A 91,348-nucleotide genomic window follows, 5' to 3' on the forward strand; every position below is an offset into this window, starting at 1 on the left:
TGTAGGCCCGCTCCAGATCCTTGAGGCTCTGTTGCAACGGGTGAACAGGCGCATCGGCCAGCCATGCGGTTTGCGGGCTATGGCGCCACTCGGTCAGCAACTTGCACAGGCCCGCATAGCCGAGCTTGTTCTCGCCTTGCTCGTGACGTTCCTTCTGCAACGCCAGCGCCTTGTTGAAGACGAAGCGACAGGAGCCGGCAAAGCGGCGCATTTGCCGCTCCTGGTGGCCGTCTGGCATGAGTTCGTACTTGAAGGCTTGAAGTCGTTGCATGCTGCTCTTGAGCCATGAGCAATGAAGACGCCATTAGGCGTGGACGGCACGGTGTTTTCAAGGTGCATGCCCATGGGGTCTTTGTAACGAAAGATCGCCGTAGAAGGGCATCTGTGTCGCCGTGTTACTGCGCATCATCCTGTGGCGGTGCGTACACCGAACAGCAGCAGACACCCCACTGCAACCAGGGACGGCTACGCCGTCCGCGCTATCCTTCCCCGCCCTGAACGGCGGGGCTTGTCGCGCGCCCGATGGTCAAACTCCACTTGCTGGCCTGTTTCAGCCTTGCCTGGCCTGCGCGCGCCGACTTTTCGTACAAAACCTAAGGCGTCGTACTGTCGTTCTCAAACGACGTATCAATACTCACCACCACCGACATTCCCGGTCGCAGGCGCTGAGCCAGCGGCTGGTCGGCGTCGACGCTGATGCGCACCGGAATGCGCTGGGCGATCTTGACGAAGTTGCCGGTGGCGTTGTCAGCCGGCAACAGGCTGAACTCGGAACCGGTAGCCGGCGAGATCCGTTCGACCTTGCCGCTGAGTTTCTGATGATCCAGCGCGTCCACCGTGAAGCTGACCGGCTGGCCCAGCCGTACGTGGGCCATCTGGGTTTCCTTCATGTTGGCGATCACCCACAGGGTGTCTGGCACCAGCGCCATGAGCTGCGCGCCAGAGTTGACGTAGGCCCCCAGGCGCACACCGATCTGGCCAAGCTGGCCGTCTCTTGGCGCGGTGATGCGGGTGTTATCCAGGTCGATGCGCGCCAGTTCCAGGGCCGCATTGGCGTTTTCAATCTGGGCCTTGAGAGAGTCGCGGTTGACGATGACCGTTTGCAGGTCTTCTCTGGCGATCTGCAATGCCGCTTTGGCTTCGGCCACGGCCGCCTGGGCCTGGGCATCGGCGGCGCGGGCGACGTCGAGTTCGCTGCGCGACACCGAACCGTCGGTGACCAGCGCGCTGTTGCGTTTGAGATCCGCAGCGCTTTTACGCGCCTGGGCGCTTGAGCTTTGCAACGCAGCTTCGCGCTGGCTGATGGTGGCTTCGGCACTGCGCCGTTGCTGCAGGTTATTGGCCAGTGCAGCCTGCTGCACACTCACTTGCGCCTCGGCCTGCTGCAGCCGCTGGCGGTAGATGCGGTCATCAATGCGCACCAGCAATTGCCCGGCCTTGACGTGCTGAAAGTCCTGAACCAGCACCTCATGCACATAGCCGCTCAGTTGCGGACCGATCAACGTGGTCTGACCCCGCACCTGAGCATTCTCGGTGCTCTGGATCGGGCTGGTGAACGGTGGCAATTGCCAGGCATACAACACCACCAGAATGCCGACCAGGGCCACCAGGCCAAACAGCGTTGAAGATATCAGCCGCGCGCGGGTAGAACGCGGCTTGCTGGTCGCCGGCGAGGTCAGCGGCGCTGGCGGCGCAGCGCTGGCCGGCGAGGATGAAGCGCCTGAAGATGCGCCTGACGGGGTCGGGTCGTTGCGAGTGGTGTCGTTCATGAAGCCTGCGCACTACTGGTGGAAACGGGCGCCGCCGACAGCGGCGCAATAGGTTTGGTGGTCATCTTCAGCCACAGCACGCGCACGCTGATCCACAGCATGGTCAGCACGGCGATCAAGGCAATCAGCATGAATACGTCGTTATAGGCCAGCACATTGGCCTCACGGGTCGCGGTGCTGGCCAGCGCACGCATGCCTTGGGCTGTACGGGCAGCCGGGTCGGCGATCACCCCGCCATAGGCGGCCGCCCCGCTTTGCAGGCGCGCCTGCACCAGCGGATCGAACAAGGTGAGGTGCTCCATTAGCTGGCTGGAGTGAAATTTCTCGCGGACCACCTGAAAAGTGCCCAACGCCGCCGAGCCGATCAGCCCACCGATGTTTTGGGTGATGCCGAACAGCACCGAGAAGCTGACCATGTTGCGCGGGTTGGCCAATACCCCACTGATGCCCATCACCAGCGTCGGGCCAAGAAAAAAGGTGCCACCAAAGGCCAGCAGGAACTGGCTGAAGTACATATTTTCCGGGCGGGTCTGGGAGGTGGAGCTGCTGTCCATCCAGGCGCCCACCGCCATCATCACCAGCGAAATCAGCAGCGGTTTGATCAGGTGCGCCGGGTTGATAGTCAGGGCGCTGACCAGCAATCCGGCGACGCTGCCCAGCAGCATCACCAGGTACAGCGTGTGCAATTGCTCGCTTCCAAGGTTCAGGGTCTGAAAGAATCCCACCGCCCCCACCGACTGCTCGGACAGCACGATCCGAAACAGTACCACCGCCAGCCCCAGCCGCAGGATTGCGCCGCTGCCCAGCCAGCGGGTAATCAACAGAGGGTTGCAGCGGTTGTGCTCGATGGCCAGGCCCGCGCAGATCAAGGCGATCGACGCCGCCGACGCAATGCCGATCCACGGTGCCTCCAGCCACCACTCGATACGCCCCAGCGACAGCACCGCACAGAGCAGCGCAAAACCGCTGGCGAGCAGACCAAAGGTCAGGAAGTCGAGTTTTTCAAAAGCCTTGAAACGATCCCCCGGCGGCAGCTTGAGGATCAGCACACACCCCAGCGACAGCAGGGTCAGGCCCAGTTCGAACAGGTACAGGCCGCGCCACTCGGCAATCTGTAGCAGGTCTTCCGACACCAGTCGGGCAATCGGTGTAGCCAGTTGCGCGGTGCCCAGGCCCAGCACCAACGCCTTGAGCCGCCACTTTTGCGGGAAGGCCTGAATCATGTAGTACAGGCCCAGGGTGCTGAGTGCTGCGCCGACCATGCCGTGGGCCGCGCGTACCGCGATGGCCGAATCGATGTCGTTGACGAACAGGTGCGCCAGGGTCACCAGCGCATAGAGCACCAGAAACAGTTCGGTAAAGGCCCGAAGCCCGTATTGTTGACGGAACTTGACCAGCAGCAGGTTCATCGAAACATTGGTCATCACATAGGCTGCCGGCAACCAGGCGATGTCCTGTGAGGTGGCGCCCAGCGCACCTTGCAGGTAAGGCAGGTTGGCGACGACCAGCGCATTGCCCAGGCCGCCGGTCAATGCCACGATCACCCCGACCAGCGCGAAGGCCCAGCGCTTGTGGGTGGGATGTAACGGCGTGGACGGCGAACCCGGCATGCTCGGGCGCTCGTGGGGCTGCCACTGGCGAGGGGCGAACGTATCTTTCATGAGGCAGCTTTCAAGAGGCAGTCCTTCCAGAATACCTTGTGACATTCACAACACATCGATTGCTCATGGCGGGCAAAAAATACTTGCCAGTGCCGGCAGTGAAGCGCAACCGGGCATAAACCGCCAGAGTCGAACACCGACCGGCTATGCTCAGAGCTGACACCTCAATGGCCAGGCCCAAAGCCCACAACAACTACAAGGAGTTCACCATGAGTTCATCGGCTTCATCCTCGGGCCAACCCCAGCACAGCAGCGACAAAGCCATCCTTGCCGGGGTGCGCAACCACATCGGCCACCTGGTGCTCAATCGCCCGACCGGTCTGAACGCGCTGGACCTGGAGATGGTGCGCAGCCTGCAAGCGCAGCTCGACGCCTGGGCCGAGGATGACACGGTGTATGCCGTGGTACTGCGCGGTGCCGGTGACAAGGCGTTCTGCGCCGGTGGCGATATCCGCGCCTTGTATCATAGCCACCAGAGCGGCCAGGATCAGCATCAGCGTTTTTTTGAAGAAGAGTACCGGCTGGACCTGAGTATTCACACCTATCACAAACCGATTCTGGCGCTGATGGACGGGCTGGTGCTGGGCGGCGGGCTGGGCCTGGTGCAAAGCGCCGACCTGCGAGTGGTCACCGAGCGCAGCTCGCTGGGCATGCCGGAGGTGGCCATCGGTTACTTTCCCGATGTCGGCGCCAGCTACTTCCTGCCGCGTTTGCCCGGCGAAGTGGGCCTGTACCTGGGGATCACCGGCACCCGCATCGGCGCCGCTGACGCACTGTATTGCGGGCTGGCCGACTGGCACATGCCCAGCCAGTCGCTGGCGCGCCTTGACCACATGCTCGACCACCTGAAATGGCACATCAACCCGCTCAAGGACCTGCAAGGCGTGATGGCCCGGCTGGGCAGCCAGCGCCTGCCAGACCCGCCATTGCAGGCGCTGCGCCCGGCCATCGATCATTTTTTCGGTTTGCCAGACATCCCCAGCATGCTTGAACAACTGCAGCAGGTCTCGGTGGCTGACAGCCGGGAATGGGCGCTGGACACCGTCGCGGCGATGCACAGCCGCTCGCCGCTGGCCATGGCCGTGACCCTTGAACTGTTGCGCCGCGGTCGCCAGTTGTCATTGCCCGAGTGCTTCGAGCTGGAACTGAGCCTGGACCGCCAATGGTTCGAGCACGGCGACCTGATCGAGGGGGTGCGCGCCTTGATGATCGACAAAGACCAAAAGCCCAACTGGAAACACGCCACCGTCCAGGCCGTCAGGCAAGAAGATGTGCAGCGTTTCTTCACCCCACTGGAGAGCTGATCATGCACGACATCGAACTGAGCGAAGAACAGGTGATGATCCGCGACATGGCACGCGAGTTCGCCCGCAACGAAATTGCCCCGCATGCCAAAGCCTGGGAACAGGCTGGCTGGATCGACGACGCCCTGGTCACGCGCATGGGCGAGCTGGGATTACTGGGCATGATCGTCCCCGAGCAATACGGCGGTTGCTACCTTGACTACGTCGCCTATGCCCTGGCAGTGGAGGAAATCTCCGCCGCCGACGCCGCCACCGGGACGCTGATGAGCGTGCACAGTTCAGTGGGTTGCGGGCCGATCCTCAAGTACGGCAACGCTGAACAGCAAGCCGCCTGGCTGGAGAAACTGGCGACCGGCAAGGCGATTGGCTGCTTCTGCCTGACCGAACCGCAGGCGGGCTCAGAGGCGCACAATCTGCGCACCCGCGCCGAACGACAAGGTGACAGCTGGGTGCTCAATGGTGCCAAGCAGTTCGTCAGTAACGGCCAGCGTGCACAACTGGCAATCGTGTTTGCCGTGACCGACCCGCAGCTGGGCAAAAAGGGCCTGTCGGCGTTTCTGGTGCCTACCGACACCCCAGGTTTCAGGGTCGAACGCCGCGAGCACAAGATGGGGATCAAGGCCTCCGACACCTGCGCCATCAGCCTGAGCGATTGCCGGATTCCGGCCGCCAACCTGCTGGGTGAGCGCGGCAAGGGCCTGGCCATTGCCCTGTCGAACCTGGAAGGCGGGCGCATCGGCATCGCCGCCCAGGCATTGGGCATCGCGCGCGCCGCCTTTGAAGCTGCGCTGGTTTATGCCCGTGAACGGGTGCAGTTCGGCCAGCCGATCATCGAACATCAAAGCATCGCCAACCTGCTGGCCGACATGCACACCCGTATCAATGCCAGTCGCCTGCTGGTGCTGCATGCCGCCCGCCTGCGCAGCGCCGGCCTGCCCTGCCTGTCCGAAGCTTCCCAGGCCAAGCTGTTCGCCTCGGAGATGGCCGAGCAGGTGTGCTCCAGCGCCGTGCAGATTCACGGTGGCTATGGGTATCTTGAGGACTACCCGGTAGAGCGCTATTACCGCGATGCACGCATCACCCAGATCTACGAAGGCAGCAGCGAAATCCAGCGCCTGTTGATCGCCCGCGAGTTGCGCCATTACCTGTTGTAGGGTGCCTCTAAAAACGTAGGCGAGGCAGTCAGCGCAATACCGATGGCGGCCCCGCAAAAACAGGCGAAGCAGCGGTCGGAGTCGCGCACGACTTTACGGGTTGTAAATGAGCATGCTGACCGGGCTGGCGCTCCAGCCTGTTTTTAACGCAGCGATGGCGCGCGTAGCGCCGCAGGCGCCCAGCCAGCAGGTAGTTTTTAGAAGCGCCGTGTAAGCGCTCTACGGCACCAGCTTCTCCCTGCCCAGCAACGACACCAGCAAGGCCACCGAGTCGGCATTGCCGAGCATGATGTCGCTGCGCACCCGCGCATCGGCGTAGAACGCATCACGGGCCTTTTCCATGGTCCGGGTGTTGGCGCTTCGCAGAATCTTGCTGACCGCGTTGTTTTCACTGACCTCGTACCAGATATCGGTAGTGTCGTCCCGGTCGCGGAACAGTTCGTGGCGCGGGGTGCGGTAGGACAAACCGCGCTGCCGGACGATCAGGTCGCTCTTGAGCGAAGCCCGATAGGCTGAATGGTCTTCGAGCATGTCGATGAACGGCATGTGTGCATCGAGGTAGGCGATGTCCTCGGTTGCGCTGTACAGGTGCGACAGCTCATGCAGCAGAACAATCGCCCGCGAATGGATGCCCGCATTGAAACGACTACGGCTCAGTACGTGGGGTTTGAGCCGGCATACCGGGTCACGAAAGAAACGGTCGGTCAGGTAGATGTGTTTCTGTGGTTCGTTGGGAAAAGTGAACGCGGTGCTGTCGTCCATACTTGAACGACGCACCCCGACCACATAGCGCGCAGAGTTGTAGGGCGACAGGCTGCCATCCATCAGGACACTGTAGAGCTGCTTGACGATCGTGCTCACCGCGCTGTGCAGGCGCTCATCAGGAACACTGATATCAAAAAAATCCTTGAGGATGGCATTCACCCTTGGATGAGGCTGCCCGTCGGGCATCCGCTGCAGCAGATTGTCCAGGCTGTTTTCCAGGTACTCGCGTGCCTGGGCATGGGCCAGGGCGATGTCGTCGGCACGCGTGCGGTACTTGTGGCGTATCTCGGTCATTCCGCGCGCTTCGACGATCAGCACGTCGTCGACCTCGGCGTTGATCAAACCGGTCTTGACCCGGGTCAGGATGCCGCCCCCGCCCCTGAGCCCCAGTTGCAGGTTCAGTTCCCATTGCTGCTGACGCAGGACAACCCTGGGACCCTGGACGTTATCGCCGACAATAAACCAGCCGTATTCATCCTTGTCGATGCGGTACACCGCACCCGCAATCGTGGCATAGGTACGGCCGGCCGTATCTTTGTAGGTGTTGAACAGCGGATCGTGGGTCAGAGTGGCCAACGCCACGTCATTGGCCTGAAAAAGGCGCAGCCGTGACCAAAGGTCCGGGGTCAGGCTGTTTTTACCCCAGCCGAACTGTGAAAGGTCCGGCAGTCGTGGGGCCTGGCGGTCGACAGCGAGCCGTTCGGGTTCGAGCAGTTCTTCCTGGCGGGAGCGCCGTACAGTAATCAGTACACCTACGGCGGCCAGCAGTTCCGCAGCGGCCTTGCCCCATTGCATCTGAACGACATCCATCGCCGACGCATGCAACAGATCATGGCTTTGCCACAGCCCCACTAACGCCCCCAAACGTCCCGGCAACAGGGCCAGCGCCTGTTCGGCGCCCAACCCCCAGAGAAACCTGGAGGCCATGCGCTGATCTTCGGCATTGGTCACACTCAGTTGCTCGAACCACCAACGCAACACTTGCCCGGTGCTGTCGAACAACGCCTGCAGCGCGTTGCCCTGCACCGGCGAGAGCGCCAGGCCGACCGGCGCCGGGGTTTCCCAAGGCACGTCCAGGTCCGACTCGGTGCTGAATGGCAGATGGGGCTCCACAAAGCCGCCATTGTCATACAAGCGCCGCGCCGGGGCAGGCAGGCGACTCAGGATGAACTTCTGCAAGTCTTGGTCAGTGTGGATATCACTGAGCAGCGCGGCTTCGCTGGCGTATTCCTCGACGACAAAATCAGCGTTGAACAACGTGTACAACAGCCACGGGCCTGGCTGCGGCGCCAACGGGGCGATGATGAACGCGCCCAGCACCGTATCGGCAGCCAGGCCGGGAGCGGCGCGCAGTTGCAAGGGGCTGATGATGATATCCCGGCCCAGCACCTGCAGGCGCCCGAGGCCGTCAGGCATGATCATTACCCCCTCGACAAAACAGAACGCCTCATCGCTCAGCTCACCACGCACGCGCATCGCGTAAGTTCTGAGCAGCTCCAGCGCCGGCACCTGCAAGGCGTAGTACCTGAGTCGCATCGCATAGTCCGGGCTGTCGTGGCTGAGTGTCTGCCTGAGCAGCGTCCGGTAGCCGGCGGCGATGTCCAGTTCGCGAATCAAGGCGCTCAGATACTCTGCGCTGATCGGCTTGCCCGGCCATGCCGCCTCGCCCGTCGACACCGAAAGGATGCCATCCTGGCTGGCGCCGAAGCGCCCGATGGCATACTCGCTCAAGCTCGTTTGCACGCGACTGCTGGCCGCAGGTATTGCTTGCGGGATCTGACCAATCGCAACGGGAGCCGATATGTAGCGGGTCAGGGTCACCATGATCCGGTCAGGGTCGACCTCAGCCCCAGGAAAATCAGCCTGCAAACGCGCCAGCAGCCTGTCGCGGGCATAGCGGCCAGGCTCAGGGACATCGAAAAGAAAATCCTTGCCGGAATTGCAGGCGATGTACCAGTTTTTGATCAATGCCGAGAGGCTGAACAACTGCGCAATCGAGGCTTCCTTCATCCAGGCAGGCAGCAAGGCATCGGTAAGCATCAGTTCCATGCTCAGGCCCAGATGATCGAGCAGCGGACGATTGCCATCGTCATCTTCGCTTGCTCTGAGCACATGGCGCAGCAGGTCGGCAGACAGTTTGCGCGGCAAGGCCTGTTGGCAGGCCCGGACAACCTTCTGGCAATGGCGCTCGATCTCGGTCTGTTGCAAGGCATGGAACACATGCCCGTCCAGACGCTGCAAGCTAACCTTCAGATGTAGAGGATGCTGCAGGCTGTCCAGATGCCCCTGCAGACGTTGCCGGTCGGTTTCGTTCAGCAGGGCCATCCAGGCCTGCCGCGCCGCCGGCCAGTCGAAACGGCGGGCCAGGTTTTGCTCCAGTGCTTGCAATGAAGCATGGCTGCTGAGCCCGTCGCTCAGCGACCAGAGCACATAACGCCCGGGCGCCGCCGTACTGCTGAGAACCAGCACGCTGCCCAGCGCCAGCGCTGGCTGAGCCGGATCAAAAATCAACTGCACACGGTGCGCATCGACCTGATCGGTTCCCAGTGCCTGACGTAGCGCAGCGGTGGGCCGGTCAAGCACCTGCTGGAACATGTCCAGGCTCTGCACATCGAGCTCCTGCCGGCGGCGCTCCATGGAGACCTGCAGGCGCAAGGCGCAATCGCGAATCAGACCGTTGAGCAACCGAGGACGTAATTGAGTGTCGAGCCAGCGCACCGGCCGCAGGAAAAAGCTGCGCAAGTGCCAGTCGTAACGCCGAACAAAATCGTCAGTAACCCGGTTGAGGATCGCTTCGAGCAAGTCGACCGGCAGGCGGCCACTTACCGCCTCGGGCAGCACGTTACTGCCTGCTGCCAAAGGCCCGCCGGGATGTCCACTGAACCGCGCCAAGGCCAGGGAAATGAGGTGGATGTTGGCAGAGCCCGCACTGTGCACCCACAGATCGCGAGCATCCATATGCTGCTCGCCGAAAACGCTCAGGTAACGGTTGAGTGACAGGCGCATGCAGCCCACTACATGCTCGTAAAGCTGGCACTGGCGGTCGACGAACCCGTCCAGCGAACTCAATTGTCCGTACCAGGAGCCCGACAACGAATACATGGGGGCGTCCAGTTGCGCCGCGCCAAACTCGGCAACGGTCTGGCGGGCCGCCCAGCGCTGCTCGAAGCTGTCCTGCTCGACCGTCCAGCGCCAGGCGTCGTGCAGACCAAGCAAACGCAGGTCAAGCAGATGGCGGATATCCAGCGCATCGTCCACACGCACTGCGGCACGCTGATGGTGAACCGCTGCCAGCCCGAGCACATGCTGCAGGTTGCGTTTCTGCAGGGCGATGATCGAGTCGAGCATGCGCACAAACAGCGGTTGTTCGATCAGGTCCAGACGCACCCGCTGTACCTTGTGTGCCTGTAAGCCAGCGTGCTCATTCAGTGAGGTGCAGCGGATCAACTCAGGCAGTGTCTGGGCGCTGGAAAAATGCTGCTCCAGCCCCTGGCGGCTCGCGAAGCGGCGCAGCCCATATGCAGCCGAGAACAAGTACAAGCCCGGCATCTGCTGGTGTGCGAACTCCATTGCAAACACACCAGCCAGCTTGGGCGAGCCCTGCCCCTCAAGCTCCAGCGACAGTTGCCAGGCGCGGCACAGGCCCTCATCAAGGGGCAAGGCGGGATGCTCCAGGATTCGCACCAGATAGCGCAGTTCTGTCTCAGTCAAGCGCTGCTCGTGAACGGACTTGAGAATTTCATGGCTGAACGCTTCGGCCAGACCGCGAGCAGCGAACTCACGCACCGTGACACCCTCGTCGCGCTGCGATAACCAGTACTGGTCCAGCAAGCGCTCGAAGTGTCCGGCCAATCCATTGCCTGCCTCGGCCAGCGTCGTAACCCAGGGCTGCGCTTGAGTTTCGGACAATAGCTCGCCGCTGGCGCTCATGAAACGACGCCGGGTGTCCTTATCAGGATTGGCGGTCTGGGTGCCTTGGTCCTGGTAAGCCGCATCGGCAAGACTCATGGTGCCGAACACTTGCGTGCCGTCTGCGCTGACCACCTGCAGCAGGTGTGAGAAAACCTCAATGCCAGCGCCCGGCAGTTGCCGGTCAACGGCTTCCTGCAAGTGCTTGCCGATGGCCGTGTGCAACGATGGCAGTTCATCGAGCTGCTGGCTGAGCGCCTGCAACTGGCCGGCCTGCTGATCGACGATCGCCAGCATGCGTTGCTCGAAAAACTTGCCCTCGACCCGTTCGCCCTCCAGCACCACCGACATGCCTGTCCCCACCGGCAGACGCAAGATCAGCTCGGCATTGAGCGCGTCACGATCGGCAAAAGACTCGATACCGCGCAGCAGGGTACTGAGCAACAGCGGTGCGGCGACCAGTGAAGGGTCGCTGATGACCCAGGCACCCGCCAGTTCGGCACCCATGGGCAATTGCGTGTCGGTAAGCAGGTGGTCGACCCTTGGTAATGGCTGGTCGCTGTGCGGGTTGTCGATCAGGCGTTGCAGCCATTGCTGTTGCCCGGGGCTGATGCGTGCCGCACTCAGCGCTGCGCGCACATCCTCGGCGAAGCGCTGACTAAGCGCGTGGTGGTAAAACCAGGGTGTTGCTGATTGAGTCATGGCAAGGCTCCTTGTGCATGACCTGCCCTGCTGCATGGCAATACAGGGCAGGAAGGTGAAACAGGAGCTTATCGATGCATACCATCCAGGCTGCGCTACATAACGCTAGGGGCTGTCGACGTTTCAGCGCAGGCCGCGTTGCAGCGCCAAATCGTGTCAGGCGAGGCGAAGGACGCAGGAAATGGTCGCTCCCTTTTCAAGTCCTTCAACGACGCATGGCACGATTTGGGGCGCAACCCGCAGGGCCGTGGCTGTTTTGTCACACACACTTCAACAGACTGAAGCCTATGCAGGCCGACAAAACAGACCTCGGCGCGGTTGTGATGAAACGTCAACAGCCCCTAGTGATTACTGTGCCGGTTCAGGTAAATCGCTCGCGGCCCAACTGCGCCACCAGCAACGCCAAAGAATCCGCATTACCGAGAATGACCCGCCGACGAGCGTGCACATCGGTCAGAAATGCTCTGCGCGCCTGCGTCAGGTCTGGCTGGCCAACGAGCTTGAGAATGGTCGCAAAGACCGAGCCGTCGCTGGGTTGAAAGTCTCGCCAACCATTGCTGTCCCAGGTTCGGAACAAATTCGCCAAAGGCGTTCGATGCGACAGCGAAGCCTCACGTAACAATTGCAAATCCTGCTTGTAATCGGCCGAGAGCGGCAGGCTGTCATCAAGCAGGTCAACGGGCGGCGCGACGGCATCCATATACGCAATGTCCTGGGTTCGGCAAACCAGATGAGACAGTTCGTGCAACAGGGTAACGGCGCGAAAATGGTCGTCGGGATTGAACGCGCGAATACCGCTTTCCGACTTGAGAATATAAACCGGTGGGGTAAAGAACATATCGCTCAGGTACAGGCGTTGCAGCGGGTCGGACGTGATCACGAAAGCCGCCAGATTTTCATACCCAGGCTTGACCGTGCCGGTGACGAAACGCACTGAGTCCAGCGGCGACAGTGAAGGCTCCGACAACGCGACGAACAACTGACCGATACGGTGCCTCAGCGCGTCGATCAGCACCGTGCCCGGTGTGGTTACGCCAAAAAAGTCGTTCAGCAGGGTCTGTACCGGTAATGGCAAGCCCTCGGCGAAGGGCGCATTGAGGTTGAACAGGGCATTTTCCAGATAACCCAGCCCACGCTGGCGAGCCAGGCTGATAAACCGCGCCTGGTCACGAGACAGGGCACGGATCTGATCCATACCCCGGGCCTGCACGTTGATGATCTGCGCGACCCGGTTCTGCATCTGCTGCTCGCTGCTGACCAGCAGAGATGGAGCACCACCGCGCAAACCCAGTTCCAGACTCAGCTCCCAATGCTGGCTTGAATTCAGGCGCAGCTTCGGCCCGTTGCCATCAGGCCCCTTGATTCGCCACACGCCGTCCTGCTGGTGAACTTCATACACCTTGCCAGCGACGGCCGCATAGCGAAGCCGGGTGCCAGGGTCCTGATACAGGTTGTACAACGCGTCGTAATTCAGATCGGCCAATTCGATGTCATGCACTTCGAGCTGAGCCAGCCTTACCCTGATGTCGTTGCCCAACGATGAGTGCCGCCAGGAAAACTCTGGCAAGCGCACATGTGGGCTGGCACGGGAAACCTCGACCTGCTCACGCCGGGCCGTGACCAGCATGCCCAGTGCCGCGGAAAACTCGGACAACGCCTTGCCCCAACGTTGCTCGGCCACCGCGCCTGCCGATTCGCGCAGCAGGTTCTGGCTCTGCCAGGCACCTACCAACAGCCCCAGCCTGCCCGGCAGGAACAATAGAATCTGCTCGCCGCTCAGGGTCATGACGTGCACAAAGGACGCCCAGTCGGCCTGGGCACTGGTCACGGCCTGCTTGTGGCTGAGATCCTGGAGCAATTGCAGGGTAGCCTTGAACAGATAGCGCAACGCATTGCCTTCAACTGTTGCGCTACCGATTCTTACTTTGCCCGGTGTCCCCAGCGGCGGCTCCAGATATCCGCCAATACCCCAGGGAATGACGTGCGCCTCGGTCAGCCCGCCATTGTCATAGCGGGTCCGCGCGGCCGGCTTGAGACGCTCAAGCACCAGGGTCTGCAAAGGGCCGGCAGTGCGCAGTTGACTCAATAACTGGTCCTGATCGCGAAACTCCTTGAAGGTGAATTTATCGTTGAACAGGGTATGCAGCACCACCGGCCCCTGGCGGGAGTCGAGCGGGCCGATCAGCCAGATGCCCTCCACCTGATCAGGCGCCATGTCTGCACGCGGCACCAGCGTCAATGGGCGCAATACGACCGTCTGCCGGTGCAGCGGCTGACGGGCCTTGCCATCAGGCATATCGATAACGCTGGCGATGAAGTCGAAGGCTTGCTGGCTGAGCTCGCCTTGCAACTTGAGTTCCAGGGCCGGCAACAGTAGGCGCGCCGGTATCTGGTGCATGAACTTCAGGCGCCTTGCGGCATAATCTGCCCCACCGGGATCGAAGTGAGTGCTCAGCAATGCCTGATAACGCTTGCCGATATCCAGCCGATGCACCAATGACGTTACATAATCCGCCGTAAGCCCCATAGGCAGGGTGCCCCCACTCGCCATGCTCACACTGAGACTGGCGTCCTGGATTCTGGCGAAGTGGTTGAGAGAAAAACTCACCAGGCTCTCGCTATCGACGATCGTGGCCGCCGGTATGGCTGACGGGATGCTGCCTGGCGGTACCGGTGCAGCAACATAGCGGGTCATGGTTACATGGATATCATGCGGGTCGAGCACCTGCGCAGGAAAGTCGCGGCTCAAGGCCGCCAGCAACTGTTCAAGGGCGAAAGGGCGCAGCATGGGGATATCGGCGAGAAAATCGTCGGCGGGATTGCCATTGCCGTAGAAGGCTTCGAGCAAATGGACATAAAGCTCAAGATCGGCGTCCGCGGCCTTGTGCAGCCAATCGGGCAGTACGGCTGCGAACAGCAGATTCTGGATACGCACCGCCACCGTGTCGAGCCAGGCCCGTTGTCGATCGTTAGCCAGAACCAGATCAATGTGCCGCCGACAGGTGTCAGCCGAAAAGCGGCTTTGCCTGACCTGCTCGACGGCCGTGGCGAGGGCCCGCTGCTGACACTGCTGTTCAGCCGCTTGCAACCGTTCAATGAAATGCCCATAGACTTCGACCAGGCCCGGATGAGCCTCCTTTCCCGCCGCCAGGGACTGGTCGAGCCAGGCTTGGTCAGTTGCGTCGAACAGCTCCAGCCATCGGGCCCGCCAATCGGGCAGTACCAGACGCCGCTTGAGCCAGACCTGCAAGCTCGCCAGCGAGGGCATTGCCTGCAAACCCGACAACCGCGACCAGAACAATAGCCCTTGATCGGGGTGTGCACTGCACTGCATGACCCAGGCATCACTCAAGCCCAGCGAAATCCGTCGGCCTTCAACCTGCAGGTACACGGCATGGACCTCGGCCAGTTCATTGCCATAGACCATGCGCAAGTCACGGCCGGGACGATCCAGCACCTGCTGGAGCATGTCGAGCGCCGCCTGGGGAAATTGCCCAAGCCGCCGCGCCACCTGCAGTTCCAGGCGCAGCAAGTTGTAATGCAGCGCGCACATCATCTGGCCAGGCACTGACTGCGCATAATCCTGACGCAACGGGTGATCGAAAAACGCCGAGACCGAACCTGCGGACAACGCCAGCAGTTGAACACCGGCCTGGTCAAGCACATGCTCGAGCAATCGCGCAGTAAAGGTGGTTAGCACCTCTGGTGTCTGGCCTTGGCCGAGGACTTCACAATTGTCCGCAAGTGGCGCGTTGCGCAGGCCGGTCAGGCGCTCCAGCATCAGGTCGGTCAAGGCCAGTGGCCGGGCCGTGCTGGCCGGTTGAGGATCGTCCTGGTCACTGCCTGGGGCAAGCAAGGACGGTCCAGCCCAACGGACCCGAATCTGCTGCGCGTCAAGTGCCTTGGCGCCGCCCATAACCGCCAGCCAGGGATTCAATGCCTGCCTGGCAAGCGCCTCCAGCCGTGGACGCAACGTGCCCAGTTCCTTGAGCAAGGTATCGTGCAGCGTCACTTGCTCCATCCACGAAGGGGTCGGGCGGTACGGCCAGGCAACCGGCCCGGGCGGGTTGCTCCAGGTGTCGAGGAATCTTGCGGGTATGGCCTGCCAGCGTTCGCCCGGTTCGATGCCGCTCAGCCGTGGATCAATGAGAGTCCGCACGTCGAGGGCATCGTCAACCATGGCGAGCAGCTCACCGGCATCGTCACTGTGGCGCTTGAGCACCTCGTTCAGGTTGCGCTTCTGCAGGCCAATGATTGAGTCGATACAGTCGAGGAACAACGGCCGGGCCAGGTCGTGGCTGTGCAGTTGCAGGCCGGTGCTTGCGGTGAACAGGCGCTGGTCGTCCAGCGACAGATAATCGCGCAGTTCGCTGCGCCCGGCAGAGCTGTTGGCCAGTTGCATCAAGGCTTGCCAGTTGCCGACAAGGCGCAGGCCCTTGCCCGGCGAGTACAGCGCGTAGCCGCCCTCCAGATGAACAAGATAAAGGCTGACCAGCTTGAACGGCCCCTGCTGGGCGGCGCTCAACGAAAGCCGCTTGATCGCCACTGCGGGCTCTGCCCCGAGCGCCTGTGATCCCAACTTGAGCAACACCTGCGTATCTGTTGGCGATAACGCTTGCAGCGCCAATGCCTGATGGGTAAAGCCGTCAGCCAGTAGTTGAGCTACACGCTCGCGGCGACTCACTCGCTGTTCATCGGCAATCGCCCAGTAGTCGGCAAGCAACGCTTCATAATCACCGGTCAACTCATTGAGCTGCCACTTGAACTGTGCATCCCCAAGTGAACCCAGCTCCTCACCATGCCGGTCCAGAAAGCGCAACTGCTGGTTGTCCGGCAATGCCTCGCCAGTCAGAAGGCCAAGTACCGCCTGCTCAGGGGGCAGTACCCGAACGATGGTCTGAGCATCGGCGCCAGACTTGCCAGGCTCGGTCTCGACAATCTGCACCGTGAGCGCTTGAGGGTCGATCGCTGTTGCCGGCCAGATCGCCTGCAATCTGGGCGTGAGCATCCGGCCGATGGCCTGCTCTAGCGACGGCAGCTGTTGCAGCGTAGCCAACAGACCGTTCAAGGCCTGCACCTGGTGATCGACGATCAACAGCATGCGCTGCTCGAACAGCGAGCCTTCAAGAACCTGATACTCGAACCCCGGATTGAGCCCGCTGCGAATCGCGAAGCGTTGCGTCAGCCAAGTCGCTAGCTGACTGCGCTCGGTGAAACACTCAAGCCCGTGCGCCAGGCTGTCCAGGTACAGGGTCTCGCCCGTCGCACTGCGATGCACAAGCAGAATCGCCGAGGCCAGCGCCAACGGCACCGGCGAGCCGTCCTCCAGAATCAGACGGTGCACCACTGGCGGGTCGTCGCTGAGCAGAGGCTGCTCGACATCGGAAAATCGCTGTAGCCAGTGCGCTTGATCGGCATCGATACGTTGTGCAGCTTGTGCGGCCTGCACATGCTGCATGAACCGCTGACGTAGCGCTTCAGGGTGAAAATAAGGTGTGGCCGACATGGCAAATTTCCTTTTGCACAAGGCATCACCGGGCACGACACGCGCCGGTGATGCATCAAATGGAAAAGGAGCGTAACCAGAGTGTGACGAGCGATTGCCATACATATGGCAATCGCTGCACTGACTGACTCAGAATTTGCGGGTTTTCTCGACCCAGGCGGCGAAGGTCTCGATGAAGGTTTTCAGGAAGGCCGTGGTGCGCTCGTTGAGTTCGCCGTTTTCATCGAAGCTGGCGCCGATGTTGCCCAGGTAGGATTCAGGCTGCTGCAAGGTGGCAACGTCGAGGAATACCAGCGACTGACGCAGGTGATGGTTGGCACCAAAGCCGCCAATCGCCCCCGGCGAGGCACTAATCACCGCGCCTGGCTTGCCGCTCATCTTGCTCTGGCCGTAAGGGCGCGAACCGACGTCGATGGCGTTTTTCAGGGCACCGGGCACCGAGCGGTTGTACTCCGGGGTCACGAACAGCAGGCCATCGGCAGCGGCCAGCTCATCGCGAAAACGGGTGTAGGCGGCTGGCGGGTTGGCACCGTCGATATCTTCGTTGTACAGCGGCAGATCACCGATCTCGACGATTTTCAACTCCAGGCTCGACGGTGCCAGCCCGGCCAGGGCCAGGGCAATCTTGCGGTTGATCGACTCTTTTCTCAGGCTGCCGACCAGTACGGCAATACGATGGACCTGACTCATAAAAACTCCGGCGCTGGGTTCAAGGAAACTTGAGTTATAGACCAGCGCCCGCGCCGAATGTATGAAGCCTGTGCTTTTTTCTTTAAGCCTTGCTGCACCTTGATGCTCGGGCACAGAGCGAACCAGTCGCCGATTTGATGGTCTACAGCCGCGATTGACAGGTAATTATGCGGTTATTTTCAGAGGTTCAAGGCAAATGGCTTCAGTTCTGGTCGGGCAGTTTCAAGCAAGAGATGCCGAAGGTCGCGTCTATCCGGTGCACGAATTCCAGGAGGCGCAGATTGATGGGGTCGGCGGCGCAACTGTGGTGACCACGTATCGGTTGGCGATTGGCGACCGGGTCAATCACCTGGGCGGCGACGAGTTCGAGCTGGTACAAAATGGCGTGAAGATGACCCGCATCCCTTGAGCGGGTCTCAGCCTGCGGGAAAGATCAGGTACCAGAAAATCGCCACCTCGCGAGTCTGCGGATCAATCCCGCGATAACTCAGGTGGTCGATTCCACCCACCACAAAACCGAATTTCTCATACAACCGGCAGGCGTCCAGATTGTTGTTCTGGGTTTCAAGCATGATGCCTGCCAGGTTGTGCTTCTCGCTCCACCCTCTGGCACTTTCCAGCAGCGAGCGGGCCACGCCATTGCGGCGGGCCGGCACGTCCACCGCCAGTTCATCTATATAGGCAAAGCCGTTCCAGTGTGGCCGGATCGCCAGATGGCCGACCGGCTGATCGTCCAGCCAGGCCACCAGCACGGTGGCGTTGGTCGATTCGCGCCGCCGGCCGAACTCTTCTGAGTCAACCCCGTAGTCTTTTTCAAACGGCTTGACCTGCTCAAGCGGCCAGTCAGCCACCGGCTTACCGAGCCGAACCGTGGCGAAACTGCGCACCATGAAGGTGAACACGCCGTTGAGCAGGTAGTCCTCGAACTGCTCGTCGGCGGGACGAATCGCCAGGGCCGGATGGATTTTCATACGGGGCGGCTCAGAGGCTGGTCAGCTGGCCGACTGCCCGGCTTCCTGCATCTGCACCCACAGTGCCGGAGCGCCGGCGGCCTTGGCGATGATCGCCATGCGCGCCTCGTGAGCCGCCAGATCATCCGCGCTGGCACGCAAGATGCGCCCGGCAGGCCGGTCGGCTGGCAGACGACGAATTTCACTTGGGCGATCCGAGCCTCCGTCACCGCCATCGGCACCCTGCCCCGACAACGACAGCGTGGTCTGCCCGCCGGTCATGGCCAGGTAGACGTCGGCCAGAATTTCCGAGTCGAGCAATGCGCCGTGCAGCTCACGGCCAGAGTTGTCTACGTCATAGCGTTTGCACAGTGCATCAAGGCTGTTGCGCTGGCCGGGGTGGCGCTCACGGGCCATGGCCAGGGTATCGAGCACCGTGCAGTAACGGCTGACGTCGGCCCGATCCTGCTGCCCCAGCAAGGCGAATTCGTTATTGATGAAGCCAACGTCGAACGTCGCGTTGTGGATGATCAGTTGCGCGCCGCGAATGAACTCGTAGAACTCGTCGGCGACCTCGGCAAACCGCGGCTTGCCGACCAGGAATTGGTCAGTGATACCGTGCACGCCAATTGCCCCCTCATCGCTTTCGCGGTCAGGTTGCAGGTAGACGTGAAAGTGCCGACCGGTCAGGCGCCGGCCAATCAACTCGACACAACCGATCTCGATGATCCGGTGACCTTCAGTCACCGGCATGCCGGTGGTTTCGGTATCGAGCACGATCGAACGATTATCAAGGTTTTGCGATGACATATTCTGTTGCCTCTTGTGCAGGCCCGAATATTAGCATGGGTTCACACAGTGCGCGGTCGGCAGCACTGCCCCGGCAGCACTTCAAGGGTACCTCTAAAAACGTAGGCGAGGCAGTCAGCGCTAGGCGAAATCAGGCGAAAAACGGTCGGAGTCGCGCTCGACTTTACGGGTTGTAAATGAGCATTTTGATTGGGAGGCACTCCGTCGGACTCGCGCACGAGCCTGATTTCAACAACGCGATGGCGCGCGTAACGCCGCAGGCGCCCAGCCAGCAGGTAGTTTTTAGAGGTGCCCGTCAGGCCTTGCCGCGCACCTCATCCACACCACGATTGGCGAGCTGGTCGGCACGCTCGTTGCCGGGGTGGCCGATGTGGCCGCGCACCCATTTCCACTCCACCTGATGACGGCTGACCTGCTCATCGAGTTGCTGCCAGAGGTCGGCATTTTTCACCGGCTCTTTGGCAGCCGTCTTCCAGCCGCGCTTTTTCCAGTTGACCATCCACTCGGTGATGCCTTTCATCACGTACTGCGAGTCGGTGACCAGGGTCACTTCGCAGGGGCGCTTGAGCGCTTCGAGGCCGCGAATCGCGCCGGTCAGTTCCATGCGGTTGTTGGTGGTGTTGGCTTCGCCACCCCAGAGTTCCTTTTCCTGGCCCTTGTAAACCAGCAGCGCGCCCCAGCCCCCAGGGCCAGGGTTGCCCTTGCAGGCGCCGTCGGTAAAAAGTTCTATGCGTTCACTCATGGCTGTATTCCGAATTCAAAAAACCTGGGCATCGGCAGCCAGTAACCGCTCAAGGCTCACAACCGTCACGGTTGACCTTGGCCAGCGGCAACGGAATCAGCTTGCCCATGGGCTCGCGACGTGGCTGGCGCAATGGCCGCAGGCCGACCACCAGCTTGCGCGCCACCAGCAGGTAAAAGCCGCCACCCAATGCCTGACCGCTGGTGCTCCAGCGCTCCATGCCTTGCAAGCGCGTCTGCCACTTGGCCGATGCAAACGGCGGACGATAACACCCGAAGCGGCGCTTCTCCAGCGCAAAGCCCAGCAGGTTGAGCCAGTCGGCCACCCTTGACGGCGCAATACAGCGTGCTTTGCGCAAGGCGTCGCGGGCAAACACCCGGCGCATGCCCCAACTGCTCCAGGGGTTGATACCGACGATCAGCAAATGCCCGCCGGGACGCACACTGCTGGCCGCTTCACGCAACAAGCCGTGGGGAGACAGGCAGAAATCCAGGCCATGTTGCAGCACCACCACATCGGCCGCGTGCTCGCATAACGGCCAGGCCTGTTCTTCGCAGACGATTTCCATCCCCGGCAACGGCGCACCGAGACGCACGCTGCGCTGAATTTGCACGGCCTGCGGCGGCGTCTGTTGCGCCGGGCCGTAATGCACCAGGTAACCGCCGAAAAACCGCGCCAGTTCTTCTTCCAGAGCACGCCGTTCTTCTTCAATCAGCATGCGCCCCAACGGCCCGTCCAGCCACTCACGGGCCACACAGGTCAACTCCAGCCATTGCGGATCGGCCTGGGCGAAGGATTGATCGATCATGGGATATGTTCCTCCGGGACTCGCAGCGCCAGCTGGACGCTTTGAGCGATACAGGGCAGGCATGGCTTGTGGCCGCTTGCTCGACGGGCATCAATACGTGTGTCTAAGGGTGGCCTACAAAATGGCTGCACTCGGCAATATTGCGTTGAAATCAGCCTCAAGATGCTCATGTACGTTATGTACGCTGCGCTTTTTCGCCTGACCTCGCCTTGTCTTGCCTTCATTCGCCTATTTTGTAAACAGCCCCTAAGATGCACTATTGTTTCCCGCCAAGCGAATTGCGCCATGATACAGATCCACGCCCTGCCCGCTTTCAGTGACAACTACATCTGGTTGTTACAAGACCTTTCGACCCGACGCTGTGCGGTGGTCGACCCGGGTGATGCCGCGCCGGTGCTTGGCTGGCTGCAGGCCAACCCTGACTACCAACTGAGTGACATCCTGATCACTCATCATCATAACGATCATGTCGGCGGCGTGGCGGCGATCAAGGCGATCACTGATGCACGGGTCTATGGGCCGGCCGGCGAGACGATTCCGGCGCGCGATGTCGCGCTGCACGACAACGACCGTATCGAGGTACTGGGGTTGGCGCTGCAGGTCATTCTGGTCCCTGGTCATACCGCCGGGCATATCGCCTTCTATCATGAAGGCCCTGAAAAGCCCCTGCTGTTCAGCGGCGACACCCTGTTTGCCGCCGGTTGTGGCCGGTTGTTCGAGGGCACCCCCGAGCAGATGCACACCTCCCTGAGCCGCCTGGCCGCCCTGCCCGACCATACGGCCATCTACTGCGCCCATGAATATACCCTGAGCAACCTGCGCTTCGCCCAGGCCGTGGAACCGGACAACGCTGACATCACCCAGCGTCTGGCGCAGGTCAGCCAATTGCGAAGCATGGACCGCATCAGCCTGCCGTCACAACTGGGTCTGGAGCGCCTGACCAACCCATTTATCCGGGTCCATGTAACATCCGTTAAAGAAAAAGCGGACGAGTGGAACGGCCGGGACAATGCCTCGCCCAGTGAGGTATTTGCCAGCCTGCGCGACTGGAAAAACAAGTTTTGACACACCCGCTCATCTACGGAAAACCCCGTAAAGGTTGACCATCGCGGGGTCCCTTCCTAGAATCGCCCGACATTTTTTCCTGGAAACACCCCCGGACAATGTCGTCATCTACTGGAAAACCCGCGAATTCCGCCACCTTGACGCGCCTGGCACAGGCCATCGCGGTGACCGCCAGCGCACTGTTGGCAGGCTGCCAGAGCACCGGCCAGACGACTGGTCAGGTCGAGCACGACGGCACCTACCGCAGCAAGGCCAACCTGGCGACGGGCATCAAGCAGAAGCCGATCTTCGTCAATCCGACCCCCGCCGCCCAGGCCGAACCGCAAGATGTATGGGAGCGGATGCGGCTGGGTTTCCAGTTGCAACAAGGCGACAACCTGAACCCGCGCATCGATCAGCAGCGCCTGTGGTTCGCCAACAACCCGTCGTTCCTTGAGACTGCCGGTGAGCGTGGCAGCCTGTACATGCACTACATTGTCGAGCGCCTCGAAGAACGCAACATGCCGCTCGAGCTGGCGCTGCTGCCGGTGATTGAAAGCGCCTACAACCCGATGGCGATTTCCCGCGCCCAGGCGGTCGGCCTGTGGCAGTTCATCCCGTCCACCGGGCGTTACTTCAACCTGCGCCAGACCAGCTTTTATGATGGCCGCCGCGACATCCAGGCTTCGACCAATGCGGCCCTCGACTACCTGACCCGCCTGCATGACATGTTCAACGGTGACTGGCTGCTGGCCCTGGCGGCCTATAACGCCGGTGAAGGCACGGTCAGCCGGGCCATTGAGCGCAACGACAAACTCAACCTGCCCACCGACTACTGGAACCTGCCCCTGCCGCAGGAAACCCGTGATTATGTGCCTAAACTGTTGGCCCTCTCACAGGTGGTCCTGACTCCGGCAGCCTATGGTGTGAACCTCACGCCGATCGCCAACGAACCCTACTTTGAAGTCGTCGAGCTGAACAAGCGCGTCGACCTGTCCAAGGTCGCGAGCCTGGCCGACATCGACGAAGACGAACTGATCCAGCTCAATCCGGCGTTCAAGAAGCGCCTGACCGTTGATGGCCCACAGCACCTGCTGGTGCCGACCTCCAAGGCTCAGCTGCTGGCAGCCAACCTGCCCAACCTGCAGCCGGCCGAGCTGATGCAATGGCAGCATTACCGGGTCCGCCGCGGCGACACCCTGGACAGCCTGGCCAAGCGTTATCAGGTATCGGTCAGTTCACTCAAAGGCAACAACCAGTTGTCAGGCAACAGCCTGAAGGTCGGCCAGTCACTGAATATCCCGCTGCAACCGGGCGGCACAGCGAAACCGGCGTTCGAGCTGGTCGCCAGTGAAGACAAACCGAGCCGTTCGCGCACCTACCGGGTCAAGAGCGGCGACAACCTGTCGAGCATCGCCCGCGCCAACAAGGTCGATGTCGAAGCCCTGCAACGCTGGAACAAGCTCTCTGGTCATCGCCTGCAAATCGGCCAGTCGCTGGTCATTCAGGACAATAGCCGGGCAGCCGGCAAAGCCGTTGCGGCGGCCAGCGCCAAGACCGCCGAAGGCAAGCCGGTGCAGTACAAGATCCAGAAAGGCGATTCCATGTACCTGGTGGCCAAACGCTTCAATGTCGAGATGAAGCATCTCAAGCGCTGGAATCCACGCAGTGGCCAGGCACTGCGCCCCGGCCAGACCCTGACGGTTTATCTACCGCGTTGATCAGCCACGACGGACAGGCGTCGTGCTGTGCCGCAGTCTTTTTCCAGACAGGACAAACTGCTACTGTTAGCGGCCCAGAGCCCAAGCCGTGCGCAATGTGATTCGTCCCATCCTGTTAGCCATCAGCCTGGGCTTGAGCTCCAATGCCAGCGCCGCCATCAGCGAAAGCCATGGCTACGCGCAGTTTGGTGCGCTCAAGTACCCGGCCAGCTTTACCCACTTCGACTGGGTCAATCCCGAGGCGCCGAAAAACGGCACCTTGCGGATCATGGCATTCGGCACCTTCGACACCCTGAACCCTTATACCTTCAAGGGCACCAGCCCGGTCGAGACCGGCAACTTCCTGCAGTACGGCGTCAATGAACTGAATGAACCGCTGATGGTGGGCACCGGTGCTTACGACCCGTCCGGCGATGAGCCGACCTCCAGTTACGGGCTGATCGCCCGCAGTGTCGAGTACAGCGAGGACCGTAGCTGGGTGGTCTACAACCTGCGCCCGCAAGCCCGTTTTCATGATGGCCAGCCGATCACGGCTTATGATGTGGCGTTCTCTTATCGCACCCTGCTCAAGGACGGCCACCCACAGTACCGCACCGCCTTGCAGGAAGTGCAGCGGGTCGACATTCTCAACCGTCACCGCATCCGCTTCGTGTTCAAACGGGTTGGCAATCCACTGCTGATCATGCGCCTGGGCGAGATGCCGGTGCTGCCCCAGCATTACTGGAAAGACCGCGACTTCAAGGCCACCACCTTCGACCCGCCGCTGGGCAGCGGCCCGTACCGGATCAGCAACGTCCAGCCCGGTCGCCAGTTGATCTTCGAGCGGGTCAAGGATTACTGGGCCAAAGACCTGCCGGTCAATCGCGGCAAATACAATTTCGACCGGGTCGAAGTGGAGTTCTACCGCGACAGTGAGGTGGCCTTCGAAGCCTTCAAAGCCGGTGAGTTCGACATTTATATCGAGCACCAGGCCAAGAACTGGGCCAACGGCTACAACTTCGCAGCGCTGCAACGTGGCGAGGTTGTCAGGGCTGCCATAGCCCACCAGATCCCGACCCAGACCCAGGGTCTGTTCATGAACACCCGGCGCGGCACCTTCAGCGACGTGCGGGTGCGCGAAGCACTGGGGCTGATGTTCAATTTCGAGTGGACCAACCGGGCACTGTTCAGCAATGCTTACCAGCGCTCGACCAGCTATTACCCCAACAGCGAGTTTTCCGCCAGCGGGCTGCCCAGTGGCCGCGAATGGCTGATGCTATCCCAGTACCGCGAGCGCCTGCCGGCCAGCCTGTTCAACCAGCCGTTCAGCCTGCCTGCCAGCGACGGTGGCGGCCTCCCGCGCGAGACACTGCGCAAGGCTCTGGCGCTGCTCGGCGAAGCCGGCTGGACATTCTCCGGGCAACGCCTGGTCAACGCCCAACAGCAACCGCTGCGCTTCGAAATCCTGCTGGTCAATCCCAACCTGGAGCGCATCCTGCAGCCTTATGTAGAGGATCTGCGGCGCATCGGCATCGACGCAGGGCTGCGAACCGTGGACCGCGCCCAGTACAAGCAGCGCCTGGACCGTTTCGATTTCGACATGATCCTCATGACCCTGTCGCAGACCCTGAGTCCGGGCCTGGAACAGTGGCAGTACTTTCATTCCAGCCAGGCCGCCGTGAATGGCAGCAAGAACTACGCGGGCATTAGCAGCCCGGTGGTCGACGGCCTGCTCAACCAGTTGCTCGCAGCCTCCAGCCGCGAAGATCAGGTCGCCGCAGCCAGGGCACTTGACCGGGTTTTGCTGTCAGAGCACTACATGATTCCCAACTGGTATCTGAACAACCACCGCCTGGCCTGGCGCAATCGCTTCGCCATGGTCACCACGCCGCCCTATACCCTGGGCTTGCGCGCGTGGTGGCTCAAGCCTCAGGAGAACACCCGATGAACCCGATGCGTACGCTGTTGGCCAGCGCCGGCAGCCTGTTGCTGGTGGCCCTGGCCTGCACCGCCCAGGCTGCTCCCCAGCATGCCGTGACCCTGTACGACGAAGCGCCCAAGTACCCGGCGAACTTCAAGCATTTCGATTACGTGAACCCCGATGCGCCCAAGGGCGGGACCTTTCGCCAGGCCGGGTTCGGCAGCTTCGACAGCCTCAACCCCTTCATCAGCAAGGGCACAGCCGCCGCCGATATCAGCATGATCTACGACACTCTGGCGCGCTCCAGCCTCGATGAGCCGCTCACCGAATATGGCCTGATCGCTGAAAAAATCGAAAAAGCCCCTGACAACATGTGGGTGCGTTTCTATCTGCGCCCCCAGGCGCGCTTTCACGATGGCCACCCGATTCGTGCCGAAGACGTCGAGTTCACCTTCAATACCCTGATCAAGGACGGTGCGCCGCTGTACCGCGCCTACTATGCCGGCATCGACAAGGTCATCGTCGAAGACCCGTTGCGAGTCAAATTCGTCTTCAAGGACAGCCACAGCCGTGAGCTGCCACTGATCATCGGCCAGTTGCCGGTATTGCCCAAGCATTTCTGGGCGACGCGCGACTTCACCAAGGGCAATCTTGAATTGCCGCTGGGCAACGGGCCGTACAAGGTCACCCAGGTCAAGGCCGGTCGCTCGCTGCGCTTCGAGCGGGTCAAGGACTACTGGGCCAAGGATCTGCCGGTTAACCGTGGGCTGTACAACTTCGATGTGATGACCGTTGACTACTACCGCGACCCCGATGTGGCCCTGGAGGCGCTCAAGGCCGGGCAGTATGACTACCGCGAAGAAAACGCTGCAAAGAACTGGGCCAGCGCCTATGACGTGCCGGCGGTGCGTGACGGACGCCTGATCAAGGAAGAGCTGCCCAACGGCAACCCGCAAGGCATGCAGGGCTTCATCCTCAACCTGCGTCGCCCGGTGTTCCAGGACCCAAGGGTGCGCGAAGCACTGACCTTGCTGTTCGATTTCGAGTGGACCAACAAGCAGCTATTCAGCGGCTCCTACACCCGTACCCGCAGCTACTTCGACAACTCGGAAATGGCCTCCAGCGGACTGCCCACCGGTGAAGAGCTGAAACTGCTTGAAGCGCTGCGCGGCAAGATTCCTGAGCGGGTATTCACCGAGCCCTTCACGCTGCCGGTCAACGACGGCAGCGGCATGATCCGCCCGCAATTGCGCCGCGCCTACCAGCTGTTGCAGGAGGCTGGCTGGCAGATCAAGGATGATCGCATGACCGACGCCCAGGGCAACCCGGTGAAGCTTGAGTTCCTGATGGTGCAGACCGCCTTCGAGCGGGTCATGCTGCCCTACAAACGCAACCTCAAGGATCTGGGGATTGAACTGTCGATCCGTCGGGTCGATGTCGCCGAATACATGAACCGCCTGCGCTCACGGGACTTCGACATGATCGTCAGCAGCTTCCCGCAGTCCAGCTCGCCGGGCAATGAACAGCGCGAATTCTTCCACTCGGTCAGCGCCGACCGTCCCGGCAGCCGTAACTACATGGGCCTGAACGATCCGGCAGTCGATGCATTGGTTGACGGCCTGATCCGCGCCGACTCGCGCGAAAGCCTGGTGGCCCATACCCGTGCCCTGGACCGGGTGCTGCTGTGGGGCTTTTACGTGGTGCCCAACTGGCATATCAAAAGCTGGCGTATCGCTTACTGGGACCACCTGGCGCATCCGCAAGCCAAGGCGCTGTCGGACATCGGCCTGAGCAGTTGGTGGGCCAAGCCGGATGTCCAGCCGGCACCGCCAAGCCAGCCGCCAGTCAGCGAAGACGACAGCACCGGCGACACCGCCACCGGCAACGAGGAACGCTGAAATGCTGGCTTATATCCTGCGGCGCCTGCTGCTGATCATTCCGACCCTGCTGGGCATCCTGATCATCAACTTCATTATCGTCCAGGCCGCCCCTGGCGGGCCGGTGGAACAGACGATCGCCAAGCTCGAAGGCTTCGACGGGGCCACCAGCCGCATCGGCGGCGGTGGCTCGGAGGTCGGCGTGGCCGGCTCCAGCTACCGGGGTGCCCAAGGCCTGGACCCGGCTTTGATCGAAGAAATCGAGCGTATGTACGGCTTCGACAAACCGGCGCCGGAACGCTTGTGGATCATGATCAAGAACTACGCCCAACTGGACTTCGGCACCAGTTTCTTCCGCGACGCCAAGGTCACCGACCTGATTCTGGAAAAGATGCCGGTTTCAATTTCGCTGGGGTTATGGAGCACCCTGATCATGTACCTGGTGTCGATCCCGCTGGGGATCGCCAAGGCCACCCGGCACGGCAGCCAATTCGACGTGTGGACCAGTTCGGCCATCGTCGTGGGGTATGCGATCCCGGCGTTCCTGTTCGCGATTCTGTTGATCGTGCTGTTCGCCGGTGGCAGTTATCTGGACTGGTTCCCGCTACGCGGCCTGACCTCGAACAACTTCGATGAGCTGAGCACCACCGGCAAATTGCTGGATTACTTCTGGCATCTGGTGCTGCCGATCACCGCGCTGGTCATTGGTAACTTCGCGACCCTGACCCTGCTGACCAAAAACAGCTTCCTCGACGAAATCAGCAAGCAATACGTGATCACCGCCAAGGCCAAGGGCCTGAGCAACAACCGGGTGCTGTACGGCCATGTATTCCGCAACGCCATGCTGCTGGTGATTGCCGGCTTTCCGGCGGCGTTCATTGGCATATTTTTCACCGGTTCCTTGCTGGTCGAGGTGATCTTCTCGCTCGACGGTCTGGGCCTGATGAGTTTCGAGTCGGCCATCAACCGCGACTATCCGGTGGTGTTCGGCACCCTGTTCATCTTCACCCTGCTGGGCCTGGTGGTGAAACTGATCGGCGATCTGACCTATACCCTGGTCGACCCGCGCATCGACTTCGAAAGCAGGGAGCATTGATATGCCGTTGTCCCCCCTCAATCGCCGCCGCTTCGAGCGCTTCAAGGCCAACCGCCGTGGCTGGTGGTCTCTGTGGCTGTTCATGGCCCTGTTCGTCCTCAGCCTGGGCGCTGAATTGATCGCCAATGACAAACCGCTGGCAGTGCGTTACGACGGCCAGTGGTACTTTCCGGTGTTCGAGCGCTACCCGGAAACCACCTTCGGCGGCGAGTTTCCGCTGGAAGCCAATTACAAAAGCCCCTATATCCAGGACCTGCTCGCCGCCAAAGATGGCTGGACGCTTTGGGCACCGATCCCCTACAGCTACCAGAGCATCAACTACGACCTGAAAGTCCCCGCCCCGGCTCCGCCGTCACCGGACAACTGGCTGGGCACCGATGACCAGGGCCGCGATGTACTGGCCCGGGTCATCTATGGCTTTCGTATTTCGGTGCTGTTCGCATTGACCCTGACGCTGCTCAGCTCGGTCATCGGCGTGATTGCCGGTGCGCTGCAAGGCTTCTATGGCGGCTGGGTCGACCTGCTGGGCCAGCGGTTTCTGGAAGTCTGGTCGGGCCTGCCGGTGCTTTACCTGCTGATCATTCTTGCCAGCTTCGTACAACCCAACTTCTGGTGGCTGCTGGGCATCATGCTGCTATTTTCGTGGATGAGCCTGGTTGACGTGGTGCGCGCCGAGTTTCTGCGCGGCCGCAATCTTGAATACGTGCGTGCAGCCCGGGCACTGGGCATGCGCGATGGCGAAATCATGTTCCGGCACATTCTGCCCAACGCGATGATCTCGACCATGACCTTCATGCCGTTTATCCTCACCGGCGCCATCGGCACCCTGACCGCACTGGATTTTCTCGGCTTCGGCCTGCCAGCCGGCGCACCGTCGCTCGGCGAGCTGGTCGCCCAGGGCAAGGCCAACCTGCAGGCCCCCTGGCTGGGCATCAGCGCCTTTGCGGTACTGGCGATCATGCTTAGCCTGCTGGTGTTCATCGGTGAATCGGCCCGCGACGCCTTCGACCCAAGGAAATGACATGAGCCAGGACAATCTGATCGAAATCCGCGACCTGGCGGTCGAATTCACCACCGGTGATAACCGTCAGCGCGTGGTCGAAGGCGTTAATCTGGATATCCGCCGGGGTGAAACCCTGGCGTTGGTCGGCGAAAGCGGCTCGGGCAAGTCAGTCACCGCGCATTCGATTCTGCGCCTGCTGCCCTACCCTATCGCCAGCCATCCCAAAGGCAGCATCCGCTATGCCGGCGAAGACCTGCTGAGCCTCAGTGAAAAACGCCTGCGCGGCCTGCGCGGCAACCGCATCGCGATGATCTTCCAGGAGCCGATGACCTCGCTCAATCCGCTGCATTCGGTGGAGAAGCAGATCAATGAGGTGCTCGCCCTGCACAAGGGGCTGACCGGTCAGGCGGCGCGTAAACGGACGCTGGAGCTGCTGGAGCTGGTGGGTATCAGCGAGCCGCACAAGCGACTCAAGGCCTTGCCCCATGAGCTGTCTGGCGGCCAGCGCCAACGAGTCATGATTGCCATGGCGCTGGCCAACGAGCCGGAGCTACTGATCGCCGACGAACCGACCACCGCGCTGGACGTCACGGTGCAGCTGAAAATCCTCGAACTGCTCAAGCAGTTGCAGGCCCGTCTGGGCATGGCGCTGCTGCTGATCAGCCACGATCTGAACGTGGTTCGACAAATAGCCCATCGGGTATGTGTCATGCAGCGCGGTTCCATCGTCGAACAGGCATCGTGCGAACAATTGTTCCGTTCGCCCCGGCACCCGTACACCCAAATGCTGATCAATGCCGAGCCCAGTGGTGGCCCGGTGGCCAATGTGCCAGGCAAGCCGTTACTGGAAGTCGAGAACCTGCGGGTCTGGTTCCCGATCAACAAAGGCCTGTTCAAACGCACTGTCGATCACGTCAAGGCGGTCGATGGCGTAGACTTCAGCCTGCTGCAGGGGCAGACACTGGGGATCGTCGGGGAAAGCGGATCAGGCAAGTCCACGCTGGGCCTGGCGATTTTGCGGCTATTGAGCAGCGAAGGCGCCATACGGTTTCAAGGGCAGCCCCTGAACGGGCTGACGCAGCAGCAGGTTCGTCCGTTGCGGCGGCAGATGCAGGTGGTGTTCCAGGACCCGTTTGGCAGCCTGAGCCCGCGCATGTCAGTGGCTGAAATCGTGGGTGAAGGTTTACGCATTCACAACATCGGCAGCGCCCAGGAACAACAGGTCGCGATCGTCGAAGCACTCAAAGAGGTAGGCCTGGACCCGGAAACCCGGCACCGCTACCCCCACGAGTTCTCCGGCGGGCAACGACAAAGAATCGCCATTGCCCGGGCATTGGTGTTAAAACCGGCGCTGATTCTGCTGGACGAGCCCACTTCGGCGCTCGACCGGACCGTCCAGCGCCAGGTAGTCGAGCTGCTACGCTCGCTGCAAGCCAAGTACAACCTGACCTATCTGTTCATCAGTCATGACCTGGCTGTGGTCAAGGCGCTGAGCCATCAACTGATGGTGGTCAAGCAAGGCAAAGTGGTCGAACAAGGTGCGGCAGAGGCTGTTTTCGCCGCACCGCAACATCCTTACACACAGCAGTTGCTGGAAGCCGCCTTCATGGCACCAGTAGCTGTCGATTAACCTGAAGAGGAACAACACATGGGTTTTCTCGCCGGTAAGCGCGTCCTGATCGTCGGTGTCGCCAGTAAACTGTCCATCGCATCCGGCATCGCTGCCGCCATGCACCGGGAAGGTGCAGAGCTTGCCTTCACTTATCAGAACGACAAGCTCAAGGGCCGTGTCGAAGAATTCGCCGCTGGCTGGGGTTCGAGCGCCGAGCTGTGCTTCCCTTGCGATGTGGCCAGCGATGAAGAAATCGCCAAGGTCTTTGAAGAGCTGGGCAAGAAGTGGGATGGTCTGGACGTGATCGTGCACTCGGTTGGCTACGCCCCGGGCGACCAGCTCGATGGCGACTTCACCGACGCCACCACCCGTGAAGGTTTCCGCATCGCTCACGACATCAGCGCTTACAGCTTCGTGGCACTGGCCAAAGGCGGTCGTGAGCTGATGAAAGGCCGCAATGGCAGCCTGCTGACCCTGTCGTACCTGGGCGCCGAGCGCACCATGCCAAACTACAACGTGATGGGCATGGCCAAGGCCAGCCTGGAAGCCGGTGTACGTTACCTGGCCGGCAGCCTGGGCGCTGAAGGCACTCGCGTCAACGCCGTGTCGGCTGGCCCGATCCGCACCCTGGCCGCTTCCGGCATCAAGAACTTCCGCAAGATGCTGGCCGCCAACGAGGCCCAGACCCCACTGCGCCGCAACGTGACCATCGAAGAAGTCGGCAACGCCGCCGCCTTCCTGTGCTCGGACCTGGCATCGGGCATCAGCGGTGAAATCATGTACGTCGACGGTGGCTTCAACACCACTGCGATGGGCAACATCGAAGAGTAATCGGCAAGCCGCTTACTCAGACGCAAAAAAAGAAGGCCGCCCCTAGGGGCGGCCTTTTTTTGCGCTGTAGGAGCTGCTTCAGCAGCGAAGGCCTTGGCACCATTCGCGGCTGAAGCCGCTCCTACACAGCTAACGTTAGAACTTCTCGATCTTGGCCTTGTGCTCCAGCTCGGCACGATAGGCCGAGAAATCCTGCTGCCCGGCACGCGATGCCAGGAAGCGGCGGTACTGGGCCTTTTCCTCGTCAGACGGCGCAGCGGCCTGGTTGACGCCCTTGAGGCGCACAATCACGAAGCTGCCGTCACGAGCGCTCAGGCTGGCGTACTCGGACTTGTCCTGGCCTTCAGGCTTGGGCATACGGAACAGGGTCTGCAACACAGCCGGATCGACACCGTCTTGACCGCGGCTGACCGCTTCCAGAACCTTCCACTCGATACCATCCTGGCGCGCAGCCAGCGCAACCTTGCCATCGCGCAGGCCGGCGAGCAGCGCCTCGCCCTTGGCTTTGGCCGCAGCGGCAGCCTTGTCATGGACCAACTGGTTACGAATGGCGCCGGCCACTTGTTCCAGTGGCAGTTGCTGAGGCTGCAGGTGCTCCTTGGCGCGCACCACCAGCACGGTGTCAGGATCAAGTTCCAGCACGTTGCTGTTGGAACCCTCTTCCAGCACTTGCGGACTGAACGCTGCCTGGATCACCGCACGGTTGGCTGTCAGACCTTCACCACCTTCACGCCCGAACGCCGCGGTGGTCTGGACCTTGAGCCCCAGATCCTGAGCCGGCTGGCTCAGATCGGCAGACTCAAATGCCGCGTCCTGCAGTTGCTTGGTGACTTCGACGAACTTCTGCTCAACCTGTTGCGATTTCAGGTCGGCGGTCAGCTTGTCCTTGAGGCTGGCGAAGCTCGGCACCGAAGGTGCTTCAACGCCCAGCAGCTTGATCAGGTGCCAGCCGTAATCGCTGCGTACCGGCTGCGAGACCTGGTCCTTGTTCAGCGCGTACAGGGCATCTTCGAAAGCCGGGTCGTATACCCCCTTGCCGGCGTAACCCAGATCACCGCCCTTGGTGGACGATCCCGGATCCTGAGAGAACTCTTTGGCCAGGGCGGCAAAGTCTTCACCTTTGGCCAGGCGCTGCTGGATTTCTTCCAGTTTGGCCTTGGCCTGCTGATCGTTAACCTTGTCGCCAACTTCGATCAGGATGTGCGCAGCCCGACGCTGTTCGGTCAGATTGGCAATTTCCTGCTGGTAAGCGGCCTGCAGGTCTGCATCCTTGACCTGAACCTTGTCAAAGAACGCCGACTTCTTCAGCTCGATATAGTCCAGAACCACTTGCTCGGGGCTCATGAACTCCTTGGCGTGCTGATCGTAGTGGGCCTTGACCTCGTCATCGCTTACCGAAACGCCAGCAGTATTGGCAGCAATGGTCAGGGTGGCCGAATCACGGGTCTGCTTCTCCAGTCGGGCAAACGCCTCGACCTGGGCATCGGTCACGAACGCGCTGCCAGCGATACCGGCACGGGTCTGAGCGATGAGCATTTCCTGGGTCAGCATCTGCCGGAACTGCAGACGGCTATAGCCCAATTGACGAATGACCTGATCAAACCGGTCGGCACTGAATTTGCCATCGACCTGGAACTCAGGCGTCATCAACAGTTGCTGGTCAACGGCGGCTTCGGAAAAGGCGAACTTGTCGTCTGCGGCTGCCTGCAACAGCAGTTTGCGCTCGATCAGGCCCTTGAGAGCCGATTCACGCAGCAGCTTTTCGTCCAGCAGCGCAGGATCGAAGTCCTTGCCCAACTGCTGAGCCAATTGCTGAGCCAGCTGGCGACGTTGCATATCGACCGCTTGACTCAATTCGTTTTGGGTCACCTCTTCGCCATTCACCTCGGCAGCATTCTGCTTGCTGCTCGAAGAGGTGAACATCGCTTCGATGCCCGTCAGGGCCATCAGCGCAACGATGATCCCGATAATGGTTTTGGCAATCCAGCCTTGGGAATTGTCCCTGATGTTCTGCAGCATGCGTCCCCCAGAACGGTTGAACTCACGAACCAACCGCGGAGCGTGGGTAGAAAGCGGATAGAAGAAAGGCGCATCCGAGGATGCGCCTTCCCGTAAATCGCGTAGCGGAAGGTCTCGAACCTTCCGCGACCGGTTCGCGAATACACGCGAACCAGCGCGTCAAGGCTTGAAAGAAACTTAGTTGACAGCTTCTTTCAGGGCCTTGCCGGCTTTGAATACTGGCTTCTTGGCCGCTGGAATTTCCAGGGTCTTGCCAGTCTGCGGGTTACGACCTACACGGGCAGGACGGTCAGTAACGGAGAACGTACCAAAGCCAACCAGAACAACCGAGTCGCCAGCCTTCAGAGCGCCAGTGACGGATTCGATCACTGCGTCCAGCGCACGGCCAGCAGCAGCTTTCGGGATATCAGCAGATGCAGCGATAGCATCAATCAGTTCCGACTTGTTCACTCTAAGTCCCCTTATCTCTATATGGAGTATGTTTCTAAGTTTTTGGTGTTAAGCAAAACGAGCGCTGAGGGTCTTCAAATACTGGCCTGAAAGAGCCGCTTTATAACAAGCGCTCCAAAAAGCTGTCAAGAAAGCCCACTCAGACTTAATGCGTGCTAATTCTTTCCTTAGAGTCAGACTCGCGCTTTTCGTCCTTCGCCACCCTGTCGGGAGCTACATCCGGCAAGGGCTCAGGGGCGTATTGCAGCGCAATTTGCAGGACTTCGTCAATCCATTTAACGGGCTTGATCTGCAAGTCTTGCTTTATGTTGTCAGGAATTTCCTTCAAATCGCGTACGTTTTCTTCGGGAATGATTACAGTCTTGATCCCGCCACGATGTGCGGCGAGTAACTTTTCCTTCAGACCGCCAATCGCCAGTACCTGACCACGCAGGGTGATCTCACCGGTCATCGCCACATCGGCGCGCACCGGGATCTGGGTCAGGGCCGACACCAACGCGGTGCACATGCCGATACCGGCGCTCGGGCCATCCTTGGGGGTTGCCCCTTCAGGCATGTGGATGTGCGTATCGTGCTTCTCATGGAAGTCCGACGCAATCCCCAGGCTCTTGGCACGGCTACGTACCACCGTCTGTGCGGCGGTGATCGACTCGACCATTACGTCGCCCAGCGAACCGGTCTTGATCAACTGGCCTTTACCCGGAATCACTGCCGACTCGATGGTCAGCAGTTCGCCGCCCACCTGGGTCCACGCAAGGCCGGTCACCTGACCGATCTGATCCTGCTGCTCGGCCAGTCCGTAGCGGAATTTACGCACGCCCAGATAATGCTCAAGATTGTCCGAGGTGACCTTGATGGCGAATTTACGCTCCTTGGCGTGCTCCTTGACTACCTTGCGGCAGACTTTGGCAATCTGCCGCTCAAGGCCGCGCACGCCCGCTTCACGGGTGTAGTAGCGGATGATGTCGCGAATGGCGCTCTCGTCGAACTCCAGCTCGGCCTTTTTCAGGCCGTTGGCCTGGATCTGTTTGGGCGCGAGGTACTTGACGGAGATGTTGATCTTTTCATCTTCGGTGTAGCCTGGCAAACGGATGACTTCCATACGGTCGAGCAGCGCCGGCGGGATATTCATCGAGTTGGAGGTGCACAGGAACATCACGTCCGAAAGGTCGTAATCAACCTCTAGATAATGATCGTTGAAATTGTGGTTTTGCTCGGGGTCGAGCACTTCGAGCAGCGCCGAAGCCGGATCGCCACGCATGTCACTGCCCATCTTGTCGATCTCATCGAGCAGGAACAGTGGATTGCGGACCCCGACCTTGGTCATCTTTTGTATCAATCTACCCGGCATCGAGCCAATGTAAGTACGACGGTGACCGCGTATTTCTGCTTCATCACGCACGCCACCCAAGGCCATGCGCACGAACTTGCGATTGGTCGCACTGGCAATCGACTCGGCCAGCGATGTCTTGCCGACACCCGGCGGGCCGACCAGACACAGCACCGGACCACGGATCTTTTTCACCCGTTTCTGCACGGCGAGGTACTCAAGGATGCGCTCCTTGACCTCTTCCAGACCGTAGTGGTCAGAGTCAAGAATCTCTTCGGCACGGGCCAGGTCCAGACGCACCTTGCTCTGCGCCTTCCAGGGCACCTGTACCAGCCAGTCGATGTACGAACGCACCACGGTCGCTTCAGCGGACATCGGCGACATCTGCTTGAGCTTGTTCAGCTCGGCGGTGGCTTTGGTGAGAGCATCTTTAGGCAGACCAGCAGCGTCGATGCGCTTTTTCAGCTCTTCGATCTCGTTGTGGCCTTCATCACCATCACCCAGTTCTTTCTGAATGGCCTTCATCTGCTCATTCAGATAGTACTCGCGCTGGCTGCGCTCCATTTGTTTCTTGACCCGGCCACGAATGCGCTTCTCGACCTGCAACAGGTCGATTTCAGCATCCAGCAGAGCGAGCACATGCTCGACACGTGCAGACAGGTCGATGATTTCGAGGATTTCCTGCTTCTGCTCGATCTTCAGCGCCATATGCGCCGCCATGGTATCGACCAGGCGACCTGGCTCTTCGATGCTGTTGAGCGAGGACAGGACTTCGGCAGGGACTTTTTTACCCAATTGCACATATTGCTCGAACTGGCCGAGCAAGCTGCGTACAAAGACCTCGGACTCACGGTCCGGCGCGGCAGTTTCATCGATCAGCGCAACTTCGGCGCGGCAATGACCGTCGACTTCCATGAAGCGCTCAACGCTGCCGCGCTGCTCGCCTTCAACCAGCACTTTGACAGTACCATCAGGCAGTTTGAGCAGTTGCAGGACAGTGGCGACAGTACCGACACCATAGAGGGCTTCTTCGCCCGGATCGTCGTCAGCCGGGTTTCTCTGCGCGAGCAGGAGAATCTGCTTGTCACCGGTCATCGCCGCCTCAAGGGCTTCGATAGACTTCTCGCGCCCCACGAACAGCGGGATAACCATATGCGGATAAACCACAACATCACGCAATGGCAAAAGAGGCAATTCGATGGTGGCTTTCATGATTTCGCCTCTACAGCGGCCAATTGGCCGTGGACAGATTGAATGTGCTTGAAACCAAGATGGGGTCTGCGTTGCAAAAATACAAGCCTTAGCGGCCCGATCAGGAAATAGTTACGATTTTATTTCCCGGATCCGGCAGGGCTTGCCCGACCAACGACGAACGCCGCACTGCTGGCGGCGCATAACCCCAAAATGCAGAAGGGGCCACAAGGGCCCCTTCTTGGGTTTTGCACGAAAACTGCCTGCATTCGCCGACGTTTCGTACAACCCCTTGTCAGCACTCACGCACAGGCGTCAGGCATCGGGTGCAGCTTTGGCGGCAGGCTCGCTGTTTTCATAGATCAGCAGCGGCTTGGAGGTGCCTTCGATGACGCTCTCGTCGATCACCACCTTGCTCACGTCGTTTTGCGACGGGATTTCGTACATGGTGTCGAGCAGCACGCCTTCGAGAATCGAGCGCAGGCCACGAGCACCGGTCTTGCGCTCCAGGGCGCGGCGAGCCACGGCCTTGAGTGCATCGGAACGGAACTCCAGGTCAACGCCTTCCATCTCGAACAGCTTGCCGTACTGCTTGGTCAAGGCGTTCTTTGGCTCGGTCAGAATCTGGATCAGCGCCGGCTCATCCAGTTCGTCCAGTGTTGCCAATACCGGCAAACGACCGACGAACTCGGGGATCAGGCCAAACTTGACCAGATCGTCCGGCTCGACTTCACGCAGCGACTCACCGACCTTCTTGCCCTCTTCCTTGCTGCGCACCTCAGCATTGAAGCCGATGCCGCCGCGGGTCGAGCGGTTCTGGATGACTTTCTCCAGACCCGAGAACGCGCCACCGCAGATGAACAGGATATTGCGGGTATCAACCTGCAGGAATTCCTGCTGCGGGTGCTTGCGACCGCCTTGTGGCGGTACGGAAGCCACAGTGCCTTCGATCAGCTTCAGCAGAGCCTGCTGAACACCTTCGCCGGACACGTCGCGAGTGATGGAAGGGTTGTCGGATTTGCGCGAAATCTTGTCGATTTCGTCGATGTAGACAATACCCATCTGGGCCTTCTCTACGTCGTAATCACATTTCTGCAACAGCTTCTGAATAATGTTCTCCACGTCCTCGCCCACATAACCGGCTTCGGTCAGGGTGGTGGCGTCGGCGATGGTGAACGGCACGTTGAGCAGGCGAGCCAGGGTTTCGGCGAGCAGAGTCTTGCCCGAGCCGGTAGGCCCGATCAGCAGGATGTTGCTCTTGCCCAGTTCAACGTCGTCATTTTTTTTGTCGCGTTGGTTCAAGCGCTTGTAGTGGTTGTACACCGCTACTGCGAGAACCTTCTTGGCGCGCTCCTGACCGATGACGTACTGGTCAAGGATGCCGCTGATTTCTTTAGGCGAAGGCAGTTTATGTGCGCTGCTTTCGGCCTGTGCTTCCTGCACCTCCTCACGGATGATGTCATTGCACAGGTCGACGCACTCGTCGCAGATAAAGACCGAGGGGCCGGCAATCAATTTACGCACTTCATGCTGGCTTTTGCCGCAGAAGGAGCAATAGAGCAATTTACCGTTGTCCTCGCCGTTGCGGGTGTCAGTCATTCGATCGATCCAGTCCGATAGGCTTGCAACACAAGATGAAGGCTCTTGCGGGCTTTTTCAAGTCCGCAGGCGGTCAGTTGCAGGACCGCCCACATCCCGGGTTACTCAGGCAGGCATTTCACGCTTGGTGATGACGGAGTCGATCAGGCCGTATTCGGCTGCGCGATCCGCACTCATGAAATTGTCGCGCTCTGTGTCACGTTCAATGGTTTCAAGGCTTTGGCCGGTATGCTCGGCCAACAGGCTGTTCAGGCGGTGACGGATATGCAGGATTTCACGGGCATGGATATCGATATCCGAAGCCTGGCCCTGGAAACCTCCCAGTGGCTGGTGAATCATCATCCGCGAGTTGGGCAGACAATGCCGCTTGCCCTTGGCACCGCCAGCGAGCAGGAACGCACCCATGCTGCAGGCCTGGCCGATGCAGATGGTGGACACGTCCGGCTTGATGAACTGCATGGTGTCGTAGATCGACATGCCTGCTGTCACCGAACCGCCAGGTGAGTTGATGTAGAGATGGATATCCTTGTCCGGGTTTTCCGCTTCCAGGAACAGGAGCTGCGCCGCGATCAGGTTGGCCATGTAGTCTTCTACCGGACCCACCATGAAAATCACCCGCTCCTTGAGAAGGCGCGAATAGATGTCGTACGCGCGTTCGCCACGGGCGGACTGCTCGATAACCATCGGGACCAGGCCGCCAGCAGCCTGGATGTCAGAGTTGTGCTGAAAATAAGAATTGCGGGACATGTCCTGCACTCACTCCCAAATAGTCGAGTCTTGAATACGCACAAGCCAGCGCGAAGGCTGGCTTGTGAGTGTTTTCGAACGAAACAACGAAATCAGTCGGCTTGTGGAGCTTCTACCGGCTTGACCGCTTCTTCGTAGGAGACCGATTTGTCGGTCACGCTAGCTTTCTGCAAAACAGTATCTACAACTTGCTCTTCCAGCACAACCGAACGAACTTCGTTCATCTGCTGTTCGTTCTTCAGGTACCAGGCCACGACCTGCTCTGGCTCCTGGTAGGCCGAAGCCATTTCCTGGATCAGCTCGCGAACGCGATCTTCATCAGGCTCGAGATCGAACTGCTTGACCACTTCAGCAACGATCAGACCCAGCTCAACGCGGCGCTTGGCCTGCTCCTGGAACAGCTCGGCCGGCAGTTGGTCAGGCTTGATGTTGCCGCCGAACTGCTGAACAGCCTGAACGCGCAGACGGTTGACTTCGTTTTCCAGCAGCGCTTTTGGCACTTCGATCGGGTTGGCAGCCAGCAGACCGTCCATGACCTGGTTCTTGACCTTGGATTTGATCGCCTGACGCAGTTCACGCTCCATGTTCTTGCGAACTTCGGTGCGGAAGCCGTCCAGACCGGTTTCCTTGATGCCGAACAGCTTGAAGAACTCTTCGTTCAGCTCAGGCAGCTTAGGCTCGGAAACGCTGTTGACGGTCACAGTGAACTCAGCGGCCTTGCCAGCCAACTCAAGGTTCTGATAGTCCTCAGGGAAGGTCACGTTCAGAACGCGCTCTTCACCCGCCTTGGCACCGACCAGGCCGTCTTCGAAGCCAGGAATCATGCGGCCGGAGCCCAGTACCAGCTGAGTGCCGGTGGCGGAGCCGCCAGCGAACGCTTCGCCGTCGACCTTGCCAACGAAATCGATGTTGACCTGATCGTCGTTCTGAGCGGCACGGTCAGCCTCTTCAAAACGCACGTTCTGCTTGCGCAGGATGTCCAGCATGTTGTCCAGATCGCCATCAGCCACGTCAGCAGACAGGCGCTCGACAGCGATGGTTTCAAAGCCGGAAACAGTGAATTCAGGGAATACTTCGAAAGTGGCGACGTATTCCAGATCCTTGCCTTTCTCGAAAGACTTTGGCTCAACAGCAGGCGAGCCAGCCGGGTTCAGCTTCTGCTCAACCACAGCTTCGTAGAAGGTCGCCTGGATCAGCTCACCCAGAGCCTCCTGACGAGCACCCTCTTCAAAACGCTGACGGATCACGCTCATTGGCACCTTGCCTGGGCGGAAGCCCGGGATTTTGGCCCTGCGCGCAGTCTGTTGCAGACGCTTGTTGACTTCGGTCTCGATGCGCTCGGCAGGCACGCCAATGGTCATGCGGCGTTCGAGAGCAGAAGTGTTTTCAACAGAAACTTGCATGGATATTCCTCGTTGCACAGACGTTAGCCGGCGTTTCCGACCCTAGAATCAAGGGCATGCATTCTAGTGGGTCGAACTCAAGAAGTCACCCTACTGAAAAAGGGCAGTTTTAAGAGGATGTTATCGAATCGCCGATGAAAGGACTGATGCAACTGGCCGCTTCCCCGGCAACCCGTCTACCCCGCCCTGCCCCCATGAGGAGCTACCGGACCGGGCAGCACCGATTCCATCCGGATACTGCGTTTCACCAGACCGACGGCATCAGTCCGGGAAACCAAAAACCAGTTTGCCAAAACAGAAAAAGCCGCTCTAGAGCGGCTTTTTCATTTAACAGGATAAAGACATGTAGCCAATACCTGCTTGTTTCATGGTGCGGAAGAAGAGACTCGAACTCTTACACCTTGCGGCGCTGGAACCTAAATCCAGTGCGTCTACCAATTTCGCCACTTCCGCGCAACCAGCTTTTAAAGCAAAGGCGCCAGACTTTTAAATCCGGCGCCTCTCTCGAATATGGGGTGGACGATGGGGATCGAACCCACGACAACAGGAGTCACAATCCTGTGCTCTACCAACTGAGCTACGCCCACCATATTGCATTTACTTGTGCCAAAGCTGCCTTGAATGGCGCACCCGGCAGGACTCGAACCTGCGACCATCCGCTTAGAAGGCGGATGCTCTATCCAGCTGAGCTACGGGCACTTATATAATCTGCATCTTTAACGATTACAAATTACAGGCTTTAGATCATCTCGAACCGGGCGTTAACCTTGTTCAATCTGACTAGCATTATCCAGTGCCGAGGTCTTCGGCGCTGGGCTCTGCCCGGCAAGTGGTGCGAATCTTATAGACGACCCTGAAGGTCGTCAACACTTTTTTTAAAAAAAATTCAGGCAGATAAAGGAGTTAGCTTATTAGGCGCAGCGAGCGCCTTTGCCCTGACGCCATGTCATGAGAGAATACGCGCTCTTTTTAATCCTTCTCGATGGTTAATCACCCGCATGACTGCAAAACTAATCGACGGCAAAGCGATCGCCGCGAACCTGCGCCAGCAGATCGCCCAACGTGTCGCCGAACGCCGCCAGCAAGGCCTGCGCACCCCGGGCCTCGCGGTGATCCTGGTCGGCAGCGATCCCGCCTCCCAGGTCTATGTCTCGCACAAACGCAAGGATTGTGAAGAAGTAGGCTTCCTGTCCCAGGCCTATGACCTGCCGGCCAGCACGTCCCAGGCCGACCTGACCGCACTGATCGACCGCCTTAATGAAGACGCCCAGGTTGACGGCATTCTGCTGCAACTTCCGCTACCGGCGCATCTGGATGCCTCCTTGCTGCTGGAGCGCATTCGTCCGGACAAGGACGTCGACGGGTTCCATCCCTATAACATCGGCCGCCTGGCTCAGCGCATCCCGCTGCTGCGCCCCTGCACCCCCAAGGGCATCATGACCCTGCTGGAGAGCACCGGCGCCGATCTGTACGGCATGGATGCGGTGGTCGTCGGCGCCTCGAACATCGTCGGCCGGCCGATGGCCATGGAACTGCTGCTGGGCGGCTGCACCGTGACCGTGACGCACCGCTTCACTAAAGACCTGGCCGCTCATGTAGGCCGTGCCGACCTGGTGGTGGTCGCCGCCGGCAAGCCTGGCCTGGTGAAAGGTGAGTGGATCAAGCCCGGCGCGATCGTGATTGACGTCGGCATCAACCGCCAGGCCGACGGCCGACTGGTCGGCGACGTGGTCTACGAGACCGCCCTGCCCCGCGCCGGCTGGATCACGCCAGTACCGGGCGGCGTTGGCCCGATGACCCGCGCCTGCCTGCTGGAAAACACCCTGTACGCAGCAGAAACCTTGCACAACTGATTTCTGGCTGGCATACACCCACAAAAAACGGCACCCGAGGTGCCGTTTTTTGTTTGCCCAGCAACGTCAGGGTGCCCGTCAGTCAGCCAGACGCCAGGTCGTGCCGCCCTTGCCATCTTCCAGAATCACGCCCATGGCGGTGATCTGGTCGCGGATACGGTCGGATTCAGCCCAGTTCTTGTTGGCCCGAGCCTCCAGACGCGCCTGGATCAAGGCCTCTACCTCAGCGGCATCCACCTTGCCTTCGGCGCCGGCACGCAAAAACTCGTCAGCTTCGAGCTGCAGCACGCCCAGCACGCTGGCCAGTTGCTTGAGCCGCGCCGCAAGGCCAGCGGCGGTGGCTGGATCGCTGTCACGCAGACGGTTGATATCACGGACCATCTCGAACAGCACCGCGCACGCTTCCGGCGTGCCGAAATCGTCATCCATGGCCGCCTTGAAGCGCTCGACAAACGCTTCGCCACCTGCCGGCTCAACCACCGGCAGGCCTTTGAGGGCATGGTAGAAACGCTCCAGCGCGCCCTTGGACTCACGCAGGCTGTCTTCGGAGTAGTTGATCGCGCTGCGGTAATGACTCGACACCAACAGGTAGCGCACCACTTCCGGGTGATATTTGTCCAGCACATCACGAATGGTGAAGAAGTTGTTCAACGACTTGGACATCTTCTCGCCATTGATACGGATCATCCCGCAATGCAGCCAGGCATTGGCATAGGTCTGGCCGGTGGCCGCCTCGCTCTGGGCGATCTCGTTCTCGTGGTGCGGAAATTCCAGGTCGCTGCCGCCACCGTGAATATCAAAGGTGTCACCCAGGCAGCAGGTGGACATCACCGAACACTCGATATGCCAGCCCGGACGCCCGGCGCCCCACGGCGAGTCCCAACTGGGCTCGCCCGGTTTGGCGCCTTTCCACAGAACGAAGTCCAGCGGATCCTGCTTGGATTCGTCGACCTCGATCCGCGCACCGATGCGCAGGTCTTCGATTTTCTTGCGCGACAGCTTGCCATACCCCTGGAACTTGCCGACCCGGTAGTAAACGTCACCGTTGCCCGGTGCGTAGGCGTAGCCCTTGTCGATCAGGGTCTGGATCATGGCATGCATGCCCGGAATATGATCGGTGGCACGCGGCTCCATGTCCGGCTTGAGGATGTTCAGCCGCGCCTCGTCCTCATGCATGGCGGCGATCATGCGCTCGGTCAGCGCGTCGAACGACTCGCCGTTTTCCCTGGCCCTGTTGATGATCTTGTCGTCGATATCAGTGATGTTGCGCACATAGGTCAGGTCATAACCACTGAAACGCAACCAGCGGGTCACCAGATCAAAGGCAACCATGCTGCGCCCATGGCCCAGATGACAGTAGTCGTACACGGTCATGCCGCAGACATACATACATACCTGATTGCCATTGAGTGGCTTGAAGACTTCTTTGCTCTTGGTGAGCGTGTTGTAGATGGAAAGCACGTTGTTCCTACCCTTGTTGTTCCTGAAAGCCTGCGGGCCGAAGCCCGAACGCTTTTAGCTCCAGGAGTCCCGCAAAGTAACGGTACGATTGAATACCGGCCGGCCAGGTTTCGAGTCCTTGATGTCAGCGCAGAAGTAACCTTCGCGCTCGAACTGGAAACGGTCCTCAGGCTGCGCTTGCGCCAGCGAAGGCTCGGCCCGACAACCGGTCAGCACTTGCAGGGAGTCAGGGTTGATGTTGTCCAGGAAGCTCGCGCCCTCCTCGGCTTTTTCAGGCGACGGCGAGCGGAACAGGCGATCGTACAGACGCACTTCACATTCAACGCTCTCGGCGGCCGGCACCCAGTGGATCACGCCCTTGACCTTGCGGCCCTCAGGGTTCTTGCCCAGCGTGTCGGGATCAAACGAGCAACGCAGCTCGACGATATTGCCGTCGGCATCCTTGATTGCTTCGTCGGCACGAATCACATAGCTGCCACGCAGACGCACTTCGCCATTAGGCTCCAGACGCTTATAGCCCTTTGGCGGTTCTTCCATGTAGTCGTCGCGGTCGATGTACAGCTCGCGGGAGAACGGCAGCTCGCGCACGCCAAGGTCTTCTTTAGGGTGGCGCGGCAGTTCCAGCTTCTCGACCTGACCTTCTGGGTAATTGGTGATCACCACCTTGAGCGGACGCAGCACGCACATGGCCCGCGGTGCATTGCGGTCCAGGTCATCGCGAATGCTGAATTCGAGCATGGCAAAGTCGACCACGCCGTCAGAGCGGTTGGTGCCGATCATTTCGCAGAAGTTGCGGATCGACGCCGGGGTGTAGCCACGCCGGCGGAAACCCGACAAGGTCGACATGCGCGGATCGTCCCAGCCATTGACGTGCCGCTCGTCGACCAGTTGCTTGAGCTTGCGCTTGCTGGTCACCGTGTAGCTCAGGTTCAGACGCGAGAATTCGTACTGGCGCGGCTTGCACGGCACCGACAGGTTGTCGAGGAACCAGTCGTACAGCGGCCGATGGCTTTCGAACTCCAGAGTGCAGATCGAGTGGGTGATGCCTTCGATCGCATCGGACTGACCGTGGGTGAAGTCGTAGATCGGGTAGATGCACCACTTGTCACCGGTCTGGTGGTGATGGGCATGCCGAATGCGGTACAGGATCGGGTCGCGCAGGTTCATGTTCGGCGAAGCCATGTCGATTTTGGCGCGCAGTACACGGGCGCCGTCTTCGAACTCACCGGCTTTCATGCGGGCGAACAGGTCGAGGTTTTCCTCGACGCTGCGCTCACGGAACGGGCTGTTCTTGCCAGGCTCAGTCAGGGTGCCACGGTACTCGCGAGCCTGCTCGGGGGTCAGGTCGTCGACATAGGCCTTGCCGGCCTTGATCAGCTCGACCGCCCAGTCATGCAACTGGTCGAAGTACTGCGAGGCGTAACGCACCTCGCCCGCCCAGTCGAAGCCCAGCCATTTGACATCGCTCATGATGGCGTCGATGTATTCCTGGTCTTCCTTGGCCGGGTTGGTGTCGTCGAAGCGCAGGTGAGTGCTGCCACCGAACTCGTTGGCCAGACCGAAGTTCACACAGATGGACTTGGCATGGCCGATGTGCAGGTAGCCGTTGGGCTCTGGCGGAAAGCGCGTCACGATCTGGCTGTGCTTGCCCGAATCCAGGTCGGCCTGCAGGATCGGGCGCAGGAAATTGGTTGGGACGACAGGGGCTGCCTTGGTATTGGCTGCGGATTCGGGAGTGGGCTTGCTCATAGGATCCTTGAACTTCTAGCGCGCGACCAGGATGGGCCGGCAAATCAAAGCGCCTATCATAGCCGATGCTGTCAAGTCCCTGACAACAGACTGTGCGAAAACTGCCGGTTGCCACCCCAGGTTGCCCTGGCAAATGCAGAAAAAAGCCCTGAAAGATGTATCGCGCACGGTAAACTGCGCGTCAGGGTGTTTTTGCACCTATCAATGAATGCCAAAAGAGCGAGTTTTTATGTCCAAGGTAAAGCTGACCACCAACCACGGTGACATCGTGCTGCAACTCAACGCTGAAAAGGCGCCGCTGACCGTCGCCAACTTCATCGAGTACGTCAACGCCGGCCATTACAGCAACCTGATCTTCCACCGCGTGATCGGCAATTTCATGATCCAGGGTGGTGGCTTCGAGCCGGGCATGAAAGAAAAGAAAGACAAGCGCCCAAGCATCCAGAACGAAGCCAACAACGGCCTGCCGAACAAGAAGTACAGCATCGCCATGGCCCGCACCATGGACCCGCATTCGGCGTCGGCACAGTTTTTCATCAACGTCGCGGACAACAGCTTCCTGAACCACACCGCACCGACCACCCAGGGTTGGGGCTATGCCGTGTTCGGTGAAGTGACCGAAGGCCAGGACGTGGTCGACAAGATCAAAGCCGTCGCCACCACCAGCAAGGCCGGTCACCAGGATGTGCCTGTAGAAGACGTGATCATTGAAAAAGCAGAGATCATTGAGTGATTCTGCTGATCTCCGATCTGCATCTTGAAGAGGAGCGTCCGGACATCAGCCGGGCGTTTCTGGATCTGCTGGCCGGGCCTGCCCGCCAGGCCCAGGCGCTGTATATCCTCGGGGATTTCTTCGAAGTCTGGATCGGCGACGATGCCATGTCGCCGTTCCAGCTTTCGATCTGCCAGGCATTGCGTGCACTCAGCGACAGCGGCACGCGAGTATTTCTGATGCACGGCAACCGGGACTTCATGGTGGGCCGCAAATTCTGCAAGGCCGCCGGCTGCACCCTGCTGCGCGAACCCAGCCTGGTGGTCATGAACGACGAGCCAGTGCTGCTGATGCACGGCGACAGCCTGTGCACCCGGGACGTGGGCTACCAGAAGATGCGCCGGTTGTTACGCAACCCGCTGAGCCGGTTCATCCTGCGCAACCTGCCACTGGCCACCCGCCACAAACTGGCGCGCAAGCTGCGCAACCAGAGCCAGGCCAAAACCCGCATGAAAGCCAATGACATCGTCGACGTCACCCCTGACGAAGTCCCACGCATCATGCAGGCGTTCGGCGTGCGCACCCTGATCCATGGCCACACTCACCGTCCTGCCATTCATAAGTTGCAGATCGGCGAGCACACCGCACAGCGCATCGTGCTGGGCGACTGGGATCGCCAGGGCTGGATGCTGCAGGTCGACGAACAGGGCTTTACCCTCAAGACCCTGCCGCTCGTTGCTGAACCCACCTTGCTGCTGAACTGAGCCGCTCAGTCCAGCACCCGGCCGCGACACTCGCCAAAGCCGATTGACACCTGCCCCTCGGCACGGCAACGGGCACGCAGAATCACCTCATCGCCGCATTCAAGAAAGCTGCGCTGCTCGCCATTGTCCAGCACCAGCGGCTGGCGGCCACCGCCGGTGATTTCCAGCAGGCTGCCATACTGCCCCGGCTGCGGCCCCGATAACGTCCCCGTGCCGAACAGGTCGCCAGGCTGCAGCTTACAACCGTTGACGCTGTGATGGGCAACCATCTGTGCCGCGCTCCAGTACATGAACAACGTGTTGCTCACTGCCAGTGACTGCGGCGGCTGACCCGCGCTGCGCATGCGCTCGGTGAGCAGTAGCACCTGCAGTTCGATATCCAATGCCCCGTTTTGTTGATCGGCGCTGTCGAACAGGTAAGGCAATGGCTGCGGATCACCGGCCGGGCGTGTTGGCTGGGCGCAGCGAAACGGCGCCAGCGCCTCGGGGCTGACCACCCAAGGCGACAGGCTGGTGGCGAAGCTCTTGGACAGAAACGGTCCCAGCGGCTGGTATTCCCAGGCCTGAATATCGCGCGCCGACCAGTCGTTGAGCAGACAGAAACCGGCAATGTGGGCCGGCGCGGCCGCAATGCCAATGGATTGCCCCGGAGCGTTGCCCGGACCGATCCAGATGCCCGCTTCCAGCTCGAAGTCCAGGCGCTGCGACGGCGCGAGAGTCGGCGGCTGCGATGGATCCGGGCGAATCTGTCCCTGCGGCCTGTGCACCGGGGTGCCGGACACACACAGGGTCGAAGCCCGACCGTGGTAGGCAATGGGCAAATACTTGTAGTTGGCCAGCAGCGGCTGGTCGGGACGAAACAGCTTGCCCACATTGTGCGCGTGATGAATACCGACGTAAAAATCGGTGTAATCGCCTACCCGTGCAGGTAAATGCATCTGGCACTGATCGCTGCGCAACAGCAATGGCTCAAGCGCCTCTCGCTGCTGACTGGAGACATCAAGCAAGGCCAGTAACGCGGCGCGCAAGGCCTGGCGTGCGGTGCTGCCCAGGGCAAAGTAGTCATTGAGGCAATCCGTACTGGCGGCCTCGGCGGCCTGCCTGGCCAGGCCCTGAAACACACCTGCCTGCAGCGCTCCCTGCAGATCCAGAATGCGCTCACCGATCGCCACACCACCACGCTTGCGCCCATCATCATGACTGAAGATGCCCAACGGCAGATTCTGCAAAGGGAAATCCGCATGCCCGTTGGCCGATGCCAGCCAACTGCGGCGCTGACGTTCATCACTCATCGTCAGAGCTCCTGAACAATCGGCGCATGCCATCCCAGCAATGGTCGTAGTCACGCTGCAACTGTGCGCAATCGAGCGCATGGCGGGTCGGGCGCAATACCTGGCCGGTCTCGAACATGAACGCCAGGGTGCCTGCGATCTTATGCGGTGCAAGCTCTGCAGCCATGGCGGCCTGCACTGTGGCGTTGTCCGGCCCGTGGGCACTCATGCAGTTGTGCAGCGACGCCCCGCCAGGCAGGAAGCCTGCTGTCTTGGCATCGTAGACACCCTCGATCAAGCCCATGAACTCATTCATCAGGTTGCGGTGAAACCACGGTGGGCGAAAGGTGTTTTGCGCCACCATCCAGCGCGGCGGAAAAATCACCAGGTCCACATTGGCCTGACCAGCCACTGCACCGGGCGAGGTCAACACGGTAAAGATCGATGGGTCCGGGTGATCGAAGCTCACCGTCCCCAGCGTGTTGAAGTGACGCAGGTCATAAAGGTACGGCACGTTATTGCCATGCCACCCCACCACATCGAACGGCGAGTGATTCAGCGTGGTACTCCACAGCTCGCCAAGGAACTTCTGCACCAGCTCAACCGGCTCCTGGCTGTCCTGAAACGCGGCACAAGGCGCAAGAAAGTCCCTGGCATTGGCCAGGCCATTGCTGCCGATCGGCCCCAGATCGGGCAGACGCAGCAGGCTGCCGTGATTTTCGCAGACATAGCCCCTGACTTCGCGGTCGAGCAGTTCGACACTGAACCTCAGACCGCGAGGCAGCACCACGATTTGCTGCGGCGCCACCTCCAGCACCCCAAGCTCTGTGACGATACGCAATCGGCCCAGTTGCGGCACGATCAACAACTCACCGTCGGCATTGAAAAATACCCGTTTCATTGACCGGTTGGCGGCATACACATAGATGCTCACGCCGTCGGCCTGCTCAGCGGCGGCGGTGCGTGCCAGACCGATGAGTCCATCGAGAAAATCCGTGTCCTGGGCAGGCACCAAAAACGGGTTCCAGCGCATGCGGTTGGGGTTCAGCGGCCCCGGCTGCATGCCGCATAACTGCTGCGCCAAGCGCTGGAAAGGCGGATGCGCTGCCGACGGCATGATCCGGTACAACCAGGTACGTCGTGACTCACTGCGCGGCACTGTGAATGCAGTGCCGGACAGTTGCTCTGTGTACAACCCCAAGGGGTGCCGCTGTGGAGAGTTCTGCCCCACCGGCACGGCACCGGGGATTGCCTCGCTGGTGAAATGATTACCGAAGCCTGACTGATACATGCGGGTTTCCTTAGCCTGAGGCAAGTCAATGGCGGGCAAGCGCGCATGCGTTATCAGCTATCAGCCGGTGCCTGGGTCAGCACACCACGGCGGATCTGGTCACGTTCGATGGACTCGAACAGCGCCTTGAAATTGCCTTCACCGAAGCCCTCATCCCCCTTGCGCTGGATAAACTCGAAAAACACCGGCCCTAACAGCGTGCCGGAAAATATCTGCAGCAGCAGGCGCCGCTGGCCGCCCTCGTTGCTGCCATCGAGCAAAATGCCCCGTGCCTTGAGCTCGGCGACAGGCTCACCATGGTCCGGCAAGCGCTCCGGGAGCATCTCGTAATAGGTCTCGGGAGGCGCGGTCATGAATGGCAGCCCCAGCGCCTTGAGAGCATCCCAGGTGGCAATCAGGTCGTCCGTGCAGAACGCCACGTGCTGGATACCCTCGCCGTTGAACTGCATGAGGAACTCTTCGATCTGCCCTGCGCCTCTGGACGACTCCTCGTTGAGCGGAATACGGATCAGCCCGTCCGGCGCGGTCATCGCACGGGAGGTCAGGCCGGTGTATTCACCCTTGATGTCGAAGTAACGAATCTCACGAAAGTTGAACAGTTTCTCGTAGAACCCGGCCCAGTAGGCCATACGCCCGCGATAAACGTTGTGAGTCAGGTGATCGATGAATTTCAGGCCGGCACCTCGCGGGTGACGATCGACGCCCTCGATGAAATTGAAATCGATATCGTAGATGGACGTGCCTTCGCCGAAACGGTCGATCAGATACAACGGCGCACCACCGATGCCCTTGATCGCCGGTAGCCGCAGCTCCATCGGCCCGACCGGAATGTCCAGCGGCTGCGCACCGAGTTCCAGTGCGCGCCGGTAGGCCAGATGCGAATCCTTGACCCGAAAGGCCATGCCGCAGACCGAGGGGCCATGCTCGGCCGCAAAATAAGACGCCAGGCTATGCGGCTCATTATTGAGGATCAGGTTGATATCCCCCTGACGATACAGGGCCACCGCCTTGGAGCGGTGCACGGCCACCCTGGTAAAGCCGAGCATCTGCAGCACCGGCTCAAGCACACCTGCCACCGGCGCGGCCAGCTCGATGAACTCAAACCCCATCAACCCCATCGGGTTGTCGTATAGATCAGCCATGGTGTGGCTCCTTGCAGGAAACTGGAAATGGCGGCAATCGCGATCAGTTTCACGCAGGCGGCGCGCAGGGAATGCCACGCACACTGCGCGCAAGAAAATCCCCGATGAGCAACTGCAAGGCTGAGGTGTTCATGCATTGAGCCTAGCCCGGCTTGTCAGCCCATGCATGAAAAATCTGTCGCCAGCCGCTATCCTGCCAAGCCCGAGGGGCGCTTCCTGAGCATTGCCGGGACGCCTCCCCCATCCGCCAAGGACCTCGCATGAAAACAAAAGCCGTTCTGACCCAGGCTGAAGTCAGCCAGATTCTCGCCGCCGCCCGTCAGGAAGCCCAGCACAACGAATGGGCCGTGTCGATTGCCATTGTCGATGACGGCGGCCACCTGCTGGCCTTCGAGCGCCTGGACAATGCCAGCCCGAGCAGCAGCTACATCAGCACCGAGAAAGCCCGCACCTCGGCGCTGGGCCGGCGCGAATCCAAAAGCTATGAAGAGGTGGTCAACGGTGGCCGTACGGCGTTTCTCAGCGCGCCACTGCTGACCTCCCTGGAAGGCGGCGTACCCGTCATCGTCGACGGCCAGGTGATCGGCGCTGTCGGCGTCTCCGGGGTTCGTTCCGATCAGGATGCGCAAATCGCCAAAGCCGGGATTGCCGCCCTCAACGCCGATTGACCTGAAGCACACCGCAGCCGGGCCGTGGCGGAACCGCCTTCAGGATTGCAGTTCACTGACAATCTCAAGGAACCGCCATGACGGACTACCTTCGCTGTAATCGTCTGAGAGTCACCACCGCGCTGCACCAGTTCATCGAACAACAGGTGCTGCCCGGCACACTGATCGACCGCGAGACGTTCTGGGAAGGCCTGGACGACCTGCTCCAGGAACTGGCCCCGCTGCACCGCGACCTGTTGGCCGAGCGCGAGCGCGTGCAACTGGCGCTCAGCGAATGGCACAAGGCCCATTGCCCGCCTGAGCCCGACGCCTGGCGCAGCTTTCTGGAGCAGCTGGGCTACCCGCAAGCCTGTTCCCAACCGGTGCGGATCAGCACCGCCAGTGTCGACATGGAAATCAGCGATCAGTCCGGTCCGCAGTTGCTGGCCGCCGGTCACGATGCGCAGGCGGTCGTGAATGCGGCCAGTGCCCGCTGGGGTTCGCTATACGACGCACTGTATTACAGCGACGCGGTTGCCCAGCAGCAAGGTTATGAACTCGACGCTGAGTACAATCCGCAACGCGGCGCCAAAGTGGTGGTGCAAGTGCGCGAGTGGTTTGATCAGGTCATTCCCCTGAGCAGTGGCAGCCACGTCAATGCCCGGCACTATCGGGTGCGTCATGCTCAGTTGAGCGTCACCCTGGCCAATGGCGAGGAAACCGGCCTGCAACGCCCGGAGCAGTTTCTCGGCCATCAAGGCCAGGCGCTGCAACCCAATGCCTTGCTGTTCGGCCATCACCGGCTGCATGTAGATGTCCGTATCGATCCGCAAAGCCGCGCCGGTGGCTGTGATGTGGCCGGGATCAGCGACGTGCTGCTCGAAGCAGCACTGACCGCCTGGATCGACATCAGCACAGCGCTGCGCACCCGCGAGCTGGACGGCTACGCAAACTGGCTGAGCCTGATGAAAGGCCAGGCGCTGCAGCCAGACCAGACTTGGCAAGGCGCGGCTGGCGGTGAATTGAAACTGCCCGGCCGCGCCTTGTTGCTGTTGCATATCAACGGCCTGGCCAGACACAACCCGGCACTGCTGGATGCCCACGGCCAGCCAGTTGCACAGCTGATTCTCGACGCGGTACTGGGTAGCCTGATTGCCCTGCATGACCTGCAGCGGCGTGGCAACTCGCGCAGCGGCAGCATCTATCTCAGCGTGCCCGGCCTTGAGGGCGTGCAGGAAGTGGCGTTCGTCGACCTGCTGTTCGGGCGGATCGAAACCCTGCTCGGGCTGGCAGCGCAAACCCTCAAGCTGGGCCTGACCGACGAACACTGGCGCACCAGCCTCAATCTGGAAGCCTGTATCCATGCCGCTGCGGCCCGCACTGCCCTGCTGCACAGCGGCGCGGTTGATTGGCGAAACGCCCTCGCGACCACACCCTGGCAGCGCCTGGCCGAGCGACGCACTGTGCCGGCAGCCCTGGCCTGCGGCCTGCGTGGCCGGGCACAGATCGGCAAAGGGCTATGGAGCCAGCCAGAACACATGGCAGCGCTGCTCGAAGCAGGTATTGAGCCGCTGCAGCAGGGCGCCAGCGGCATGCTGGTGTGCACGCCCATCGCTGCCACGCTGCATGCCCTGCACCATCACCAGGTCGACGTGGCTGAGGTGCAGCGCGCTATTGAGCAGGACAACCTGCAGCAGCACTGTGCGAGCCTGCTGGATGAGTGCTGCAGTCAGCCGATAGCGTGAGAGGCGCTCAGGAACTCTCGCGCACCACCAGCTCGAAGCCCAGGTCCAGCTGTTGCGACTCAGGCAACTGATCGTCGAGCAACGCCAGCAGCATCTGCGCTGCATGCTGGCCTACTGCGGCGCGCGGCGTGCGGATCGAGGTCAGACGCGGAACCATGTGGGCAGAGCCTGGCAGGTCGTTGAAACCTACCAGCGCCACCTGCTCGGGAATCTTGATACCCAGGCGCAGCGCCTCCAGCGCCGCGCCCTGGGCCAGGTCGTCATTGCAGAAGAACACCCCGTCGACATCCGGGTGCTCAACCAGCAGCCTGGCGAACAGCTCGCAGCCCAGGCCGATGGATGAAGGTAACGGCGACATTACATGCAGTTGCGGGTCGTCCAGGCCCGCCTCGACCAGCACCTGACGAAACCCGGCGCCGCGTTGCAATACACGAGGGTCAAGCTGCGCGGCAATGTAGGCCAGCCGTTTACGGCCGCGACCAAGCAAGTGTCTGGCTGCACCGGCCCCGGCCTGATGTTGGGAAAAGCCGACGCAATGAGTCTGCTCGGTGATATCCAGCTCCATCATGTGCACGCACGGGATCTCGCTGTCGGCCAGTAACTGGCGGACCGCCGGGGTGTGATCCAGCCCGGTCAACAGCAAACCACGCGGCCGGTTGATCAGGTGGTTGCGCAGCAATTTCTCTTCTTCTTTGGGGTCGTAGTGGTAGTTGCCGATCACCACTTCCAGACCACGCGGGCGCAGCACATTCTGAATCGCCTCCAGAGGTTCGATGAACAACTGGTTGGACAGCGACGGCACCAGCACCACCACCGTCGGGCTGCTTGATGACGCCAGGGCACGAGCTGCCGGGTTGGCCACATAACCCAGGCGCAGGGCAGCGGCGCGGACCTTCTCGACCAGTTCGGGAGCCACCGTGGCCACGCCCCGCAAGGCCCTGGATGCGGTAATGGGAGAGACGCCAGCGAGTTTCGCTACTTCATTGAGCGTCGGCCGGCCGGTGGAGCGGGAACCAATACGTGCCATGTGTTGCCAACTGAATAGAGGGGGTTGCCAGAGGAATGAGACGGCACTAAGGTAGCGCTGTCCCAGCATCCGTGGCAATGCCTGAACTGCCCGCGGAGCACCCGAGCATGGTGACTGAGCACTCCAGAATAATGACAAGAGCTGAAACAGCGCAGCAGCCGATAGGCCTATCGAGCAAAGACAGCGCTGTCTCAGAGCGACGAGGCTAAAAAGCAAGGTGGCTAACGTGACAACAGCAACAACCAAGATTTCTGCCCTCGTGGTGATGGGCGTTTCCGGCTGCGGCAAGAGTGAGGTCGGTCAGTGCATCGCCCTGCACACCAGCGGTCAACTGATCGAAGGCGACGCCTTCCACCCCCAGGCCAACATCGACAAGATGAGTGCCGGCATTCCGCTTGATGACGAAGACCGCGCCGGCTGGCTGACCCGCCTGGGCCGGGAGCTGGCTGAGGCCGTGGGACGCGGCGAACGCCCGATTCTTGCCTGCTCGGCGCTCAAGCGCAGCTACCGCGACCGCCTGCGCCAGGCAGTCCCTGGGCTGGGCTTCGTGTTCCTGCAATTGTCGAAGGAAACCGCACGGCAACGCTGCGCCCATCGCCGTGGGCATTTCATGCCGGCCAGCCTGGTCGACAGCCAGTTCAACACCCTTGAAGTCCCTGACGATGAGCCGCGCACGCTGATCGTCGACGCCACGCAAAGCATCGAGCAGTTGGGCCGCCAGGCCGCCGACTGGTGGGACGCTTCACGTGGGGAATAAAACCATACCCGCTAAAGATAGCGCTGTCTTAGAAGAACTCCGCCCTCGGCGGCCGCTCCATACAACAATGAAAAAATGACAACTGGAGAACACTCATGTTCGGAATGACCCACGAGACCTATCTGTTGGTCGACGCCCTGGTCACCATCGTCGGCCTGATTCTGCTGATCACACAGTTCAAGGTTCACCCATTCATCGCGTTGACCGTGGCTGCCGGCTTTCTCGGCCTGACCTCGGGCATGCCGGTGGAAAAAGTAATGAAGGCATTCCAGGACGGCTTCGGTGGCGTGCTGGGCTTTGTCGGTATCATCCTTGGCCTGGGCACCATGCTCGGCAAGCTGATGGCCGACTCCGGCGGTGCCGATCAGATAGCCCAGACACTGATCCGCACCTTCGGTAAACAGAAGGTCCACTGGGCGATGATGTTCTCCGCCTTTCTGGTGGGCATCCCGCTGTTCTTCGAAATCGGCTTCGTGCTGCTGATTCCGCTGGTCTATATCGTGGCCCGGCGCACCGGCATCTCGATCATCCGGATCGGCATCCCGCTGCTGGCCGGCCTGTCGGCGGTCCATGGCCTGGTTCCGCCGCACCCGGGTCCGCTGCTGGCCATCGGCATTTTCGGCGCCGACATCGGCAAAACCATTTTCTACGGCCTGCTGATTGCCCTGCCTACCGCTGTTATTGCCGGCCCGATCTACGGCATGTGGATCTCGCGCTACATCCCCGGCAGCCCGTCGGCAGAACTGATGGCGCAAATCGGCAAGGAGTCCAGCGCGCAGAACCTGCCAGGTTTCGGTATCACTCTGGTAACCATCCTGTTGCCAGTGTTCCTGATGCTGCTCAAGACCTTTGCCGACGTGGTGCTGCCGGAGACCAACATCTTCCGTATCTGGATGGACTTCATCGGCCATCCGATCAGCGCCCTGCTCGCCGCCCTGCTGCTGGCGTTCTACACCTTCGGTGCGGCGCGCGGTTTTGACCGCAGCCAAATCATGAAAATGCTCGATCAGAGCCTGACACCGGTCGCCGCCATCGTGCTGATCGTCGGTGCCGGCGGCGGCTTCAAGCAGATGCTGGTGGCCAGCGGCGTGGGTGATGTAATCGGTCACATGGCCGTGCAGGCGCAGCTCAACCCGATTCTGCTGGCCTGGCTGGTCGCGGCGGTGATCCGCATTGCCACCGGTTCCGCCACCGTGGCAACCATTACCGGCGCGGGCATCGTGGCGCCGGTGGTCGGGCTGATCCCGGGCGTCAACCGCGAACTGCTGGTGCTGGCCACCGGCGCCGGCTCGCTGATTCTCTCCCACGTCAACGACGCCGGTTTCTGGCTGGTCAAGCAGTACTTCAATATGACCGTCAGCGAAACCTTCAAGACCTGGACCGTGATGGAGACCATTCTTTCGGTGGTCGGCCTTATCTTTATCCTGCTACTTGCTACTGTGGTATGACCCTTCCGGGTTCGCCGTAAGAAAACAGCGAACACTGCCTGCGACATTTCAACGCATTGTCTAGTACCCCCTCAGCCTGTATAGGCTGAGGGTGCTTCTTGTGCACCCAAAAAAAGCGCTGCTGTGCTTTTACGAATCAATGTCCTACAGCCTCTTTCCTACTTTCCATTTGAAATATCAGAATCTTCAGGCAAATTTTCAGGAGAACGCCTACGCTACAACTCGGTAAAGGACTACAAATCAGGATTAGCCATCCTGCAAGGCAACTAATGCGTGGTCTACGGGTCAATCAGGATCCAATCTGGTCTTTTTCAATCTTTTGCCAGTAAATACGGGCATTTGCAGGACAAAACGGGCAGAATTGGCAGGCTCGTCACCGCGCTGATGCAAATCAAGGTGACAAGAAAATGAACCGAGGGAATTAAATTCACCGCTGCAACGTCATATTGATGGACGCATTTGGATGCACTCGGCAACAATCACCACGCAAAGGCACATGCCAGCCTCTTGAGAGAGGCGTCAAAAGAGGCCATCAAGGAAAAGATTATGTTGATACTGACCCGCAAAGTAGGCGAAAGCATAAACATCGGTGACGACATCACCGTCACCATTCTTGGTGTTCAAGGGCTGCAAGTGCGCCTGGGCATCAACGCCCCCAAGAATGTCTCCGTGCATCGCGAAGAAATCTACAAGCGCATCCAGGCAGAACTGGCGCCGAACCAGAACTCCCAATAATTATTGCTGCCACCCTCGATTCGAACGGCTTTTTCACGACGCAAGAAGCTGTGCACGGCGCCCCAGGGACACCCTTGGCGGCGCCGTTTTCGTTTGTGGCCGGTGTTTGACGCAGCATGGCCGAGCGCAGGCCGTTTTCGTACAAAATCTGCAAATGCCCACTGGTCATCCAGCTGGAACATGCCATGAGCAGCGTCAGTCCATCACACATGCCTGCCCCGAAGTGAGCAGTGAGCCGGGCATTTTATCCGTCAACTCAACGGTGAATGACCATGGCAACTCCCTACGAAAATCTGGCGGGCGGTGCTGCTCGCACATCTGACTCGCCCCTGCACGATCCTCTCGATACCCTGCAAGACGACAGTTTGCGCAACTCTCCAGGCACCGACAGCCACACCCAAAGCCTGGCGCACTATGTCGAAGAGCTGGCGCAAGGCATCAGTCAGCTGGCCGATAACCTGCGTCATCAAAATGCCGATGAAGCACTGCAACAGGCTGGCAGCATGGCCCGTGATAACCCGGCGCTGTTCCTGCTTGGCAGCATGGCGCTGGGCTTCGGCCTGTCGCGAGTCCTCAAGGACCAGAGCCCGGATGAGCAGCCGCCCTTCGACCCGCTGCCAACCGGTGCGACCGACAACACGCTGTTCCCCCATGACCCGCTTGAGCCGAACGGCCAGCTTCGCGATGGCGGCGAAGGCCCGCAAGGAGCATGACGATGACTGACACCCCACAAGCACCCGGTCCTGACAACGACACCTCGATCCTTGGCCTGGTCGGCCAGTTGGTGCATGAAGTGCCGGTACTGATAAGCAAGGAAATCGCACTGGCCAAGGCCGAGTTCCGTGAATCGTTAAACACGGCCCAGGCCGGCGGTAAGGAGATTGCCGGCGGCATCATGCTGATGCTCGCAGGTCTGGTGATCCTGCTGCTGGGCGTGGTCCAGATCCTGGCCTGGTGGCTCGCGTCCTGGCTGGCAGCACTACTGGTCGGGATCGCGGCAATGGCCGGCGGCATGATGATGCTCAAGGCCGGCAACCGTCAGCTCAAACTGACCAGCCTGACCCCGGAGCGCACGGTCGAGGCGTTTAACAAAGACAAAGATGTTATCCAGAGGAAAGCATCATGAGCACAAACAACAGCACCGGCAGCCCTGAGCAGCTCCAGCGCGAAGTCGATGAACAACGCTCCAGCATCGATCAGATTGTCGAAGCGCTGGAAAAGAAAATGTCACCCGGCCAGTGGATTGACCAGACCCTCGCCTACGCCCGGGAAAACGGCGGCGAGCTTGCCGGCAATCTGGGTCAGAACATCAAGCAAAATCCCCTGCCCGCCGTGTTGCTGTCGGTCAGTATCGCCTGGCTGATGCTCGGCCAGCGCAGTACCGCAGACCGTTCGCCAGCCAGCACGGTGGGTAACGGTGTGGACAGCTTGAAAGACCAACTCCAGGCCGGCGCTTCGACCCTCAAAGACAAGGCCAGCCAGTTGGGTGACCTGAATCTGCGTCAGCAGGGGCAGCGTTTGCAGTCGGGGATGACTGATTTACTGCACCAGCAACCCCTGGCTCTGGCCGGCGTAGCAATCGCTCTGGGCGCCGCAATTGGCCAAAACCTGCCGCCCGGCGAGCGGCAATGGGCGCGCCAGATTCCTGCGTCACCGGGGCGCGGCGCGGCACTCTGAACAGCCTAGCGGCCCTGCTCGCCAGGCAGGGCCGCCGGCTCTCAGCCATGCAGTTCAAGGCGCTGGACGATCCGGTCCTTGATCAGCAGTCGATGCTCCTTGAGTTTTTTCAGTTGGTCATCGCCAATCCCGCCGGCGATGCCCTTCTCGGCATCCACGACCTGCAGGTCGGCATGCCGGTAATCGTCGAGGAGCTGCTGTAAGCGCTCATCGGCCTTGCCACGTGCCAGCACCGCTTCTTTATCCAGATTCAGGTCCGCGAATAAATCGTGTTTGACTGGCATGAACAGGCCTCCTCGGTAGAAAACTGAAAGCCTAATAGTAGCCAATCGCTGGAAAAAGCCTGCACAACCCGATCAGGTCCGCACCTGAAACAGCCTGCAGCCTCTCAGACTTTCCCGGACAGCCCCGGTAATAGCAGGTGCATGCGCTCATCGAGGGTCTGCACCAACGACGGTCGTGCCGGCTCCGGCTTGCGGGCCAGGCGCTGCACACGTGCCAGCACCGCTTCGAGCACGGCGCTGCTGGCGGTGTTGTGGAATTGCCAGACACCGTAGATACGCCCTTCAAACGCCTGCTCGCTGCCCAGTTGCGGGTCTGGCGCCAGACCGGCACCGATGCCGAACAGATAGATGCCGTCCAGCCGTCGTCCGTCCTGATCCTGTGGGCAGCCTTGAGCGTTGGCGTCCAGCCCGCCATTGGCCTGACGCAATTGAATCGAGGTGTCGTCGGCATGATACAGCTGCGGCAATACCGGCTGATAACCGGTGCACTGGATCACCGCACCAGACTCGCCCAGTGCCTGAGCCGCCAGCTCCAGATCAGCCGGTGCACCACCTTGCAACTGGGCACGCCGGACGGTCACCCCGGTTTTGCCGACCCGGCCGTTGTGCAGCACCTCACGACCGATTTGCTGGGCCCGATAACGTAACCCGCCGGAGCGATTGATACGCCCCGAGACCGGGCAGACATCACGTTGCGCATCGAAGTCATAACCTTGCGCGCGGGCCTGTTCGGCGCATTCATAGAACAACCGCACAGGGTTGCGGTGAATCAGGGTCAGTTCCTGCAGACCGGCGAACTCCAGCGCATCGGCAAGGTTTTCCAGAACCGAAAACGCACTGTGCGAACCGCCGATCACACTGATGCGTCGCCCGGCAGCCAGCACCGGCACCAACCGCTCGCGAATCTGCACCGCGTTCATGCGCAACAGCACATCTGACCCCAGCACGTCGGCTGCCGCAGGCAGGCTCAAGCCATGCGCAGCCAGGCCCGCACACAGATGCTGCGGCGTTTGCCGGCCGCCCAGATTGAGCACCAGTGCACGGCAGCGGATACGCCGTTCAAAACCGGCGGTTTCAACCAGCAGGTGGACCTCGCCAGGCTGCCAGGTGACGGCGGTAATAGCGGTGCTGTGCCATATCCTGACCCCGAAGTGCTTGACGATATGCTCAAGCACCAGCCGGTGGGCCTCGGCCATCAGTTCGCCGACCTCAGCCAACGGCGGCGCGCTGTCAGCCTGACGGCGGATCCGCCAATAGGCCGGCGAGTATTCCAGTGGCTCGAAAATGCTCGCCAGGCGGGGATCGCGCAGGCAATCAATGAAAACATCGCCGACCGAATTGGCGGTAATCCGGTACTGCCCCAGGCTGCCGACACCGGGGCGGTCACTGGCGTCGACGACAATCAGACCGTCGCGACACAACTGTGGCAGCACTCCGGTCTTCAACGCATTGAATAAAAAGCCCATGCCCGCCAACCCGGCGCCGCCCACGACGCAGGCACACTCAGTGTCTAAATGATCTTCGAACATAATGGCTTCCTTGTCTGACCTGTTACAAGTTGTCTGCATACAGGTCGGTGGAGAAATTAAAGACAGACGCCATCCCGCCACAACGGCCTGACCGGACCGGGAGATAGTTGCGGACTTTCCGATATGAAACCCGATTCAAACAAATACGCCGACCACGCTACCGCCGACCTGTTGAATGCAGGGCAATAAAAACACCGAGAGGGAGAGAAGCAAGCAGCCGCCAGTTAAATGGCGAGCTGGGCGAATAATTTCAAACAACTCAAAAAGAGTCAAATAAACCGCAGCAGTTGCAAGATTGAATCAGCCAGGATCCACTGATTACTGGCTGGAGCAAAACGTAAGATCGGGTCCATTGGGCGCTGTTCAGGACCAGACCACGAAAAAAGGTTGATAAGTAGTATTTACTAATCACCCGGCAAGCACGGCGCAGAGAACCGACGCCGTAAACCTGACGGTCGACGCACACAGGCGTCGACCGAAGCACAGCCGTAACGGTTACTCAGGCCATGCGCGAGTAGAGTTGGGGCTGGGCGACACTGTGCAATTCGTCGCGCAGTTCAGCCACCAGGTTGCTGATCTCACGACTGGTATTCAACCGGCCCAGGGAAATGCCGGTGACGAACAGATTGACCTGGCCGGTACTGGGTTCAGTGATCTGTACGGTCATCGACTGATCCTGCGCAATGGTGCAGGTGCAGTTCAAAGGCAGAAAAGCGCCTTCCACGATACTTCTCAGCTCAAGAGTAGACAGTCCACAAGCGATCATTAGCCATCTCCTTATTTGCAAGCACAACAGGTTTAACCCTGCACACTTACGCTTATTGTCCAATCAAAAGTTATAATCAGAAAATATTCTGATCTTAAGGATTACCGCCAAACCAGCGGCGATCTTCAGCCCTTATACGCGCCGCCCGAAAGTGGAGCAATCAACATCCGACTAACGAGCCAGCATTATGCTACTTATCCGACAATGGGTCATTGAAAAATCGTTTCACCGATTTTATTGAACAACGGTTCGAATACACCTTGTTAAACAATGAACCTGAGTTGTTAAAAACGATCAGGCAGGCGGCCTTTAAGACCGCCATCCAACACACTGCCTCATCACTCCGGCCGCAACAACCTTAAATGAATCAACGCCACCGAAACGCCCTGCTTGTCGCGGCGCTCTTCAATTGCAAAGGGGCGCAGCCCCAGACGGGAGTAAAACAGCAGGCCGGTGACGTTGTGGTTGAAGCACGAAGCGGTCATTTCCTTGGCCTCGTGTTTATCGAAGGCAATTTCAGCCATGCAGCCGATCAGATAACGGCCCACGCCTTTACTGCGTGAGCGGGCAGCGATGATGACATTGCCCAACGTGCAGCGACCGCGAAAATCACAGCGCACAAAGTTGGCGTAGCCCACCACTTCACCGTTGTTCTCGATCACCGTCGGGTCTGAACGCTGCTCAAGCGATTCATGCAACTGCGCCGCAGTCAGCGGCCAGCTCGCCCGGGGGAACATGTAGAACAGTTCGTCGGCATTCTGTGGCAAGGCGCAGACGGCGGCGACGTCTTTCTCTTCCAGAGCACGGTAAAGCAGCATGGGCAATAACCTCTTGAAGAAGCTGAAGAAGCTGCACCATAGCGCATTGTGCCAACGGTCGGGTGCGCAGTTGCATTGTGCCTTATCACTGAGCAGCTTTATGGCTGCTCGAAATCACTGCCCGCGCAGCATGCGCCGAACGCTCAACCGGCCAGAGTGAGCGTGCCAGGCCTTTCACAAACCCGTCGGGTGGCAATCAGCAAAACCCGCGTGCGGGCCGCTTTCGCTCTGCCTGCGCACCTGTCAGTACAGCACCCTCTGGCCACCTGCGTGCATCTGTCTGTCGGCTAACCGGTCGATAACAAGACCGGGAGGTGCCACCTGCACCGCCCATTGATTGCCGGGCAGCGGGGCGTACCGGGCAATGAGCAATATTCTGTAACCGATCTTTCCTGCACTATCGTGCAATGCCACCCTATAAACGGCATCTATGTCATTTCGGTTACTGGATTCAACATGCCTTCAGACCTGCCTGCCCGTCGCGGATTTCGTCGCCTGACCTGGGTGTTGATGATCCTGCTCATCATCGGCCTGCCCGTAGGTTGCACCCTGCTCGAACGCAAAGAGCGCGAACTGGTGTTTCGTATCGAACCGGGCACCGCCAGTTGGTACGGCGGCCTGCCAGCCGGGGTTCAGGAACTGGAGCTCAAGGCCCCCGACTTCGGTCCGGCACAGAACATTCACGCCTGGTGGTGGCCCGCGCCGCGCAAGGATGCCCCGGCCGTGCTTTACCTGCATGGCTCGCGCTGGAACCTGACCGGTCAGTTGTTCCGTATCGAGCAACTGCGCGCCTTGGGCTTCTCGGTATTGGCCATCGACTACCGCGGTTTCGGCCAGAGCAAAGGCGAGCTGCCATCGGAAAAAAGCGTATATGAAGACGCACGCATTGCCTGGCAGCGGCTCAAACTGCTGCAACCGGACCCTGACCGCCGCCTGATCTACGGCCACTCGCTCGGTGGCGCGGTGGCCGTGGACCTGGCCGCAGAACTGGGCCAGGAAGATCTGCCACAAGCTCGGGCACTGGTCATCGAGTCGACCTTCACCAACCTTGCCGACGTCGCTACCGCCATCGCCAGCAGCTATACCTCACTGCCGGTGCGCTGGCTGCTGTCGCAGAAGTTCGACTCGCAAGACAAGATCGCTGACATCCATATGCCGGTGCTGATCGTCCACGGCACGGACGACCGCTACGTGCCGCCGCGCTTCAGTGAGCAACTCTATGCCGCCGCCGTAGAGCCGAAAAAACTCCTGCTGGTGCCCGGCGGCACCCACAACAACAGCATGCGCCTGGGCCGTCAGGCCTACAGCGAAGCCCTCCAGGCGCTGCTGCGCACCCCGACACCACGGACCCAGGCCACCCAGCCGGCCAGCCGCCCTGGGCAGGCCGGTTAACTCAGCGGGTCGGCCCAGCGTCCTGGTCCTGGAAAATCGCCTCGATGGGCAGGCCAAACACCCGCGATATCTGGAACGCCAGGGGCAGGCTCGGGTCGTAGCGGCCATTCTCGATGGCATTGACGGTCTGCCGTGATACGCCCAGGCGGCTGGCCAGATCCTCCTGAGACCAGCGCCGCTCGGCGCGCAGCACCTTGAGCCGATTGTTCATCGGTAGCGCCGCGAAGCGATCAACAGGCCCAGCATCCACATCGCCGCCATCAGTGGCCAGACCACAAACAGTGACAGCTTTGGCAGGCCGACGTTTTCCAGAAAACCGTAGCTGAAGGTCAGCAATGCGCTGGCCGCAAAAGCAAAACCCAGTGCCTCGAACTGAATGCGCAGTTGCAGCTCATCCATCCGCCGCAGTTGCCGGACCACTGCCCAACACACCAGCAGGCAAGGCAATACCGGTGCGACGCTGATGGCGATGCGGGTCGCAGCGCCCAGGCCATCGACGGTCAACATCAGCAAAGAAATCAGCAAAACCAGCACATAGCAGCCCATGGCCAGGCCAAACTCGCGCAAGTAGGGACTCATGAAAAACCTCGTCAATGCAAAGCAAGCTTTACACCCTGCCTCAGAGACTGCCAGATGTAAAGCTTACTTTCCATTACGAACGCTACCGAGACTTACCCCTCGCGCTCCAGCATGTCGAAAATACGCGCCGCGAAGGCCTCCATGGTGAAGGGTTTGGTCATGATCCACATGCCGGGGTCGAGGTGGCCATTGCCGATAATGGCGTTTTCCGCATAACCGGTGATGAACAGCACGCTTAGCTGCGGGCGCAGCGAGCGTGCCGCATCGGCCAACTGCCGGCCATTCATGCCGCCCGGCAAGCCGACATCGGTCACCAGCAGATCGACCCGGATATCACTTTCCAGTAACCGCAATGCGCTGGCGCCTTCCGGCGCCTCGATCACCGCGTAGCCGCGGTCTTCGAGCACTTCGCTGACCAGCATGCGAATGGTCGGTTCATCGTCAACGATCATCACCGTGCGCAGCGACGGTGCCTGAGCGACCTCACCGGCCTGCTCGTCAGGCTCATCCGCCACCTCATCCTGATAGTGACGCGGCAGGTACAGGCACATGGTCGTGCCCTGACCGGGCTCGGAATAAATCCGCACCTGGCCGCCCGACTGGCGGACAAAGCCATAGACCATCGACAGCCCCAGCCCGGTGCCCTGCCCCAGCGGCTTGGTGGTGAAAAACGGATCGAAGGCCCGCGAGATGATCTCTGGAGTCATGCCGGTCCCGGTGTCGGTCACGCATAACGACAGGTACTGCCCAGGCGACAGGTCACGAACCCTCGATTCGCGCTCATCGATCCACTTATTGGCCGTCTCAATGGTAATCCGGCCGCCGTTCGGCATCGCATCCCGGGCGTTGAGACACAGATTGAGCAAGGCATTTTCCAGCTGCGGTGCATCGATGAACGTCGACCACAGGCCGATGGCGGTCACCACTTCCACGGCAATGTGCGGCCCGACCGAACGCCGCACCAGTTCTTCCATGCCGCTGACCAGACGATTGACGTCCACCGCTTTGGGGTCCAGCGTCTGGCGCCTGGAAAAAGCCAGTAAACGGTGAGTCAGCGACGCCGCACGGCGAGCTGCGTCCTGGGCAGTGGCCGCATAGCGATCAATATCGTTATAGCGCCCCTGGGTCAGGCGCGTACGCAACAGTTCCAGTGCGCCGTTGATACCGGTCAGCAGGTTGTTGAAGTCATGCGCGATGCCGCCGGTCAACTGACCGACCGCTTCCATTTTCTGTGACTGGCGCAGCGCTGCCTCGGCCTGCTTCAGGCGCTCCTGCTCGCGCAGTCGCTCGCTGATGTCATAAGCAAACAGGTAGGCGCCCACCGGCTGGCCGTCAGCGTCGCGCAAGGAGCTGTAGCGAATTTCATAGTGACGGTGTTGTTCACCGAAGTGGGTGATCTCAATGAATTCCTCGCCCGCCAGCACCCGGCCCCAGAGCTTGCGCACCTTTTCGCGCACCTCAGGCTGGCCCTGCAGCGCGTCAAGAATACTCTCGCCAACCTGGGGTTTGACGCCGAACAGCCGCTCGAACTCCCAGACCGCCACCGCGTTGATTGCCAGCCAGCGATAGTTCCGATCAATCACATGGATGCGCGCGTCAGTGCCATTGACCACATCGGCCAGCACATTGCGCTCGGCCACCGCATCACGCACGCGGCTTTCCAGGGTCTCGTTCAACTGCTGCAGGGCCAGCTCGGCACGTCTGCGGGCGGTGATGTCCTGAAATAGCACGGCAACCTGCCGGCAACTGGCCGGTTCGATACGAAACGCCGCCAATGCCAGGTAGCGCCCGGTGGCGACCAGTTCGCGCTCGAAGCGGATCGGCTCGCCGGTGCGCAGCACTTCACCGTACAACTGCACCCAGCCATCGGCTTCGGCACCGACCATCTCGCGCACTTTCTGGCCGACCACATTGCTGATCCCGGCGTGAAAGGCGTAGGCCGCGTTGGCCTCAATGTGGATGTAGTCGCTGAGCGGGCCGTGCGGGCCGTCGAAGAACTCGATGATGCAAAAGCCCTCGTCCATCGAGTCGAACAGAAAGCGATAGCGCTCTCGGGACTGGGCCAGGGCGCTTTGCGCTTGCTGCTCAAGGATCGCCATCTGCTGGCGCAGACGGGCATTTTCGTCTTCGAGGCTCTGCAGCCGGTTGCGCAGGCTCTGGATTGGGTGGTCGGTCAAGGCGTGAAGTCCCGATGTAAGGTGCCGCTCTGGCAACAGGCAGGACGACAGCAGCACGCTACGAGAAAAAGCGTGCGCTGGCAAAGACAATCCACTCGTTTGCAAGGCGTTGATGCGCAGCCAATACCGAATCAGAGCGTTTCAACAACACTGTTGGCTCAGCGCAAGCCGCCAAAGCGCTGCCAGAAGTTTTCTCCCACATCCGGCAGCGGACCGTCGGCGGTTTCCAGTACCCCGGCCAGCCACTCTTCGGCCTTGCCGCAGACCAGCCGGTAGATATTGCGGCACAACTGACGCGCCGCGCGGCCTTCCCAGTCGCCGGGCAGCAACTGGTCGGGCAACTGCGGGTCGCGCAGCAGCAGGCGACGGTATTCATGGACCAACAGGGTCCGGGCCAGGAAGCAGTCTGCGCCGCTGAGGTTGTCTTGCTCGCGCAGCGCCTGCCACAACGGCCGGAACAACTGGATGAACTCACTGTAATGCCGGCCCAGCTCGTCAATATTCCAGCTCTCGCGCACCTGCATGCGCAGCGCTCTGGACGCCAGCACATCCTGTGCCTTGGTCTCGAACACGATGCTGTCGTCCAGTGCATCGAGCGCTTGCAGGCTGGCATTGAGCTCCGCCTTGTCACAGCGCGGGCTGGCCAGCACCGTCGCAGAGATAGCGGCAAAGCCCTGCCATTCCAGCTCTTCACGCACCTGTTTGCGTTTATCGGCGCTCAATTGCGACAGCATCACCAGGCACCAGGCACCGTCCCAGGCCGGGACGCTGGCGCTGTACACCCGTTTGAAGGCTTGCTCGAAGCGCCGCCGCCCGGTGCCGGTGAGGCTGTAATAGCTGCGGCGCCCGACTTTCTCGGCGCTCAGCCAGCCCTCTTTGCTCAGGCGAAAGATCGAGGTGCGGATCAGCCGCTCATTGATCCCCACCGGCTCCAGCAACTGGATCAGGCTGCCCAGCCAGACCGTGCCGCCATGAGGTTCGATGGCATCGCCGTACAGGGTGATGATCAACGAACTGGCGCGGATCGGGGTGCGCTCCTGGAAGCGCTGGATAAGGTGATTCAGCGGGGCAAGGGACGACATGGGCTTACCGGACAACGAAAAGGATGCCGAATATACCGCCCGCCACCGATCGCCGCGAGTCTGCCCATCAACCGCCAGCCTTGGGCCGGTGGGCACTGGCGCTGATACGCGGCCGGTCTGGCCCGGCCTCAAGCAACGGTTCACACGCCACCAGACTGTGCTGGCAGCGCCGGGCAAGCGCCTGATACTCACGGGTACCGGCCTGTTTCCAGGCGACCTCGTCATCGCTGAGCAGGCGTTTGACGCTGGCCGGAGAGCCCATCACCAGCGATTGCTCGGCGCAACTGAAATTCGCCTTGACCAGGCTGGCGGCGGCAACAAACGACCGCGCACCGATTTGGGCTGCATCCATTACCACGGCATTGATACCCACCAGAACATCCGCGCCGATACGGCAACCGTGCAGCACGGCGCCGTGGCCGATATGGCCGTTGCGCCCCACCACCGTGTCGCTGTCAGGGAAACCATGCATGACGCAGGTGTCCTGCAGGTTGGCGCCCTCCTCCAGCACGATGCGCCCGAAATCGCCGCGCAGGCTGGCCAGCGGCCCGACATAGCAGCCAGGGCCAATGATCACATCACCAATCAATACCGCAGAGGGATGCACGTAAGCGGTGGGATGAACCACCGGAGTCAGGCCATCAAGGCTGTAGCAGGTCATGGGGGATCCTCTGGCCGGGAACGCCCGGCAGGTGGGCTGCAGACACACCACTTTCCTATAAAAACAAACCTTAAATCAATGAAAATTATTGATACACGTATCGTATCAAGACCTGAAAAACCCAAGCAAAAACCAACAAAAACACCTGATAAATAATGCTTTTACTAAAAAACATCGGATAAAAACAAAAACACTAGACACAAAAACCAATACACAAATCTGTTTTTCCGTATCACATTATGCCTATACTCATTTCAGCCCGCCTCACAGAGCGCGCCTTTCCAATAATCAGCGGTGCTCACACCGCCCTTGCTGCCGGAGGACTGCCTCATGCCTCAGACCCTTGTCCTGACCACGCCGATGACCGGCGTGCGGCTGCTGACCCTGCACCGGCCCGAGGCGCTGAACGCCCTGAACACCGCGCTGCTGGGTGACCTGGCCGAGGCGCTTGAGGTGGCAGCGGCAGACCCTGACATCCGGGCGGTGGTCATCACCGGCAGCCGCAAAGCGTTTGCCGCCGGCGCCGATATCCACGAAATGGCAGAGCGCGACATGGTCGGCATCCTTGACGACCCACGCCAGGCGCACTGGCAACGCATCGGCGCCTTTAACAAGCCGCTGATCGCCGCCGTCAACGGCTTCTGCCTCGGCGCTGGCTGTGAACTGGCGATGCATGCCGACGTGATCATCGCCGCTGAAGATGCCCGTTTCGGGCAACCGGAAATCAACCTTGGCATCATGCCCGGCGCTGGCGGCACCCAACGCCTGCTGCATGCGGTGGGCAAGTCACTGGCAATGCAGATGGTGCTTACCGGCCTGCCGATCGATGCCCGTCACGCCCGGCGCGCCGGGCTGGTCAGCGAGCTCACCCAGCCGGAGTTCACCGTTGACCGGGCCCTGGAGATTGCCCGCGTCATCGCCAGCAAAGCGCCGCTGGCGGTCCGCCTGGCCAGGGAGGCCGTGCTCAAGGCCCAGGACCTTGACCTGGCCAGCGGCCTGCGCTTCGAACGCCATGCTTTCACCTTGCTGGCCGGCACCGCCGACCGCAACGAAGGCATTCAGGCTTTTCAGGCAAAACGCGCTCCGGCGTTCACCGGCCGGTAATCCTTCGTCCTGCACAGAGAGCCCCAGCCATGGACTTTGAGCACATCCTGTTTTCCATCGAGGACGGCGTTGCTTTCCTTAGCCTCAACCGCCCCGAGCAACTCAATAGCTTCAATACCGCCATGCATCTGCAAGTGCGCGAAGCACTCAAACAGGTTCGCCAAAGCAGCACAGCACGGGTGCTGCTGCTCACCGGTGAAGGCCGGGGCTTTTGTGCCGGCCAGGACCTGTCTGACCGCAATGTCGCACCGGGCAGCGCGATGCCGGATCTGGGCGAGTCCATCGACACATTCTATAACCCGCTGATCCGCAGCCTGCGCGACCTGCCATTACCGGTGATCTGCGCGGTCAACGGCGTGGCCGCCGGTGCCGGGGCGAATATCCCGCTGGCTTGCGACCTGGTGCTGGCCGCCCGCTCGGCAAGCTTTATCCAGGCGTTTTGCAAAATCGGCCTGGTGCCCGACTCCGGTGGCAGCTGGCACCTGCCGCGCCTGGTGGGCATGGCAAGGGCCAAGGCACTGGCCCTGCTTGGCAACAAACTGAGCGCCGAGCAGGCCGAGCAATGGGGGCTGATTTATCAGGTACACGACGATGCCGATCTGCGCGACGAAGCCCTCAAGCTGGCCCGGCATCTGGCGACCCAGCCCACCTACGGCCTGGCCCTGATCAAACGCGCGCTCAACGCCAGTGCGCACAACAGCCTCGATGCGCAACTGGAACTGGAGCGCGATCTGCAACGCCTGGCCGGGCGCAGCGAGGATTACCGCGAAGGCGTATCGGCATTCATCAACAAACGCACCGCGACTTTCAAAGGACGCTGAACAATGACCGCACTGGACACCAGCAGCATCGTCGCGGTGATTGGCGCCGGCGCCATGGGTGCAGGGATTGCCCAGGTGGCCGCGCAGGCCGGTCATCGCGTCTGGCTATTCGATACCCGCCAGGGCGCCGCTGCCCAGGCCATTAGCGGGGTTGACCGGCAACTGGGGCGGCTGGTCGACAAGGGCCTGCTGGATGCCTCGCAGCGCCGCGTGATTGCCGCGCGCCTGCAACCGGCAGACAGCCTCCAAGCGCTGGCCGACGCCGCGCTGGTGATCGAAGCGATCGTGGAAAACCTCGAGCTCAAGCGCCAGCTGTTCGAGCAACTGGAAAGCATCTGCAGCGCCCACTGCATCCTGGCCAGCAATACGTCGTCATTGTCGCTCACCCGGCTGGCGGCCGGCCTCAAGCATCCACAGCGGATATTCGGCATGCACTTTTTCAATCCGGCACCGCTCATGGCGCTGGTCGAAATTGTCTCGGGCCTGGCCAGCGACCCGCAACTGGCAGCGCGCCTGTATGACACCGCCGACGCCTGGGGCAAACAGCCTGTGCACACCCGCTCGACACCCGGCTTTATCGTCAACCGGGTAGCACGCCCGTTTTATGCCGAAAGCCTGCGCCTGCTCCAGGAAGGCGCCGCCGACTGCGCCACCCTCGACGCGCTGCTGCGCGATGCCGGTGGCTTTCGCATGGGCGCCTTCGAGCTGACCGACCTGATCGGCCATGATGTCAATTACGCGGTGACCTGCTCGGTGTTCGACGCTTACCACGGCGACATGCGCTTCCAGCCTTCACTGGTCCAGAAGGAGCTGGTCGATGCCGGCCATCTGGGACGCAAAAGCGGTCGCGGCTTCTATGACTACAGCGAGACGGCAGAGCGCCCCCAGCCGCAGGAAATCAGCAGCCCGCTGCACATTGACAGCTGCGCAGTGGAGGGCGATCTGGGCATTGCCGCGCCGCTGATTACGCGCCTGCAACAGGCCGGCGTGCAGGTCACCCAACGCGCCGGCAGCGGAGTGATCCGGGTCGGAACGGCCACGCTGGCGCTCAGTGACGGACGGCTGGCCAGCCAGCGCGCCCAGGCACAAGGCATCGACAATCTGCTGCTGTTCGACCTGGCACTGGATTACCGCCGCGCCGCACGCATCGCCATCAGTTGCGCTGCCGACACCTCGGTACTGGCCTGCCAGCAGGTCGTGGCGCTGCTGCAGCGTGCCGGGTTCAAGGTCAGCCTGCTCAGCGACACCCCGGCGCTGGCAGTGCTGCGTACTGTAGCGATGCTGGCCAACGAGGCGGCCGATGCCCTGCTGCACGGGGTGGCCAGCGCGGCGGACATCGACCTGGCCATGTGCGCCGGCGTCAACTACCCACTTGGACCACTGGCCTGGGCCGATGCCATCGGCCCGCAACGGCTGCTGACGACCCTCGACAACCTGCAAGCCGCCTATGCTGAGCCACGCTATCGCCCGTCATTGTTGTTGCGCCGCCGCGCCACCGAAGGGAGGCACCTGCATGACACTTGACCCTCAACAACTGGCGCAGCGTTGCGCCAGCACCTTGTACGAACGCGACGCCGCCAGCCAGGCGATGGGCATGCACCTGCTGAGTGTCGGCCCCGGCAGCGCCCAACTGAGCATGCGGGTACGGGCCGACATGCTGCAGGGCGTCGGCACCTGCCACGGCGGTCATCTGTTTGCCCTGGCCGACTCGGCCTTCGCCTTTGCCTGCAATACCTACAACGCGGTCACCGTAGCGATTGGCTGCAGCATCGACTATGTGGCGCCTGCGCAGCTCGACGACCTGCTCACCGCCAGCGCCAGTGAACAGAGCCGCAGCGGCCGCACCGGCAACTACGACGTGCGTATCGAAAACCAGCACGGGCAGTTGATTGCCCTGTTTCATGGCAAATCCTACAAGGTGCGCGGCACCCTGCTCGACCTGGAGACTTCTGATGAGTGATAACCAGAACCCTCAAGCGCTGATCATCGACGCCATCCGCACCCCCATCGGCCGCTACGCCGGCGCGCTGGCCAGCGTGCGCGCCGACGATCTGGGCGCCGTGCCGATTCGCGCCTTGATCCAGCGCCATCCACACCTGGACTTCAGCCAGATCGACGACGTGTTCTACGGCTGCGCCAATCAGGCCGGTGAAGACAACTGCAATGTCGCGCGCATGTCGGCACTGCTTGCCGGCCTGCCGGTCAGCGTAGCGGGCACCACCCTCAACCGCCTGTGTGGCTCGGGCCTGGATGCGGTGGGCAGTGCAGCTCGGGCGATTCGTGCCGGTGAAGCCGGTCTGCTGATTGCCGGCGGCGTCGAGTCTATGTCCCGCGCCCCCTTTGTAATGGGCAAGTCCGAGCAAGCCTTCGGCCGCGCTGCCGAGCTGTTCGACACCACCATTGGCTGGCGCTTCGTCAACCCACTGCTGAAGGCGCAGTTCGGTATCGATTCGATGCCGGAAACCGCCGAGAACGTCGCAGCACAATTCAATATCTCCCGCGCCGACCAGGATGCTTTCGCCCTGCGCAGCCAGCACAAGGCCGCTGCGGCGCAAGCCAATGGCCGCCTGGCACAGGAAATCACCCCAGTTGCAATCAGCCAGCGCAAAGGCCCGGCCAGGCTCATTGAACAGGACGAGCATCCCCGCGCCGATACCAGCCTGGAGCAACTGAGCAGGCTCGGCACCCCGTTCCGCGAAGGTGGCAGCATCACCGCCGGCAATGCCTCAGGGGTCAACGACGGCGCCTGCGCCCTGTTGCTGGCCAGCCCGGCAGCGGCGCGCCGCCATGGCCTGAAGGCCCGTGGGCGGGTGGCAGGAATGGCCACGGCAGGCGTCGAACCCCGGATAATGGGCATCGGCCCTGTCCCTGCAACCCGCAAGGTGCTGGAACTGACCGGCCTGAGCCTGGCCGACATGGACATCATCGAACTCAACGAAGCCTTCGCCGCCCAGAGCCTGGCCGTGCTGCGCGAACTGGGGCTGGCCGACGACGACCCGCGGGTCAACCCCAACGGCGGCGCCATTGCCCTGGGGCATCCATTGGGCATGAGCGGTGCACGACTGGTCACCACGGCCTTGTATGAACTGGAAAACCGCCAGGGCCGCTACGCGCTGTGCACCCTGTGCATCGGCGTCGGCCAGGGCATCGCGCTGATTATCGAAAGACTCTGATACCGATAAACACCATTGGCCACCCAGGCGAGGAGTCTTCTCCTCATCACCACTCAAACATAAAAATAACCGAGTGAACCATGAACATGATCGCCGCCAATAGCCCCGCTAGCGCCTTGCTCGACCCGCTCGAGACCGCCAGCATCGACCAGTTGCGCCAACATCAGCTCGAACGCCTGCGCTGGAGCCTCAAGCACGCCTACGACAACGTGCCGCTGTACCGCCAGCGCTTTGACGAGCGCGGCGTACACCCTGATGACCTGGGTACTCTGGAAGACCTCAGCCAGTTTCCGTTTACCGGCAAGAGCGACCTGCGCGACAACTACCCCTTCGGCATGTTTGCCGTGCCGCAGAGCGAGGTGGTGCGCCTGCATGCCTCCAGTGGCACCACCGGCAAGCCGACCGTGGTTGGCTACACCCAGAACGATATCGACACCTGGGCCAATGTGGTGGCCCGCTCGATTCGTGCGGCAGGCGGTCGCCGTGGCGACAAAGTGCATGTGGCTTATGGGTACGGTTTGTTCACCGGCGGACTGGGCGCGCACTACGGCGCTGAGCGGCTGGGCTGCACGGTGATCCCGATGTCGGGCGGGCAGACCGAAAAGCAGGTGCAACTGATTCAGGACTTCCAGCCCGACATCATCATGGTCACGCCGTCCTACATGCTGAACCTGGCCGACGCGTTCGAACGCCAGGGCATCGACCCGTATCAACTGAAACTGCGCCTGGGGATCTTCGGTGCCGAGCCGTGGACCGCCGAGCTGCGCCGCGCCATGGAACAACGTCTGGGCATCACCGCACTGGATATCTACGGCCTGTCGGAGATCATGGGGCCGGGCGTGGCCATGGAGTGCGCCGAAACCAAGGACGGCCCGACGGTCTGGGAAGATCATTTCTACCCGGAAATCATCGACCCGGCGACCGGCGCGGTGTTGCCCGACGGCGAAATGGGCGAACTGGTGTTCACCTCACTGTCCAAGGAAGCACTGCCGATGGTCCGCTACCGCACCCGCGACCTGACCCGGTTGCTGCCGGGCACAGCGCGGCCAATGCGGCGCATCGACAAGATCACCGGGCGCAGTGACGATATGTTGATCATTCGCGGGGTGAATGTGTTTCCGACGCAGATCGAAGAGCAGATTCTCAAGATCGGCCAGTTGGCCCAGGTCTATGAGCTGCATCTGTATCGTAACGGCAACCTGGACAGCGTCGATGTGCATGTTGAGCTCAAGCATGACCTGCAAGGGCTGGCGGCCCAGCAGCAGCAACAGGTCGCCGACGAGCTGGGGCGCCGGATCAAGACCCATATCGGGATCAGTTCACGGGTGCTGATCCAGCCGTTTCATACCCTTAAGCGGTCTGAAGGCAAGGCTTGTCATGTGTTTGACAAGCGGCCCACCGCGTGAGCCTCAAGCGCGGGGCAATCTGCCGAGCTAATGCCGATCCTCCGGGAGGAGCCGGCCGGCGCCCCGGTCTGCTGGCGACTTCAGCGGCGAGCCAGTAGCTGATGTGCTGGTTTTACTGGCCCTGTCGCCAGCAAAGCTGCCTCTCACATTGACCGAGTGGACCTTAACTGATCGGCATTAATCTGTGACCGGCTTTAGCCGGGAAGACCTTTCGCTTTACGCAAGGGTCTGCGCCGCACTTGTGTTTGCTTCGGGCTGCGACCCGCTGCAAACGCGCAAAGGTGACTGAAACCCACCACCGCCGCAGCCAATGCTGCCCAGCCATAAAAAACCTTAAAAACAACAATTAAATTTTTCCTGTATCGCTTTTCACCACCCCAAGCACTCGAAGACCCTCCCGAAAACCTGCATAAAACCCCATAAACGGCATACATAACCTGACACCCACCCTCAAAAGCGATACGAAACCCAAATACAAAACATAAATTTCTGTTTGATATTTTTTTCTGTATCACTTAAAACTGTCTCAACAGCCCAAGCCACCCACCACAAGCGGGAGACGCAGCATGTACGCACAACTGGTCGAGACCGGCGTCAAGCGCATCAAGGCACTGCAAGACATGTCGCCCGAGGAACGGGCGTTTCAGGAAAAGATCGACGCCGAGATCAAGATCGAGCCAAAGAACTGGATGCCCGATGCCTACCGGCAAACCCTGATCCGGCAAATATCCCAACACGCGCATTCGGAAATCGTCGGCATGCTGCCCGAAGGCAACTGGCTAACCCGCGCCCCGACCCTCAAGCGCAAGCTGCAACTGATGGCCAAGATCCAGGACGAAGCCGGCCACGGCCTGTACCTCTACAGCGCCATGGAAACCCTCGGCGCCGACCGCGACGAAGAAATCGCCAAACTGCACAACGGCCAGGCCAAGTACTCCAGCATCTTCAACTACCCCACCCTGAGCTGGGCCGACATGGGCGCAGTGGGCTGGCTGGTCGACGGCGCTGCCATCGTCAATCAGGTCGTCCTGCAACGCACCTCCTACGGCCCCTACTCACGGGCCATGGTGCGCATCTGCAAGGAAGAAAGCTTCCACCAGCGCCAGGGCTATCAACTGCTGCTGACCATGATGAAACAAGGCACCCAGGCCCAGAAAGACATGGTCCAGGACGCCATTAACCGCCTGTGGTGGCCAGCGCTGATGATGTTCGGCCCAAGCGACGCCGACTCGCCCAACAGCGCCCAGTCCATGGCCTGGAAAATCAAACGCCAGAGCAACGACGAGTTGCGCCAGCGCTTCGTCGACCAGACCGTGCCGCAACTGCAACTGCTCGGCTGCACCGCCCCCGACCCGGACCTGAAGTGGAACGCCGACCGTGGTCACTACGACTTCGGCGAAATCCAGTGGCAGGAGTTCTATGAAGTGCTCAAGGGCAACGGCCCGTGCAATCAGGAACGGGTCGCCAAACGCCGCCAGGCCATCGAAAACGGCGCCTGGGTCCGCGAAGCCGCCGTGGCCTACGCGCAAAAACAACACGCCAGGCACACCGCCGCCTGATCGGGAGACACCGCCATGTCCGAATGGACCCTGTTCGAAGTGTTCGTGCGCAGCAAGCATGGACTCAATCACAAACATGTTGGCAGCGTGCATGCCGCCGACGCCGCGATGGCGATCGAGAACGCCCGCGAGCTGTACACCCGGCGTAACGAAGGGGTGAGCCTGTGGGTGGTGCCTTCGGCGCTGATTACCGCGTCCTCGCCAGACGAGAAAGACCCGTTGTTCGACCCGGCGCAAGACAAGGTCTACCGGCATGCCAGCTTCTATGAACTGCCGCCTGAAGTCGGCCACATGTGAGGAGCCGAGCATGAACCCGTCTGCCGACCTTATTGAATACCTGCTGCGTCTGGGTGACAGCGCCCTGATCCAGGGCCAGCGCCTGTGCGAGTGGTGCGGCAGTGCGCCGGCCCTGGAAGAAGAGCTGGCGTTGATGAATGTGGGTCTGGACCTGATTGGCCAGTCGCGCAACTGGCTGGAGTATGCCGCCGAGCTGCTGGGCGACGGCCGCGATGCGGATCACCTGGCGTTTCGCCGCGATGAGCGCGCCTTGCGCAACCTGCTGCTGGTCGAACAACCCAACGGCGATTATGCCGTGACCATGACCAAGCAATTTCTGTATGACGCCTGGCATTTACAGATGCTGCGCGGGCTGAGCAGTTCCAGTGATGAGCGCATCGCCGGCATCGCCGCCAAAGCGTTCAAGGAAGTCACCTACCACCTGCGCCGCTCCGGTGAATGGGTCGAACGGTTGGGCGATGGCACCGACGAAAGCCATCGGCGCATGCTCAACGCCATTGATCAGCTATGGCGCTTCACGGTCGAGCTGACCGCCGCTGATGAGCTGGAGCAGCGCCTGTTCGAGGCGGGTATCGCCGCCAACCCGCAACAAGTGGCCGATGCCTGGCAAAGCACGGTGGCCGACCAGTTGGCCCGCGCCACCCTGCCACTGCCCGCGCCGGCCAGCCCGTTCTACCTCAGTGGCCGGCAAGGCTTGCACAGCGAACATCTGGGCCTGCTGCTGGCAGAAATGCAGTCGCTGCACAGGAGTCATCCCGATGCGACCTGGTGAACAGCCAAGCACCGAACTGATCGCGGGCGACCGTGGTGCGCGGCCGCTGCAGCCTGGCGATCTGGCCCATGCCTGGGCGGTGCTCGGCAATGTCATGGACCCCGAAGTGCCGGTGGTCAGCGTGGTCGAGCTGGGGATTGTCCGTGATCTGGACTGGCAGGCCGGCCACCTGCATGTGGTGGTGACCCCAACCTACTCGGGCTGCCCGGCCACCGAGGTGATCGAGCAGGACATCGCCGCGGCGCTGGAACAGGCCGGCTTTGCTGCGCCGCAGCTGGAGCGGCGCCTGACCCCGGCGTGGACCACCGACTGGCTCAGCGCCAGCGGCCGCGAGCGGCTGCGCGGTTATGGCATCGCCCCGCCTGAGGGCAGCGCCAGCAAACGCAGCCTGCTGGGCGAGGCAGCACAGATCAACTGTCCGCAGTGCGGCAGCGCACACACCGAGCGGCTCAGCGAGTTTGGTTCCACAGCTTGCAAAGCGCTGTATCGCTGCCGCGACTGCCTGGAACCTTTCGATTACTTCAAGTGCATCTGAGCGGCCTGCTGCAGGAGAACAATAATGAGCAAATTCCACAGCCTGACCGTCAGGGACGTACGCCCCGAAACCCGTGATGCGGTGTCGATTGCCTTCGACATTCCGCCTGAACTGGCCGAGCGCTTTCGTTTCGAGCACGGTCAGCATCTGGTGATGCGCACCCATCTGGACGGCAAAGAGGTGCGCCGCTCCTACTCGATCTGCACCGGCGCCAACGATGGCGAACTGCGCGTGGCGATCAAGCGGGTCGCCGGCGGGGTGTTCTCGGCCTGGGCCAACGACCGTCTCAAGGTCGGCCAGCAACTGGAGGTCATGCCACCGGCCGGGCATTTCAGTGTGCCACTCGACCCCACGCGCCATGGCCGCTACCTGGCGGTGGCCGCCGGCAGCGGCATCACCCCGATCCTGTCGATCATCAAGACCACCCTGCAGAGCGAGCCGCACAGCCAGGTCACGCTGATCTACGGCAACCGCTCCAGCACTGCGGCGCTGTTTCGCGAGCAACTCGAAGACTTGAAAAACCGCTACCTGCAACGCCTGAACCTGATCTTCGTGTTCAGCCGCGAGCAACAGGATGTCGAGCTGTACAACGGGCGCATCGATGCCGACAAATGCAGCCAGTTGTTCAGCCGCTGGATCAACGTCAAGGCGCTGGATGCGGCGTTTATCTGCGGTCCGCAAGCGATGACCGACACCGTGCGCGAGCAGCTTCAGGCCAACGGTCTGCCAAGCGAGCGCATTCACTTTGAGCTGTTCGCCGCAGCGGGCAGCAGCCACACCCGCCAGGCCCGCCAGATCGCCGCCCAGGCAGGCAGCGCCACGAGCCAGATCACCGTGATCAGCGACGGTCGCGAGCTCTCTTTCGCCCTGCCCCGCAACAGCGTCAGCGTGCTCGAAGCCGGTAATGCCCAGGGCGCCGAGCTGCCGTATTCGTGCAAGGCCGGCGTGTGCTCGACCTGCAAATGCAAGGTGATCAGCGGCGAGGTGGAAATGGACAGCAACTTCGCCCTGGAAGATTACGAAGTCGCCGCCGGCTACGTGCTGTCGTGCCAGGCCTTCCCGTTGAGCGACCAGGTGGTGCTGGATTTTGACCAGCGCTGAACCCACAGGCGCCGCCGGGCAATCGCCCAGCGGACCGCGCAAACCCTGACTGATCGGCATTGCGCCTGCGAGCCCGTTAGCACCGGATGCCCCCCTGCACCCGCCACACCGCGTTTCTAAAACAATCACAAAAAAAGAGAGCCGCCCCATGACGCCACAGGACATCGAACAGTTACAGCGCCACCCCGACTTCATCGAGCTGGTCAAGCGCAAGCAACGCCTGACCTGGTCGCTGACCCTGATCATGCTGGGGATTTACTATGGCTTCGTCGTATTGATGGCCTTCTACCCACAGACACTGGGCCGCTCGCTCAGCGGTGGGGTGACCAGCCTGGGGATCGTGCTGGCCGTTGCGGTGATCCTCCTGTCGTTTGTGTTGACCGCCCTCTATGTGCGCCAGAGCAACCGGGTGCTCGATCCGCTGACCGAAAAACTGTTGCAGCAGGTGCAGCCATGAAGCCTTCGCTGCTTGTCACTGCCGTCGGCAGCCTGTTGTGCAGCGCCAGCGCGCTGGCCGCCGACGCGCCTGCCCGGCCATTGAACTGGCATGCCATCGGCATGTTTCTGGTGTTCGTGCTGTTCACCCTCGGGGTGACCCGCTGGGCGGCATTGCGGACCCGCTCGGCCAGCGACTTCTACACCGCAGGCGGCGGCATCACGGGTTTGCAGAACGGTCTGGCGATTGCTGGCGACATGATCAGCGCGGCGTCGTTTCTGGGGATCTCGGCGATGATCTTCATGGTCGGCTATGACGGCCTGCTGTACTCGCTGGGCGTTGTCGCCGCCTGGCCGATCATTCTGTTCCTGATCGCCGAGCGGTTGCGCAACCTGGGCAAATATACCTTTGCCGATGTGGTGTCGTACCGTTTGCAACAGACACCCATCCGTATCACGGCGGCGTTCGGCACCTTGATCGTGGCGCTGATGTACCTGATGGCGCAGATGGTCGGTGCCGGCAAACTGATCGAGCTGCTGTTCGGCATCAGTTACCTGCAAGCGGTGCTGCTGGTCGGGGTGCTGATGGTGTGTTACGTCACTTTCGGCGGCATGCTGGCCACCACCTGGGTCCAGATCATCAAGGCCGTGATGCTGCTCTCGGGCGCCAGCTTCATGGCGTTCATGGTCTTGCGCCACTTCAACTTCAGCACTGAGGCGATGTTCGCCGGTGCGGCAGCGGTGCACGCCAAGGGGGCCGCGATCATGGCGCCGGGCGGCATGCTCAGCAGCCCTATTGATACTCTGTCGCTGGCAGTGGGGATGATGTTCGGCACCGCCGGCCTGCCGCACATCCTGATGCGCTTTTTCACCGTCAAGGATGCCCGCGAGGCGCGCAAAAGCGTGCTGTATGCCACCGGTTTCATCGGCTATTTCTACCTGCTGCTGATCGCCATCGGCTTCGGCGCAATTGTCATGGTCGGCACCGATGCGGCCTTTCGCGACGGCACTGGCGCCATCATCGGTGGCGGCAATATGGTCGCGGTGCATCTGGCCCAAGCGGTCGGCGGCAGCCTGTTTCTCGGTTTCATCTCGGCCGTGGCCTTCGCCACCATTCTGGCGGTGGTCGCGGGCCTGGCCTTGTCTGGCGCCTCGGCAGTGGCCCATGACCTGTATGCCTGCGTGATCCGTAAAGGCCAGGCCAGCGAGCGCGAAGAAATGCGCATGTCGCGCCTGACCACCCTGGTGATCGGCGTGCTGGCGGTCATTCTCGGCGTGCTGTTCGAGTCGCAGAACATCGCCTTCTTGTCAGGTCTGGTGCTGGCGATTGCCGCCTCGGTGAATTTCCCGGTGCTGTTGCTCTCGATGTTCTGGAAAGGCCTGACCACCCGTGGTGCAGTGGCCGGCAGCCTGGCGGGCCTGATATCGGCAGTGGTGCTGCTGGTCTTGAGCCCGGTGGTGTGGGTCAAGCTGCTTGGCCACGACACAGCATTGTTCCCCTACTCCAACCCCGCGCTGTTCTCCATGAGCTGCGCGTTCGCCTGCGCCTGGCTGTTCTCGGTCACCGACCGCTCCGAACGCGCCACTCAGGAACGCGGCCGCTACCTGGCGCAGTTCATTCGCTCGATGACCGGGCTGGGGGCTGCGGCGGCCAGCCGGCATTAGATTTTGGGTAAAAAATTTTCGCATTGATCGCGGCTCAGTCCGCTTCTACAACCGACGGAACAATAACAATGCATAACGTCCGTGTTTCTGCACCATTGCTGCTGGCCATGGGGGCCGCCAGCGCCCAGGCCGGTTTTGTCGAAGACAGCAAGGCCAGCCTGGAGATGCGCAACTTCTACCTGAACCGCGACTTTCGCCAGAACAATGCGCCCCAGGCCAAGGCTGAAGAATGGGCGCAAGGCTTCACCGCCCGCCTGGCGTCGGGCTTTACCGAGGGCACCGTGGGTCTGGGCGTGGACGCCATCGGCGAACTGGGTATCAAGCTCGACTCCAGTGCCAGCCGGCGCAATACCGGGCTGCTGGCCTTCGACCCGGCCAGCGGCGAGCCGGTCGACCAGTACAGCGAACTGGGCATCGCGGCCAAACTGCGGGTGGCGAAAAGCGTTCTGAAACTCGGCACCTTGCAACCCATGCTGCCGGTGGTGACCTATAACGACACCCGTCTGCTGTCGTCGACCTTTCAGGGCGGCATGCTGACCTCCACAGACATCGACGGCCTGACCATCAATGCCGGACGCCTGACCCGCGCCAACCTGCGCGATTCGTCCAGCCGCGATGCGATTGGCTACGGCGCCGCCAGCAGCGACGCGTTTGACTTTGCCGGTGGCAGCTACGTGTTCAGCCCGCGACTGACCGCCAGTTACTACTACGGCAAGCTCGCCAACATCTACCGCCAGCACTTTGTCGGCCTGGTGCACAACGTGCCGCTGGGGACGAACTTGAGCCTGCGCAGTGACCTGCGCTATTTCGACAGCGGCAACGATGGCCAGCAACGCGCCGGGCGCATCGATAACCGCAACCTCAACGGCATGTTCACGCTGGGCTACGGCGGGCACAAGGTCGGCCTGGGCTTTCAGCGCATGTCGGGCGACAGCGCCTTTGCGTTTCTCAATGGCGGTGACCCGTACTCGGTCAACCTGGTGACCTATAACACCTTTACCCGCGCCGAAGAGGACGCCTGGCAACTGCGTTACGACTATGACTTTGCTGCCCTCGGCGTGCCGGGCCTGAGCTTCATGACCCGCTATGTCGATGGCCGCAATGCGCGCACCGCCAGCGGCGATCACGGCGAAGAATGGGAACGCAATACCGATATCGCCTACGTGCTGCAAAGCGGCCCGCTCAAGGGTTTGAGCATGCGCTGGCGCAACCTGACCTTTCGCTCCGGTAACGGGCTGAGCACCGACCTGGACGAAAACCGGCTGATCCTGGGCTACACCCTGGCGCTTTGGTAGTGCTGGCCCCGCCCACCACAAATGTGGAGACACTCTGATGAGCAACGCCCCTACCCTGCAAAGTTTTATCGCTGGTCGCTGGATTGGCGAGCATGGCGCCGCCTCGCTGCGCAGCGCTGTCAATGGCCAAGGCATTGCCCACACGCATGACGAGCCGCTGGATTTCAACGAGGCCCTGGAGCACGCGCGCCGGCAAGGCCGTGACAGCCTGCTGGCCCTGGATTTCCAGCAACGCGCCGCATGCCTGAAGGCGCTCGGCAACTACCTGCTCGAACGCAAGGAACTGCTGTACAGCCTGTCGTACCACAGCGGCGCCACGCGGACCGATAGCTGGATCGACATCGAGGGCGGTGCCGGTACGCTGTTCGCCTATGCCAGTATCGGCCGCCGCGAACTGCCCTCGGGCAACTTGCTGCACGAAGGCCCGGCCATGCCGCTGGGCAAGCTGGGCAGCTTCGTTGGCAGCCATATTCTGGTGCCGCGCGGCGGCGTGGCGGTGCATATCAATGCGTTCAACTTTCCAATCTGGGGGATGCTGGAAAAGTTTGCGCCGAGTTTTCTGGCCGGCATGCCGTGCATCGTCAAACCGGCCACCGCGACCAGTTACCTGGCCGAAGCGACCGTGCGCCTGATGCACGAGTCCGGCTTGCTGCCCGCTGGCAGCCTGCAACTGATCATCGGCAGCACGGGCGATTTGCTTGACCGCCTGCAAGGTCAGGATGTGCTGACCTTCACCGGCTCGGCCGACACCGCCGCGAAACTGCGCGTCAACCCTAACCTGATCCGCCAGTGCGTGCCGTTCAACGCCGAGGCCGACTCGCTGAACTGCGCGATCCTCGCCCCGGAAGTGACCCCGGACGATCCTGAGTTCGAGCTGTTCATCAAGGAAGTGGCCCGCGAGATGACCGTCAAGGCCGGCCAGAAGTGCACCGCCATCCGCCGCGCCATTGTGCCGGCCAGACACATCGACGCGGTCGCGCAACAGCTGCATGCGCGGCTCAGTAAAGTGGTGGTCGGCGACCCGTCAGTGGAGGGCGTGAAGATGGGCGCCCTGGCGTCCCATGCGCAACAGGCCGACGTTGCCGAGCGCTTGCAACTGCTGCTGGCCAGCAGTGAGCTGCTGCTGGGGGCCGCCGACGGTTTTGCGCCGCGTGGCGAAGGGGTGGCCGAGGGCGCGTTCTTTGCCCCGACCCTGCTGCGCAGCCGCAACCCGCATGCCGAGGGCGGCGCCCACGATATCGAAGCGTTTGGCCCGGTCAGCACATTGATGGCCTACGAGGATCTGGACGAGGCCATTGCCCTGGCCGCCCGTGGCAAAGGCAGCCTGGTTGCCAGCCTGATCACCAAAGACCCGCAGGTCGCCGCCAAAGTGGTGCCCGCCGCAGCCGCGCTGCATGGTCGGCTGCACATTCTCGACCGTGAATCAGCCGCCGAGTCCACCGGCCATGGCTCGCCCCTGCCCCAACTCAAGCACGGCGGCCCCGGGCGGGCCGGCGGCGGTGAGGAACTGGGCGGTCTGCGGGCGGTGAAACACTACCTGCAACGCAGCGCCGTGCAAGGCTCGCCGAGTATGCTCATGGCCGTCACCGGCGAGTACGTGCGCGGTGCCAGGCTGATCGAAACCGAAGTCCACCCGTTCCGCCGCTATTTTGACGACCTGCAGATCGGCGAATCGCTGCTGACCCATCGGCGCACCGTGACCGAAGCTGACCTGGTCAACTTTGGCTGCCTGTCGGGGGATCACTTCTACATGCATTTTGACGAGATTGCCGCCCGCCAATCGCAGTTCGGCAAGCGCATCGCCCACGGCTACTTCGTACTCTCTGCGGCCGCCGGGCTGTTCGTCTCCCCCGCGGCGGGCCCGGTACTGGCCAACTATGGCCTGGATACGCTGCGCTTCATCAACCCGGTGGGCATTGGTGACACGATCCGTGCGCGGCTGACCTGCAAGCGCAAGATCGACCAGGGCAAGCTCAGCGCCAGGGACGAACCGCAAGGGGTGGTGGCCTGGGATGTGGAGGTGACCAACCAGCACGACGAGTTGGTGGCCAGTTACGACATCCTGACCCTGGTGCTCAAACGCTCAAGCCTTGCTTAACCGGCGATCTCGCCGACTTCGACCCGGTCACGGTGCTGCTTGGCCCGGTACAGCGCCTGGTCTGCGGTGCGCAGCAGCGCATCGAAGCTGTGCTGCAGATGGCGGCTGCCGGACTGGGTCAGACCGGCACTGAACGCAATCGGCAATGGCAACTGCGGGTCCAGTTCGCGACTGGCCAGCGCATCGCGCAGGCGCGCCATGAACACCTGCGCCTGGGCGACATCGGTGTGCGGAAACATCAACAGAAACTCTTCCCCGCCCCAGCGCACGAACACATCGCTATGACGCTTGAGCGAAAACACCGCCGCCGAGAACGCCTGCAAGGCACTGTCGCCCACCGCATGGCCGTACTTGTCATTGATGCTCTTGAAGTTGTCCAGATCGATCATCGCCACCGTCAGCGGATAGCTGCCGAGTGCGGCCTGCGCCCATTGCTGGTTGAGAATCGGCTGGGCGCCGCGCCGGTTCAAGGCCCCGGTCAGCACGTCGGTGATGCTCAGTTGCAGGGCCTGCATGCGCAAGTGCTCCTGAAGCATCAGGGCAAAGCCGAGGGTAAACAGGAATGACACCGTAAAATCCACCAGCAGCGCCATCCGCGAGGGCATGTCCGGCTCGTCATAAGGCAGCGGCGGGATCGGCTCGATCAATAGGCTGACACATGACCACAGCTGGAAGCCGAAGGCGAACACCTGGGTCGCGGCAATCCCCCAAGCGCCGCGATAAGTCCTCAACAGCCCGGCACAGACCCGCATCTGCACGGCAATCGCCAGCGCCGCCACCCCGGCAAACCAGGGAAGAATCCAGGAAGTGTCGATCAACGCCACCGCCAGGGCCAGATAGCCGGCCAGCGGCACCAGCACCCAGCCGAGCTGCTGGCCGAGGCGTCCCGGCAGCCCGACAAAATGACGCAACGCCACGGTATGACAACCAATACTGGCAATCAGCAGACCGGTGCTGGCCAGCAAGGCAGCGCGTGGCGACAGAATCTCCAGCCAGTGCAGCGACGGCAGCAACAGGCCGGGCTGGAGCATTTCGGCAACCCGGTACGAGGTATTGCACAGCTCACCCAACAGCCACCAGTGCAGGGCCTTGTTGCTGCGCCCCGCACCGACATACGACAGGCACAGCAATAGCGCCGTCATGATCCCGAACGGAGTGATGATCAACAGTAACGAGAAGGGATCGCTGAGCAACATGAACGGCGGCTTCTGGACAAAGGGCTGCAAGCACCCTCGCATTATGTCAGAGCGCCAGCAATTTGACTCTGGCCGATGGGCAGATAGTTTTCAGCCCGCCAGAGTCAGCCTTGGGCCCGCTCTACCCGGTTACGCCCGGTACGTTTGGCCTGGTACAACGCCGTGTCCGCAGAGCTGTAAGCGGCATCGAAGCGCAGGCCGGCCGCACTGGCGCTGACCCCGAAACTGGCAGTGACCTGGCGGTTGACCGGGGCAGCAAAGCAATGCCCGGCGATCGCCGCGCGCATGGCTTCGGCATAGTCCAGCCCCTGCTGCAAGTCGCTGCCAGGCAGCACGACGGTGAACTCTTCACCGCCCACCCGGCCGATCACCCCGACCTTGGCCACAATCGGCGCCAGGCATTCGACGATCCCGCGAATCACTGCATCGCCCGCCGGATGACCAAAGTCATCATTGATCTGCTTGAACAGATCAATGTCCAGCACGATCAATACCGCGCCGGTGCTTTCCAGCATCCGCTTGGCCCGCTCGATCACGGCACCGCGGTTCAGCACCCCGGTCAGGGCATCATGGGTAGCGCGGAACTCCAGCTGTTCGGCCAGCGTTTGCAACTGCAGATTGAGCGCGTTCATCTCGCGTTCGGCACGGTCACTGCGAGTGATCAAGCGCCGGGTTTCTCGAATCAGGCGCTCGAAGTGGCTGGTCAGTTCGGCCAGCGACTGCTGGTAGAGCTCAGCGTCGGCATCGGCCTGAGCGAGGACCGAGCGGGCACGCCGCAACGCGTCGGTCTCGCTACTGAACAAGTCCACGGTCTGATCCGCACGCGCCTGGAGCGCAGAGCCAGCAGTCACCATGACCAATCTCCTTTATGAAACCGACACGGGATGATCATTGAAGGTCAACGAGGTGAAATCGGCCTGCAGTTCTTCACCGAACTCGAAGATCGTTTCGTCTTCTTCATCGTGATACCAGTTGACCACGATCTTGTTACCGGCCATGGCCGCGTGGTCAAGGGTATCGAAGATATTGAACAGCATCTTGGTGCTGGAGCTGTTGAAGTAGGCCAGTGCAATGTTGGCCGTCACTTCAACGCCGGCGCAATTAGCAAGAAAGTCGCGCAGTTGCTGGACGATCGGCGCATAAAACGCGGCGGCGTTTTCAGGATAGGACTCGCCCTTGATGGTCAGCAGGCGTTGGTCATAACGAAAATCGACTTCAGGCGAAGTGGCAGTGGCTTCAATGAAAAAATTGTCCATCACAGTCATCAATCCATTCAAATAGTGGCTTTGAGGCAGAACAAGGTGGTCTCCGGGTCTTGCGGGCGCGGCTGGAAGCTGTACTCCAGCGGCTCGCTGGCGTCGCGGGCCATGGTCAGAAAACCCAGCCCCGCGCCTTTGCTGCCCTCCGGCGTTTCGGCCCGCAGGGACACCTTGTAGGCCTGTTTGATTTCTTCAACCGACATGCCGCGCAGCGGTTCGAGGTTGGCGCGCAGCCGCTCGACCTCGCCACTGGCCACCGGGTTGGCACAGAGCATGGTGAACCGATTGTTTTCAGCACTGATGCAGACCGCGCCATGACGCAGCCCGGTGTCGTCCTCGGCCGACACGCCCAAGGCATCGACCGAGTAGTGGACGATGTTTTGCGACAGCTCGATGAACGATGAGAACAGCTTGCGGCGGGTCGGGCCGCTGACACCGGAGACTTCAAGCTGCAGCTTGACCACCTCGGCCATCGCCGAAACGACGCTGTGGGAGAAGTAGCCCATGTGGTAGAAAATCACGTTGCGCTGTTGGGCAAGGTCGAAAAAGCTCATGTCATGGTCCTCAATGGCGCGCAGCAGATTAGTCATCATTGCTCCTGAGACGAGCGCAAAAGAAAGTCAAATCGTCACGACGATTCTGTTCGCCCTGCCAGTGCGACAGGACTTGCAACAACCCCTGGCCAATCTCGGCCGCCGGGCTATCGCTATTGGCCAGCAGGCTTTCAAATACCCGGCGCTTGCCAAAGGCGATGTTCTTGACCCCGCCAATCTGGTCGGTCAGGCCATCGGTGGTGATAAAAATCAGGCTGCCGGACTCCAGCGGCACACTGTGCATCTCCCATTGGTAATCCATGCCGCTGTCGACGTAGCCGACGCCCATCCGCTGGCCGGCAACCGTCTGAAACTGCTCAGCCTCCGGGTGCAGCACATGCAGGGACAGCCGCGCACCAGCAAAGCGCAGGGTCCAGGTATGGGTATCGAACCAGAAGAACGCAGCGTCCAGGCCGTCATCGGATTCCGGGGTGCCGTCGGCGTCGCGGTCCTGACCGAGCATGCTCTTGACGCTGCGGTTGACCGCCGACAGCAGGGTCGCCGGGTTGCGCGGCCCGTACTGATCGAGCGCCTGACCCAGCGCGCTGGAGGCAATCAGGGTCATGAACGCACCGGGCACACCATGGCCGGTGCAGTCGGCAATCGCGCCGAACCAGCCATCGGGGTACTTGCAGAAGTGATAGAAGTCGCCGCCCACCACATCACGCGGCTCCCAGACCAGTGAGGCGTCACTCAAGGTCGAGGCCAGCGTCTCGCGCGAAGCACGCAGCATGGCGCGCTGAATGACACTGGCGTATTCGATGCTTTGCATCATCTGGCGGTTCTTTTCCGCCTGCATCGCCGCCACCACCGCGATCAGTTGCAGACCGTTGCCCAAGCCGACAAACCGCCCTTCACGGGTCACGATAAAGCCGTCGGCCAGCGCTTTTTCTCCGAACTCGACGGTCTTGAAGGTCAGCTCTTCGATGCTCATCTCGGCATCGACGATCAGCGGCTCCTTGTCCATGAAGGCGATGCAGCTTTTCTTGTCGTACAGCTCGCGGTGATACAACTTGCTCATCTGTGACATGAAGATATTGCGATTGATCAGCCCGACCGGCCGCTCTTGATCGACCACCGCCAGGCACACCAGGTCGCGCTGGGTGGTAAAGACCTCCATGACCAGTGAGTTACTGTCGTCTATGTCGATGGCTGGAACGAAGTTGCACAGATCCCCCGCACTTTTGTGGTCACGGGGCAATCGGGGACGCATGAATTGAAAATGCTCTGCTTTCATTCGCGGGCCACTGCACATCATAAATACGTGACCCTACTACAGCGATATTAAACTGATATTACAGTGTCCTTTCAGGGCATCAGGGTCTCCAGCAACCAGGCGCCGGCCGGACCCAGGGTGCGCTGCCGCGACCAGATCACATCAACCGCCGAGCGGCGTGGCCAGCCCGGCACCTGCAACTCCTGCAAGCGCCCCTGGGCGTAGCCAGACACCAGCCAGCGCGGCAAGGCGGCCCAGCCAAAGCCGAACACCGCCATGTCCATTAGCAGCAGATAGTTAGGCGCCGACCAACTGCGCCGGCTGCTGGTGGGCAGGTCATCGGTCGGGTTGAGGTGCTCTACCAGGGTGTTGAGTCGCAAGGCCCGATGACCCGCCAATTGCGCGTAGCTGACCTGCTGCTGGCCAGCCAGTGGATGCTGGTGCGCAACGAACAAGCCAAAATCGGCGCGTTCGGTGATGGTTGCATGGCCGATCTCGGGCGGATAACCGGCCTGGGCCGAAAGCAGGCCCAGCGTCGCCCGGCCGCTCTGGATCAGATTGATGGCATCGCCGTGTTCGGCAAATACGCATTCCAGCTCGATATCCGGAAAACGCTGGTCCAGCTCGGTCATACGCGCTTCGAATTCGACGAACTGGTTGGCATCGGACAACACCAGGGTCAGGCGCGGCTCAACGCCAGCCGCCAGCCGCCCGGCGGTGCGACGCAGCAAGTCCTGGGCACACAGCACATCCTCGACCCGCTCCAGCATGGCCCTGCCCGCTGCGGTCAACACCGGCTGGCGCGCCGAACGATCAAACAGTTGCAGATCCAGATCGATCTCCAGCCGGGCAATGGCCTCGCTGATGGTTGACTGGCTTTTACCCAGCCGGCGCGCCGCCGCACTGAACGAACCCAGCGCAGCGATCTGGACAAAGGCCTCAAGGGCTTCGGGTGAATAATTCATGACGCGGCCTCCATCGGTTTTACCGATTGATCGTATTTTCACTTTAGCCCGATGACCGATAAGAATGCAGGATCTTTATTGACAGGTGGCTCCGTCATGAACAGCTCAGCCCATTCACTCCCTGCCAAAACCCTCAAGGAACGCGTGCTGCACGCCTTCGCCTTCGAGACGGTCGGGGTCATCATCTGTGCGCCGATCCTGGCCTGGGTGATGGATCGCTCAATTGGCAGCATGGGCGCCCTTACAGTGATGATCTCCACCGTGGCGATGCTCTGGAACATGCTGTTCAACCTGCTTTTTGACCGTATCCGCGCCCGGATGGGCTTCAACATGACCCTGACCAACCGTACGCTGCATGCGCTGTGCTTTGAGGCGGGTCTGATTCTGGCCGTGGTACCGCTGGCCGCCTGGTGGCTGTCGATCAGCCTGGTCCAGGCGTTCTGGCTGGACATTGGCGTGCTGCTGTTTTTCCTGCCCTACACCATGGCGTTCAACTGGGCCTGGGATGGCGCGCGCGAGCGAGTGCTGCGTAACCGGCAGGTGCAACAGTACAACTGACCAGTCAAAAAAGCGCATGGCTGTATGGGAGCGCTCGCACTCGCTTCTTGCACACTGACTGCACTTAATAAGACAGGGAGCGCGACACCATGACAGAAATCCTCAAACTGGCAGCCTTCAGCGACGGCGAAACAGGCGGCAACCCGGCCGGGGTGTGGATTGGCGATGCCCTGCCCGATGAGCCACGCATGCAAGCCATCGCGGCAGAGGTCGGGTTTTCCGAGACCGCGTTTGCCGCCCCGCTGGACGGCGGGCGCTGGCGGGTACGTTATTTCTCGCCCTTGGCCGAGGTGCCATTCTGCGGCCATGCCACCATTGCCCTGGGAGCGGCACTGGCGGCGCAGCACGGTGACGGAGTGTTCGATCTGCAATTGAACCAGGCCAGCATTACCGTGGAGGGCCATGCGCAGGGGCAACTGGTTTCGGCAGCGTTGCAATCACCCCCGACCCACAGCCAGCCGATCAGCGAAGCACTGCTGAACGAGGCGCTGGCTCTGTTCGGTTATCGCCGCGATGAGCTGGACCTGCGCATTGCGCCAGCAGCGATCAATGGCGGTGCGGGGCACCTGGTGCTGGCGCTCAACAGCCGTGAAGCGCTCAGCGCCATGCGTTATGACCAGGCCGCCGGGCGCGAGCTGATGGTGCGTGAAGGCTGGGCCACAATTGTGCTGGTGTTTGCTGAAAGCGCGCAGTTTTTCCATACCCGCAATCCGTTCGCTTTCGGCGGTGTCTACGAAGACCCGGCAACCGGCGCCGCCACTGCGGCGCTGGCCGGTTACCTGCGCGACATCGGTTGGCCACATGGCGGCGTGATCGATATCCTGCAGGGCCAAGACATGGGCAGCCCGTCACGGCTGCGGGCAGAAATCAGCGCACAGCCGGGCAGCTCGATCCGGGTATCGGGAATGGCCCGCTACCTTTGACATCCTCCCCGCCCTAAAGGGCCGGGATTCCCACAATTGGACGCTCATGCCCGAGCGCGAGAATGTTCTTTGCGGCGTTGACGTCGCGGTCGTGGGTGGCACCACACCCACAACAAGTCCATTCCCTTATTCCAAGCCCTGCGATACCTCTCGGCCTCGAGTCCGGCAATTGCTTGCAGCTCGAACAGGTTTGGGTGGTGTTTCTCTCGCTGACAAC

At 61.1% G+C, this 91,348-nt stretch carries 78 protein-coding genes and 3 tRNA genes; 40 read left to right on the forward strand and 41 right to left on the reverse strand.

The annotated features are described in order from the left end of the window. The 3 genes from NJC38_RS23340 to NJC38_RS23350 all read right to left on the reverse strand — a co-directional run. A partial coding sequence (locus NJC38_RS23340) for a helix-turn-helix domain-containing protein (RefSeq protein WP_253117289.1) occupies positions 1-271 on the reverse strand: 271 nt, incomplete at its 3' end. Positions 272-593: 322 nt separating this feature from the next. Then, positions 594-1,769 carry an HlyD family secretion protein gene (locus NJC38_RS23345; protein ID WP_253117290.1) on the reverse strand — a complete coding sequence of 392 codons (1,176 nt, stop codon included), beginning with the start codon at positions 1,767-1,769 and terminating at the stop codon, positions 594-596. Then, positions 1,766-3,430: an MFS transporter gene (locus NJC38_RS23350; RefSeq protein WP_045489781.1), complete on the reverse strand. Its 1,665-nt coding sequence runs from the start codon at positions 3,428-3,430 to the stop codon at positions 1,766-1,768. Before NJC38_RS23350 ends, NJC38_RS23345 begins: the two co-directional genes overlap by 4 nt. A 209-nt stretch (positions 3,431-3,639) precedes the next feature. Between NJC38_RS23350 and NJC38_RS23355 the strand changes: the two genes are divergently transcribed. Beyond that, a complete protein-coding gene (locus NJC38_RS23355) occupies positions 3,640-4,734 on the forward strand; it encodes an enoyl-CoA hydratase/isomerase family protein (RefSeq protein ID WP_253117291.1) in 1,095 nt (364 codons plus the stop codon). Positions 4,735-4,736: 2 nt separating this feature from the next. Next, entirely contained in the window at positions 4,737-5,888 is a 1,152-nt protein-coding gene (locus NJC38_RS23360; protein ID WP_045489778.1) for an acyl-CoA dehydrogenase family protein, read from the forward strand. Between the two features lie 219 nt (positions 5,889-6,107). Here the strand turns inward: NJC38_RS23360 and NJC38_RS23365 are convergent, their stop codons facing one another. The 3 genes from NJC38_RS23365 to NJC38_RS23375 form a co-directional block, all read right to left on the reverse strand. Next, positions 6,108-11,264, reverse strand: coding sequence for a M35 family metallopeptidase (locus NJC38_RS23365; RefSeq protein ID WP_253117292.1), 5,157 nt, complete (start codon positions 11,262-11,264; stop codon positions 6,108-6,110). A 361-nt stretch (positions 11,265-11,625) separates the two neighbouring features. Beyond that, positions 11,626-16,770, reverse strand: a complete 5,145-nt coding sequence (locus NJC38_RS23370) for a DUF6543 domain-containing protein (protein WP_253117293.1) — start codon at positions 16,768-16,770, stop codon at positions 11,626-11,628. A gap of 129 nt (positions 16,771-16,899) precedes the next feature. Next, a complete protein-coding gene (locus tag NJC38_RS23375; RefSeq protein WP_253117294.1) occupies positions 16,900-17,460 on the reverse strand; it encodes an NADPH-dependent FMN reductase in 561 nt (186 codons plus the stop codon). A 196-nt stretch (positions 17,461-17,656) separates the two neighbouring features. Here NJC38_RS23375 and NJC38_RS23380 point away from each other — a divergent pair, with 196 nt between their 5' ends. Next, positions 17,657-17,869 (forward strand): hypothetical protein, encoded by a 213-nt coding sequence (locus NJC38_RS23380; RefSeq protein WP_045489770.1) that lies wholly within the window; start codon positions 17,657-17,659, stop codon positions 17,867-17,869. 7 nt (positions 17,870-17,876) lie between these two features. Here the strand turns inward: NJC38_RS23380 and NJC38_RS23385 are convergent, their stop codons facing one another. From NJC38_RS23385 to NJC38_RS23400, 4 genes are all read right to left on the reverse strand, one after another. Then, positions 17,877-18,431: a GNAT family N-acetyltransferase gene (locus NJC38_RS23385; protein ID WP_253117295.1), complete on the reverse strand. Its 555-nt coding sequence runs from the start codon at positions 18,429-18,431 to the stop codon at positions 17,877-17,879. Positions 18,432-18,452: 21 nt separating this feature from the next. Next, positions 18,453-19,220, reverse strand: coding sequence for a DNA polymerase III subunit epsilon (gene dnaQ, locus NJC38_RS23390; protein WP_253117296.1), 768 nt, complete (start codon positions 19,218-19,220; stop codon positions 18,453-18,455). Between the two features lie 295 nt (positions 19,221-19,515). Continuing rightward, positions 19,516-19,962, reverse strand: a complete 447-nt coding sequence (gene rnhA / locus NJC38_RS23395) for a ribonuclease HI (RefSeq protein WP_045489766.1) — start codon at positions 19,960-19,962, stop codon at positions 19,516-19,518. Positions 19,963-20,011: 49 nt separating this feature from the next. Continuing rightward, the gene (locus tag NJC38_RS23400; RefSeq protein ID WP_253117297.1) at positions 20,012-20,770 is read right to left on the reverse strand and encodes a class I SAM-dependent methyltransferase; all 759 of its coding nucleotides are present in this window, start codon (positions 20,768-20,770) and stop codon (positions 20,012-20,014) included. Positions 20,771-21,055: 285 nt separating this feature from the next. Between NJC38_RS23400 and gloB the strand changes: the two genes are divergently transcribed. The 8 genes from gloB to fabI all read left to right on the forward strand — a co-directional run bounded on the left by gloB (position 21,056) and on the right by fabI (position 31,854). After that, positions 21,056-21,835 (forward strand): hydroxyacylglutathione hydrolase, encoded by a 780-nt coding sequence (gloB, locus tag NJC38_RS23405; protein ID WP_253117298.1) that lies wholly within the window; start codon positions 21,056-21,058, stop codon positions 21,833-21,835. A gap of 98 nt (positions 21,836-21,933) precedes the next feature. Then, entirely contained in the window at positions 21,934-23,535 is a 1,602-nt protein-coding gene (locus tag NJC38_RS23410) for a LysM peptidoglycan-binding domain-containing protein (protein ID WP_045489758.1), read from the forward strand. A gap of 97 nt (positions 23,536-23,632) precedes the next feature. Further along, positions 23,633-25,462: an extracellular solute-binding protein gene (locus tag NJC38_RS23415; protein WP_253117341.1), complete on the forward strand. Its 1,830-nt coding sequence runs from the start codon at positions 23,633-23,635 to the stop codon at positions 25,460-25,462. Further along, a complete protein-coding gene (locus NJC38_RS23420) occupies positions 25,459-27,333 on the forward strand; it encodes an extracellular solute-binding protein (RefSeq protein ID WP_253117299.1) in 1,875 nt (624 codons plus the stop codon). The genes NJC38_RS23415 and NJC38_RS23420 overlap by 4 nt, the downstream gene beginning before the upstream one ends. Position 27,334: 1 nt before the next feature. After that, entirely contained in the window at positions 27,335-28,408 is a 1,074-nt protein-coding gene (locus tag NJC38_RS23425; protein ID WP_045489754.1) for a microcin C ABC transporter permease YejB, read from the forward strand. A gap of 1 nt (position 28,409) precedes the next feature. After that, complete coding sequence (locus NJC38_RS23430) at positions 28,410-29,429, forward strand: ABC transporter permease (protein ID WP_045489752.1); 1,020 nt, start codon at positions 28,410-28,412, stop codon at positions 29,427-29,429. A gap of 1 nt (position 29,430) precedes the next feature. Continuing rightward, positions 29,431-31,041, forward strand: coding sequence for an ABC transporter ATP-binding protein (locus NJC38_RS23435; protein ID WP_253117300.1), 1,611 nt, complete (start codon positions 29,431-29,433; stop codon positions 31,039-31,041). 18 nt (positions 31,042-31,059) lie between these two features. Next, positions 31,060-31,854 (forward strand): enoyl-ACP reductase FabI, encoded by a 795-nt coding sequence (gene fabI, locus NJC38_RS23440; protein WP_045489747.1) that lies wholly within the window; start codon positions 31,060-31,062, stop codon positions 31,852-31,854. Positions 31,855-31,989: 135 nt separating this feature from the next. Here the strand turns inward: fabI and NJC38_RS23445 are convergent, their stop codons facing one another. The 9 genes from NJC38_RS23445 to NJC38_RS23485 form a co-directional block, all read right to left on the reverse strand. Then, a complete protein-coding gene (locus NJC38_RS23445; RefSeq protein WP_253117301.1) occupies positions 31,990-33,873 on the reverse strand; it encodes a SurA N-terminal domain-containing protein in 1,884 nt (627 codons plus the stop codon). 177 nt (positions 33,874-34,050) lie between these two features. Further along, positions 34,051-34,323, reverse strand: a complete 273-nt coding sequence (locus NJC38_RS23450; RefSeq protein WP_045489741.1) for an HU family DNA-binding protein — start codon at positions 34,321-34,323, stop codon at positions 34,051-34,053. 145 nt (positions 34,324-34,468) lie between these two features. Continuing rightward, complete coding sequence (gene lon, locus NJC38_RS23455) at positions 34,469-36,865, reverse strand: endopeptidase La (RefSeq protein ID WP_045489739.1); 2,397 nt, start codon at positions 36,863-36,865, stop codon at positions 34,469-34,471. 294 nt (positions 36,866-37,159) lie between these two features. Next, positions 37,160-38,443 (reverse strand): ATP-dependent Clp protease ATP-binding subunit ClpX, encoded by a 1,284-nt coding sequence (clpX, locus tag NJC38_RS23460; RefSeq protein ID WP_045489737.1) that lies wholly within the window; start codon positions 38,441-38,443, stop codon positions 37,160-37,162. 105 nt (positions 38,444-38,548) lie between these two features. Then, positions 38,549-39,190: an ATP-dependent Clp endopeptidase proteolytic subunit ClpP gene (gene clpP / locus NJC38_RS23465; RefSeq protein WP_045489734.1), complete on the reverse strand. Its 642-nt coding sequence runs from the start codon at positions 39,188-39,190 to the stop codon at positions 38,549-38,551. Between the two features lie 92 nt (positions 39,191-39,282). Further along, complete coding sequence (gene tig, locus NJC38_RS23470) at positions 39,283-40,593, reverse strand: trigger factor (RefSeq protein WP_253117302.1); 1,311 nt, start codon at positions 40,591-40,593, stop codon at positions 39,283-39,285. Between the two features lie 368 nt (positions 40,594-40,961). Further along, a tRNA-Leu gene (locus NJC38_RS23475) sits at positions 40,962-41,046 on the reverse strand. 58 nt (positions 41,047-41,104) lie between these two features. After that, positions 41,105-41,180 (reverse strand) — tRNA-His (locus NJC38_RS23480). Between the two features lie 35 nt (positions 41,181-41,215). Next, a tRNA-Arg gene (locus NJC38_RS23485) sits at positions 41,216-41,292 on the reverse strand. 299 nt (positions 41,293-41,591) lie between these two features. Here NJC38_RS23485 and folD point away from each other — a divergent pair. Then, positions 41,592-42,446 carry a bifunctional methylenetetrahydrofolate dehydrogenase/methenyltetrahydrofolate cyclohydrolase FolD gene (folD, locus tag NJC38_RS23490; protein ID WP_253117303.1) on the forward strand — a complete coding sequence of 285 codons (855 nt, stop codon included), beginning with the start codon at positions 41,592-41,594 and terminating at the stop codon, positions 42,444-42,446. Between the two features lie 78 nt (positions 42,447-42,524). On the opposite strand, the gene cysS is transcribed toward folD, so the two are convergent. Then, on the reverse strand, positions 42,525-43,907 hold the full coding sequence (gene cysS / locus NJC38_RS23495) for a cysteine--tRNA ligase (RefSeq protein WP_253117304.1): 1,383 nt from the start codon (positions 43,905-43,907) through the stop codon (positions 42,525-42,527). A gap of 54 nt (positions 43,908-43,961) precedes the next feature. After that, positions 43,962-45,656: a glutamine--tRNA ligase/YqeY domain fusion protein gene (locus NJC38_RS23500; RefSeq protein WP_253117305.1), complete on the reverse strand. Its 1,695-nt coding sequence runs from the start codon at positions 45,654-45,656 to the stop codon at positions 43,962-43,964. A 229-nt stretch (positions 45,657-45,885) separates the two neighbouring features. On the opposite strand from NJC38_RS23500, the gene NJC38_RS23505 reads away from it, so the two are divergent. Beyond that, on the forward strand, positions 45,886-46,389 hold the full coding sequence (locus NJC38_RS23505) for a peptidylprolyl isomerase (RefSeq protein ID WP_045489724.1): 504 nt from the start codon (positions 45,886-45,888) through the stop codon (positions 46,387-46,389). Further along, a complete protein-coding gene (locus NJC38_RS23510; protein ID WP_045489723.1) occupies positions 46,386-47,132 on the forward strand; it encodes a UDP-2,3-diacylglucosamine diphosphatase in 747 nt (248 codons plus the stop codon). Before NJC38_RS23505 ends, NJC38_RS23510 begins: the two co-directional genes overlap by 4 nt. A gap of 5 nt (positions 47,133-47,137) precedes the next feature. Here the strand turns inward: NJC38_RS23510 and fahA are convergent, their stop codons facing one another. Genes fahA through hppD form a run of 3 tightly spaced genes read right to left on the reverse strand, consistent with a single transcriptional unit; the run spans position 47,138 to position 50,836 of the window. Continuing rightward, positions 47,138-48,424, reverse strand: a complete 1,287-nt coding sequence (fahA, locus tag NJC38_RS23515; protein ID WP_253117306.1) for a fumarylacetoacetase — start codon at positions 48,422-48,424, stop codon at positions 47,138-47,140. Next, positions 48,417-49,694: a homogentisate 1,2-dioxygenase gene (gene hmgA, locus NJC38_RS23520; RefSeq protein WP_253117307.1), complete on the reverse strand. Its 1,278-nt coding sequence runs from the start codon at positions 49,692-49,694 to the stop codon at positions 48,417-48,419. Before hmgA ends, fahA begins: the two co-directional genes overlap by 8 nt. Positions 49,695-49,747: 53 nt before the next feature. Then, complete coding sequence (hppD, locus tag NJC38_RS23525) at positions 49,748-50,836, reverse strand: 4-hydroxyphenylpyruvate dioxygenase (protein WP_253117308.1); 1,089 nt, start codon at positions 50,834-50,836, stop codon at positions 49,748-49,750. A gap of 260 nt (positions 50,837-51,096) precedes the next feature. Here hppD and NJC38_RS23530 point away from each other — a divergent pair, with 260 nt between their 5' ends. After that, positions 51,097-51,504, forward strand: a complete 408-nt coding sequence (locus tag NJC38_RS23530) for a heme-binding protein (protein WP_253117309.1) — start codon at positions 51,097-51,099, stop codon at positions 51,502-51,504. Between the two features lie 77 nt (positions 51,505-51,581). Then, the gene (locus NJC38_RS23535; RefSeq protein ID WP_253117310.1) at positions 51,582-53,228 is read left to right on the forward strand and encodes a malate synthase G; all 1,647 of its coding nucleotides are present in this window, start codon (positions 51,582-51,584) and stop codon (positions 53,226-53,228) included. A 7-nt stretch (positions 53,229-53,235) separates the two neighbouring features. Here the strand turns inward: NJC38_RS23535 and NJC38_RS23540 are convergent, their stop codons facing one another. Continuing rightward, positions 53,236-54,255 carry a LacI family DNA-binding transcriptional regulator gene (locus tag NJC38_RS23540; protein WP_253117311.1) on the reverse strand — a complete coding sequence of 340 codons (1,020 nt, stop codon included), beginning with the start codon at positions 54,253-54,255 and terminating at the stop codon, positions 53,236-53,238. A gap of 265 nt (positions 54,256-54,520) precedes the next feature. Between NJC38_RS23540 and NJC38_RS23545 the strand changes: the two genes are divergently transcribed. The 6 genes from NJC38_RS23545 to NJC38_RS23570 all read left to right on the forward strand — a co-directional run bounded on the left by NJC38_RS23545 (position 54,521) and on the right by NJC38_RS23570 (position 58,872). Next, complete coding sequence (locus tag NJC38_RS23545; RefSeq protein WP_253117342.1) at positions 54,521-55,012, forward strand: gluconokinase; 492 nt, start codon at positions 54,521-54,523, stop codon at positions 55,010-55,012. Between the two features lie 95 nt (positions 55,013-55,107). Further along, positions 55,108-56,460, forward strand: coding sequence for a GntP family permease (locus NJC38_RS23550; protein ID WP_253117312.1), 1,353 nt, complete (start codon positions 55,108-55,110; stop codon positions 56,458-56,460). A gap of 546 nt (positions 56,461-57,006) precedes the next feature. After that, entirely contained in the window at positions 57,007-57,195 is a 189-nt protein-coding gene (gene csrA / locus NJC38_RS23555; RefSeq protein WP_045489705.1) for a carbon storage regulator CsrA, read from the forward strand. Positions 57,196-57,467: 272 nt separating this feature from the next. Next, positions 57,468-57,908, forward strand: coding sequence for a hypothetical protein (locus NJC38_RS23560; RefSeq protein ID WP_253117313.1), 441 nt, complete (start codon positions 57,468-57,470; stop codon positions 57,906-57,908). A 2-nt stretch (positions 57,909-57,910) separates the two neighbouring features. Next, on the forward strand, positions 57,911-58,321 hold the full coding sequence (locus NJC38_RS23565) for a phage holin family protein (RefSeq protein ID WP_253117314.1): 411 nt from the start codon (positions 57,911-57,913) through the stop codon (positions 58,319-58,321). Beyond that, positions 58,318-58,872 carry a DUF3618 domain-containing protein gene (locus NJC38_RS23570; RefSeq protein ID WP_253117315.1) on the forward strand — a complete coding sequence of 185 codons (555 nt, stop codon included), beginning with the start codon at positions 58,318-58,320 and terminating at the stop codon, positions 58,870-58,872. Before NJC38_RS23565 ends, NJC38_RS23570 begins: the two co-directional genes overlap by 4 nt. Positions 58,873-58,913: 41 nt before the next feature. On the opposite strand, the gene NJC38_RS23575 is transcribed toward NJC38_RS23570, so the two are convergent. From NJC38_RS23575 to NJC38_RS23590, 4 genes are all read right to left on the reverse strand, one after another. Then, positions 58,914-59,156 carry a DUF465 domain-containing protein gene (locus tag NJC38_RS23575; RefSeq protein WP_045489700.1) on the reverse strand — a complete coding sequence of 81 codons (243 nt, stop codon included), beginning with the start codon at positions 59,154-59,156 and terminating at the stop codon, positions 58,914-58,916. Between the two features lie 104 nt (positions 59,157-59,260). Then, positions 59,261-60,685 carry a pyridine nucleotide-disulfide oxidoreductase gene (locus NJC38_RS23580; protein WP_253117316.1) on the reverse strand — a complete coding sequence of 475 codons (1,425 nt, stop codon included), beginning with the start codon at positions 60,683-60,685 and terminating at the stop codon, positions 59,261-59,263. A 499-nt stretch (positions 60,686-61,184) separates the two neighbouring features. Further along, entirely contained in the window at positions 61,185-61,451 is a 267-nt protein-coding gene (locus NJC38_RS23585; protein WP_045489696.1) for a DUF1652 domain-containing protein, read from the reverse strand. 338 nt (positions 61,452-61,789) lie between these two features. Continuing rightward, positions 61,790-62,269: a GNAT family N-acetyltransferase gene (locus NJC38_RS23590; protein ID WP_253117317.1), complete on the reverse strand. Its 480-nt coding sequence runs from the start codon at positions 62,267-62,269 to the stop codon at positions 61,790-61,792. A gap of 456 nt (positions 62,270-62,725) precedes the next feature. Between NJC38_RS23590 and NJC38_RS23595 the strand changes: the two genes are divergently transcribed. Next, positions 62,726-63,661, forward strand: a complete 936-nt coding sequence (locus NJC38_RS23595; RefSeq protein ID WP_253117318.1) for an alpha/beta hydrolase — start codon at positions 62,726-62,728, stop codon at positions 63,659-63,661. Between the two features lies 1 nt (position 63,662). Here NJC38_RS23595 and NJC38_RS23600 read toward each other — a convergent pair whose 3' ends face one another. The 5 genes from NJC38_RS23600 to paaY all read right to left on the reverse strand — a co-directional run bounded on the left by NJC38_RS23600 (position 63,663) and on the right by paaY (position 68,160). Then, the gene (locus NJC38_RS23600; protein WP_253117319.1) at positions 63,663-63,872 is read right to left on the reverse strand and encodes a helix-turn-helix transcriptional regulator; all 210 of its coding nucleotides are present in this window, start codon (positions 63,870-63,872) and stop codon (positions 63,663-63,665) included. Beyond that, positions 63,869-64,240, reverse strand: a complete 372-nt coding sequence (locus NJC38_RS23605; protein ID WP_253117320.1) for a hypothetical protein — start codon at positions 64,238-64,240, stop codon at positions 63,869-63,871. Before NJC38_RS23605 ends, NJC38_RS23600 begins: the two co-directional genes overlap by 4 nt. 92 nt (positions 64,241-64,332) lie before the next feature. Next, the gene (locus tag NJC38_RS23610; RefSeq protein ID WP_253117321.1) at positions 64,333-66,417 is read right to left on the reverse strand and encodes a PAS domain-containing protein; all 2,085 of its coding nucleotides are present in this window, start codon (positions 66,415-66,417) and stop codon (positions 64,333-64,335) included. 158 nt (positions 66,418-66,575) lie between these two features. After that, entirely contained in the window at positions 66,576-67,499 is a 924-nt protein-coding gene (paaX, locus tag NJC38_RS23615; protein WP_253117322.1) for a phenylacetic acid degradation operon negative regulatory protein PaaX, read from the reverse strand. 67 nt (positions 67,500-67,566) lie between these two features. Continuing rightward, complete coding sequence (gene paaY, locus NJC38_RS23620; protein WP_253117323.1) at positions 67,567-68,160, reverse strand: phenylacetic acid degradation protein PaaY; 594 nt, start codon at positions 68,158-68,160, stop codon at positions 67,567-67,569. 330 nt (positions 68,161-68,490) lie between these two features. Between paaY and paaF the strand changes: the two genes are divergently transcribed. The 15 genes from paaF to paaZ all read left to right on the forward strand — a co-directional run bounded on the left by paaF (position 68,491) and on the right by paaZ (position 84,421). Continuing rightward, positions 68,491-69,264 (forward strand): 2,3-dehydroadipyl-CoA hydratase PaaF, encoded by a 774-nt coding sequence (gene paaF / locus NJC38_RS23625; RefSeq protein ID WP_253117324.1) that lies wholly within the window; start codon positions 68,491-68,493, stop codon positions 69,262-69,264. Positions 69,265-69,293: 29 nt separating this feature from the next. Then, positions 69,294-70,085, forward strand: a complete 792-nt coding sequence (paaG, locus tag NJC38_RS23630) for a 2-(1,2-epoxy-1,2-dihydrophenyl)acetyl-CoA isomerase PaaG (protein ID WP_253117325.1) — start codon at positions 69,294-69,296, stop codon at positions 70,083-70,085. Positions 70,086-70,088: 3 nt separating this feature from the next. Beyond that, positions 70,089-71,609: a 3-hydroxyacyl-CoA dehydrogenase PaaH gene (paaH, locus tag NJC38_RS23635; protein ID WP_253117326.1), complete on the forward strand. Its 1,521-nt coding sequence runs from the start codon at positions 70,089-70,091 to the stop codon at positions 71,607-71,609. Then, a complete protein-coding gene (gene paaI, locus NJC38_RS23640; RefSeq protein ID WP_253117327.1) occupies positions 71,599-72,045 on the forward strand; it encodes a hydroxyphenylacetyl-CoA thioesterase PaaI in 447 nt (148 codons plus the stop codon). Before paaH ends, paaI begins: the two co-directional genes overlap by 11 nt. Further along, entirely contained in the window at positions 72,038-73,258 is a 1,221-nt protein-coding gene (gene pcaF, locus NJC38_RS23645) for a 3-oxoadipyl-CoA thiolase (RefSeq protein ID WP_253117328.1), read from the forward strand. The genes paaI and pcaF overlap by 8 nt, the downstream gene beginning before the upstream one ends. An 80-nt stretch (positions 73,259-73,338) precedes the next feature. After that, positions 73,339-74,664 (forward strand): phenylacetate--CoA ligase PaaK, encoded by a 1,326-nt coding sequence (paaK, locus tag NJC38_RS23650; RefSeq protein WP_253117329.1) that lies wholly within the window; start codon positions 73,339-73,341, stop codon positions 74,662-74,664. Between the two features lie 566 nt (positions 74,665-75,230). Further along, entirely contained in the window at positions 75,231-76,223 is a 993-nt protein-coding gene (gene paaA / locus NJC38_RS23655; protein WP_253117330.1) for a 1,2-phenylacetyl-CoA epoxidase subunit PaaA, read from the forward strand. A 15-nt stretch (positions 76,224-76,238) separates the two neighbouring features. Beyond that, entirely contained in the window at positions 76,239-76,520 is a 282-nt protein-coding gene (gene paaB / locus NJC38_RS23660) for a 1,2-phenylacetyl-CoA epoxidase subunit PaaB (protein WP_024764426.1), read from the forward strand. A gap of 10 nt (positions 76,521-76,530) precedes the next feature. Beyond that, positions 76,531-77,292, forward strand: a complete 762-nt coding sequence (gene paaC, locus NJC38_RS23665; protein ID WP_253117331.1) for a 1,2-phenylacetyl-CoA epoxidase subunit PaaC — start codon at positions 76,531-76,533, stop codon at positions 77,290-77,292. Beyond that, a complete protein-coding gene (paaD, locus tag NJC38_RS23670; RefSeq protein WP_253117332.1) occupies positions 77,279-77,827 on the forward strand; it encodes a 1,2-phenylacetyl-CoA epoxidase subunit PaaD in 549 nt (182 codons plus the stop codon). The genes paaC and paaD overlap by 14 nt, the downstream gene beginning before the upstream one ends. 24 nt (positions 77,828-77,851) lie before the next feature. Further along, on the forward strand, positions 77,852-78,928 hold the full coding sequence (paaE, locus tag NJC38_RS23675) for a 1,2-phenylacetyl-CoA epoxidase subunit PaaE (protein ID WP_253117333.1): 1,077 nt from the start codon (positions 77,852-77,854) through the stop codon (positions 78,926-78,928). 148 nt (positions 78,929-79,076) lie between these two features. Continuing rightward, positions 79,077-79,385: a DUF485 domain-containing protein gene (locus NJC38_RS23680; RefSeq protein WP_045489627.1), complete on the forward strand. Its 309-nt coding sequence runs from the start codon at positions 79,077-79,079 to the stop codon at positions 79,383-79,385. Then, positions 79,382-81,028 (forward strand): cation acetate symporter, encoded by a 1,647-nt coding sequence (locus NJC38_RS23685; protein ID WP_253117334.1) that lies wholly within the window; start codon positions 79,382-79,384, stop codon positions 81,026-81,028. Before NJC38_RS23680 ends, NJC38_RS23685 begins: the two co-directional genes overlap by 4 nt. A 68-nt stretch (positions 81,029-81,096) precedes the next feature. Continuing rightward, positions 81,097-82,323 carry an OprD family porin gene (locus tag NJC38_RS23690; RefSeq protein ID WP_253117335.1) on the forward strand — a complete coding sequence of 409 codons (1,227 nt, stop codon included), beginning with the start codon at positions 81,097-81,099 and terminating at the stop codon, positions 82,321-82,323. Between the two features lie 37 nt (positions 82,324-82,360). Then, positions 82,361-84,421, forward strand: coding sequence for a phenylacetic acid degradation bifunctional protein PaaZ (paaZ, locus tag NJC38_RS23695; protein ID WP_253117336.1), 2,061 nt, complete (start codon positions 82,361-82,363; stop codon positions 84,419-84,421). On the opposite strand, the gene NJC38_RS23700 is transcribed toward paaZ, so the two are convergent. The 6 genes from NJC38_RS23700 to NJC38_RS23725 all read right to left on the reverse strand — a co-directional run bounded on the left by NJC38_RS23700 (position 84,418) and on the right by NJC38_RS23725 (position 89,650). After that, positions 84,418-85,617: a GGDEF domain-containing protein gene (locus NJC38_RS23700; protein WP_253117337.1), complete on the reverse strand. Its 1,200-nt coding sequence runs from the start codon at positions 85,615-85,617 to the stop codon at positions 84,418-84,420. The genes paaZ and NJC38_RS23700 overlap by 4 nt on opposite strands. A gap of 104 nt (positions 85,618-85,721) precedes the next feature. Next, positions 85,722-86,471, reverse strand: coding sequence for a GGDEF domain-containing protein (locus NJC38_RS23705; protein WP_045489616.1), 750 nt, complete (start codon positions 86,469-86,471; stop codon positions 85,722-85,724). A gap of 12 nt (positions 86,472-86,483) precedes the next feature. Then, on the reverse strand, positions 86,484-86,873 hold the full coding sequence (locus NJC38_RS23710) for a DUF1987 domain-containing protein (RefSeq protein WP_045489613.1): 390 nt from the start codon (positions 86,871-86,873) through the stop codon (positions 86,484-86,486). A 17-nt stretch (positions 86,874-86,890) separates the two neighbouring features. Next, entirely contained in the window at positions 86,891-87,466 is a 576-nt protein-coding gene (locus NJC38_RS23715) for a SiaB family protein kinase (protein WP_045489610.1), read from the reverse strand. Then, complete coding sequence (locus tag NJC38_RS23720; protein ID WP_045494514.1) at positions 87,459-88,682, reverse strand: SpoIIE family protein phosphatase; 1,224 nt, start codon at positions 88,680-88,682, stop codon at positions 87,459-87,461. The genes NJC38_RS23715 and NJC38_RS23720 overlap by 8 nt, the downstream gene beginning before the upstream one ends. A 95-nt stretch (positions 88,683-88,777) precedes the next feature. Continuing rightward, positions 88,778-89,650 (reverse strand): LysR family transcriptional regulator, encoded by an 873-nt coding sequence (locus NJC38_RS23725; protein ID WP_045489608.1) that lies wholly within the window; start codon positions 89,648-89,650, stop codon positions 88,778-88,780. A gap of 96 nt (positions 89,651-89,746) precedes the next feature. Between NJC38_RS23725 and NJC38_RS23730 the strand changes: the two genes are divergently transcribed. Further along, on the forward strand, positions 89,747-90,208 hold the full coding sequence (locus NJC38_RS23730) for a multidrug/biocide efflux PACE transporter (protein WP_253117338.1): 462 nt from the start codon (positions 89,747-89,749) through the stop codon (positions 90,206-90,208). A gap of 89 nt (positions 90,209-90,297) precedes the next feature. After that, positions 90,298-91,131: a PhzF family phenazine biosynthesis protein gene (locus NJC38_RS23735; protein ID WP_253117339.1), complete on the forward strand. Its 834-nt coding sequence runs from the start codon at positions 90,298-90,300 to the stop codon at positions 91,129-91,131. Between the two features lie 13 nt (positions 91,132-91,144). On the opposite strand, the gene NJC38_RS23740 is transcribed toward NJC38_RS23735, so the two are convergent. Further along, on the reverse strand, positions 91,145-91,348 hold a 204-nt coding region (locus NJC38_RS23740; protein WP_253117340.1), incomplete at its 5' end, for a transposase.

This window comes from Pseudomonas sp. 21LCFQ010, from assembly GCF_024129905.1.
GTDB lineage: Bacteria > Pseudomonadota > Gammaproteobacteria > Pseudomonadales > Pseudomonadaceae > Aquipseudomonas.

Excerpts from the sequence above, each read along its gene's own strand:
- NJC38_RS23345 (WP_253117290.1), bottom strand. The coding sequence starts at position 1,769 with ATGAACGACACCACTCGCAACGACCCGACCCCGTCAGGCGCATCTTCA.
- NJC38_RS23350 (WP_045489781.1), bottom strand. The coding sequence starts at position 3,430 with ATGAAAGATACGTTCGCCCCTCGCCAGTGGCAGCCCCACGAGCGCCCG.
- NJC38_RS23355 (WP_253117291.1), top strand. The coding sequence starts at position 3,640 with ATGAGTTCATCGGCTTCATCCTCGGGCCAACCCCAGCACAGCAGCGAC.
- NJC38_RS23360 (WP_045489778.1), top strand. The coding sequence starts at position 4,737 with ATGCACGACATCGAACTGAGCGAAGAACAGGTGATGATCCGCGACATG.
- NJC38_RS23365 (WP_253117292.1), bottom strand. The coding sequence starts at position 11,264 with ATGACTCAATCAGCAACACCCTGGTTTTACCACCACGCGCTTAGTCAG.
- NJC38_RS23370 (WP_253117293.1), bottom strand. The coding sequence starts at position 16,770 with ATGTCGGCCACACCTTATTTTCACCCTGAAGCGCTACGTCAGCGGTTC.
- NJC38_RS23375 (WP_253117294.1), bottom strand. The coding sequence starts at position 17,460 with ATGAGTCAGGTCCATCGTATTGCCGTACTGGTCGGCAGCCTGAGAAAA.
- NJC38_RS23380 (WP_045489770.1), top strand. The coding sequence starts at position 17,657 with ATGGCTTCAGTTCTGGTCGGGCAGTTTCAAGCAAGAGATGCCGAAGGT.
- NJC38_RS23385 (WP_253117295.1), bottom strand. The coding sequence starts at position 18,431 with ATGAAAATCCATCCGGCCCTGGCGATTCGTCCCGCCGACGAGCAGTTC.
- dnaQ (WP_253117296.1), bottom strand. The coding sequence starts at position 19,220 with ATGTCATCGCAAAACCTTGATAATCGTTCGATCGTGCTCGATACCGAA.
- rnhA (WP_045489766.1), bottom strand. The coding sequence starts at position 19,962 with ATGAGTGAACGCATAGAACTTTTTACCGACGGCGCCTGCAAGGGCAAC.
- NJC38_RS23400 (WP_253117297.1), bottom strand. The coding sequence starts at position 20,770 with ATGATCGATCAATCCTTCGCCCAGGCCGATCCGCAATGGCTGGAGTTG.
- gloB (WP_253117298.1), top strand. The coding sequence starts at position 21,056 with ATGATACAGATCCACGCCCTGCCCGCTTTCAGTGACAACTACATCTGG.
- NJC38_RS23410 (WP_045489758.1), top strand. The coding sequence starts at position 21,934 with ATGTCGTCATCTACTGGAAAACCCGCGAATTCCGCCACCTTGACGCGC.
- NJC38_RS23420 (WP_253117299.1), top strand. The coding sequence starts at position 25,459 with ATGAACCCGATGCGTACGCTGTTGGCCAGCGCCGGCAGCCTGTTGCTG.
- NJC38_RS23425 (WP_045489754.1), top strand. The coding sequence starts at position 27,335 with ATGCTGGCTTATATCCTGCGGCGCCTGCTGCTGATCATTCCGACCCTG.
- NJC38_RS23430 (WP_045489752.1), top strand. The coding sequence starts at position 28,410 with ATGCCGTTGTCCCCCCTCAATCGCCGCCGCTTCGAGCGCTTCAAGGCC.
- NJC38_RS23435 (WP_253117300.1), top strand. The coding sequence starts at position 29,431 with ATGAGCCAGGACAATCTGATCGAAATCCGCGACCTGGCGGTCGAATTC.
- fabI (WP_045489747.1), top strand. The coding sequence starts at position 31,060 with ATGGGTTTTCTCGCCGGTAAGCGCGTCCTGATCGTCGGTGTCGCCAGT.
- NJC38_RS23445 (WP_253117301.1), bottom strand. The coding sequence starts at position 33,873 with ATGCTGCAGAACATCAGGGACAATTCCCAAGGCTGGATTGCCAAAACC.
- lon (WP_045489739.1), bottom strand. The coding sequence starts at position 36,865 with ATGAAAGCCACCATCGAATTGCCTCTTTTGCCATTGCGTGATGTTGTG.
- clpX (WP_045489737.1), bottom strand. The coding sequence starts at position 38,443 with ATGACTGACACCCGCAACGGCGAGGACAACGGTAAATTGCTCTATTGC.
- clpP (WP_045489734.1), bottom strand. The coding sequence starts at position 39,190 with ATGTCCCGCAATTCTTATTTTCAGCACAACTCTGACATCCAGGCTGCT.
- tig (WP_253117302.1), bottom strand. The coding sequence starts at position 40,593 with ATGCAAGTTTCTGTTGAAAACACTTCTGCTCTCGAACGCCGCATGACC.
- folD (WP_253117303.1), top strand. The coding sequence starts at position 41,592 with ATGACTGCAAAACTAATCGACGGCAAAGCGATCGCCGCGAACCTGCGC.
- NJC38_RS23500 (WP_253117305.1), bottom strand. The coding sequence starts at position 45,656 with ATGAGCAAGCCCACTCCCGAATCCGCAGCCAATACCAAGGCAGCCCCT.
- NJC38_RS23505 (WP_045489724.1), top strand. The coding sequence starts at position 45,886 with ATGTCCAAGGTAAAGCTGACCACCAACCACGGTGACATCGTGCTGCAA.
- fahA (WP_253117306.1), bottom strand. The coding sequence starts at position 48,424 with ATGAGTGATGAACGTCAGCGCCGCAGTTGGCTGGCATCGGCCAACGGG.
- hmgA (WP_253117307.1), bottom strand. The coding sequence starts at position 49,694 with ATGTATCAGTCAGGCTTCGGTAATCATTTCACCAGCGAGGCAATCCCC.
- hppD (WP_253117308.1), bottom strand. The coding sequence starts at position 50,836 with ATGGCTGATCTATACGACAACCCGATGGGGTTGATGGGGTTTGAGTTC.
- NJC38_RS23530 (WP_253117309.1), top strand. The coding sequence starts at position 51,097 with ATGAAAACAAAAGCCGTTCTGACCCAGGCTGAAGTCAGCCAGATTCTC.
- NJC38_RS23535 (WP_253117310.1), top strand. The coding sequence starts at position 51,582 with ATGACGGACTACCTTCGCTGTAATCGTCTGAGAGTCACCACCGCGCTG.
- NJC38_RS23540 (WP_253117311.1), bottom strand. The coding sequence starts at position 54,255 with ATGGCACGTATTGGTTCCCGCTCCACCGGCCGGCCGACGCTCAATGAA.
- NJC38_RS23545 (WP_253117342.1), top strand. The coding sequence starts at position 54,521 with ATGGGCGTTTCCGGCTGCGGCAAGAGTGAGGTCGGTCAGTGCATCGCC.
- NJC38_RS23550 (WP_253117312.1), top strand. The coding sequence starts at position 55,108 with ATGTTCGGAATGACCCACGAGACCTATCTGTTGGTCGACGCCCTGGTC.
- csrA (WP_045489705.1), top strand. The coding sequence starts at position 57,007 with ATGTTGATACTGACCCGCAAAGTAGGCGAAAGCATAAACATCGGTGAC.
- NJC38_RS23560 (WP_253117313.1), top strand. The coding sequence starts at position 57,468 with ATGGCAACTCCCTACGAAAATCTGGCGGGCGGTGCTGCTCGCACATCT.
- NJC38_RS23565 (WP_253117314.1), top strand. The coding sequence starts at position 57,911 with ATGACTGACACCCCACAAGCACCCGGTCCTGACAACGACACCTCGATC.
- NJC38_RS23570 (WP_253117315.1), top strand. The coding sequence starts at position 58,318 with ATGAGCACAAACAACAGCACCGGCAGCCCTGAGCAGCTCCAGCGCGAA.
- NJC38_RS23575 (WP_045489700.1), bottom strand. The coding sequence starts at position 59,156 with ATGCCAGTCAAACACGATTTATTCGCGGACCTGAATCTGGATAAAGAA.
- NJC38_RS23580 (WP_253117316.1), bottom strand. The coding sequence starts at position 60,685 with ATGTTCGAAGATCATTTAGACACTGAGTGTGCCTGCGTCGTGGGCGGC.
- NJC38_RS23585 (WP_045489696.1), bottom strand. The coding sequence starts at position 61,451 with ATGATCGCTTGTGGACTGTCTACTCTTGAGCTGAGAAGTATCGTGGAA.
- NJC38_RS23590 (WP_253117317.1), bottom strand. The coding sequence starts at position 62,269 with ATGCTGCTTTACCGTGCTCTGGAAGAGAAAGACGTCGCCGCCGTCTGC.
- NJC38_RS23595 (WP_253117318.1), top strand. The coding sequence starts at position 62,726 with ATGCCTTCAGACCTGCCTGCCCGTCGCGGATTTCGTCGCCTGACCTGG.
- NJC38_RS23600 (WP_253117319.1), bottom strand. The coding sequence starts at position 63,872 with ATGAACAATCGGCTCAAGGTGCTGCGCGCCGAGCGGCGCTGGTCTCAG.
- NJC38_RS23605 (WP_253117320.1), bottom strand. The coding sequence starts at position 64,240 with ATGAGTCCCTACTTGCGCGAGTTTGGCCTGGCCATGGGCTGCTATGTG.
- paaX (WP_253117322.1), bottom strand. The coding sequence starts at position 67,499 with ATGTCGTCCCTTGCCCCGCTGAATCACCTTATCCAGCGCTTCCAGGAG.
- paaY (WP_253117323.1), bottom strand. The coding sequence starts at position 68,160 with ATGACCTGCTACAGCCTTGATGGCCTGACTCCGGTGGTTCATCCCACC.
- paaF (WP_253117324.1), top strand. The coding sequence starts at position 68,491 with ATGCCTCAGACCCTTGTCCTGACCACGCCGATGACCGGCGTGCGGCTG.
- paaG (WP_253117325.1), top strand. The coding sequence starts at position 69,294 with ATGGACTTTGAGCACATCCTGTTTTCCATCGAGGACGGCGTTGCTTTC.
- paaH (WP_253117326.1), top strand. The coding sequence starts at position 70,089 with ATGACCGCACTGGACACCAGCAGCATCGTCGCGGTGATTGGCGCCGGC.
- paaI (WP_253117327.1), top strand. The coding sequence starts at position 71,599 with ATGACACTTGACCCTCAACAACTGGCGCAGCGTTGCGCCAGCACCTTG.
- pcaF (WP_253117328.1), top strand. The coding sequence starts at position 72,038 with ATGAGTGATAACCAGAACCCTCAAGCGCTGATCATCGACGCCATCCGC.
- paaK (WP_253117329.1), top strand. The coding sequence starts at position 73,339 with ATGAACATGATCGCCGCCAATAGCCCCGCTAGCGCCTTGCTCGACCCG.
- paaA (WP_253117330.1), top strand. The coding sequence starts at position 75,231 with ATGTACGCACAACTGGTCGAGACCGGCGTCAAGCGCATCAAGGCACTG.
- paaB (WP_024764426.1), top strand. The coding sequence starts at position 76,239 with ATGTCCGAATGGACCCTGTTCGAAGTGTTCGTGCGCAGCAAGCATGGA.
- paaC (WP_253117331.1), top strand. The coding sequence starts at position 76,531 with ATGAACCCGTCTGCCGACCTTATTGAATACCTGCTGCGTCTGGGTGAC.
- paaD (WP_253117332.1), top strand. The coding sequence starts at position 77,279 with ATGCGACCTGGTGAACAGCCAAGCACCGAACTGATCGCGGGCGACCGT.
- paaE (WP_253117333.1), top strand. The coding sequence starts at position 77,852 with ATGAGCAAATTCCACAGCCTGACCGTCAGGGACGTACGCCCCGAAACC.
- NJC38_RS23680 (WP_045489627.1), top strand. The coding sequence starts at position 79,077 with ATGACGCCACAGGACATCGAACAGTTACAGCGCCACCCCGACTTCATC.
- NJC38_RS23685 (WP_253117334.1), top strand. The coding sequence starts at position 79,382 with ATGAAGCCTTCGCTGCTTGTCACTGCCGTCGGCAGCCTGTTGTGCAGC.
- NJC38_RS23690 (WP_253117335.1), top strand. The coding sequence starts at position 81,097 with ATGCATAACGTCCGTGTTTCTGCACCATTGCTGCTGGCCATGGGGGCC.
- paaZ (WP_253117336.1), top strand. The coding sequence starts at position 82,361 with ATGAGCAACGCCCCTACCCTGCAAAGTTTTATCGCTGGTCGCTGGATT.
- NJC38_RS23700 (WP_253117337.1), bottom strand. The coding sequence starts at position 85,617 with ATGTTGCTCAGCGATCCCTTCTCGTTACTGTTGATCATCACTCCGTTC.
- NJC38_RS23705 (WP_045489616.1), bottom strand. The coding sequence starts at position 86,471 with ATGGTGACTGCTGGCTCTGCGCTCCAGGCGCGTGCGGATCAGACCGTG.
- NJC38_RS23710 (WP_045489613.1), bottom strand. The coding sequence starts at position 86,873 with ATGGACAATTTTTTCATTGAAGCCACTGCCACTTCGCCTGAAGTCGAT.
- NJC38_RS23715 (WP_045489610.1), bottom strand. The coding sequence starts at position 87,466 with ATGACTAATCTGCTGCGCGCCATTGAGGACCATGACATGAGCTTTTTC.
- NJC38_RS23720 (WP_045494514.1), bottom strand. The coding sequence starts at position 88,682 with ATGCGTCCCCGATTGCCCCGTGACCACAAAAGTGCGGGGGATCTGTGC.
- NJC38_RS23725 (WP_045489608.1), bottom strand. The coding sequence starts at position 89,650 with ATGAATTATTCACCCGAAGCCCTTGAGGCCTTTGTCCAGATCGCTGCG.
- NJC38_RS23730 (WP_253117338.1), top strand. The coding sequence starts at position 89,747 with ATGAACAGCTCAGCCCATTCACTCCCTGCCAAAACCCTCAAGGAACGC.
- NJC38_RS23735 (WP_253117339.1), top strand. The coding sequence starts at position 90,298 with ATGACAGAAATCCTCAAACTGGCAGCCTTCAGCGACGGCGAAACAGGC.